Below are 115,343 nucleotides of genomic sequence, written 5' to 3' on the forward strand. Positions count from 1 at the left end.
GAATAGTAGTTATGAAGAACTTTGTCTCTTAAAATTAGTCGAATAATGTCACTGGTGTTAGGTAATTTACCTCTAGCAGCTAGATAAAACGGTAAGTAAAAACCACCATATAATAAGAACCCAGGCATTAAAGCAGCTGCAATTTTAGATTTCAAAGGATCATTTGAAGTGTAATAAGGAACTAAGAATTTAGCTCTTGCTTGTAATTTTTCATTGTTAATTACTCATTCATGAGCTTCTTCAATTTCATCACTTGTATTAAGTGTTGAGAAGATCGTTCCATAACTGCGTGCATGAACACCCACCATGAACGAAAAGTTTGCATAAATAAACTGTTCATGATCAGTTAGTGAATAAGGAATTTGAGCAATATCACCAAGAGTACACTGGATTGTGTCTAAAAGCGTTAATCCCGTAAACGTTCTAGTTAACAACTGCTTTCATTCGGGAGTCATTTCATTTCACGACTTTAAGTCGTTTGAAACAGGTATCTTTTCAGGTAATCAGAAGTTTTGCGTAACTCTTGTTCAAACTTCTAAATCCTTTGGATCATTAATTACGTTCCAATTGATTGAACGCATAACACCCTTTTGTCCATTAGCAACATAGCCTAAAGGGCTAAATGATTTATCATAATATTTGTTGTTATTTGACATATAAAAATACCTATCTTTAATGTTTTGGATAGGGGTTTGGTGTATAAAAGAATATCATTTTTATGAATATTAGGGATTAATATTATAAAAATGATATTCGTCAGTATAGATGACTACATAACCCCTTTTAGTTATTAACAATTATAAGAGAAAATAAACCTGAATAATATAAATATTATTCGTGTCTATATTTGCATTACGATGTAATCTAATCATTCCCCTTTATTTTAATTAGTTTACGTGCATGAAACTATGCAAAAAATAATTTGCAAAGTTCCATATTAAGTTATGTTATTTTTTTTGTTTAGGTGGACTCTTTCGAAGACTGAATTTGTTAATAAACACAAGCTTTAAACTAGAGAGATAACAAAACCCTTTATTTTAAAGGTTTTTAAACCAAAAACATGTGTATCTAGGTTTAATTTTGTTTAAGATAATTTTTTAATTGTAACTATATAATAGTTACCCAGTTGATTTTTTAAAAAGGTGAAGCTATGAAAACATATCTCGGTTTGTTAGAGAAAGTTATGACCAAAGGTGAGGTAAAAAAGGACCGCACTAATACGGGTACAATCTCTTATTTTGGTACTCAAGGACGATATGATTTACGAGAAGGTTTTCCGTTACTAACAACAAAGAAAATGGCTTGAAAATCTATCTGTCACGAACTATTATGATTTCTTAAAGGAGATACTAATATCAAGTACTTAGTTGATCATAATGTAAATATATGAAACGAATGACCTTACGAAGCGTTTAAAAAATCGTCTGATTACAACGATGAAACCTTACAGGAATTTGTTGACAAGATTAAAGCTGATGATCAATTCGCTCAAGTCTATGGAAAACTGGGTCCTGTTTATGGAAAACAATGACGTAATTTTAATGGAGTTGATCAAATTGAATGAGTAATCAATGAAATTAAAAACAATCCATTTTCACGTCGTTTAATAGTAAGTGCTTGAAATCCAAGTGAAATTAAAGATATGGCTTTACCACCTTGTCATAGTTTTTTTCAATTCTTCGTTAATGAAAAATACGAAATTTCACTTCAACTATATCAAAGAAGCGGAGATATGTTTTTAGGTGTGCCCTTCAATATCGCTTCATACAGTTTATTACTTTTAATGGTTGCTCAAGTAACAGGATTAAAACCCGCTGAATTTGTTCATACAATTGGCGACACACACATTTATTCAAATCATGTTGATCAAGTAAAAATTCAATTACAAAGAGAACCTAAAAAACTTCCTAAAGTTAGTTTGAATCCAGATATTAAAAACATTTTTGATTTTAAATTCGAAGACATTAGTTTAGAAAACTACGAACATCATGATCCAATCAAAGGAAAGGTAGCAGTTTAATGATTAAGTTAATAGTTGCATTAGATCAAAACAATTTGATAGGTAAAGATGGTAAATTACCATGACACATCAAAGAAGAGTTAAAGTTTTTCAAAGATACAACAATTGGACACGCTTTATTATTAGGTAAAAGAACTTTCATAAATTTGCCTAAAAAATTAGACAATCGTAAACATATTGTTTTTAGTAGAAAAGATGAACTTCCAGAAGCTGATCAAATAATTCGTAATGATGAAGAGATGAAGGAATTGTTCAAAGCATATAAAGATAGTCAAGATATCTTGTTTATTACAGGTGGTAAGTTTGTTTATGACCTGTACTATCAGTATGCTGATGAATTGATTATTTCACGAATTAAGAACAAATATGATGGAGACACTTATCTTGATTTAGATCTAGCTAATTATTATTTAGCCAAAGAAGAAGAATATAGCGAATTTACCGTGGAATATTGATTAAAAAAAGAAGAAGTTAATAAAACAAATCCCAATGTAATTAACTGAGATGAATACTTTATGATGCTAGCTAATGTATCAGCTATGAGATCTAAAGATCCATCTACTCAAGTGGGTGCTTGTATTGTTAACAAAAAGAAATATGTAATCGGTTTAGGATACAACGGAATGCCTAAAGGATTAGATCAAAAATTTCCATGAGATCGAACTAATCCAGACAGTGCTAAAACAAAATATCCTTACGTTGTGCATGCTGAAATCAACGCAATTCTTAATACCAGCACGATTATTGAAGATTGTACGCTTTATACGAACTTATTCCCTTGTTCAAATTGTGCAAAAACTATTGTTCAAAGTGGGATTGTTGAAGTTGTTTATGAAGAAAATAAATACGAACATCTTCCTGACAACAAAATATCTACCTACATTTTAGAAAGCGCAAACATAAAACTTAGACAACATAAAACAGGACACAAGATTACTAAAAAAGATTAATGTCCAAAAAAATAATAACGCTCAGGCGTTATTATTTTTAATAGAGTTATGATGTTCTTGTTTCAATACTCTTTGAGACTCTTGTTTAATTAGTATAACGAACAGGATTAGTTAAAAAATATCAAATTTACCGCTTATTTTAGCGAAAATTTATTTTTATCAACTCAAACAATTGCACTAGTTTGCTATTGTAATCGCACATTAAAGTGCGATTGAATTAATCACAAAATAGCACTCATATTAAGTAAGTATCTGTTGGATTTAACAGCCAAAAGTTATGCTAAATTTAAATCTAAAAACTTATTAAAGAGTTTGTCTAGAAAATAAGAATGCGAACATTAAAGAAAGTTCAAACAGATGTTTTTTCAAACAACACTAACTATTTAGATAGATTATTTCGTTCTTCGTACTTTTGAACGATATTGTATAGCTTTTCAAGATTAGCTTTATCGATCATTTTCCCATCTAAATTATATGCACCTTTTTCATTCAGAATTTCAATTGCTTTTTTAGCTTGTAAATATTCTTCTTCACTTACTGAATAAACAGAATCGATTCATTCAAGATGTTTAGGGTGAATTGATGCTTTATATGTAATTCCATTTCTCTTATTATAGGTACATACGTCTAATACCTTCTGTTGATTGTTAATATCAAATTCTGGAGCGTCGATAAAATGAACATTTAAGTATTTAGCATGCAATGCTAAATCTAACTTGATCTTGGCAACAATTTCAGATTCAATTTCAGAATTTAAATCAGAAGAAAGATCGTTAGTTCCTATAAATAATCCAAAAATATGATCTAAATGTTCTTTTTCAAATTTAATTCTATTAATTTCGTAATGACCTAAAGCAGATTCAATTATTAGAATAAGTTTTTTAGAATCTCTTCTTGATCTTAAAAAGTTGATTGCTTCTTGTAGAACAGAAGCGCTTTCAAACTTAGGTAAAACAATATAATCGAATTCAACCTTTTTATCTAATAAATAAGTTAATTCATTGATATAGTTATCAGAGTTTAAACGAATTGCAATTTTTGTATTTTCAAATTTGTTTGTTAATAAAAAGTCTGCAAGTCTTTTTAAAGCTTCTTCCTTGTCCTTTGTTAAGACGCTATCTTCTAGGTCATATATTAAACAAAAAGGACTAAGAGTTAAACTTTTTGTTAGAAATTTTTCACTGCTAGCTGGAATAAACAGAAAAGTATTTGAATGCTTCATATTAATATGTTTGGGTTGTTATTTCGGTGTAATTTTTGTGTATAAAATTTTACAAATCATTCCTAAATATAGTTACACGATTTGATTATAATTTTAGATATTATTTAACATGGTTTTTGAACTCTTAGAAGGTGTTATTATTTCAGTTACAATTATCCATTTCTTTTAATAAAAATAAGTTAATAATCTATGGCAAATCGGCGTTAATTTACAAGCATCATTAATGTATAAAAAACAATCAAAATCATCGTTAAATTTGCATAAAAAGTAAAAAAAATTAACTCTATAAGAACTGACAAAAAAATAAACATCAAGTTAGATGTTTAACTTGATGTTTATTCTCTTTATCTATTTGCTTACTTATCTAGTTTTATTTCTTCATTTTAGATAACTATATTTTAGGTTTTTTCACAGGTATCTAACATCAAGCTTAATTTGTTTTTTAGACAACGATGGATTGATGATTCTTGCATTTAATTCTTGAACACCATATCTAATCGCTCATATCAATGTGATTGAGATCATTGTGATCATAATACCAACAGGTATGACATTTGGGAAAGGAACTCTTAAGATTGTTGACACTGATTGGTATTCTCCGCCAATGTATCAGTCAGCAATTAATAACCCATTAGCATTGTTGGTAATTTTACGATCTAATTGAATACAGCTTAATACGTAAGTAACATAAACCGCAATGAATAAGTATTGATTAAGAATATCTCTTGGAGTTCATTTGGTTGTTCAACATAATAACATTAACGCTACACTTGTTGTCATTACGTGAAGAATGAAATAAAGTTGATCGTTACCAATACCAATAAATATAAATTTATATGCTTCTAGTTTACCAGTGTATTGGTTAGCTAATCTAAATAATTCTCCATAAAGATTAATTAACCCACCAAACAATGCAATTGGTGCTACAGAGCGAATAACTAACTTGTTTTTAGTTACCATTAATCCTAAACCAGCAAAGATTGCAAAGAACGGACAGATATCTAATAATAGTAATCTTGAGTGTCTGATTGAGATCGCAAAAGTGCTATTATCATCAGCAGCATTCCAACTTGGAATTAAGAATTGGATCTGTCTACCAATGATCATGTAGAAGAACATGAATCCACCGATAAAGAATCAAAACCAATAATTATTTTCAAATCTAATAAAGAATTTAGAGGTTGCAATGATCAATACTAGTCAAAGCGAGACTATGATCATTAAAATCGTTCCTAATTGCATTTGTTACCTAACTTAAGCTTTAGTTTTATTTGTTTAATTAATTTTAAAGGATTTGATTGGGCCATAACCAATCATTTCGAATATTATATAAAATAAAAGCAAAAAACTAATTAAAGCAGCATATTCTTCTTTAACAAATAATTAATCTGGTATAATTTACAAGGTTGCGTTTTGAAAAGATTGCTGATACACCAAAAACCGTTGTCGAGTATCAGGTAACTTTTTAAAAGCATTAATAATAAAAATAAATATAGGACAACACATGACAGAACAAACAGCTAAATCTAGCAAAACATCAAGCGAAGAAGCAAAGAAACAAAAAGAATTTACTGAGATCAAAATCAAGTTAAAATCGTACGATAGCAGATTATTAGATCAATCTGTTAAAAAGATTTTTGAGATCGTAAAAGAAACTGGATCAAAATTTTGTGGTCCAATTCCATTACCAACTAAAAAGGAAGTTTTTACAATTATTCGTTCACCACACGTTGATAAGGCTTCAAGAGAACAATTCGAAAGAAGAACTCACAAACGTTTAATCATCATTAAAGATTTAAAGAGCGAAACAATTCAAAAACTTAAACGTTTTGTAATTCCTTCTGGTGTTGAATTACGCATTTACTTATAAAAACATAGATTAATAAGGAGATTTTCAATATATGAAAGGAATATTTGGAACAAAGGTTGGAATGACTCAAGTTTTCGAAGAAAACGGTCGTTTGATTCCTGTGACTTTAGTAAGAGTTGAACCTAATCAAGTGATTAGTGTTAAAACCAAAGTAAAAGACGGTTATGACGCTGTTCAATTAGGATTTAACCCAACTGAAGAAAAGAACTTAAATAAACCTCAATTAGGTCATTTTAAAAAAGCTAATACAAATACTTACAAGTATTTAGAAGAAGTTCGCGACATGACAGGTCACAAAGTTGGTGATCTATTAAAAGTCGAAGAACTTTTCCAAGAAGGTCAAGTTGTTGATGTTCAAGCTAAAACCAAAGGTCGCGGTTTTACTGGGGCTATTAAACGTTGAAACTTCAAAATTGGTTCAAAAGGTCACGGTGCTGGATATCCTCACAGATTCCAAGGTTCAGTGCAAGCTGGTCGTGGGGGTTCTCAAGCTCAAAGAGTTATGAAAGGTAAGAAGATGTCAGGTCATTATGGTCATGAACTTGTTACTATTCAAAACTTGTCAATTGTTGGATTCTTACCAGAAGTAAGTTCAGTAATGATCTCAGGTGCAATCCCTGGTCCTAACAATGCTAAAGTTAGAATTACAACTTCTAAGAAAAATCCAAACAAAGTTGTTACCTACAAATTAATAATGAATAAAAAAGCTAGTCAACCAGCTAGTGAACAAGCACAAGCACAAGAATAATTGAAATTTAAGGAAGATTACAAACTATGTCTAAAATAAAATTATTCGATTTATCTGGAAAAGTTCAAGAAGAAATCGAACTAAATCAAAAATTGCTTGTTAGTGAAGTGCATAAACAAGCAATCTTCGATGCAATTCTTGCTGAAAACCTATCACAAATTCAAGGTACTCACTCAACTCTTAAAAAAGGTGAAGTAAGTGGTGGTGGTAAGAAACCTTACGAACAAAAACACACTGGTCGTGCAAGACAAGGTTCGATTCGTAACCCTCACTACGTAGGTGGTGGTATTGCTTTTGGTCCTAAACCTAACCGTAATTACAAAATTAAGGTAAATAAAAAAGTAAGTTCATTAGCTTTCAAATCAGCAATTACTTCTAAAGTAAATAACAACGAATTATTAGGATTAGTTGATTCGATTAAACAAGACAAACCAAGCACAAAAGCAATTGTTAAATTACTAAAAGAATTAAAAGTTAATAAAAAAGTATTAATCGTAGCTTTTGAAAAGAACGAAAACTTAGAAAAATCAAGTGCTAATTTACCAAACGTTTCATACAAATTATGAAACCAAGTATCAGTAAAAGACTTAATTGATGCTAATTGTGTTTTAGCGCAAAAAAGTGCAATTAATAACTGAGTTGAAAGGCTGAACTAATCATGCAAATTACCGATGTACTTATTAAACCGATTCTTACAGAAAAAACTTATGGCATCATGATGTCTGAACCAAGAAAGTACACTTTCTTAGTTAATGCAAAAGCCAACAAGAATCACATCAGACTAGCTTTTAAAACTATCTATGGAGTAGCTCCAGTAGCGGTTAATACTAAAACTAAAAAACCAGCTAGAGTTCGCACAGGAACACAAAACCCAGGTTTTTCAAGACTAGAGAAAATTGCGATCATCACTGTTCCATTTGGAGTAGAAGTAGCAATCACTGGAGAAAAACCAGAACCAAAAGAAGAATCAACTTCTAAATAATAATTAAATATCAGGCGCAAAGCAAAAAGGAAAATAAAATAAGCAGTTATGCCGGTTAAGAAAATCGTAAATCGATCAAACAGTGGGATCCACCACAAGATCTCAATAGATTACAGCAAGGTTTTAACAACCAACACCCCACAAAAATCTTTATTAGCTAAGAAAAAGAAAAACTCTGGTCGTAATAACCAAGGTAAAATTACCGTAAGACACCGTGGTGGTGGTTCAAAAAGAAAATACCGTATTATTGATTTTAAAAGAAACTTACACGATGACAAAGTTGCTTTAGTTAAATCAATCGAGTATGATCCAAACAGAAGTGCGTTTATTTCATTAATCGCTTATGAAAACGGTTATCGATCATACATCCTAACACCAGAAGGAATTAAAGTAGGCGATAAAGTAGTTTCATCTTCTCACGCAATCGATATTAAAGTAGGTAACTGTATGCCTCTTGAATTCATTCCTGAAGGTACAATGGTTCACAATATCGAAATGACTCCTGGTAAAGGTGCTCAGATCGCTAGAAGTGCTGGAGCTTACGCTCAAATCCTAGGTAAAGACGATACAGGTAAATACATCAACCTAAAATTAGGTTCTAAAGAAGTTAGAAAATTCTTAAAGAACTGTCGTGCTGTTGTTGGGATTGCTTCAAACGTTGATCACAACCTAGTTTTATTAGGTAAAGCGGGAACAACTAGACACAAAGGGATTCGTCCAACTGTTCGTGGTTCTGCCATGAACCCTAACGACCACCCACACGGGGGTGGTGAAGGTCGCAGCCCAGTAGGTCGTGACGCTCCAAGAACACCATGAGGGAAAAGACACATGGGTGTTAAAACAAGAAATAATAAAAAATCATCTACGCAATTAATTATCCGTAGACGTAACTCTAAATAGGAAATTGGAAGGTCAAATAAATGTCAAGAAGTTCTAAGAAAGGTGCATTCGTAGAAGCTAGTTTATACAAAAAAGTATTAGACATGAATGCACAACAAAAAAAGAAAATAATCAAGACTTGATCTAGAAGAAGTACTATTTTTCCAGATTTTGTTGGTCACACTTTTGCTGTTCATAATGGTAAAAAATTCATTAACGTTTATGTAACTGAAGATATGATCGGTCACAAACTAGGTGAATTTTCTCCTACAAGAACATTTAAAGGACACAGTTCTAACAGATAGGAGATAAACAATGATCGCAATTGCAAGACAAAATAGAGTTAGAATCTCACCTCAAAAAGCACGATTAGTTTGTCAACTAATTAAGAACAAATCAGTAATTGAAGCACAAAACATCTTAGTTAATACTGATAAAAAAGGTGCTCGCATTATCCTAAAATTACTTAATTCAGTAATAGCTAATGCAACAAACAACCACGCAATGTTAGCTGAAAGACTTTATGTTTATGAAGTTGTTGCCAACCAAGGTCCAACATTAAAACGTAACTTACCAAGAGCAAAAGGTTCAGCTGATATGATCAGAAAACGATCAACAAATTTCGTGATCAAATTATCAGATGATAAAAACGAAAGAAAACACGAAGTAGAAGCAATCAAAACTAGACTTAAAAAACGTGTTCTTGGACAAAACAAGAGAAAACAATCAGTTAGCGGAGATAAGAAATAAATATGGGTCAAAAAGTAAACTCTAACGGTTTAAGATTTGGAATTAATAAGAACTGACAATCTCGTTGGGTAGCTAAAACTAATCAACAAACTGGTGACTGAATTGTTCAGGACGAAAAGATTAGAAACTACTTATTTAAGAAGTTCCACAACGCTTTTATTTCAAACGTTGATATTGAAAGAACACAAACTTCAATCCGTGTTTTCATCTACGCTTCACAACCTGGTGTGATCTTAGGTAAAGAAGCTGCTAACATCAAAGTTATTCTATTAGCAATCAACAAGATTGTTGGTAGAAACATCAAAGTTGATGTTGACGTTCTTGAAGTGGGTAACCCTTCATTAAGTGCTAAGATTGTAGCTAGAGAATTAGCTGACGCAATTGAAAACCGTACACCATTAAGAACTGCGATGCGTCAAGCACTTAAACGTGTATTAAAAGCTGGTGCTAAAGGAATTAAGGTTTTAGTTTCTGGTCGTTTAAACGGTGTTGAAATTGCTAGAGACAAAATGTACATTGAAGGTAATGTAACCTTATCAACCCTAAGAACTGATATCGACTACGCTTTAGAAGAAGCACAAATGTCTTATGGTGTAATCGGTGTTAAGGTGTGAATTAACCGTGGAGAAATTTTTGGTAAAGATTTCTACAAAAAACAAGCACACATTGTTAAACCAAAAGGTGGTGATGGAAACTACCAAAGAAGAAACTCAAATAAATCAAAAGATTACCGAGATAACAAAAACAAACAGTTTAACAAAAACCACCAAAATCAACAACCTGCTAAGGAGTAAATAAGATGTTACAACCTAAAAGAACTAAATATCGAAAACCGCATAACGTAAGTTATGAAGGTAAAGCTAAAGGTAATTCTTATGTTGCTTTTGGTGAATACGGAATCATGGCTACTAGTGGTGCTTGAATTGATAACCGTCAAATTGAAAGTGCACGGATTGCAATTTCAAAACAACTTGGAAAAACTGGTAAGATGTGAATTAGAATCTTCCCACACATGTCAAAAACTAAGAAACCATTAGAAGTAAGAATGGGTTCAGGTAAAGGTAACCCTGAATTCTGAGTAGCTGTTGTTAAAGAAGGAACTGTAATGTTTGAAGTAGCAAACATTCCAGAAGCACAAATGAAAGAAGCTTTAACAAGAGCTGGTCACAAGCTTGGTGTTACCTGAAAGATCGTTGCTAGACAAGGGGCTCAATAATGAATAAAGAATTAAGAGCAAAAACAAACGAAGAACTAATTCAATTAGTTACTCAATTAAAAGGTCGTTTATTAGAATATCGTTTTAAACTAGCTCAAGGTGAGCTTGATAAAACTCATATTATTAAAGAAACTAGACAAACTTTAGCTAGAGTGTTAACAATCTTAACTGAAAGAGATGTTAAGGTTAATATCAACGCAATGGTTTCATCTTTTGTTAAAGAACAAACTAAACAACAAGAGATCCAAGAATCACTTAAAAAGATTAAGCAATTAAAACTAGCTAAATCAAAACAAAATAAAGAAAAACGCTTAGCAAACGCTGAAAAAGTTAAAGCAGCACCTAAACCAGAACCAAAAGCTAAAAAAGTAAAAAGAACACCAAAAAAAGCAGAAGCAACTAAACCAACTACAAGTAAAAATAAGAAAAATGTTAAAGCTAAAACTAAGAAAAAAGGATAATCTAAATGCGTAATTCAAGAAAAGTTTTAATGGGTGTGGTTGTAAGTGATAAAATGCAAAAAACCGCTACTGTAAAGGTTGAGTCAAAAAACAGACACCCTTTTTATCACAAGTTGGTAATTTCTCACAAGAAGTATCACGTTCATAACGAAGAAGGTGAAAACGCTGCTAAGGTTGGTGACAAAGTGTTGATTATGGAAACTCGCCCATTATCAGCAACTAAGCGTTGAAGAATTGCTAAGATTATAGAACGAGCTAAATAATTATTTAACAGGAGAATATTTGAACTCATGATTCAATTTATGACAAGACTTAACGTCGCTGATAATACTGGTGCGCGTGAAGTTGGTGTAATTAAAGTATTAAACGGTTCTAAAAGAAGATATGCTTCTGTTGGTGATATTGTTGTAGTATCAGTAAAAGACGCAATTCCTTCAGGAACAGTTAAAAAAGGTCAAGTATTATTTGCTGTGATCGTAAGAACTAAAAAAGGTGCGCAAAGAAGAGATGGAACTCACCTAGCATTTGATGATAATGCTTGTGTAATTATTAAGAACCGTGAAGATTTTGCTCCAAGAGGAACACGGATCTTTGGACCAGTAGCGCGTGAGTTAAGAGATAAAGGATTTAACAGAATCGTTTCATTAGCAAGCGAAGTGTTATAGGAGTAAAAGAATGCAACGTATTAAAAAAGGTGATAAGGTTGTTATCATAGCGGGTAAGCATAAACAAAAAACTGGAATCGTTTTACAAGTGTTTACTAAAGAACAACGTGCAATCGTTGAAGGTGTAAATATGATTAAACGTCACACCAAAGAAAACGCCCAAAATCAAAAAGGTGGAATCATTGAAAAAGAAGCACCAATCCACCTATCTAACTTAGCTTTATTAGATCATAAAGCTAAAGAAGTTAGACCAGTTAAAGTTAAATATGGAACTGATCCAAAAACCAATAAAAAAGTGCGTTTATCTCGCAAAACAAATAATCTTGTAGGTGGTCAATAATGAATTTAAAAACTAAATATAAGACAAAAATCGTTCCATTATTACAAAAAGAATTAGGGCTTTCTTCTGTAATGCAAGTTCCCAAGATCGAAAAGATCGTGATCAACATGGGTGTTGGTGATGCAACTAAAGATGCCAAATTACTAGAACTTGCCGTAAGTGAATTACAAGCAATTAGTGGACAAAAACCAGTAATTACCAAAGCTCACTCTTCAAACGCTTCTTTCAAAATTAGACAAGGTCAAGCAATTGGTTGTAAAGTAACTCTAAGAGGTGAAAAGATGTGAAACTTCTTAGAAAAACTAATTAATATCGCCCTACCACGGGTAAGAGACTTCAGAGGTTTATCAAACCGCGCATTTGATGCTAGAGGTAATTACACTCTAGGAATTAAAGAGCAGATCATCTTCCCAGAAATTATCTATGATAATGTGAAGAAAATTCGTGGATTTGACATTACATTAGTAATTTCATCTGATAATGCTAAACACAATCACCGTCTTTTATTAGAATTAGGAATGCCTTTAATTAAGACTAAGGAACAATCAAATGGCTAAAACATCATTAAAAATCAAACAAGCACGTCATGCTAAATTTAAAGTAAGAGCATACACAAGATGCAAACGTTGTGGTCGTCCTCATGCTGTTTATCGTAAATTTGGTATCTGTCGTTTATGCTTTAGACACCTTGCTTACAATGGTAGCTTACCAGGTGTTAAGAAATCATCATGATAATAAACAGGGGTTAATATAAACTATGCATTTTGATCCAGTAGCAGATATCATAACTAAAATAAACAATGCTAACCGCGCTAAGATTGTTGAGTTACAAACTGAAGCTTCTAAACTAAAGATTGCAATCTTAAACATCTTACTTAATGAAGGTTACATTCGCGGTTATGAGATCTATGACAATAAAGAAAAAACAAAATCAATTTTAAAGATCAAACTTAAGTTTGATGAAAACCGCGTAAGTTCACTAAACGGGATGAAACAAATTTCTAAACCAGGTTTAAGAATTTATGTTTCAGCAGAAAAACTACCTAAAGTTTTAAACGGTTTGGGCATCGCAATCGTTTCAACTAACGAAGGTTTAATGACTGATAAATTAGCAAGAGCCAAGAAGATCGGTGGCGAAGTACTTGCTTATGTTTGATAGAAAGGGTTAATATAAGATATGTCAAGAATTGGTAATCGAGTTATCACAGTTCCTAGCAATGTAAGTGTTAACCAAACTAAAGAACTATTAAGTTTTAAAGGTCCATTAGGTCAATTAGATCTTAAGTTAAAAGAAGGTAGCAACATTAATGTTAATGTTGAAAACAACGAAATTAAACTAACTCGTAATAATGAATTAAAACAAACTAAGATGTTACACGGAACTTACAATGCGTTAATTAAAAACGCATTAGAAGGTGTAACCGTTGGTTTTAAAAAAGAATTACGTCTAGTGGGTGTAGGTTATCGTGCTGCTTTAAAAGGTGATGTACTAAATTTACAATTAGGTTATTCACACCCAATTAATTTAGATATTCCAAAAGATCTTAAAGTAACTGTTGAAAAAAACACCGAAATTACAGTTAGTGGAATTGATAAGCAAAGAGTTGGTGAATTTGCGATCCAAATCCGTAAGTGAAGAATGCCAGAACCTTATAAAGGTAAAGGTGTGCTATACCTTAACGAACAGATTATTCGTAAAGCTGGTAAGACCGCAGAAGGGAAAAAATAATAACTTATGAAACAAGTTAATATGAACCGTAATGAACGCCGTCAGATGCGTCATAAGCGGGTGATTAAAAAGATTCGCAGAATTGATAATGGTCGTCCAGTAATGATCGTGGTTAAATCAAACAGCCACATCTCAGCACAAGTGTGAGATTTTAATCAAAACAAGATTATTGCTTCAAGCTCTTCTGTCAGTTTAGATCTAGCTAACGGAAATAAAGAAAATGCGGCTATTGTTGGTGCAGATGTTGCTAACAAGCTACTAAAAATGAACATTACTGAAATCACCTTTGATCACGGTGGTTCTAAATACCATGGCCGAATTGCTGCACTTGCAGACGCTGCAAGAAAAGCTGGTTTAAAATTCTAGGATAATTTAAATTATGGAAGATATTAAACAAACTACAAAACCAAATACAAACAATAGCGCGCAATCTACACAAACTAAAAAAGTAGGCGGATCTAATCCACAAAACAACCGTGCTAATAACAACCGTTCAGCTAATCCAAACAATAAGAAGAATAGCTCACGCAGTTCTGACGAACGCAATAAGAGAAAAAACGAAAAGCGCACTAAGAGTGAATTCGAAGAAAAGATCGTAAAGATCTCAAGAATTTCAAAAACAACTAAAGGTGGTCGTACGATGCGTTTTAGCGCTTTAGTTGTTGTGGGTGATCGTAAGGGTCGTGTTGGATTTGGAATTGCTAAAGCACTCGAAGTTCCAAACGCTATTAAAAAAGCTTTAAAGATGGCTGAAAACAACGTGCAAAAGATCGCTATGAACAAACACGGTACTTTATTCCACGATGTTTTAGGTCGATCAGGTGCTGCTAAAGTATTAATTAAACCTGCACCTTCAGGGACTGGAATTATTGCTGGTGGTCCGATTCGTGCTGTGGTTGAATTGGCTGGATTTACTGATGTTTACACCAAGAACATGGGTAAGAACACTCCGATTAACATGGTGAGAGCAACAATGGATGGAATCACATCTCAATACACACCTAGACAGATCGCGAAATTAAGAAACAAATCATTAAAAGAATTATAATTAAGGAGTTAATTAATGAAATTACATGAATTAAAAAGTACTCCCAAATCAAGAAATCATAAGGCGAAAGTTGTGGGCCGTGGGCACGGTTCAGGTTTAGGTAAGACTTCTGGACGTGGGCAAAAAGGTCAAAAAGCACGTAAATCAGGACACACTCGCCCTGGTTTTGAAGGTGGTCAAACCCCTTTATACCGCCGTTTACCAAAATTTGGTTTTCAAACAGTAGGTTTTAAGAAACAAACTTTATCAGTTTCATTAGATATCATTGCTAAATTAAATGAAACTACAATCGATCGCGAACTATTAGTTAAACACGGAATTATCAGTAGTAAAACTAATGAACCAATTAAAGTAATTGGTAACAAGATCGACAAAAAAATTCACTTAAAGATTAATAAAATATCTGAAGGTGCTAAAAAAGCAATTCAATCTGCTGGTGGTAGTATTGAACTAATTTAAAAAGCATAAAAGATGGCAAAAACTAACTCGAAAAATCTTTTAGGTCAAAAAATTATCCAGTTATTAAGAAACAGAGATTTCGTAATCTCTGTTTTTGTCACACTGTTCTTGATTTTGTTATTTAGAGTGATTAGTGTTATTCCACTACCTGGAATTACGATCAGTCAAGATCAGAATAATCTAAACAATGGTGTGAGTGACTTTTTTGACCTATTTAATTTATTAGGTGGTGGTGGTTTAAGTCAATTGTCACTGTTTGCAGTGGGAATTTCACCATACATTTCTGCACAAATTATTATGCAGTTGTTATCAACTGATTTAATCCCCCCACTAAGTAAATTAGCCAAATCTGGTGAACTGGGACGAAGAAGAATCGAATTGATCACTCGATTTGTAACCTTACCGTTTGCAGTAGTTCAAGCATTTGCCATTATTGCTTTGATTAATAACCAAAGAAACGGAGCAATCCGTTTTGAAAACGGTGATGCATTACACCAAGCGTTTTATATCGTAACGATGACTGCAGGAACCTACATCGGGATCTTTATAGGGGATATTATCTCTAAAAAAGGTGTTGGTAATGGGATTACTTTATTAATTCTTTCAGGGATTCTAGCAAGATTACCTGATGGATTCATTGTTATGTACCGGGTTTTAGGTGGAGTAATTATTAGTACTAATCCAATCCTAACTTCAGCAATCAACTTCAGCTTGTACTTCTTAGCCTTCTTGGTCTTGTTGTTGGCAACGACATTTGTCAATTCTTCAACAAGAAGAATTCCAATCCAACAAACAGGTGAAGGAATGGTATTAGGTAATGAAAAATTACCTTATCTACCCATTAAGTTAAATGCAGCTGGGGTAATCCCCGTCATCTTTGCTTCATCAATTATGTCAATTCCAATTACAATTGCAGAATTCCAACCACAATCTGAAGCAAGATGATTTGTTGAAGACTACTTATCATTAAGAACACCTGTAGGGATTAGTTTATACGTAGTTCTAATTATTATCTTCACATTCTTCTATAGTTACATTCAAATCAACCCAGAACAGCTTGCTGAAAATTTCAACAAGTCACACAAATTTATTCCAGGAGTAAGACCAGGAATTGACACTGAAAAACACATCACTAAAGTGTTGATGCGGATTAACTTTATTGGTGCTCCATTCTTAGCGGTTGTTGCGGTTATTCCTTATATTATTTCATTAGTGCTACATGTACCAACCACCCTATCACTTGGTGGTACGGGTATTATCATCATGGTGTCGGCTAGTATGGAACTATATCGTTCACTACGATCAGCAGCTACCACAACTTCATACCAACGCTTACGCAAAGATATTGCCAACAAGATTGAAGTTGAACTATCATTAAATGATTATATGAATAAACCAAACCAAGACCATAATCAATATGGTTTATTAGGCCAACATAAAAAAGTTGAACCTAATAATGAAGATAAGAAGAAAAATTCAAGCGATTCATCATTAGAGGTAAGTCAACTGTGATAAGATTAATTTTTCTAGGTGCACCTGGTACAGGTAAAGGAACAATCTCTTCTTATTTAAAAGAAAACCACGGTTTTTATCATATCTCAAGTGGAGATATCTTCCGCTTTTATGCTAAAGAAGAAAAAAGTGAATTAGCTGAAGAGATCAAAAGTTATATTAACAATGGGCTTTATGTTCCAGATGAGTTAACTAATCGAACGGTTGCTGATTTTTATCAAAGAAATAAAGATCATGAAAAGATCATCTTTGATGGTTATCCAAGAACACTTAATCAATGTGAATACATTGATCAAGTAATTGATTTTACTCACGTAATCTTATTACAACCAACTGATTGAGATGTGATCATCAAGCGTTTAAGTTCAAGAAGATCATGTCCAGAATGTAAACGAATTTATAATATCGATTCAGTTGATTTCAAACCAAAAGTCGATAATCAATGTGATGTTTGTAAGGTTGAATTAATTCATCGAAAAGATGATGATCCTAGTGTAATCACTACTAGAATTGATGTTTATAACGAACAAACAAAACCAGTAATCGAGTATTACAAAAACAAAAACTTATTACATATTGTTGATGCTAATAAGAGTTTTGAAGAGTTATACAAGATCGTTCTAGATATCGTTAATAAGAAATAATTAGATGATTTACATAAAAAATTCTAACGAAATCCAAAAGATCAGACAAGCAGCTGAAATCTTTAAAAAGATTGTTAAGCAATTTGATTTTGATTACATCAAAAATAAATCACTAAAAACAATCGATCAGATGCTAAGAGATTTTGTTAGTGATCATCATGCCAACAACTGTTATCACGGTTATTTGGGATTTAAGGGTTATCATTGTTTATCTTTAAATGAAACGATTATCCATGGTGTGGCTAATGATGATATTTTTACCAGCAAAGATAAACTTGGAATTGACATCGGAATTGAATTAGACAATTATTACTGTGACTCAGCTTTTACAGTACTAGGACCAGATGTTAATCCGCGTCAAAAGTTATTAAGTGAAGTAACTTATAACTGTATCTTAGATCTTGTTAAAAGAATTGTTCCTAATAAAACCACAACTAATGATTTGGGAATCTGAACAGAAGAGTATGCCAAAAAACATGGTTATAGTGTAATCCAAGATTTTGGTGGTCATGGTTGTGGAATCAAAATTCATGAAGATCCGATTATCCTTAATTATGGAACTAAAAAACCAGGTGAAGTATTAGTACCCAATATGGTGATCTGTATCGAACCGATGTTTTTTGAAAAAGACAACCGTTATTACATTGATCCATCTGATGGTTGATCAGTTAAACCAGTTAAAAAAAACCAATTTGTTTGTCACTGAGAACATATGGTTTTAATTAAAGAAGATGAAGCAGAAATCCTAACCTTATAGGATTTCTTTTTTTATTACTTAAACTAAAAAAATAAAACTCAGATTTTTTTAAAAATCTTTAATTAAAATTGTTACCCAAATTCGCTTGCAAATTCTTGATCGTCCTATGTAAATAATTTAATTTACATAGAATAAAACTGTAACCTAAAAGAAATTATAGGAGAAACATAAGATATGAAAAAAATAGCTGTTATCGGTTGTGGATTTGTAGGATCTACGTACATCTTAGACTTATTACAACAAGGAGTTCAAGCAGACTTTTTACTTGTTGATAAAAACACTAATTTAGCTGATGGTCACGTAAGAGACTTACGCGACTCTAAATCATTAAAAGCTCAAAACGGATCTACATTTAATGTTGGAACTTACGACGATTTAAAAGATGCTGACGTTGTAGCAATTACTGCATCAATTCCAACTGTACCAACTGCTGATGGTGAAGTGTTTACCGACCGTTTACAATTAATGACTGCAAACGTTAAGATCATTAATGAAATTGCTTTAGAACTTAAACGTGTTGGTTTTAAAGGATTAAGCATTATTCCAACTAACCCATGTGACGTTATGACTGGTGTTTATCAAAAAGTTACTGGTTTTGATCCACACATGATTATTTCTACAGGTTGTCAACTTGAAACAATGAGAACCAGAAAGATGGTTTCAGAAGCTTTAGGTGTTAACTCTGACTCTGTTGAAGGGTTCGTTGTTGGTGAACACGGTTCAGGTGCAGTTGTTCCTTGATCTGTATTCAGAGTTGGTAATGTACCAATGAAGCAATTAATCTCTGAAGGTAAGATTAAAGAAGAATACGTTAAAGATATCTTCCCAAGAGTAATTAAAGAAGCATTTGAAATTATTAAGTTCAAAAAAGCTACTTACTTTGGTATTGCTGAATCAATGTCATTAATTACTCGTGCATACATTTACAACATGAACGTTGTTTTAGGTGTTGGTGTTCAATTAGATGACAGATATGTAGCTCCTGGTATCTACTTCACAGTTCCAGCTATTGTTGGCAAACACGGATGGAAGTTACACTCTAAATTACACTTAAGTGAAGAAGAACAAGCAGCTTTTGATAAGAGTGCATTAAACATTCAAAAAGTAACTCAAGACGCATTAGACCTAATTGGTTTTAAAGGTTAATTTTTAAAAACAGACAATTGTTAAAATTTTTAGCGACTTATTAAGATTTCTTAAAACAGTACTTATTTATTATTTTCCATATTAATTTAGAATTCAGTATCTAGTTCAATATATCTCCATTTTTTAAAGATATAGGCATGGTTAGGTTTTCCATGTCTATATTTTTTTATTTAATGGAAATTTATTAATTTTTAATCATTTACTTATCAAGATAACTAATCGATCATGATTATCAAAAGTTGCTTAAATAATAAAAAAGCAAAATAATCTGTTCAAATCTTGAAAATTCTGATATAATTATATGGCGTAGTCGAAAGACTGCTACATTGTTCTTTGAAAACTGAATACGACAAATCTTTCTAGTCCGAAATTTGATTTAAGTATCAAATCAAATTTCAAAATATAGATTCAATAAAAATAGCTAATGGATCAAATACATAAGTTACTAAGGGCTTATGGTGGATGCCTTGGCACTAGAAGGCGATGAAGGACGTGCAAACCTGCGAAATGCTACGGGGAGCTGGTTGGAAGCGATAATCCGTAGATGTCCGAATGGGGGAACCTGATTAATAGTGATATTAATTATTTAGATCTGAATACATAGGGTCTAAAAGCAATACGTTGTGAAGTGAAACATCTCAGTAGCAACAGGAAAAGAAATCGAAAGAGATTCCGTGTGTAGTGGCGAGCGAAAGCGGAACAGGCCAAACCAAGATTTATCTTGGGGTTATAGGACTGCAATGTGGACTTTGAACTGATAGGAGAAGTAGTTGAAAAGCTACGCGATAAAGGGTTATAGCCCCGTATCTTAAATTGGTTTGATACCTAGCAGGATCCTGAGTACATCGAGAAACGTTATCTTGATGGAAGTCGCCCAGACCATTGGGCAAGCCTAAATACTAACTAGTGACCGATAGCGTATAGTACCGTGAGGGAAAGGTGAAAAGAACCCAGGGATGGGAGTGAAATAGATTCTGAAACCATATGCCTACAACGTGTCAGAGCACATTAATGTGTGATGGCGTGCGTTTTGAAGTATGAGCCGGCGAGTTATGATAGCAAGCAGGTTAACCTTTAGAAGGGAAGCCAAAGCGAAAGCGAGTTTGAATAGAGCGAATTAAAGTGTTTGTTATTATAGACCCGAAACGGGTTGAGCTAGTCATGGGCAGGTTGAAGTTAGAGTAACATCTAATGGAGGACCGAACCGACTTTCGTTGAAACGACAGCGGATGACCTGTGACTAGGGGTGAAATTCCAATCGAAATCCGTGATAGCTGGTTCTCGTCGAAATAGTTTTAAGACTAGCGTAAGATCATGATCAACTGGAGGTAGAGCTACTGAATGTATGATGGCGCCGCCTTGGTGTACTGAATACAATTAAACTCCGAATGCCAATTGATTTATTCTTGCAGTCAGACAGTGGGGGATAAGCTTCATTGTCACAAGGGGAAGAGCCCAGATCATTAAATAAGGTCCCTAAAATATGCTAAGTGGAAAAGGTTGTTAAAATACTTAAACAGCAAGGATGTTGGCTTAGAAGCAGCCATCGTTTAAAGAGTGCGTAACAGCTCACTTGTCGAGTGTTTTTGCGCCGAAGATGTAACGGGGCTAAGCATATTACCGAATTTATGGATTATCATTCTTAGGAATGATAGTGGTAGACGAGCGTTGTATACGGGATGAAGTCAAACCGTGAGGATTGGTGGACTGTATACAAGTGAGAATGCCGGTGTAAGTAACGCTTGAGAGTGAGAATCTCTCAAACCGATTGACTAAGGTTTCCTGGACGAGGGTCGTCCTTCCAGGGTTAGTCTGGACCTAAGGCGAGGCAGAAATGCGTAGTCGATGGAAGAACAGGTTAATATTCCTGTACAAACAAATAGCTGATGGAGTGACGGAGAAGGTTAATGCATCCCCATTATCGGATTTGGGGTTAAATAAGAAGTCTTAAGGGTTGGCAAATCCGCCCTTTTTAAGGACAACTTATGAATACGAGTGAACGCTTTGCAAGTAGCGAAGATGCATACATCACGCTTCCAAGAAAAGCTTCTAGGGTTAACTATTTGTTTCCAGTACCGAGAACGAACACACGTGGTCAAGGAGAAGATCCTAAGGTTAGCGAGTGAACTATAGCTAAGGAACTCTGCAAATTCATCCCGTAAGTTCGCAAGAAGGGATGCTCAATGTAACAGTTGAGCCGCAGTGAAGAACGAGGGGGGACTGTTTAACTAAAACACAGCTCTATGCTAAATCGCAAGATGATGTATATGGGGTGACACCTGCCCAGTGCTGGAAGGTTAAAGAAGGGTGTTAGAGCAATCAAAGCTCCCGACTGAAGCCCCAGTGAACGGCGGCCGTAACTATAACGGTCCTAAGGTAGCGAAATTCCTTGTCGGGTAAATTCCGTCCCGCTTGAATGGTGTAACCATCTCTTGACTGTCTCGGCTATAGACTCGGTGAAATCCAGGTACGGGTGAAGACACCCGTTAGGCGCAACGGGACGGAAAGACCCCATGAAGCTTTACTGTAACTTAATATTGGGCAGAGTTTAGACATATAGAGAATAGGTGGGAGACTTTGAAGCAACTTCGCTAGGAGTTGTGGAGTCACCAGTGGAATACCACCTTTGTTTAAATTTTTCTCTAACTAGTTGCTGTTATCCAGCAATAGGACAGTGTTAGGCGGGCAGTTTGACTGGGGCGGTCGCCTCCCAAAAGGTAACGGAGGCGTGCAAAGGTACCCTCAGCACGGTTGGAAATCGTGTTAAGAGTGTAATGGTATAAGGGTGCTTGACTGTGAGACTAACAGGTCGAACAGGTAAGAAATTAGGTCATAGTGATCCGGTGGTTCAGTATGGAATGGCCATCGCTCAACGGATAAAAGCTACTCTGGGGATAACAGGCTGATACTGCCCAAGAGTTCACATCGACGGCAGTGTTTGGCACCTCGATGTCGACTCATCTCATCCTCGAGCTGAAGCAGGTTCGAAGGGTTCGGCTGTTCGCCGATTAAAGAGATACGTGAGTTGGGTTCAAACCGTCGCGAGACAGGTTGGTCCCTATCTATTGTGCCCGCAGGAAGATTGAAAAGATTTACTCTTAGTACGAGAGGACCGGAGTGAAGACACCTCTTGTGCTCCAGTTGTAGTGCCAACTGCACCGCTGGGTAGCAACGTGTCGAACGGATAAACGCTGAAAGCATCTAAGTGTGAAACCGACTTTAAGAATAATCTTCCCTTCCAGCAATGGAGTAAGAATCGTTGTAGACTACGACGTTGATAGGCTAAATGTGTAAGTGCCGCGAGGTATTTAGCTGATTAGTACTAATAATTCGAGGACTTAGATTTGATCAAAAAACATTAGTTGTTTTTTATCTAAAAATGATTTGTTGTATTTAGTTTTTCAAAGAACAGTGTGTGTGATATCGATATCGTGATGGAAACACCTGGTCCCATTCCGAACCCAGAAGTTAAGCATCATGGAGCCGAAGGTAGCGCAAGCAAGAATAGGAAAATATCACGCAAAAATTAAAACGACACCATTAAGTTGGTGTCGTTTTTTTATTGTTATTTTTGCACTCTCTTTTTGTTTTTCTTAACTAATTTAACAATTCCATAACCAGCTCCACCAATTGTTCCTAAAGAGATTAATGAAACACTAACGATAAAGATGATTAGATTTCTCTTGTCTGTTAGATCAAAACTAATAGCAGATGCTTCTTTAGCTTTAATTTTCTCTTCTTGTTGAGCGTTATTGGTTTTGACATTATCTTGTGTTTGAACCAATTCGTTAGATTCGTTTGAATCAGTAGGATCGTTTCTTAAGATTTCTTCACGAGGTATGTCACCTTCGTTGTCATCAAAAGAACTTGCAGAGGTATTGATTAACTCAATCTCGTTCGTTTTGTTTGCAACATCGAAATTATCTCACGATCGAACAGTTAGATTATATTTATTAAGTTCATTCTTAATTAACTCTGTAATTTTATCTTTCGAATTGATAACTGGCGTTAAATTTCATGCATCAGGTGTAAGCAATTCTAAAGTTATTTTATCGTTAGTGATATTAACTTGATAATTTAAATTAAATATCGTATTATTGTCAAATTTACCGCTGATTTTAAAGATATTGTTATTTTCTTTTTCAAATAATAGATCAAAATTAGTTATTGGATTGAAAGCGGTTTTTTCGATTTTATCTAAAGAGTATAAAGTGAAATTAACTTGGTTAGCGCGTTCGTTTACTTCAACTGAATTAGTAAGAATTCTTAATCCTTTTGCTGCTAGAACAGGTTCAATAACTTTAATTAATTTGATGGTATCCTCTTTGCGAATTGAAAACTCTTGATTGATCTTTAAATTAATAGTTTGATCAGAAATCAGGTTATTATCGTAATCAGTTAATAATCTGATTTCATAATCATTATTTAAATAATTGAGTTTTAATATTGGATACATTTCGTGTTCGAAACTCGCCGTAGATTTATTAACATCAATTACTTTATTGTAGGCTTTGAATTTAACTAAATAGAATTTAGTCTTAAAGTTTTCGTCGTTTTTAAGAAAATATAGTTTGCTAGGAATTAATTCTGGATCCATTTCTGTTCCTGGAATTGCAAAATCATTACCATTTAACACCCTAATAATAGATCAAAACTCTCCTGTTACATCATTCGGCATCAAATTAATCTTGTAACGTTCTGAAAGCGATGATATAAGATTTAGATCATCTACCGTTCAAATATTTTGATTTAGTGAATACACACCATCCTGGTTAATATAAATACTATTAGAATTGAGGTATATTGATTTATAGACATCGATTAAAATATCACTAATAGTAATAGATCTTTCCATACCAATTTTATGATTAAAATCGCTTGCATAAAGAGGCTCAAGCGTATTTACATTAAAATCATTCAGTTCCGCAATTGAATTCTTATATTTAATGTTTAAAAAATCATAACGGTAATTAAGGTTCAAATGCACTGAAACGTCATCTATCTTAAAAATGGGATGATCGTTTTGCATATTTAAAAAATGGTTAATATTGCCGTTATTATCGTCGATTTCTTGACTTACAAAACGTAAATTATCTATCTTTAATTGCAGCCTATTTCTATTTGAATCTAATTGAGGAATAAGGTTTCTTATTTCTTCGAAATTGATGTCTATTGATCTCATTTCATTATTGGAAATCAAAACACGATCAGATATTTTATTAGGTCCTACATAAATATCACCAAACAATCTAGTGGTCCGGTTGAAATCATCAAACAAATTAGGAAGATTCATGATGAAATTGTATTGATATTCATCTATCTCGTTAGTCGTTATTCCTAAAAAACTGAATAGTTCTCTTTGGAAACTGCTAACGTAATTTCTTCCCTTGCCATCTATCAGATTTCTGAAATATTCCCTAGAAGTATTCTTCTCCAAACCCGTGATATCAGCATAATCTAGTGCTAGGTTTTTGTATTTATTTTGTGTTGAATTTACCGTATATTTTTGAATTTCTCTAATATGATTTATTAGTTTTATTAATCGATCATTATATCAAAAACCAAATTGTAAATCTTGATCCTCTTTAGAGTAAACGTAATTCTCTCTTGGTTGAATTGAATTGTTCACTAACTTAAGATTATTTATAAACAAATTGATTAAATTCCTATAACCATTGAATACAGTTTTACTAGTGATACTAAAATCGAGATGTTTGTATTTAAAACTATCTGGAAGGACAAAATAATCAGCAAAAATATTGTATTTTGAGCTAATTAATTTTGATCTTTGATCAATATTTATACTTAAAGCCTTTGGAGCATCTTTTAGCTTATATATGTGATCGTAATATGATTGATTTTCTTGTATAAGTCTATAACCTGAGCCATAATATCAAGGATTCAGTGAGTTAAGTATATCGCGCTCGTTTACGATTCGTCAGATTCCAGAATCTGACTTTCAGAAGAATAACCTTCTCTTGTCGTATTCGATTCGATTGCTACTATCAGGTAAGACATCTTTATTACGGGTAACTTTAAATCCTTCGTAGGTTGCGGGGTTTACAGGATGGATTTTTCATCTTAGAAATTTAACACTTTTAAGATTTCTTCTCTTTACAAAATCTGTGTTTAGATCAGATATTGTGGGCTCCCATCCGCTGTACATATCTTCTCTAATCGTAAACTTATCACTCGCAACATCTACGTTAGTTAAAGCATAATATTGATTAGTCGTATTAGGTACAGGATCAAAAAAGCCGTGCAATGAACTGTTTGGCTTATATTTAACAAAACCATTAGTTAACTCTACATCGCTTAGAGGTAATTTCTTGACAACGTATTTAGGGATCTCTTCTCGCCACTCTCTGCGAGTGTAATTATTAATAAAATCAATGTGATTTACAACTCTAGGAGTATATTTTTCAGCAAACTCATAGTTACCACTACTAGGATCCGAATGGGTTCCAAAATTAGTAATTTCACCAATTCATCAAGGTGCGTTTTTTCTTTCGTCTTTGGACCTAACTAACTCTACGTCATCCAAAATATTTTGAAACGTGCGACTATCACTCCTGAAAAGTGATTTAGTTTCAACATATTCAACTGAATCGATTTGGTAAAGCAGACCAAATTTTGTCTTCAATTCATCAATCCAGCTTTGGGCCTTATTAAACCGATTTATGTATGTTTGATCGGCTAAATTAAGAATCTGTTCTTTAAGTGATTCAATCGTATTTTTAGACCGATCCGGATTCAAAGTTAACGTCAGGTTCTCATTTCGATCATTTGCTCTTAAACTAATCGTTCGGTTATTAATATTGCGACCATCATCATTACGATTATTGTTATAACTATGGTTGACCAACCTGAATTCATTAACAGTGGCAGTGTGCTTAATGCCACCATGAAAACTGGTTGAGAACATTGCTAATGCATTTATCAGTAAGTAAGCTTTTTTCATTCTAATCAAGATATGTCTAAACACTGAAAAAAGCAAAAAAATTAAGAAATTAATTTTTAATATAATTAAAAAAGCTATTGTTTAAAAATAATTATGTCTAAAAAACTTAACGATCAGGAATTAGTTCGTTTAGATAAACTTAATCGTTTAATTGAATCTAAACAAAACCCTTATGAGGTTACTAAAGTCGCTAACACTCACACTACAAAGAGTTTAAAAGAAAAGTATGATGAGTTTTCAAAAGAGCAATTAGTTGAACTACAACTTGATAAACCAATTACTGTTAGTGGTCGGGTGATCTCAATAAGAAGAACGTTTATATTAATTCAAGATTTTGAATCAGAAATCCAACTATATATAAATAAAAATAAACAACCTGATGTGTTTAAGTATTTTAATGAATACCTAGATTTAGGTGATATCGTTTGTGCAAGTGGTAAACCGATGAAAACAAACACTAATGAACTTTCATTAGATATTGATTCATTAAAGATTATTAGTAAATCTTTAAGAGTACCACCTGAAAAATTCCATGGAATCGCTGATGAAGAAATTCGTTCACGTAAGCGTTATTTAGACCTAGTTTATAACAAAGAATCTAAAGAAAGATTTGTTTATCGTTCAAAGATTATTGCAGCGATGCGTCAATATTTTAATGAGAACGGTTTTTTAGAAGTAGAAACACCGTTTTTACATGCACAGATCGGAGGTGCTGCTGCTAAACCGTTTATTACAAGATATAACGCATTAGATCGTGATTATTATTTAAGAATTGCTCCTGAGTTACCACTTAAAAAGCTTATTGTTGGAAGTTTTGAAAAGATCTATGAGATTGGTAAGTGTTTTAGAAATGAAGGAATGGATTCAACTCACAACCCTGAGTTTACCAGTGTTGAAACCTACGTAGCTTATGTAGATTATATCTACATGATGGAATTGACTGAATCACTTGTTAAATATATTGCCAAAGCAATCGGTGTTAGTCAAACTAACATCAAAGATGAAACTGTTGATTGGAATAAACCATTCAAACGTATTAAGATGACTGAATTAGTCAAACAGGAAACTGGAATCGATTTTACCCAAGTAAGTAAAATCGATGAAGCTTTAGAGTTAGCTAAAAAACACAAAATTCACGTTAAAGAACACGAAAAAACTATTGGTCATATTATTAATTTATTTTTTGAGGAATTTTGCGAAAGAAAATTGATTGAACCAACGTTTGTAACTCATCATCCTGTAGAAATTTCACCACTATCTAAATTAGATTATTCAGATCCACGATATACTGAAAGATTTGAGTTGTTTGCATTTGGTCGAGAATTAGCTAATGGATTTAGTGAATTAAACGATCCAATCGACCAAAGACAACGTTTTGAAAAACAATTAGAAGAAAAACAAAAAGGTAATGATGAAGCTTCTGAAATGGATGAAGATTTCCTAGAAGCTCTAGAAAACGGTCTACCTCCAACTGGTGGTTTAGGTATTGGTGTAGACCGTTTAGTGATGATGTTAACAGGTACAACATCGATCCGAGATATTTTGTTTTTCCCTCACCTACGTGAAGAATAACAATTAATTATAATTAGTGTGTAATCCGCAGTCTGTTTGAGATGGATAGTGAAAATAAAAATTATTACGAAATATTAGGTGTTGACACTAAGGCATCTCAGAGCGATATTAAAAAAGCGTTTAGAAAACTCGCTAAAAAATACCACCCTGATGTCAGTGACGACCCCAAATCAGTCCAACTGTTTCAAAAGATCAATCAAGCTTATGAAGTCTTAAGTGATGAAAAATCACGTAGAGACTACGATGAGTTCGAACTAGATCTTTATGATAGTGAGGATGATGCAGAAGATTCAACCGAGTTTGTAGCTACTAAAGATGTCTTTAGTAAGATTTTTACAAACATCAGACCTGGTCAACAGGCAAATCAGAGTGCAAACAGACCATCTTCTGGTGCTCAAACTAGTAACGCTCAAACTGCTCAGACTGCTGCTAAAGCAGATCCAAATACACCTAAAAATCTGTATACAATCTTAGGTGCTAACAAAAAAACTTCTCTTGATGAATTAAAACGTTTGTATAGTATCTTGAAAATAAGATACTCAACTAGTCCAAAAACTGAAGCAAACGAATGAATCAAGAAAGAAATTAAATGTGCTTATACAGTTTTATCTAACCACGAAAGTAAGGTTAAATACGATAAAACTGGTATTTTCACGTTTGAAGGAGTAAGTCATCTAGGTGGAGTTTTTTCACGAATCCGACATCTAGAAGAATTACAAAAAATTCAGAAAAAAGCTAAAACAACTTCTGAATCTACAGGAACACGTAAGGTTAACAATAAAAAAAGCACCACTCCTAACGTGCCTTATAGTAACGTTAGAGATCGTGCTTATTCATATACAAAATTTAGTACCCCTCAAGCACAAAAACGATCGGCCTGACAAAATACCAACATTGACATCAATGTTGATGATTATATTACCGACATTAATGCAGCAGATGACGAACTAAACTCACTGCGTCAAGAAGTGTTTAGTCAAAAACAAAAAAACGAAGATAAAAACAAGCAAGATCCTAATGCTAAAAAACAAAATGCTTTAGCTAGATTTAAAGAAAATCATCCAGTTTTAAGTTCGGTGATCACTGGTCTGTCTATTTCAATTATTTTAACGATAATTATCGTTGTTATTATTGCTAAAATTGGTATAACTAATTAACGCAAAAAGATATAAAAAATAATGAATAAACAAGATATTATTGAACACGTAAATAACGATCATTTAGATACTTTAAATATCATCTATCGTCATTACGTAAAAAATGAAGAGATCAAATCAATTAAACTAATTGATTTGGATTTAGATAAATTAACTGTTTTAGTTAATGATCAAACAGTAGAAATTCCTTATGAAAGAAAGGTCAAGGAATTAAGCGAGATTAAGTACGTAATGATTGAGATGCACCAAAAAGCACAATACTTACTTAATCTTAATGATGTTCAAGAAGAATACAATGAGTTTTTTAAAAGCAACTTTAGAAGTATTCATTTAGCAACTAGAAACAAAGACAACGAACTAGCATGTAGTTCAACGGTGTTGTATCGTAAAGGTGACCGATTATATGTTTATTTAGCAAAGGTTGCTAAGCATTATGAAAACATTCGATTTAACAATCAAAATTTAGGGGTTTTATTGATTGAAAATAGTGCTGATGATAAATCTGAATATTTAAGAAAAACAGCGCAATATTTGGCAGATTTTGAACAAATTGATGATCAAAATTTAGTTAATGAATTACTAGATAATTTGGCACAAAATCCAGTGGAAGCTAGAACTGCTAATATGCTTAAAAAGTTTGTTGGATTTGTACTATTCGAAGTTAAACTAAAAAAAGGTCGTGTGAATCTTGGATTTGGTAAGGCATATGATGTTGTGGATCATAAGTTAGTACCAATTGAAATGAAAGAAGAACACAGAATGGTTGATTAACCATTTGGCAGATAATAAAAAAATATCCCTTATATTGGGATATTTTTTTATTTAAATTTTTGAAAGGATATGAAAAAGTAAGATAAAAACAAGGTAAAAACCTTGCTTTTGTTATCGTTTGTTGTTTTGGAAATTATTCCATCTTAACAGCGATCTTAAGAACGCCATCACCACGACTTTGGAATAAATCGTAAGCTTCTACGATTTGATCGAATTTGTATTCGTGAGTAACTAACTTAGATACGTCGATTCTCTTTTCTTCGATTAATTTAATTAAACGACGCATTCTTTCAGCACCACCAGGACATAGAGACGTTTTAATAGTGTGGTCACCTAAACCAGCCGCAAATGATTCTAATGGAATTACTAAGTCTTGAGAATAAACACCGATTGAAGATAATGTACCACCTGGTCTTAATGATTTAAGACAAGTTTGGAAAGTAGCATTAAGTCCTAAACATTCAACAGAAGCATCACACAGTCTTCCGTTAGTAATTCTCTTGATAGCTTCCATAACATCTTCTTTAGCAAAGTTAATTGTGTGAGTTGCACCTAATTCTTTAGCCATTCTTAATCTGTTTTCATCACCATCAACAGCAATAATAGTAGCAGCACCTAATAGTTTAGCACCGATTGTAGCACATAGACCAATTGGTCCTTGAGCAACTAATAAAACAGTATCACCTAATTTAATTTGAGCATTTTCTGAACCTTTAATACCAGTTGATAAGATATCAGGACATAAAATAACTTGGTTATCAGTTAGTGATTCAGGGATTTTAGCAACATTAGCCATTGCATTTTTAACTAATACGTATTCAGCTTGACAACCATCTTCGATGTTACCAAACTTTCATCCACCAGTGGCTTTATAACCATAAGTTTCATCCATACCGTCTTGACTTGATTGACCGTATTGACAAGCTGCTGAGTGTCCAGATGGAGTAATAGCACCAGCTAGTACTCTTTCACCAAGTTCAAAACCTTTAACATTAGCACCATAAGCTGCAACTGTACCAACAGCTTCGTGACCAATAGTTAAGTTTGGAGCAACTGGATATTCACCTTTACGAATGTGAATGTCAGTTCCACAGATTGTTGTAGTTGTAACCTTGATTAATAGATCGTTTGGTCCAACAACAGGAACAGGTTTTTTAACAATAGCAATTTTTTCTTTTTCAACAAAAACTAACGCCTTCATTTCTTTAGGTAAGTTAATTGATTTCATATTTTTTCTCCTTGAATAGCATTCAAGTTCAATAATGAACTAGCTATTTAAGAGTACTTTTAACTAATAATTTTTAACGAATTAAATTAATTAGAATAACACACTTTATTATTTTTATCTTAAAAATGCATTTTTTACAGCCATTTTATACGAATAACGTTTTAAGATCATGCTACGGTAATTTTTTGTGCCTTTTTCCTATAAAGGAAAAATTACCTAAAAAACAAAAGGGTCATTATGGTTCTTTATTTAAAATTTTTATAAATAAGACAAAAAACTGTGTATAATTATTTTCAATAGCATTCAAAAAAATTTAATGAACAATATCTTTATTACGCCCCAAGCAGTGGGCGACAATACAAATCTCGCGATATTTGTTAACTTATTAATTTATATTGCGTTTTTACTAACAGTTCCAACCCTGTTAATCTTTTGTTTAACTTTTATTAAACCTAAGTTAAAACAAAACCAAATGTTTAATCTTTATGCATTTTCATCTGCATTGTTATTAAGTATTGGTACCGTAGGTTTATTATTTGAAGCAACTGAAGGTGCAACTGGGTTTGTTAACAACACCTTAAGAAGTTATAGTGAAACAAATCAAACTCTAATTAAGATTGCCATCATTGTTGGAGGAGCAATCTTAGGATTAACTTTAGTTATCTCATTTAGATTCTTATACATTCACTTTACCAAACAAGATCACTGTAATCACACCCACGATCATTCATTACACATCATGAATGAGGGTGAAGATCTTCATCATAAGATGAAAGAACACAAACCTAATATTAAAGCTGCTTGGTTAGTGATCATCTTGTTATTATCTCACCGTGCAATTGATGGTTTTATTTTAGGGGGAACAGTTTCTTTATTAACACTAGATCCTACTCAAATCAATCTTGGTTTTATAATTACATTTAATCTTCACATTCTTGTTGAAGTTGTGATTATTCACTACCGTCAGATCCAATATGGTGAAAGAAGATTTAAAGCTGCGCTTCACAACTTCTACACAACATTACTAATTATCCCGATTATGATAATTGGGGCTTATTTAAACCGTTTCTTAAGAAACGTTGGTTGAATCATTCCATTAGTTAATGCAAGTGGTGGGGTGATTATCACGTTCTTAGCAGTAATTGAATTAGTGCCCGAATTTATTCATAACCGTTCAATGAAAACTTCAGATTGATACAAGATGTTAATTTCGTTTGCGTTTGGTTTAGTGTTTGCAATCTTAATCTTGTCTATACACAATGCTTCTCATGCTGAACACGATCACGGTGCCATGATGGGTCATGATCATGACCATGATCATGAACACGGAATGATGGGAATGATGGATCACGACCATGACCATGATCATGAACCAGTGATGCATCTAATTAGACAAGCAAAGAATTTATTGCTTTTCCAATTTAAATAGGTCTTTATATTTTTTATTTAGTTTGAAAAAAGTTAAAGGGTTTCAACCACTTCCTTTTAAATAAGACATCTTGCGATGGATAGAAAACTGGACATCTCTTTTAACAATTCGTTTAACGAATTCTAGGTTGTTTTCAAAATAATATCAAAGATATTCTTGATGATTCTTTTCAATCATCTTGTTTAAGAACTCAAGGTTTTGATCTTCAAGATCAACCTTGTATCTTCTTAATTTGGCATCAAACAATTCAGGTTCGCTAACTGAAGTTAACGACTTAATATATTGATAAGAACCATCTTGATCTAAGTGTTGAAACAAAAGATCAAAATAAGCTGATTCAGAATAAGGTGAAACACTTAAAGGATTTATATCCTTTTTATAAAAGACCGTATTAACAAAATCTAGGTTTTCACAAACCAGATTTTTTAATTTAACGGGTTTATAGACCTTTTGATAACGTTTTAGATTTCAAAAATATAATTTCTTCTCAACTAGATTTTGTTTTAAGACACTAACAAACGCTTCATCAAGTTCGTTTCTAACATCAAAAATATAATAAAAATCCGTGGTTATTAAATTCTCTTTAAAAAGATAATTTAATGCATTCGACAAATTCTCAAACTTTTGTTTGTGAACTATACTTGGATCTAAATTGTTTTTTTCAACAATATCGTTAGTTAGATCAACTGATTGATCTAATAAAACTATCAGTTTCTCATTTTTTAAATAATCTAATGTTCGTTGTAAATTGTTCCCACAATTTCTTAAATACAAAATTGTCGTTAGTGCCATTTATATTCGTTCATTTTCGATTATTTTAGCTTAAAATATAATAAAAATAATAACACTATCTATTAGTTTAAAAATACATTTTTAATATGAATAAATACGAAGGTATTGGTGCTTCAAACGGAGTAGCGATAGCTAAGGCTTACGTGCTTAAGGCTCCGATTTTTGATTTTGACAACAACAAGATTCAACCAACTGAAGTAGAAAATACAATTACAAAGATTAAGCAAGCTTTTGATAAAACATCAGAACAATTAAGAGAGTTAAAAACGATCGCATTAAAAAATTTAGGTGAAGAAATTGCGATCGTTTTTGATGGCCACATTAACATAGTTAATGACCCGATGCTGTTTGATCAGATTTCAAATGAAGTTAAAGAAAATTTGGCAAACGCACCAACTGCAGTTGCTAAAATCTATGATCAAACTAAAGCAATGTTTGAAGGAATTGATGATGCTTATCTAAAAGAAAGAGCTTCTGATATTGGTGATGTTAAAAAACGAATCTTATCTAACTTGTTAAATGTTGCTCTACCTGATCTATTAGCGATTAATGAAGAAGTAATCATTATTGCTGATGATTTAACACCATCTGAAACTTCGTTATTAAATAAAGAATACGTTAAGGGGTTTGCTACTAATATTGGGGGAAGAACCTCTCACTCTGCTATTATGGCAAGAACGTTGGAAATCCCAGCAGTATTAAGTTTAAAAAATATTACTGAAACACTTAAGCATGATCAATTGATCTGTATTGATGGAACTAAAGGTGTTGTTTATAGTGATTTAAGTGAAGCTGATATTAGCAATCTTAAACAAGAACAAGAAAAGTATAACGAAAGCCAAGCTAAGCTTAAGAAGTACTTAGCTCCAAAAGCAGTTACATTAGATGGTCATGAAGTAGTTGTGGCTGTTAATATTGGTAAACCAGCTGACCTATTAAAAGGTAATGAATATGGTGCTAAGGGTGTGGGATTATTTAGAACTGAGTTCTTATACATGGATTCAGCAAACTGACCAGATGAAGAAACCCAATTTAATGCTTACAAGCAAGCATTAGATTATGCTAATAATGAAACTGTTATTATTAGAACACTTGATATTGGTGGGGATAAGAAATTAAATTATTACACATTCCCAGAAGAAATGAACCCATTCTTAGGGTTTAGAGCGATTAGATTTACCAATCAAAACCCTGATATTTTTAAATCTCAATTAAGAGCATTATTACGTGCTTCTAAATTTGGAAGTTTAGGAATCATGTTCCCAATGATAGCTAATCTAGATGAGTTATTAAAAGCTAAAGAGATTCTAGAAGAAGCTAAAAAAGAATTAGATCAACGTAACGTTGAATATGGAAAGCCATTAGTGGGAATTATGATTGAAATCCCATCAGCTGCTGTGATGAGTGATGTGTTAGCTAAATACGTTGATTTCTTCTCGATCGGAACCAACGATATGATCCAATATTCATTTGCAGTGGATCGAATGTCTAAAGAAGTTAACTATTTATACCAACCACTAAACCCAGCTTTATTAAGAATTGTTAAGATGACAATTGATGGTGGATTAAAACACAAGGTGTGAACTGGGATGTGTGGTGAGATGGCAGGAGAACCACTAGCTATCCCAATTCTATTAGGAATGGGACTAAAAGAATTCTCAATGTCAGCATCATCAATGCTTAAGGCTAAAGAATTGATAAACAACCTGAAATATTCTGATTGTCAAGAATTAGTTAACCAAGTAATCGATCTTGAAAATCAAGAAGAAGTGACTACAAAAGTCAAGGAATTTTTAGCTAAAAACAACCTTAGTGTTGCCTAGTAAAATAAGCTAAAAACTAGATAACAATAATCTTTGGTATTAATCATAATTATCTTGTTGAATTTAAAGTTAGCAACAAGAAATTATGATTAATTTATTAGACTTAAACAAAGTTATCGACAAATACTATTGATACGCATTCAAAGTAGCTAGTAAAGTATTTTATAACTACTACTCTTCTTTACCTTTTGAATCATCTGATTTGCATCAGATCTCAGCGCTTGCCATCATGGATGGCTATAATCGTTTTGATTCTAAAAAAAATGACAATTTTGATGGATACATCAAAAAGTATGTTTCTTTATATATTATTAGTACTTTCAAAAAAGAAACAACCAATAAAAGAAAGTTACTTAATAACAGTTCAGAAAAAGATAATACCGCACCAATCTGTCACAAGACTCCTGAGTATTATCTAAAGTTAGATGAACTAAGGAGTGAAATCAAAAAAGTCCTAAACAAGTTTAGGCCTAATCAACGCAAAATGATTATTGAGTTTTTACAAGGTAGTCGGATCTGTGATATCGTTAAAGAATTTAAAACCAACAAGCACAAAGTAAGTTATGTGATCAGTAAATTTAAAAATGAAATCATTAAAAATGATTTAATAAGTAGCAGTATAAATTATTAATAAACTCGATTACAATAAAAAGTGATCTATGAAAAGCTAGCGATGATTAGTTTGATTGGCTAATTGGTAATAAAATTACTAATGATCAGTAGTTATTATCTAGTTTTTAGCAAGTAACAAATTTACTAAAAACGGTTTTTGTGTAATTGTTAAGTAATTATGTAGCAATTATTGAACCCATTAGTAAATAATAAAAGCTACTTAGTACGGTTTAATTAATTATTTAAGGTCAATAGTAGATTATCTTGATTGGTCACAGAATCCGGGGTCTTTGATCAGCTAGGATCGTTAAATACATATTAAAAATAGGGAACGCGTCCCTATTTTTTCTTTTTTGTAGATTTTTAGCTATTTTGGTTAGTTGTCAAATCTAAATGTGTGATATAATTTTAATGATGTTCTCAATATCAACAATTTTTTCGGAGTAATAAATGGCATTATCAAAAGATAAAAAGACTGAAATCATCAAGAAGTTCCAAAAAAATGACGCAGATGTTGGCAGTGTTTTTGTTCAAGTAGCTGTTTTAACAGAAGAAATTAAGTCATTAACAGAACACCTACTTAAGAACAAAAAAGACTTCATTTCAAAGCGTGGTCTTTATACAAAAGTTTCAAAACGTAAGAACTTATTAAATTACTTAAAACGAAACGATTTGAACGCTTATAGAAACTTGATTTCAGAACTAGAATTAAGACATTCTTAATTTACTGATAAAGAGAAAAAGCACACAAATTTGTGTGCCTTTTTTGTTTTTATTGATATATTCATATTAATTATTAACAATATGGCTAAAATTAATTTTTTCACCCTAGGCGGACAGGACGAACAGGGCAAGAACTGTTCAGTTCTAGAAGTCAATGATGATATCTATTTATTTAATGCAGGGAGTTTAGTACCAATCAACAGCCTATTAGGTGTTGAACAACTGATCCCTGATTATTCTTATATCATTAATCATAAAAAGAAGGTTAAAGGTTTATTTATTGGTTATCCTTCCCAATCTAATTTAGGTTCATTACTTTATTTATTAAAGTCATTAAAACCTCATACTTTAACGATCTATACTTCATTAATTGGTAAAACGATTATTGAAAGTATTATGGACAAACAACACGATTATGAGCCATATAAGAAATATGTTAATATCGTTGTTTTAAACCCATTAAAAGAGTTTAAGATCAATGATAATGTCAGTGTTACTCCATTTAGAGTATTTTCATCAATCCCTTATAGTTATGGGTTTAGCTTATCAACTCAAGATGGAAATATCGTTTATATCGACGATTTCATCTTGGTTAATGATAAGAACAAAACATTTAGTTCGGATCTAATGGATCCTAAAATGTTAGTTAATAATAAGAAGGTTTTATTATTAATTGTTGGTGCTGGACAAGTTGGTAAAAATGTTAGTAATACCAGTCCTAATCATCGTTCTAAACAAGCAATTGAAAAGTTCATGAACGATTGTAAAGGTCGAAGCATTATTGCTTGTTATGATGATAATGTTTATGCGATCTTTACAGCAGCTACGATTGCCAGAAAACACCAAAAACCATTCATTGTTTATAGTCAATCATCAATAAACTTATTCCATACAATCATTAAGAAGAATATGTTTAATTCACGTGATTTGCAAACGATGCCAATCAGTGAGATGAACAACACTAAAGATGCCATTATTGTTGTTGCAAACACTCCACATAATCTATATAACCAGTTAGCTAAAATAGCTACTGGTGAAGATAAACGATTAAAACTAGATGAGCAAGATCGCTTTATCTTATTAACACCTAAGATTGCTGGGTTTGAAAGTTATGAAGCTAAGATCTTAGATGAGATTGCACGTTGTGATGTGATCTATAAACGTCTAAGTTCTGAGGTGTTACCAATTAAAGCTTCAAACGAGGACCATAAGTTTTTAGTTAACTTATTTAGACCTCAATATGCTGTGCCAATTCAAGGTTTATACAAAGAATTTGTTAAATACCTTGAAGTGGTTAACCAAACTGGAAATTTCAAAGAGCACCACAAACCCATCTTACTTTACAATGGTGAGATCTTAAGTTTTGTTAATGGTAAATTAACAAACAAACACGAAGAATTACATTTAAATTCTAAGTGTATTGATTCAGCTGGTGTTCAAGATGTTAAATCAATGATCTTATCTGAACGATTCCAAATGGGTACTAATGGTGTGGTTGTATTAGCAATGTACTTCTCAAGTAAAAGGATGGAATTCTTAGATGCAATTGATATCCAAACCTATGGGGTTAGTGATGAAACAGCTAAATTAAATGATGCAATCGCTAAGTGTAAAACCCAAGTTAAAACGATGCAAGTTACATTCATCTCAGATATCAAAGATCGTATTGAAAAGAATATGAAAAAACGCATCACGATGAATGATTACACGCAATTCAAAAAAACTATCCGTAAATTGGTAGGTAAGATCTTTGAAAAGAGCTTATTTAAGAATGCAGCGGTAATAACCAGTGTTGTTGAATTAGAAAACTAGGGATAAAATATTTAACAATATGAATCGTGAATTAAGAGATAAAAAAATTAATCTAAGAGGGGTTGTATCTGATAAAAACTACATCGTTAGATTAACGATTGTTATTTTTATTGGCATTACCTTATTCTTAAGCTTTCTAAGAGCACCTTATTTTGGTGAGTTTTTAGATGGTTTAGTATTTGATTTAATGTTCTTTGGAACAGCTAAGTACATCTTTTATCTTGCGAGTTTTATTGTTTTAATTATCTTAGCGTTTCGCCAACCAATCATCTATAAGATTCACAAATCCAAGATGTTTTGGTTGTTTATCTTATTAGTAGATTTATTCATCTTATTAATTTTTGGAATAGTTCACTATTCACTTTATTTAACAAATATTAGTCAGATCACTTTATCAACTTATGTGAATGAGTTCTTCATGAAATGAACTAACTCATTATGAATACATGGTAAGTGGTTGTGACAAAATGATGCACCGTTATTAATCTCTGGTGGATTAATTAACAGTTTGTTTATTGCAGTTAATGCATTCTTCCCTGCATTAATTGCAGTTGAATTAGCATTAATCGTTTTAACGATCATCATCTTATTTATCGGGATCTATTACAACGTTAAAGGGTTTGTTAAATTAAAGAATAAATTTATCAAAGTTCTTGGTGGGGTAATTAATAAAAACTTCACTCCGTTTTATGAACGTTGAAGAACTAATAATGATAAAGCGTTAGTAGTTCCAAATAATTCTGAAGAAGACAAAGAAAGTTTTGTTAAAGAAAAACAGATCGATGATCTGTATTATGGTAATCAAAACTTAGATACTCACCAATCGGGTTTTTCAAATCCAGTTCATCAATCTCAAGTAAAAGAAGAGTTACCTGAGATCAGACAAAAATCAGTTAATGAACGTGAATTAAATCAATCACTACTAGAAGTGATTGTTGAAAAACTTGAACAGTTGTTTAAGAAAGAAAACTTAGATGTTGAACTAATTGATAAAAAATGTGGACCAACTGAAGTTAGTCTTGCTTATGAATTCAGTGATCGTAAACAGATCAAAAGAATTAAAAATTTGGATAAACAGTTTGTTGATATCTTTGAAAGTAATGTTGTCAGCATTAACCAAAAAGGTAATATCGTTTATTTCTACACCAAAGCATTTAATGAAAGTAAGATTTCATTAGTTGATGTGATGATCAAACCCGATGAAACAACAAAAAACCAATTGAATTGTGCAATCGGAATTGATCAAGATTTTAATCCAATCAATTTTGATCTAAAAAAAGAGAAAAGTCTTTTATTTATTGGTGGGTTGGGTTCAGGTAAACTTGCTTGTACGATTTCATCTTTAATTTCATTAGCGATCAGTAAACCTACAACCGATTTACAATTAGCGATCATCGATCTGCCCGATTCAAAACTATCTAAGTTAGATGTTTTAGGTCATTTGGTTTATCCACCAATTAACTCAATCGAAGAAACAAACCAATTCTTTGAAAAAATCATGAACGAGATGAAATATCGTAACAAGATTTTAGAAGAAAATAATCTTGAAACAATCGATGAATATAATGATAAAAATCCTAATCAAAAGATTAAGGATTTTGTCATCTGTATCAACGATATCAACGATCTATTAGACTATGATTTTTCAAATATATTTAAAATTATTTCGTATATTTATAAGGTAGCTAATAAGATCAATGTTTATCTAGTTTTAGTAGCTAACCAAATTACTAAAGCTTTAGTAGATGATGATCTAATCACTTATTATGGTAAGATAATCAATCTTAGGGTTGATACACCTGAAGAATCTGATCTATTAGTTAATAATAAAGATCTATACAAACTTCATAAGAATGGTGATTTTTATGTCGTTGATCCAAAATCAAGATCTACCTTAACTAGAGGTCTATCTTGTTTTGTTGAAGATTATGTATTAGAAGATCTAAGAAGACATTACAGTATTAAAGAGTATTAGATTATGAAAACTATTAGTTTAAAAGAATTAGAACAATTAATTCAAACAAATACCAAACCAATTTTTGTTAAGTTTGCTTGAGCAGATTGTGGTGTGTGCAAGATGAATGCACCGATTATTGAAAAGGTGGCAAACCAAAGACAAGACCAATACGATTGGTATGAAATTGATGTTGATAAAGAACAGATCTGAGCAGAAGATCAACCTAATCATCAATGAGCTATTAAGATCGTACCAGTATATATGATCTTTAAGAATAAACAAAAAGTTTTCGAACACGTTAATTTCTTAGCTGAAGATAAATTAAACACTGAACTAGATAAGCACATATAGGTAACTAGATGGACTTAATGAATGGATTTTTTAGTTTTGAACACGAACCGGTTTTTTTTGAAATCCATTACCTTTTTTATTACACTTGAGCAAAGAATGGCTTAAAAAAGCTAGAAGAAATTAGTCAAATTAGCTTTCATCAATATGACAAGATTCAGATCGAAAAAGATAAAGCTAATTCTTGATATCAGTTATATTTAATCCTTAATAAAACTAATAAACCAATTGCGGGACAAGTATATTTAGATAACCTAAAATACTTGTCTAATACGAGTGCTTTTTCTAAGAAAAAAGCTAAGCTTTTAGTTGTTAATGTTAAGCAAGATGATTATGATAAGTTTTTAGGTAGTAACAAAAATGTTATTACGACCTTGTTTAACAATTTTTACAACGGGTTGTTAATTAAAGACGTTAAGGATCAGTTTGTTAATAAATGAAAATCGAAATTTAGTTTTCATAAGAAGATCTTAGCAGCTAAATTATTTGATGCTTTTGCTGAAAATAATAACAAGTTTGTTGAACTACAAAAAAGCATCAAACTTTACAACGATCAGTTTTATAATGCTAAAGATATCAACTTAAGTCACTTTAATTTATTAAAACGTAATTATGATGAATTAGTAGATTCATTAACTAATTATGATGAAGATTTTAAGCTGATTAATGAAAAAAACGTTGGCTTAATCAACGCACAAAAAACATCTGAAAAGATCTCACATATTTATTTCTTACAAGATCAGATTAAGAATCTAAAACAAAGAATTGTTAATTTAAAAATTAACAAGAAATATGGACCTTATTCTGTAGAACAGTTAGCTGAAATCAAAAGAACAACTAATGAGATTAAGCAATTAGTTGTTCAAAATAAAAAACAAAAACGAGATCTAAAAATGATCTTGAATAGTTACATCAAAGGTCTAAATAAACAATCTACGTTTAACCAATCAAGAGCATTTATCGAATTTAATTATGCTGATAAGATCTATTATTTATCAGAGTGATTCAAAGCAAATGAGCTTACTAAAGTAATTAAAAAGATTCGTTGAATCACACACCTTGATATGGACGATATCAATAAGTTTATTAATCAAGTTAAAAAACTTATTGATAAAAGAACCGAACATATTCATGATTTTGAAAAAACAATTAATCTAAAAGAAAAACGTCAATTAGGTTTTTTATATTCAGATCTAAGATACAAATTTAGAAAGATTGCTAAGATCTCTTTACATAAAAGTGATCAAGAGATCAACAGTTTAATTGTTGATCTAGTTGAAAAAAACAAACTAAATTATGGAAGATATCTTAACGAGTTGTTCCAAAAACGGTTGTATCTATCTAGACTAAAACTTAACTTTAAAGAATCAATTAAGTTATACCGTTTACACCTAAACGGTTATGACTTTTATAAGTTGTTTAATAACAAGTATCAAACTAGAGTTTATCGAGATGATACGAAAAAGTTGTTTAATAAAAACGTTTTAGAAAAAATCTATCAACTATCAATTAATAGTTATCAACGACTATATCATTATTATTTAAATTTATCTAAAACTTCGCGTAACGAGATTCAAGCAATCATCTTTTATATTAATGCGTTTAGTTTCAAATTAACTTTAGCATTCATGGATTCATATAAAATGAATCCATTGGTTAGCTTTTATAGCAACTTAATGAACATTCATTGAGCAACAAGATTAATTTGAAACCAAACTAAAGGGTTTATTGACGAGATTGAAATTGAAACTGATAGTTTAACCAATTTCCCAAAAATTAACTTTGATGTTAAGAATTACAGTAAAACTCTGAAAGAAAAGTTTGAACTGCAATATAAGAAATATCTAGATAATAACAGCAAGATTAATGCCAAGATTAATGCCAGGTATGATGAATATGTTGTTCAACACTCAACAGATGTTAAACAAAAATTAAATACTGATGCTTATATAAAATTTAATTCAGAGTCTTATAAAAAAGAAGTAGAAGCTAAGATTCTTGATATTAAAGAATTAATTAAACAAAACAAAGCTAGACAAGAACAATATAAACTTGATTACTTATCTAAAAATACAATGAACGATCAACGTTTGCATTTTGAATCGTTTAATAAATTAAAAACCACGATCAAAACGTTGTATCGTAACATTAAACTAGTTAATAAGATCTTGTATAAAAAGAAGTTATTAAAAACTAAGGACGCGATTGATATTAGAACGATTAGTTCTAAATTAAATTACTATTTAGCAATTATCAATCGCTGGGAATATTTATATGATCTATTTATAGATTGAAAACCAATCAAATATCGTTCTAAAAAATTAAGAAAAATTTTAACTGAACTATATTTATATCGTTCATATAAAGATGTTGGTATTAGTGAAGAGATCAATTATGGTTATCTATCATTCTTATCAAATTCAGATGCAATCACAGTTTATTTACTATCTAAGTTTGCTAAAGCTCCCAAACTGTTATTTGTTGAGAACTTTAATCTAAAGAATAAACATGAATACAATGTCTTTAAAGGATTGTTATTAAAATATCAAAACCAATCACAAACAGCGATCATTCTTAATGATTCTGATTCAAAACTAATGAACGATTTAGGGATTAGAAAATTCTAATGAAAAAGAATAAAAAAGATTCAGCCAATTATATCAGCATCGTTGGTGCTAGACAAAACAACCTGAAAAATATTAGTTTAGATATTCCCAAAAACCAGTTGGTGGTAATCACTGGTCTATCAGGTAGTGGGAAATCTTCTTTGGCATTTAAAACAATTTATGCCGAAGGTCAAAGAAGATATCTAGAATCATTATCACCTTATGCACGTCAGTTCTTGGGAAATAATGATAAACCTGATGTTGATTCAATTGAAGGGTTATCACCTTCAATTTCGATCGATCAAAAATCAACATCGCACAACCCTAGATCAACTGTGGGAACAGTAACTGAAGTGTATGACTTCTTAAGATTATTATGATCTAGGGTTGGGGATGCTTATTGTATTAATGGGCATGGCAAGATTAAAACAACAACAATCAAACAAATCATTGATCAGGTTTTAGAATTAAAAGACGAAAGTAAGTTGCAAATTCTAGCACCCGTTATTAAGTTACAAAAAGGAACGTTTAAAAACGAGTTTGAGAAATTCTACAAACAAGGTTTTATGCGGGTGTTAGTTGATGGTGTTGTTTATAGTTTGGATGATAAGATCGAATTAGATAAAAATCAAAAACACGATATTAGTATCGTGATTGATCGATTAATCCTTAATAAAGATAATCAAACTAAGCTAAGAATAACTGATGCGATTGAAACCGCATTAACTGTAAGTAATGGGTTAATTCAGATTATTGCTAATGACGGTGATAAATATGAGTTTTCATTAAATCACTCATGTGATCAATGTGGGTTCTTTATCCCTGAATTAGAACCTAGATTGTTTTCATTTAATAGCCCTATTGGAGCATGTGATTATTGTAAGGGTTTAGGTTTTACCTATGAACCTGATGTTGATAAGATTATTCCTAATAAGGAATTATCGATCAATGAAGGTGGGATAGATTATTTCAAGAATCGAATTAATACGTCGTCTCAGGACTGACAACGTTTTTATTCGATTATTCGCCATTATGGGATTGATCTAAATACTCCAATTAAGGATTTATCTAAAAAAGAGATTAATTATTTATTAGAAGGTTCAGATGAACCGATTGAGATCGTGATTGAATCTGCTAATCGTAACGGAATTAGTTCACGTCTAGATTATGTTGAAGGGATTGCGAAATTAATTCAAAGACGTCATTTAGAAACTAAGAGTTCTATGGCTAGAGATAACTATTCTAAATACACTTCTGAACAGAAGTGTAAAACTTGCGATGGCAAGAAGTTATCTCCAGCTGCACTAAGTGTTAAGATCAATAATCTTGATATTATCGAATTTACCAATCTTAATGTTAATAAAGCGTTAGACTTTATTCTAGGTTTAGAGTTCAATGAAGAAAAAACTAAGATTGCTAAATTCGTTTTAAAAGAGATCTTAGATCGTTTGCATTTCTTAGTTAATGTAGGGTTAGAATACTTAACCTTATCAAGAAATGCTTCGACTCTTTCAGGTGGGGAGTCGCAACGAATTAGGTTAGCAACCCAAATTGGTTCTAGATTATCTGGGGTGTTATATGTTTTAGATGAACCTTCAATTGGGTTGCACCAAAAAGATAATGATAAGTTAATAAAGACATTATTATCAATGCGTGATCTTGGTAATAGTTTAATTGTTGTTGAACACGATGAAGAAACAATGATGTCAGCTGATTATCTAATTGATATTGGTCCTGGCGCTGGGACTTATGGTGGTAAAGTTGTAGCAGCTGGAACTGTTGAAGAAGTGATGAAAAATAAAGATTCACTTACAGGTCAGTACTTATCTAAAAAATTAGAGATCGAATTACCTAAAAAACTTCATCCAGGTAATGGTCAAAAGATCATTCTTAAAGGTGCAAGTGCAAATAACTTAAAGAATATTAATGTTGAGTTTCCACTTAACAAGTTGGTGGTTGTTACTGGAGTTTCAGGTAGTGGTAAATCAACTTTAATTAACCAAACATTGGTTAATGGAATTGAAAAAGCTTTATTTAATAAACATGTTGAAGAAGGGAAATATAAATCATTAATTGGGATTAACAACATCGATAAAATAATTAAAGTTTCCCAAGATCCGATTGGTCGAACACCAAGATCAAATCCCGCTACTTATGTAAGTGTATTTGATGATATCCGAGAAGTGTTCGCTAATGTTTTTGAAGCAAAAGCAAGAGGATACACCAAATCTCGATTTTCATTTAACGTTTCAGGTGGACGATGTGATGATTGTCAAGGTGATGGGGTTAAATGTATTGAAATGCACTTCTTACCAGATGTTTATGTTAAATGTTCTAGTTGTAACGGTAAGAAGTACAATGAAGCCACTCTTGAAATCAAATATAAAAACAAATCAATCTATGATGTTCTAGAAATGTCGTGTCAAGAAGCACTTGAATTCTTTAAAACGATTCCAGCAATTAATCGCAAACTTCAGTTAATGTGTGATGTTGGTTTAGGCTATATGAAATTATCAACTAATGCCACTGAACTTTCAGGTGGAGAAGCTCAAAGAATAAAGTTAGCCAAATACTTACAAAGAAAAGCGACTGGTAATACGATCTATGTTTTAGATGAACCAACAACTGGACTTCATGCTCACGATATTAAGAAATTATTATCTGTATTAAACAGATTAGTTGATAACGGTGATTCAGTAATCGTGATTGAACACAACCTTGAATTAATCAAGGTTGCTGATCACATTATCGATCTTGGTCCAAATGGTGGAGATGATGGTGGTTATTTAATCTGTGCTGGTACACCACAAGAATTGGTGGATAATTACACAAATAGTTCTTACACAGCACGGTATTTAGCTAAAATTATGAAAAGTTAACCCAATTAAAATGTTAATAAAAATGGTATAATATATTATTGAAAATATGGCATCAATTACAGAATTAATTAAACAACTAAGAGCTAGTACTCAAGCTGGCTTTATGGATTGTAAAAAAGCTTTAGAAGCTACAAATAACGACATCGACGAAGCAATTAAGTGATTAAGAGAAAACGGAATTGCTAAAGCAGCTAAAAAAGTTGATAACGTTGCATCTGAAGGAATCATCAAACTTAAGTTAGCTGATCAAAAAGCGGTTGTTTTAGAAATCAACTCACAAACTGACTTTGTGACAAAAAACGATCAATTTATCGCTTTTTCTAATGAATTAGTTGATTTAGTTCACGCTAAAGAACTTACTGATGTAGCACAAATCGAACAACTTAAATTAGCAAATGGTTCTACAGTAAGTGAAACCCAAATTAATTTAACAGCTATTATTGGTGAAAAGATTTCATTAAGAAGAGTAGCTTTAGTTAAAGAAGAAGCAGACAATTCATTAGCAACTTACTTACACTCTAATAACCGAATTGGGGTTATTGTTAAAACTTCAAAAACTGATGATAAAGAATTCTTAAAACACTTAGCTATGCACATTGCTGCATCTAACCCTAAATTCTTATCACAAAAAGATGTATCAGCTGATTTCATCGCTAAAGAAAGAGAAATCGCTGAAGCTCAAGCTTTATCAGAAGGTAAACCTAAAGAATTCGTTGGTCGAATTATTGATGGAAGAATCAACAAAATCCTTGAAGAAGTTTGTTTAGTTAACCAAAAATTCTTAGTTAACCAAGAACAAACTGTAGAACAAGCTGCTAAAGCTAAAAATGTGGAAATCTTAAGCTTTATTAGATATGAAGTTGGTGAAGGGATTGAAAAACAAGTAACCAACTTCGCTGACGAAGTAAAAGCTCAGATGAAATAAAGTAGATTTAAGGTTGATCAAGATGCAAAAGCCAAATATCATTATTAAAATTAGCGGTGCTTCATTACAAGATAAGAATAGCAATGATTGCTATTCTTATCAAAAGATTAATAATTTGGCAGATCAACTAAAAATCTTAGCTAATAAATATAATATTGGCTTAATCGTTGGTGGAGGAAATATCTTCAGGGGTAAACTGGCCCAAGATTTTGGTGTTGAAATCAATAAGGCTGATTACATCGGGATGTTAGCAACCGTAATTAATTCAACGCTATTAGAATCAAAACTACAATCACTAGGATTAAAAACTAAAGTTTTATCAGCACTAGAAGTAAAAGGATTAACTAATGAGATTAATCCAAAGAGTTTAGCTGATATCTTTAGTGATTGTCAGGTTGCCTTTTTTGCAGGTGGGACAGGGAACTCTCACTTTACAACTGATACAGCAACCGTATTAAGAGCGATCCAGATTAATGCTGATTTAGTTCTAATTGGTAAAGATGGTGTTGATGGAGTTTATACGGACGATCCTAAAAAGAACAAGGATGCTAAATTTATCGAACACACCACTTATCAACAAGCATTAAGTGATCAATTGCGTGTTATGGATCTAACTGCATTTAGTTTGGCAATGGATCATAACTTAAAGCTATTAATTTTTAATATTGAAGCTGAACAATCAATTATTAAAACGATTGAAAATAAAAACAAACACACAAAGATAACTAATTAATCTATTAAACGTTATGGAATTTAAAACATATTCGGATTTTTTTGATAAAAATGCTAATTCAATTATTAATTGATTTGAAAGTGAATTAGCTAAGGTTAGATCAGGAAGAGCTAACCTTCAGATCTTAGATAATGTAAGAGCTGAATATTATGGTGAACCAACACCATTAATTGAGATGGCAAGTTTATCAATTCCTGAACCTAGAGAGATCTTAATAAAGCCATATGAAAAATCTTCAGTTAATCCGATTCAATCAGCTTTATTAAAAGCTAACTTAAATCTAACTCCAGTAGTTGATGGGGATAAGATTCGGATTAAGTTACCGATGTTAACTGAAGAAAACCGTAAAGAAAACGTTAAAAAAGTTAAAGCGATTGGAGAAAAAGCTAAACAAGAAATCCGTTTTATCCGTCGTGATACTTTAAATAAGATCAAATCAGATAAGATTGCTGATAAAGATCTAAACAAACATTTTGAAGAACAAGTAGATAAAGTTACCAAAAAATACATCGATCAAATCGATGGTATTCTAGCTAAAAAAGAAAAAGACTTACTAAGCCTATAATGAGAATAGGAATACAATTAAAAGATAAATTACCAACTAAGAATGATAGATTAATATCAACTATTGTTATAGTTGGTGTTTATCTTTTATTGTTTATTTTTAATTCTTTATCTGATTTTTTTAATAGTTGATCACCGCTAAGACCTATTTTAGTTGATAACCAGTTGGTTGATACAGTTCTTAATGCAAGTATTCGCACTTTGTTTAGTGGGATTGTGTTATTGATCGTTTCAACCGTTTTTTTCTTGGGTTTGAAAGAGATGGGAAACTTGTTCTTTAAAGAGAACAAGTGGACTAGAAGATTTATTGTTTGACTTAATTCGATTTACTTCTTTTTCAGTAATCTAATCAACATTGTTCTAATCCAATTTAGTGTAGCTAAACCTGATCTCATCATGAATATTAATCATGATGATTTATCTAACAACATAATTTTCATAATTGTTGTTGGAGTTGTCTTGGTAATAAACATAATCCTTAACCCAATCCTTTTAAAACTTAACCAAGGTTTAAATAAAAACAACATACTACATTTATTTGGTTTATTCTTTGTCTTTAGTTTAGGATTTTATGGAATTAATTACGTTTTAATTAATAAAGGTTGAACAACGTTCTTATATTTAGTCGCAATCATTGCCATGATCGATTCGTTTGCTTATCTATTTGGCAAACGATTTGGTAAGACCAAAATGATTCCACAGATTAGTCCTAATAAAACTTGAGCTGGGGCAATCTATGGAATTATTACCACAGTCTTTTTAATGGTTGTGGTTAGTGTTCTTTATGCACTTCCAATTATCATTGGAATGGTTACAAAAAGTACACAACCCCTTGATGTAATTGATCCTCATAATTTATTGGTAAATATTTATTACATCACCTTTTATCAAGCTACTAACAACTTCATCATCTTTTGATGGGTATTTTGTGGGTTTGCTATCTTAATCCTAGCAACAACTGCTATCCTGGGAGATCTGTATTTTTCTTATGTAAAAAGAAAATATCAGATTAAAGATTATTCAAACGTTCTAAGTGGGCATGGTGGAATCCTAGATCGCTTCGATGGATTCTGTTTTGTATTTATTGCTTTTATCCTTTATCAGATCATTATTAGTTCAGTAAGATAGTTATTATGAAAGTATTAGTGCTTGGAGCAACTGGATCAATTGGTAAACAAGCAATTGATGTGATCTGCCAACTAAAGTACCAACTAGTTGGTTTTTCTTATTATCAAAATCATGATGAAGCTAATAATATTCTTAAACAATTAAATCCTAATTATGTTTTATGTCATAGTGATCCTAAATACAATAAAAACATTAAAGGTAGTTTAATTGAACTAATTGATAAAAGTAAACCTAAAGTTATTATTAATGCCATTAATGGTTATCATGGGATTGAAGCTTCTTTATTAGCTCTTAGTAAAAAGAAAGATTTATTGTTAGCTAATAAAGAATCTTTAGTGATAGCAGGTTCTCAATTAGAAGCAATTAGAAAAGATACTAATACCAAAATCTATCCGATTGATTCTGAACACAGTTCACTTTATGATTTATTAAAAGATAAGAAGAAAAACCAGATTAAACAGTTAATTATCACAGCATCTGGAGCTGGACAGTTTAATAAGAATAAAGAAGAGCTTATAAAACTAACTTATAAAGATCTATTAAATCACCCTAATTGAAATATGGGGGCTGAGATCTCAATAAATTCAGCTACTTTCATAAACAAGGTTTATGAGATCGTGGAAGCTTATCATCTATTTAAAGTTAAGGATATTATCCCGGTTGTTGAAAGAAGTTCAACAATCCATGCTGGTGTTGTTTATCAAGATAATTCAATTCATTTTCACGCTACAACCAACGACATGCGTTGAGCAATTCAGTCAGCATTGACTAAGTTTGATAATAAAACTAATATTGTGCAGGCACTAGATATTTATCAAAAATCAATTCAGTTTGAAAAAATTGATTTTGAACAATATCCAATATTTAAAATTGCTTATGATATATTAAAAAATCCGTACACCACAAGAGGAGCAGTTCTTACTTGTATTAACGAATATGTCGTTAAGTTGTTTCAAAAACAAAAGATCAATTTTTTACAGATAACTGAATTGATCAGTGATTTTTATTGAAACTATCAACATAAAAAAATTGATGATATCTGGCAAATAAACGATTTAATATTTAAAATTAAAAAAGCGATATCAAGCAAATATGCTTATTTAGATAAATAACGATGAATCCTTCTTATTACACCAATCTAACCTTATTAATATTAATCTTAGTGTTCTCAATTATAACGACCTTAACTGTACACGAGTTTGGTCATTATATTTTCGCACGGATTTATAAGGTGCACGTTAAGGAGTTTTCAATCGGGATTGGTCCAACGTTATTTTCTTTTTATCTAAATAAAAAGAAGATGATCGTTAGTTTTAGGGCGATTTTGGCTGGGGCGTTTGTGATGCTAGAAAGCACCAAACTGCGTCAGATATATCTAGATGATCCTAACTCCAAAAACTATAATTTTTATCTGATGCCAAAACCCAAAAATACCCATGCACTAGAAGAGATTGGGTATTGAAAACAGATCTTGATTATGATTGGTGGGATCTTAGCCAACTTCATTAGTTTTGGAATCTTTCTAGGAGTTTATGCAGCCATCTATTCTAATGCAGTATTAGATCTATCAAAATTCTTTAGAGACATCTTTATTAATCTAGGTAAAGGGTTTGTTTTATACGAAGCTTGAAAACCTAAAGATATGGGTGGAATCTTCCCAGGAGGAGGTGGTGAGATGATGAAATTTGGTTCACGTACTGCTTCAGTTCAACAACTATTAATTTCATTAATCTCAATCAATGGTGCTACAGCAATCTTTAACTTTATTCCGATTGCACCATTAGATGGTTCTAAGATTGTTCAATATACTTATGAAAAAGTAACTAAAAAACAGATTAACGAAAAATTGTGAACCTGAACGACGATTATTGGTGTTGTTTTAGTTTTATGGGTTTCAGTAGGTAGTGTCATTAACACGATAATAATTGGTTAGCTTAATAAAGATAGAGGAATAGAATGAATAAGAAAGAAATAAAAAGTTTTTTTGACAATCTTAATAATAAGTTAGCTATTCCCAACCCTTTATTAACCTTTCTTAAAAAGAGTACTGTTAGAACAATTAAAAAGATTGGTGAGAATAAAAAAACGCTTGATATTAGTTTTATTCTTAATCAACCCTTAACTGTTGATTTATATCAAACCTACTTAGATTATGTAGGTAACTTTTTTAATAAAAGTAAAGATCCTTACTTTCAGTTTAACTTTATTTTAGATGAATCATTATGAAGCAGTAAATTACTCCATAGTACGATCCAAGAGATTTTTAAGAGTCATAAAAACCAGGGTTTTTATGCAGAAACGATTGAATTAGTTAATGAAAAGTTTTATCAAATCGTTTTTAGTAATAAGGAATTACAAAACCAGTTTGATCAACAATTGGAATGATTAGTTGATCAGTTAGAAAACCTAGGTTTTTATCAGATTAATTTAACAACAAAATTAGATTTAAATTTAGTGGCTATGAATCGTACTAAATCTGAAGAAGAGCCAAGAAAACCTAAAGTTAAGACTAATACTAATAAAGTTGTTAAGGAAGATGGTTATAGTCTAGAAGAGTGTATAGAAAAAAACAAAATCCTTGATTCTAGTTTAATTACACCAATCAAAGATTTTGATCCTAATCAAACTGCTTCTTTAACAACTTTATGAGCCAAAATCTATAATATAGATTATCGTAAGAGCGGAACAAATAAAACCCTGAGATTAGGTTTAGCAGATAAAGATAGTGCAGTAACAATCTTTAGTTGGATCAACAGATCTAAACATTTAACAAGTGAATATTTAGACAAGTTTAAAGTTGGTAACTGGATTAAAATCCAGTTACGGATTACATCTAGTAAAGACGATAAGAAATACACTGAAATTTTAAGAATAGAACATGCCGATCTACCTGAATGATTAAAACCAACTCCTGAAGATTTTACAAATCGTCGCGAGTTCTTTTTTCACACTAAAATGAGTGTTCATGATGGACTTAATGATGTTGATGATCTAAAAAAGTTCTGTGATGATAACAAATTAAAAGATATCGCAATAACTGATAGTGGGGTTGTTCAAGCATTTGCTGATTTAGCTTCATGAAAAGAAAAAACTGATAGTGAAACTAAAGTTCACTATGGTTTTGAAGTGGGACTTTTTGATGATCGTAACTTCATAGTTAAAAACAATAAAGATTTAAAACTAGACGAATTAACCTTCGTTATCTTTGATATTGAAACGACTGGATTAAATGCTTATTATGAACAAATTATTGAAATAGCAGCTGTTAGAGTTAAGGTTGAACTTAATGAAACAAATAAACAATTAGAATTTGTTCAAGTTGGTAAATTTGAGAAATTCATTAAGAACACAAAACCATTATCTAAATTTACAACTCAACTAACAGGAATTAGAGACAGTGATCTAAAAGATGCTCAAGATGAAAAAACAGTCTTAGAAGAATTTGCTAACTTTATCCAAAAGGATGATGTACTAGTTGCACATAACGGAATTGATTTTGACTTTATTTGGATTAATACGAAACTAGATAAATATAAGTTAAAACCGCTTGATAACCCAATGTTAGATAGTTTAAGATTGGCTTATCAACTTTATCAATTCAAACGTTATACATTACAAAATCTTGCCATCAAGCTTGGTTATGAATATGATAAGTCATCTGCACACCGAGCTAACTATGATACAGAACTTTTAGCTAAATGTTTGATGATCATGTTATCACAGGTTTATGCTAAAAAATGAAGATCACTATTAGATCTAAATCATCAAGAAAAATTATTGAATGATCTGAGTGAAAAATCATTAAAAAAATCGGCAAATCTTAAGAAAAACGATGAAGAGGACTTAGATGAAACTTCTCAAACAAACGAAAACTTATTTAACCGTATTCGGTTAAGAAAAGCGCTTGTTTATGCTAAAAATCTTAAGGGCTTAAAAGCGCTTTACAAGCTAGTAAGTTTAGCATCAACAACACAGTTTTATGGTTCACCTAAATTGTTTTGATCTGATCTTGAAAAATACAAAGATGATATTTTAATATCCTCTCATCCAATTAGAGGTCATATTGTTCATGCTGCTAAGTATGATTCTGATGAAAATCTAAGAAAACTAATTAAAAAGCACAGTTTTGTTTTAATTCCTTTACCTTCATTATTTAAACAAGATATTTACAAAAAGAATATTGAATGAATTCATGTTCACGATTTAATTAATCGAATCATATCAATTTGTGAACAAGAGAATATTTTATATACTTTTAGTTCAGCTCCACACTACTTAAAAAAAGAACAAAAACAGTTTTATGATTGTTTGATTTCAGCTGAAATCACCGGTAAAAAGTTACATCATTTTTATGATCGTGATTTAGAAACCAATCAAAATGTTCCTGATTTACACATTAGAAAAAATAATGAAGTTTTTCATGACTTTAGTTTTATAAAAGATCAAGAAATTTTAGATAAACTAATCTACCGTAATGGTGAAAAGATTTCTAACTTATTCAACGACGAAGGATTATTACCATTCCCTAAAGACTTACATCCACCCAAGATTGAAGGATCTGATGATAAACTAACTGAATTAGTTTGAAATAAAGCTAAAGAATTGTTTGGAGACGAAATAGATCCAATCATCAAATCAAGAATCGAATACGAACTAAACGCCATTATTAAAAATGGTTACGGAATCATTTATTGATTAGCTCATTTATTAGTTAAAAAATCTAATGATGATGGTTATCTAGTAGGATCACGGGGTTCAGTAGGTTCATCTGTCGTGGCACTACTAGCAGGAATCTCAGAAGTTAATCCATTACAACCATATTATTATTGCAAGACATGTAAAAAAACTAAATTTGTCGACAATGTTGATGATGGTCATGATTTAGTTAGTATGCCATGTGAATCTTCAGATTGTGATGGTGAGATGAGAGGTGAAGGACATAATATCCCGTTCGCTTCATTCATGGGTTTCAAGGGTGAAAAAACCCCTGATATTGATCTAAACTTCTCAAGTTTTTACCAAGCTAAAGCTCACGATTATGTACGTGAACTGTTTGGAGAATCGCACACCACAAGATGTGGAACGATCTCAACGATGCAAGATAAAACCGCATATAAGATTGCTAAAGATTATCTTGAACAAACTATGGGTGAGGAAGCGTCTGAACGTTTAGCAGGTTGATATGCTTCTGAGATGATCGAAATCAAAAGAACTACTGGTCAGCATCCCGGTGGGATTTTAGTTTTCCCTAAAGATAAAGAAATCGAAGATTTCTGTCCAGTTAACTATCCAGCGGATGACAAATCTTCAAAATGAAAGACTTCGCACTTTCAATTTGAATATTTACATGACACTTTACTAAAACTAGATATCTTATCTCAAGAAGATCCAACGATATTAAAGTATCTTTATGACACTACTAAAGTAAAACCTGAAGAGGTTCCCAATAATGATCCAGATGTATTATCATTATTTAACTTAGACCATTGTCTTGAAAATGTTAATGATAATCCAATCTTAAAAGGTTCAACAGGAGCACTAGGAATTCCAGAATTTGGGACTAGAATTACCAGAGATATCTTAAAGATTGCTAAACCTGCATCAGTTGCCGATTTAATCCGAGTGTCAGGATTAAGTCACGGTACTGATGTCTGAGCTAACAATGCAGCTGATCTAATTGTTAATAAAGGTTATAAACTTAATGAAGTAATCGCTTGTCGTGATGATATTATGACTTATCTTAGTTCATTAGGTATTGAGAACCAGATCGCATTTAATATTATGGAAGATGTAAGAAAAGGTAGAAAACTTAAACCTGAGTATGAAAAGATTATGCAAGAATTTAATGTGTCACAAGATTACATTGATTCTTGTAATAAAATCAAATACATGTTCCCAAAAGCTCACGCGACTGCTTATGTTTTGATGGCGTGAAAGATTGCTTGATTTAAGGTTCATCACCCTCAAGCATTTTATGCAGCAATCTATTCTTTTAAAGTAAAAGAGCATGATATCGAAACTTGTATCAATGGTGGGATCCAAGCTATTAGTAGACGTTATAACGATATTAAATCATTACTTAGTAAAAGTAAGTTTGGTAAGACTAAAAGCGAAATTACATTAAATCAAAAAGATGAAAATCTCCTTCCAACATACGAACTTTATCTAGAGATGTTAGAACGCAAGATTAAACTTGAACAAGTAAGTCTAGAACACTCTGAAGCACTAAACTTTGTCGTTAAAAACAACAAGATCTATCCGCCATTTAATGCGATTAATGGTCTTGGTGATGAAATTGCCAAACTAATAGTTAAAAAACGAACAGAAGAAGGCTTTAGATCCCAAGCAGATCTAAAGATAAAATGTAAGTTAAATAAGAAAATCTGAGACTACTTTGTTAAGTACCAAGTCTTTGGCGACTTGAAGGAAGATGAAAAAATTCGCTTATACTAAAATATATAAAGTACTAATTTATGGCTAACGATTGAACTTGATTAAAAAACCGGTTAATTAATAATAAGACCCAATCTAACACCTTTTGAATTCGTTCAAGAGGTAGTTCTGTTATGGATATTGGGTTATTATTAAAAATAACCTCTAATATCTTTGATCTATCAATCAAAGGGATCTTATCTTATTTGAATAGTAATGATACTTTAGAATTAGATTTAAGAAAACTTCGTGAGCTATCAGATGAAGAAGCTAGTCAACTTTTTGATGTTGACACAGCTAAAGAGTTATATAAAAACTATACTGAAGAATTCAGTAAGATCTATACCAAATTAATCAAGCAAGAACGTGAAACAGGTGACACTTCTTTATTTATTGGTTTACCAATAATTGAAGGGTGTAACCAATGGGGTGATAGTTATCGTGCGCCTCTTTTATATGTTGAAGTACTTTTAAGTCCAGTTAATCAGTTTCAAAAAGTTGTTTTAAAGATCAATCGTTCTGAGTTTTGGATTAACACCACGATTTTAGCGATTGAAGCTGGTAAGCGTGGAATCTTATTTGAGAACAAATACGATAGTTCTAAATTAGATTTTGAACACGCACTAGAGATCTTTAGATCGTTTGATATCGGGTTTAAAAAACCAACTACCAACGAATTGGTAAAGTTTGAAGATGTTACCAAAAAAGCCTTTTTGGATAAGTGAGAAGAAAAAGGCGGACTTAATCACATTGTTAACAATGTTGTGTTGGGTAACTTTGACATCAAAGGTGATAAGTTATTAAAAGATTTTGCCGAAATCCTAGATAAAGAACCACAAGTGGTTGATGAGATCTTTAATAATAAAAAAGACTTATTGTTCAACCACGAAAAGTTTGCTAACGAATACTCGTTAAGTGATATTTATCTAACTTCACATTTAGATTTTTTCCAACAACTAGCAGTTAAACACGCTCTAGAAGGTGATGTAGTAATTGAAGGACCACCAGGAACGGGAAAGTCTGAAACAATCCTAAATATCCTTATTAATATTGCACTAAGAGGTAAAACTGCTTTATTTGTTAGTGAAAAAGCAACTGCTACAGAAGTTGTTTACAACCGTCTAGGGAAGTTCAAACACCTAGCACTTTATGTCCCAAGTCTTAACAAAGAACCTAGTAAGTTCTATCGTCAATTCTCAGAGTATGAGAATTATTTTAGTGAAAACTACTACGATCAGGTTCACAAGACTCCCAAAGCAACCTTTGATAAAGATTATCTAAACCAATATTTAGAACAATCTTATATCATTCACAAGATCTATAATTACCAAATCAATTCTGGGGATAATACTTATTCTTTTTTAAACCTAATATTAAACTACAAACCAATGGATGTAGATCATATTAATATTGATGATTACACTAGGTTTGATGAATGAGTAAAAACTTATACTAACCAAAATTGGATGGCAAAACACCAAGAGTATATTGCTTTATATAATGAGATTGATACCAAATGAAAAGCAAGTAATTTTGCTACCTTTTTAAAGATCTATCAAGACGATCCTAATGATATTAAGACCTTATTGTATGCAATCCATTTATATGCGAAAAAAGGGATCGTTAAAAACGAATATCGAGTTCCATTCTTTTTTAGACCTCATGAAAAACTGGTTGAGTCTGCTAAACTGGTTACTCAACAGATTAACAGTTTTTTAGAACTAGAACAATATAAGTCTGAAACTAAGAAACGTACTATTCTTAAGAACCTTGAGATTGATATTAAAAAGTATCATCGCCAATACTTTAATTCATGGTTTGTGCAAAACCATGCGGGAGCTTATCTAAGTAAATTAAATAGCGCTCAAGGAGCACTTGATAATTTAACTGAAAATTACAGTTCTGATGTGGATGTTTACATTCAATCATGTAAACGTAATCTAAAAGCTGAGATCATCAAAAACTTTTATGATCTCTATCGAAGAGATAAAGTTGCTTTATTAGATGTTTGTCGTCAAGGACGTAAGAAGTCATTTAAGAATATAGCTTGATGGTTCAAACTGAATCGTGAGATCATTAAAAAGATGTTTAAGATCCACATCATGTCGTTTGAAACAGCTTCAATCTTATTAGAAAACCAAAAAGATCTTTATGATTATGTAATTGTCGATGAAGCTAGTCAGGTGTTTTTAGAACGAGCGATCCCGGCTTTATATCGGGCTAAAAAGTATATTATTGCTGGTGATACCAAGCAATTACAACCAACCAGCTTCTTCTCATCTCGTTCAGAATATGATGATGTAGCACTTGATAAGATTGCAGCAGAAGAGTTATTAGAAGTAGAAGAATCGGTTAATGCAGTCAGCTTAATTCATTATCTAAAAGAACGTAGTCGAATTAATGTTGTCTTAAGATATCACTATCGTTCTAACTTTGGTGATCTGATTGCATTTACCAATGATCATGTTTATGATAATGAATTGATCTTCATGAACAAAGCAATCAAACAAAAAGAGTCGTTTATTGTTCATGAGATCACTGATGGTAAATGAAAAGATCGGAAGAATATCCCGGAAGCTCAAGCAATTGTTTCAAGAATTCAACGCTTGACAAAAACCCCAGATTATCAAAAGAGTATTGGGATTGTGGCTTTTAACCGTAGCCAAGCAGATCTAATTGAATTAATGCTTGATAAACTTAATGATCCATTAATCAAAGAATGACGTGAACGAAATAATGATAATGGTGAATACATTGGGTTGTTTGTTAAATCAGTTGAAAACGTTCAAGGTGATGAACGTGATATCATCATGTTTTCAGTTGCTTATGATAAGAACGTTGTTAGTTATGGACCAATTAGTAGCACGACCAATGGAGTTAATCGTTTAAACGTAGCCATCACCCGTGCTAAAGATCGGATCGAGTTGTTTAAAACCAACAAAGCGGTTGAATACAACGGTTGGGGTTCATCTTCAGCTGGGACCCGATTATTCGTTGAATACTTAAGTTATTGTGAAAGTGTAGCTAACCACACAGACTACACAACTTATGATCGTCAAACAACTGAGATCGAAGAAAAACTAAAAGACAAAGCCTTAATCTTTGACGATGTTAAATCAACCCTTGAAAAAGCCTTTGGTCAATACTTTAGTATTAAAAGAAACGTTGAAAACGGATCATACAACTTTGACTTCGTCATCTATCATGACGAAGTACCATTCTTAGTAATTGATCTTGATATCAAACCATTCAAGGGAATGGCAGACTTTAATGAAAGTTTTGTATATCGCAACATCTTCTTAAAGAACAGAGGATGAAAACACTTCATCATCTGATCAACCGAATGAAAGCTAAATAAGAGAAAAGTCTTATTAGCGATCAAAGATCTTTTAGATAAAAGAATCCAAGCTAATAGTAAACACGGTTAAAAATTATTTTTAACTGATTAATTATTTTCTTGTATAATACTTACAGTAAATATGAATGCGACAACGTTAAGTTGTCGCTTCTTTATTAAATAAGTAATGAGTGTTGATAATAAAAGTTTTTTAGAAGCAATCCAGACGGTTGCTGAAGCAAAAAATATATCTAAAAAAGAGATCAGTACAATCTTAAAAGATGCGATTATTCGCGCTTGCGCTAAAGAAGATCCTGATCAAAGAATCGATCTGATGATCGACTTTGATCTGGGATTATTAAAGATCTTTAAATTATATAAAGTAGTTGAAGACAGTGTTGCTGAAGAAGAGTTTGATGAAATTAATGAGATTCATCTAAAAGATGCATTAGCAACTAACCCAACAATTAGTGTAGGTGATGATTTCTTGAAATCACTAAGTATTAGTGATTTCTCAAGAGTAGTTGCTACTAATATCTCACAATACTTCAGACAAAAGCTATCTGAACTAGTAAATAAACAAGCAGTATCTGAATGAACACCTAAACTTAATAAGATCGTTAGGGGTACTGTGGAAAAAGATGACAATAACCCTAACGTGTTATTAGTTAATTTAGGTGGAATCTACGCTTATTATTATAAGCGTGATTGAGTGCCTAATGAAGAGTTACAAAGTGATGTTGAATATGACTTTGTACTAACTCAGATTAAAGAACAATCTAAGAGTTGACCTTTAGTAGTATCTAGATCAGATGCTTTATATGTTAAACATGTGTTAACAGAAAACATCCCTGAGATTAAAGAAGGGATTGTTGAGATTAAAGCAATCCAAAGAGTGGCTGGTCAAAAAACTAAGGTAGCAGTGTTATCTAATAACCCTGATATTGACCCAGTTACTTTAATCTTAGGAGATGGCGGGATACGAATTAAGTCGATTGCAGCTAACTTAATTGAACACTCAGCTGGGGTTAAAGTAAGTAATGAAGTAATCGACGTGTTCCATTGAAATGATGATGTGTTCAAATTGATTGCGAATGCTTGCTATCCTGTTGATATCATCGGGATTGATATCTTAGAAGACTCAGAACGTGATAAGAGTGTTGATATTATTGTTGAAGATCAATACTTACCATTCTTAATTGGTAGAGCTGGTATTAATGTAAGATTACTATCTTACATGACCGGTTGATCAATTGATTTTAAATCTCAATCCGCTGCAATTGAAGATAATATCAACGTAGTTCCACTAAACTACGCACCAACTGATAATGCAATCTTAGTAGATCAGTTTAAGCGTAATAGTAGAAGAACTAAGATTGCTTCTAGATTACCATTCAAAAAATTTGATTCGATTCAAACTCCACTGATTTCTTATTCAACAGCTGTTGAAGGAGATGATGACATCAAGGTTGATGTTCAACACATCTTTGAAGAAGCTAAAGAACAACGCTATGAGATGATTGATATTACTAAATATCAAGCAAAACCAGTTGTTCAAGATGAAGAAGAAGTTGATCAAGGGTTTGATGAAGATCAAGTTGAAGTAAGTGATGTAGTTGATCACGAACCGGTTGTTCAACAAGAACCTGAAGTTGTAGAACAACAACCAGAAGTTGAACAAGAACAACCCAAAGTTAGTACTAAATCAAGTTTTGATGATATTTCAGAACAACTTGCTAATCTAGATCTATCTAAATCATTACTTGAAGATGAATCTGATACAGATTCAGTTCAAAAAACAGCTAAACTTTCTAAAAAAGAAAAGAAAGCTCAAAAAGAACAAGAAGAAACTATTGAGTTTGTTGATATCGACGAATCAGCATATGACAACGTGCAAAATGAAAACATGTCAATCACTGAGCTGATTCGTGATTTAGACATAACTCAAACCCCTAAAAAAGAGGTGAAGAAGGTTGTGCTTGTCCAAGACAAGAAGGACAAAGACAAAGATAAAAAGAAAAAGAAATCACAACGTCAAAGCTTGGACAGCTTTGAAAATCTATAAGGCTTATTACTTAAATGAAAAAGATTATCCAACGCTTTGATCTAATTACTAAAAAACAATTACCAGTTAATCAACTATACCGAATTGTTTTTTATCAAAATCAACTACTAGTTGATTTTGACTATAAAATCAAAGCGCGAGGAGTATATCTTAATAAAAATGAGCAGATTATTATTGATAAGAAAATCAAAGCATTAATTCAAAAGAGTTTTAAAACTAAGATATTAGATGAACAATTTAATCATCTTAGTGATGCTTTAAGAAAACGAGGTCAGGATGAATAAAAAACCAACAAGAAATAAGAAACCAGTTGATCAAAGATCAAAGATTAATATTAAATCATACTTAAAGGAAGTTCAGGTTGGTGTTAAGGATGGGGTTTTTATTTATACTGATCCATTAAGCATTGATCAATTTGCTAAAAAGATCAACCAACCAGTAGCCAAGATTATTAAACACTTCTTTAGCAAAGGGATTAATACGATTAATCTAAACACAATTCTGTCTTTAGAACAGATCGGAGAATTGTGTTTAGAGTTTGGGCTAGACTTCAAGATTGAAAAAACCGTAACTAATGAAAACTTACTAGATAATATTGAGTTTAAAGATAAGAAGGAAGATCTAGTAAAAAGACCAGCGATTGTTACAGTTATGGGTCATGTTGATCACGGTAAGACCTCGTTACTAGACGCAATACGATCAACAAACGTGACTTCAAACGAAGCTGGGGGAATTACCCAACACATCGGGGCGTACCAAGTTAAGAAAAACAATGAACTAATTACGTTCATTGATACCCCTGGACATGAAGCTTTTACAGAGATGAGAGCTAGAGGGGCTAATTTAACTGATATTGTTGTTTTAGTAGTAGCTGGTGATGATGGAATCAAACCTCAAACTGAAGAAGCAATCGATCACGCTAAGAATGCTAATGTACCAATTATTGTCTTCGTTAATAAGATGGATAAATCTGGTGCTAATTATGATCGGGTGATTCAACAGATCTCTAAATATAATCTATCCCCAGAAGAATATGGTGGGGATACGATCTTTGTCCAAGGATCTGCGATTAAAAATGAAGGGATTAATGAACTATTAGATGCAATTTTAACGTTAGCTGAGATTAATGAATACAAAGCTAATCCTAATGCAGATCCTTATGGGATCGTTGTTGAATCAAAACTTGAACCTGGTTTGGGACCTCAAGCTACCGTAATCGTTAAAAGAGGAACCCTAAGAGTTGGAGACTACATCTGTATTGGAGCAGCTTATGGAAAAGTAAGAATCATGCAAGATGATAAGGGAAATAGTATTACTGAAGCAACACCTTCTAGACCCGTCAAGATCTCAGGACTTGATGCAATCCCTCAAGCTGGTGAGAAGTTCTTGGGGTTAGCCACTGAAAAACAAGCTAAAGAATTATCAGATTCTTATAAACTTAAACAACAAAAACAAAAACACTTAAGTTTACAAGAAAGCCACGAAAAAAGAACACGTATCAACACTGATGGAATCAAGTGTGTTGATCTGATTATTAAATCAGATGTTCAGGGAAGTCTTGAAGCTATTAAATACGCGATCTCTAATATTAATATTGAGGGTGTAACCACCAATATTATTAGAGCTTCAACTGGGGTGATATCAGAAACTGATATCAAACTAGCTCAAGCTTCTAACTCAACCGTAATTTCATTTAATCTAGGTGTTAGTAAGCAGATTAGAGATCTTGCTAACTCAGATAATGTTGAGATCTTATCTTATGACATAATCTATAAGATGGTTGAAGATCTTGAAAAGATCATGAAGGGTGAACTAGATCCTGTTTATGAAGAATCTGTAATCGGTCAAGCTGTTGTTAGAGTGTTATGAAAACACTCTAAGATTGGTACGATTGCTGGTAGTTATGTAACCTCAGGTAAGGTTGTTAAAAACGCCTTATGTCGTGTTTTAAGAGATGATGTAATCATCTACAAATCTAAGATTGGTTCACTTAAAACCAAAACTACCTTTGTTGATAAAGTAGAACACAACAAAGAGTGTGGGATTGTAGTAGAGAATTACAATGATATCAAAGAAGATGATATCATTGAAGTTTATGAAGTTGTTAAAAAGAAAGCCTATTAATGAGTAAGATAAAAACATTAAGACTAGAAGCAACCATTCATAAACTGCTTAGTCAAGCAATTAGTAAAGAGATTAGCAATAGTTTAATTAAAACTAGTGTTATTACGGGAATTAAACTATCAGATGATAAGAGCGTTGCTAAAATCTATATCGATTGTTTAATTCCCAATAATATCGCTAAAACTCTACAAGCATATAAAGATGCAGTTGGAGTATTTAGACATGTTTTAAGTAAACATCTAACAATTAGACGAATTCCTCAATTAGTCTTTTATTATGATGATAGTATCTCTAAAGGAGCTAAGATCGATCAGATCTTAGCAGAGATTAAACAAGAAAAAGAAAACGAGTAAGAAATTTTTATCTGGATTTTAGGTGGTGAAAAGATCTAGATAAAAATTTTTTATTTTGTTTATAGAAATGTAATAATTTGCACTTAATTAGCAAGTTATGTTATAAGACCTAGGTTTAAAAATCGTATTTAATTAGCCTTAATTTCAGAGATTAAATCCGATTTTGACATTTTCTTGGGTGCAAATCTCCTTGTTTTTGCAACTATGAAATAAGCGAATTCGTTCAAAATATAGGTGGTTATTTTTTTCGTTTTTGTTCAAAATATTGATTTTGCGAGAGTTCAGGGGGGGGGTTTACATGGTTTGCGCGAACCCATTTGAGGGAAGAATCGTGTGATAATTTGCTAGTTTCATAATTATTACAAGATTCTTTCCTTTATTTTTGAGATTTATATATTTATCGACTTATAAGGCTTAAAAATTTGTTTATTAGTTTTGTAAGTCTATCAAGCTAATTATGAAAAGAAAAAATATCATAAAGTTTATCAGCTTGTTAGGGGTCGGCTCATTTGTAGGGTTACTTGCTGCAAGCTGTAACTACCCATCTAATAGTCAACCGACTACAAATGTAAATCATGCTGGTACTAATAGTAACCCAGTAATGACACCTAAGAAAACTGAAACTAATAGTAATCCAGTAATGGAACCTAAGAAAACTGAAACTAATAGTAACCCAGTAATGGAACCTAAGAAAGAAAGTGCTCAACCTAAGCAAGAAGCACCTATGATGTCTCCTAACAAGATGATGTCACCAAGCAGTATGATGATACCAACAAACAAGATGATGACATCATCTGGTGCTAGTAGTACTTCCACACTTAGTAATCCGAGTAGTACACAAACTCCTCAACCTAATAAACCAGAAAGTCAAACTCCAAATTCATCACCTGAAAGTTCTACAGAGTCTAAAACTGTAAGTAAGAGATCTGTTGAATCACAAGTTGAACCTAATTCTACAGGGGGTTCAGCTTCAGGCAGTGTATCAAATGAAGCTCCAACTACTAAAGCTTCAGGCAGTCAAGCTGCTGCGAAAGATTCTTCTCGTGATTCACACGCTCAAGCGACTGCAAGTTCAACCGGTCAATCTTCAAGTACCTCTCCTGCTAAAACTACTACGACGACATCTACTCAATCTAGTGAACATCAAAATACCGATTCAGCTAATAATCAAAATCAGAATGGTAGCGGTCAACATACTTCATCATCAACAGACCCAATGCATCCTATGGGAACATCACCTCAAACTAGTTCGTCAGGTAGTTCAAAATCGTCTCAAAATGTCTCATCTAATGGCGAAAACTCTCAACAATCTCATGCTGTAACTGCTCAAGAACATGCTGTTTCAAGTGATTCTAAGCAAGCATCAGCACAAGAACCAGCGAAAGGTTCTGCTAGTCCTCAAACTACTGACAGCCATAAGCCTAGTACTGGAGCGCAATCACCTGCAGTTCAACCAAAAGAAGCTGCATCAACTGGATCAGAAAGTAAATCATCTAAGACTAGTGCTAGTACACAACCTCAATCTCAACCACAAACTCAAGAAACTCAACAATCTAAACCTGCTTCAACAGGAACTCCAACTCATGAAACTGGTGCTGCACAACAACAAAAGACTTCTGGAACTCAAGAAGGAGGAACGGCTACAGCATCTTCTAAAACTAGTACAAGTGCAACATCTGGACAAGAAACAGACTCTCATACAACTTCTACTGCAACTACAGCATCACATGGAACTGGAGGAAGTTCTAAATAACAATTAAACTAAATCACATAAACCAATTAAACAATTCTCAATAAATTAATAAACATAAATATAAATTCATTCACTTCTAAAGTTCATATATAAGAAATAAACAGTTCAATATAAATACAAAGTTCATAAATCTAAATAAAATATTTATTATTCTCAAAAATTAATCGTCTAAAAAACCATCTAGATATAAATTATCAGATGGTTTTTGTTAAGAAACGGAGAGATCTTTGTACTTAGAATTGAATGTGTGATTTTATTTATAAAATTTATCAGTTTAGCTTCGAACCTTGAATAAGAAGTTGTTACATCTATAATTGTTGCAGTGCAGTATTGTTTTTGTTAATCGATAGACCAACCTGAAGCTAACTTTGAAAAATGATTAACAGTTACAAAGTTTGATCTCTTTCAGAAGAGTAAAACGGGATACTTCTTTTTATTACTAGGTGGATATAAAAAATTAGACAAACAATAATTTAACTTAAACCGATGTAAATATAAGATAAACAATTATCCGATTGTTAGAATATCTAAAGATCAAAAATAATTATTTGATTCTTAAAAAGATTATTAAAGTCCTAGAAGTAAACAAATTTATGCAAATGATTTAGTACATTCAAACAAATCTCTAACAATCAGATGCATTACTAATAAGTTTTAATTAGGATAAAGTTTCTTAAAAGAAACTAAGATTAATTAGATTTCAATAGATTCCGAATAAGAAAAAGTAGATTAGACACGAATTTTATTTAAATTTAGATAGCAAAAGATCTCCGTATGAATTAATTTTGCAATGTCATAAGCTTAAATATCGTAGATTTTCGTTCAATTTACGGATAATCTGAGCACGAAGATATATAAAAATCGTATTGAATTAATACGAGTTTAAGGTCTTTAGTCGATTTTTAACAGTATATTATACAAGACAACTATGCTTAAATAGCCAGAATTAAGCGATTTTAACCAACTGAGAATCTGGTTTACATTTTTAATTTATTACAAAACTTATAACCTAATTTAAATTATAGAAGAGTTAAATCGTCTTATAATTCTATGATTAATAGGTGTGTTTGCAAAATTTGTTAATTTGATAATAATTTTAAGTTTATTTCGTTTATTAAAAAGAATTTATGTATTTATATAACTTAAAAACCTAATATGGTTTTATAAGTTTATCAAATTAATTTATGAGAAGAAAAAATATGATTAAGTTCCTCAGTTTGTTAGGTGTTGGATCATTTGTTGGATTAGTAGCTGCAAGCTGTAATTATCCAACAAATAACCAACCTGGTACAAATGTTAATCAAAGTGGAACTAATAGTAATCCTGTAACATCAGTTAGTAATAACCAAGACGAAGAAAATAATCAAACATCTTCCACTGACATGAGCAATTCTAATAGTTCTAGTACTGATACTATGACTAGTAAAACAGACGGTTCCCAAACTTCGGATGAATCTAGTAAATCAGAAAATAAAGATACTGATCCAACATCTGAAAATTCGGGGGGGGATTCTAAATCTGTAACTAAGAGATCGACAGATTCTGAAGAACAACCTGAATCAAAAGTAGGTCCAACCCAAGAAGATCCATCAGGTGAAATGCCTCAAGTTAAAACGCAAGGCGATCAAGAAGAAACAAAAGAGTCTCCTGATGGCGAAGAAAAACAAGCGGACGCAGTAACTAAAGAATCTGTCAAAGCTCCTGAAGGTTCAGAAGGACAAAACGACAAAGGTACACCTGAAGCATCTCCAGAACAGAATTCAGATAATAATCAACAATCAGATGATCCTATGACTGATGACGAATCAAAAGATGGTGTACAAAACCCTCCTAAAGAAGGAACGCCAACAGAAGAAGAAAAAAATAAGATAGAAGAAAAAGATAAACCAGAAACAGCTGAACAAAAATTACCAGAAAAACAAGCTGAGTCTCATAAACCAGCAGACGAACAGTCTGATGAAGAAGATAAAGAGGGTGTAGACAATCAAGGTCATCAACAAGATTCGGGAACCCCTAAAAAAGAAGAAGCTGATGCAGAGGAATCAGTAGTAGAAGATGGGGCAGGGGGAGAAGGAACTGCTGAAAAACAAGCTGAATTAAAAGAGTCTGATGGTGAACAAGAAGCTAAAGAACACGAAGAATCTACAGAAGAAGTAACGATGGATGGACAAGCTGAAGGGGCAGGTCAAAATGGTGAAGGAGATCAAGAAAAAGTAGCAGAAGAAACTTCACCTACATCTGCACAACAAGCATCTCCAGAAACTCATGACGGCGAAGTTTCTGAAGAAAAGTAAATTTCAACACAAAACTGATTAAATAATTATTAATACCTAATAAGATAGATAAAAATTAAACAATTGTTAAGTTAAATCCCTATATTAAAAATAAACAATATATGCAAATATAAAGTTTATATACCTAAAAACTACTCATATCTAAATAATTAATTAATCAAAAAAACATCTAGTTGACAATATCTCTAGATGTTTTTTTATTTATACATATATGTCTAATCTGTTTGAAATTTAGAAGTGTTATGAATGATAAATTTTATGCATCAATCTAGAATCAAACTAAATCAGTATTTGATTGTGTTAATAGCGTAATATTAAATTATTTTCTTGTAATAAGGTGGATTTTTCTGATGTTAATATGATGATTGATCGTTGATCAAAAATATAATCTATATTCAGAAGAATGCAGGTTGATAAAATGCTCGTTAACAATTCATAGTTAAAATAAAAATAAATAAATTTTAGACGTATCTTAACGTGAGTAGAGATCAATGAATGCAAAACCGCATTAAGTGCTTTATTAAAGATTTGTTTAAAATCGAGATGATATTAAAGATACGATATCATTAAATTTAAGGAATCATTAATAAGAAAGTTGCTTATTAGTAAAACTTAAGCCTTATTTTTTAAAAACAACATCAATGAACTAATTAATTTAACAATTATAGCTAGATAAACATAGTTTAATTAAAACAATGTTATAGAAAATAATATTCTAGTCAATAAAGTTTTATTAAGTTCCCTGTGACCGTTTAATCCTAATAATATAGTAAAAATCACAGGAATATAAGAGAGCAGAAACGTGTTAACACGCTTAACTAGGCTTTAATAATTAACAAGTTCATCTATTAGTCCTTATTCCTCATGAAACATCTATAAAAGAGCTAATATTGATTTAATTTAAAAGGATTTAAGTAAAAAAGTAATTATGAAAAAGAATTTTACCTTATGAATTGCACTCAGATATACATATACAAACTCAATATTACGTTAGTTTGTTTAAAAAATGAGCATTTTATATTAAAAATAACGATATTATTAGAACATTTTTCTCTAAAAATCGTCTTGAATTATCATTAATTTATGGTGTTTAGTGAATTTTAGTATCATGTCAGATCAATATAACCATATATTCTCGATCAAATTTGACGGAATCTACATAAAATAAAACTGGTTAACATATTATTTTTAGCTTCTAACCATATACCTTAATTTAAATTACAGAAGATAAAAATAATCTTGTTTAACCAATATCAACAAGAATCTTTTAGAAATTTGCAAATTTGATAATAATTATAAGTTTATTTTGTTATTTTTAAGAATTTATGTATTTATATAACTTATAAACCGCAAATTTCTTTTGTGGTTTTATAAGTTTACCAAATTAATTTATGAGAAGAAAAAATATGATTAAGATCCTCAGCTTGTTAGGAGTTGGATCATTTGTTGGGTTAGTTTCTGCAAGCTGTAACTATCCGTCTACTAAACAATCTGCTACAACTGTAAACCAGAATGGAACTAGTAGCGGATCTGCAACAACAACTAGTAATAACGAAGGTGGAGATAACAACCAAACAGCTAGTACATCTTCCACTGACATGACAAATTCTTCTGGTTCTAGTAATGATACTATGACTAGTAAAACAGATAGTTCCCAAAATTCAGATGAATCTGATAAATCAATGGGTCAAGATGCAAATCCGACACCTGAAAGTTCTGGGGGGGGTTCTAAAACTGAAAGTAAGGAATCAGATGATTCTGAAGCAAAATCAAAATCAGCAGAAAATCCAACTTTAGAAGGTTCATCAAAGGAATCGTCTGATGAAAGAGAACAAGCTGATCAACCTCCAGTAGAAGGTTCTTCTGATAACGAACATGATGAAGATGCTAAAGTAACTGAAAAATCACCTAAGGTTGATGAAAATCAAGAAAAACAAGCAGACACAGGCGAGTCTAAAGAAGAGTTGCCAAATCATCAGCAAGCCGATGATCCTAAGACTACAGAAGAAACAGAAGCTGATGCAGAGAAAGTAAACGAAAAAGAAATGGAATCACAATCTTCAGTTGACGGTACAAACGAAAAAGAGGCTGGCAAACTTCAAGCTGATTCAGAAGTACATTCAAGTGAAGATGGTGAATCTGGTGCACGACAAGAAGAATCGGAGCAAGAAAAAGCTTCTAAAGAAGAATCTGGATCAGAACATGTTGTTAATGACTCTCCAGGCGAACAAGATCATGAAGATGATGTCGATACAGAAGAATCTGATATGAAAGAGAATGGGGGAGCAGAATCAGGTAGAGATTCTGGAAAAGAAACAGAAATGCAAAATGAATCTTCAGAGAATGCATCTGTGAAGCAAAATGGAGAATCAGAAGAACGAGAAGAGGGAGCTGAACCCGAACCTGCAGTGGCTGCACAACATTCACCATCACAAGAAGATGAAGGTGCTGAATAATAGTTTAAATACAACGAAAAACCGATTACATAATTATCAATACTTACAAGATAGATAAAATTAAAAATAGTTCATACTATTAAAGACTTATATTGAAGATAAACATTTTATTTAAATATAAGATCATATATCTAAATATACTCTTGATCTAAACAATTAACTGATCAAAAAACATCTAGATGACACTTTCTCTAGATGTTTTTCTTTATACATAAACCTAACCACTGTTAGAGAATTAGAAAATCGATTTTGTTTCATGGATTTATATGAGTTTTAACTAAAATTTAAACTATTAAATATAAAAATGAGCACTAATAACAAAATCCAATAATGTGTTGTTTTTAATTCAATATTATAAACTTTAGAGTAGGTTTTATTAATATTAAAAGACCAGATTAGCTAACCATCAAATTTACTGATGTAACATAAGCTAGGTTTAAATAATTTTCCAAATATTATTAAAAATTATGCAAAAAAGAAATATCTTTAAAAGTTATAAACTTGATCTTAATAACGATCAATTAATGCGAAAAAAATGATACATGATTACTGGTATAACAGTATTTTTAATCATTTTTTTCGCTGTAATTCTTGGTATTATGCAAAGATTTGTTAATTTATCAGGAATCCAGTATCCAGCTGTTAATAACGCTAGATCATTAAACCAAGCTATGCGGATTATGGCAATTGTATACTTTGCGATCTTCTTTACACCATACTTATATTTTATAGCAGCATTCTTCTCAGGGATTAACCAGATCTATCGATCTTTCACTCTACACATGATTATCTGATTAACAATACTTGTTGGAGTATTGTTAATGCTAGTAACATGTGTATTGTTAATCACTGGTTATTCAAATCTAGATAGTTACAATCTTATTAGAAGTTTTCAATAATTAATGGATTTTAATAATAAGATCGTTATTATTGATAAACCTAAAAATATCTCTAGCGCTTTTTGCTTAAATTTATTCAAAAAGCGCTTTAATATTAAAAAAGCTGGACATAATGGTACGCTAGATCCATTAGCATCTGGGGTTTTAGTAGTTGCTACTAATAAGAAAACCAAGGAGTTAAGTAAACTAAACCAAGACGATAAACAATATCTTGTTAAACTGAAGTTTAACACTCATACTGATAGTTATGATCGTTTTGGTAAAGTAATTAGAACAACTAATTATGTCCCGAGCATTAAACAACTTAATGATTATCTAACGAAATTAGATAATCATAGTTTTTATCAAACTCCTCCTAGGTTTTCAGCACTAAAGGTTAATGGTGTAAGAGCTTATCAGTTAGCTAGAAAAGAAATAGATTTCCAACTAGATAAGCGTCTTACAACTATATATAGAGCTAAACTGATCTCATACTATGATGATTATGCTGAAATCTTATTAGATGTTAAAAAGGGTTTTTATGTGCGTTCTTTTGTTGTTGATTTAGCAACCCAATTCAACACTACAGCAATGATGGTTGAATTGGTAAGAACGAAATCTGGTCAATATAGTTTAAAAGATGTTATCGATTATTCATTTAACAAGTAATACCATCAAAGAAGTCAAGAAAGATCTTGATTTAGTTATTGGCTTCTTTGATGGTATTCATAAAGGTCACGCTAGATTGTTTCAACAATCTAATCGATTTAATCTTTTAACTTTTGATCATATTCCCAAAAAGCAAAGTTTGCTTTATCCTAAAGCTGATGAATTAGAACAATTATCAGCTTTAGATAATCTTGAGCAATTATTAGTTTATGATCTGTTAGATAATAATCTGTCTGCTCAAGACTTTATTGATAACTACATTAACTTAATCAAACCTAAAAGAATAATAGTTGGATCTGATTTTAAGTTTGGTAAAGATCAAGTAGATTATTCTTTGTTTAGTAAGAATGGTTATGAAGTTGTTGTAGTACAAAGAGATCATTGTTCTACAAGTGAGATTAAGAAATTAATTATTAACTGTGATTTTGAGCAAGCTAATCAATTACTAGTTACCCCTTTTTATCTAAAGGGGACAGTAATTAAGAACGCTCAACGTGGTAGAACAATTGGGTTTGCTACTGCAAACATTATTCTAGACAATCAGTTAATTGATTTAACTGAAGGGTCTTATGTTTGTAAGGTTATTGTAGACAATAAACCTTACCAAGGGATTTGTTTTGTTGGTAAACCTAAAACGTTTGATGAAACAAAAAGACAGTGTGAAGCTCATATCTTTGATTTTGATCAAGATATTTATGGCAAACAAATCAAGGTTGAGCTTCTTCAGTTTATTAGAACAGCTAGAAAGTTTAATTCACTAGATGAATTAAAAGAAGCAATAGAAAGTGACAAAAAAACCGCTCTTAGTTTTTTTCAAAAACAGCCCAAATCCAAAGTTGTAGTAGCACTATCTGGTGGGGTTGATTCTGCTGTTTGTGCTTATTTGTTACAACAACAAGGTTATGAAGTTGTAGCTGCATTTATGCAAAATTGAGATAAAGATCTTAATTTTGAAATTTTATCTAACCATGCTGATGATGAGATCCAAGGATGTGATGCCAAACAAGATTATGAAGACGCACAAAAACTGTGTGAACAATTAAACATAAAACTTTACCATTTCAATTTTGTTGAACAATATTGAAATGATGTATTCCTTAAAGTTTTAGAAGACTACAAAAAAGGACTTACACCAAATCCTGATGTATTATGCAACCAGTTTGGTAAATTTGGTTGATTCATTAAAGCATTAAAACAACAGTTTGGTAATGATATTAAAATTGCATTTGGACATTATGCCAAACTGGTTAATCAAAATGATGAATCATTTTTAATTCACACCAAAGATCATAATAAGGATCAAACATATTTTTTAACGATGCTTAATAAGAATCAGTTAAAAAATATTATTTTTCCTTTAAGTGAATTAGATAAACCAACAGTAAGAGAGATTGCTAAAAAAGCTAATCTATATGTAGCCAATAAGAAAGATTCCACCGGAATCTGTTTTATTGGCGAACGTAATTTTAAGCAATTCTTAAGTAATTATTTACCAATCAATAAAGGTCCAATTATCTTAGTTGATGAGAATAAGAAGATTGGTGAACATGATGGATTGTATTTTTATACAATCGGTCAATCGAAAAGATTACATGTTGGGGGAACTAAAGAAAAAATCTTTGTTTGCAACAAAAATTATGATAACAACATCTTATATGTTTGTTATGAATCCACTAAGGATTCATACTTAAGTTCACTTAGTTGTGAACTAGATAACTTTAATTGATTAATGAATGATAAACATTCATTACTTAATAAAAAAGTATGAATCAGATTTAGACACCGTCAAAAATTACAAGAGTGTGAAATCGTTTCATATCATGATAATAAAGTAATTGTTAAATACACCAAACAGATCGGTGTAACACCAGGACAATATGGTGTTATTTATGATCAAGATTTATGAGTAGTTGGTGGTGGTAAGATTACTAAGATTATTGAATAAGTATTAATCAATAAGATGTTTAGATCTAGCTACTCTAGTTAGATAAGATCTAAACTTAGGGTGAGCAATACTAATTAACAACTTAGCACGTTGTTTAATTGATTTAGCTTTTAGATTAACAACACCATATTCAGTTACAACATAATCTAAATCATTTCTTAAAGTAGTTGTAACTCCTTTAAGTCTAGTTACGATCTTTGAAATCTTGTAATCACTAGTGGTTGATTTCATGGCAATAATACTCTTGCCATTTTTAGAGTAGCTAGCTCCTCTGATGAAATCAGCTTGTCCACCTGAAGCTGAGTATTGTTTATGTTGAATTTGTTCAGCATTAACATTACCTAGTAAGTCGATTTCAATAGCTGAATTAACTGAAACAAAGTTATCTAGTTTTGCTATATTTAATGGATTATTTACATAATCAAATCTTGCAATCTTAAATTTATCATTACGATCAAGGTATTTGTACATATCTTGATCGCCGACAGCAAAAACAAAAGTTGATCTACCTTGATCAATCTCTTTGTACTTATTGGTAACAACTCCAAGCTTGATTAGTTCAACCATCCCATTACCTAGGATCTCTGTATGAATTCCTAGGTCTTTTTTATCTACCAGTTTTTTACAAACCATGTTGGGAATAGAACCTATTCCTAATTGGATCGTAGAACGATCATCAATTAATGAAGCAACATGTTCTGCTATCTTCAAGTGTTCTTCACTTGGTTCTACATTTAAAGCTTCAGGTAACTTATAATCAGATTTAACTATTGCAGTTACATCATTAATATGAATCTGATGGTTATCACCTACTATATAAGGCATATTCTTATTAACTTCAATAATTACTTGTTTAGCTTTTTTGATTAGATCTAAATCATAACAAGTAGATAACCCTAAATTAAAATAACCATTATTATCTATATCAGTAGTTAATAAGATAACTGTATCGATATCAAAATTATTAAGCAGTTTAGTAGATTCAGAGAAATGAAATGGGTAATATTCAATATTGTTTTGAATAGTTCCATTTAGGTATTTATTAAAGGCATTTCTTTCATTAGCTCTATAGAAGAAACAATGTCGTTTAACTATATGATTAAACTTATCCTGGAAGATTGTTTCTTCACAGTCAGAACTAGAAGCATAATAATAAAAATCTAGTTTTGAGTAACTATTAGTTTCTAGTGCTTCTTTTAGCCCTTGTAATAGTAGTTCAGGTTGAAGATAATCAAACCAAATGTTTGAGTTGTTTTTTATTAAAGAGATTGCTTGTTTAATAGAAACTAACTTTTTCTTATATGCTTCAGAATAATTCATTTTTGCGCTTGTTTATATTGATTTTAAAAATGTAGTTTAGTTTTTAAATAAAAATAGAGCGAACTATTTTTAATTTCGTTTATTTACTTACAAAACTTTTAAGATTCTATATATTATGGATTGAATGCCATTTAATAAATCCTAATTTGATCTAAATAAGAAACGAGTTCATGTAAATTAGTTATGCAATCAAATTACTTATGGAAAAATAGATTGATTCTTTGAACCTTACTTTAAAATATAAATTGATAAATTAGTTAAAATTTGCCGACCATTTTAACGATAAAAAAACGATTCAACTAGTTTATATGCTCGCTAATGTTCATAAAAATTGCTCATTCAATAACTGCTCAAAAAATGTCTAATATGATCTAAGTTTTTACGAACAAACAGAATCTGGGTTTACTACGTAAAGTTGTTGTTAATGATTATTTGATAATTTAAAATTAATTGATTAGTTTTATAAAACTAAATTTTTAATATATGACTAAACGCTTAAGTGGATCACAGATAAGACAAATTTGATTAGATTTTTTTAAATCTAAAAAACACGAGATCATTGAATCTAAATCATTAGTACCTATTAATGATCCTAGTTTGTTGTGAATTAATGCAGGTGTAGCAACTTTAAAAAAATACTTTTCTGGTGAAGAAAACCCTACTAATCCAAGATTAGCTAACTCTCAAAGATGTATAAGAGCTAATGATATTGAAAACGTTGGAGTAACTTCAAGACACCACACCGTTTTTGAAATGCTTGGAAACTTTTCAATTGGAGATTACTTCAAAAAAGAAGCTATCGAATTTGGTTATGAATTATTAACCAAATTCTATGGGTTGAATAAAGATAAGTTATACATCACCATCTATGAAGATGATAATGATGCTTATCATTATTGAGTAGATCAAGGGATTAACCCTAAACACATCATTAGATGTGATAAAACCAGAAACTTCTGAGATCTAGGTTCTGGTCCTTGTGGTCCAAGTACAGAGATATATTACGATCGTGGTGAAAAATACGATCCTAATAAATTAGGTGAGAAATTATTCTTTGAAGATATTGAAAACGATCGTTATATTGAAGTGTGAAATATCGTTTTTTCTCAATTCAATAATGATGGCAATAATAACTACACAGAACTGTTGAGAAAAAACATTGATACTGGTGCTAGTTTAGAACGGTTTGCTTGTATCTTACAAGATGTTCCAACTAATTATGATACCGATCTATATTTACCAATAATCAGAACAATTGAAAAACACACCAATCATAAATACGTTGTTGATCATTACTTTAGTAAGGATTCACATCAACAAGATATCTTAAGAGCGTTTAGAGTTATCGCAGACCACTTAAAGTGTGGTGTGTTTGCAATTGCTGATGGGGTACTACCTGGTGCTAAGGATCGAGATTACATTATTAGAAAACTACTGCGTAGAGCGTTTGTATATGCTAAGAAGTTAAATGCTAAACCTGAGTATTTAGTTGAAACAATAAATGTAATCATTAATAACTATAGTGATTTCTTTAAGTATTTAATACCTAATAAAGATATCGTTATTCAAGCAATAACTAATGAAGCTAATAATTTCTCTAAAACGTTAGATTATGGTTTTGAGATCTTTAATCAAGCTAAAACCACTAATAATATTACTGCTGAAACGATCTTTAAACTAGTGGAAACCTATGGTTTCCCACTAGATCTAATTAAAGAGTTATCAGCTGAAGCTAAGATCAAACTAGATCTAGAAGGTTTTGAAGAATTATTTAAAAAACACCAAGAGGTATCTAAAGCTAATAATGATCAAGTTGGTCTTAAAAAACAAAATGAGAACTTGCTTAAGTTTGAAACCCCTTCTAAGTTTTTTTATGACAAGAACAACATTAAAACTAAAGTTGTAGCGATCTTTGATGACAAGTTTAATCCTGTAGATCAAATTGAAGTTGGTTCAGGTTGAGTTGTTTTTGAAAACACACCTATTTATGCCACATCTGGTGGGCAAAGATATGATGAAGGTTATTGTCTTAAAAAAGGTAATTTAGTTGTTCACTTTGATAATGTGATCAAAGCGCCAAATAAACAACACTTACACCACTTTAAAAAAGCTAGCTTTTGACTTGATGAAAAAGTGGAATTAATGCATGATGAAAACTGAAGAAAACTAGTAAGAAAAAACCACTCGCTAGAACACATCTTACATGCCACACTAAAAAATACGATTAGTGAAACAATCAAACAATCTGGTGCATTTAAATCAGCTGCTAAAGCAACACTAGACTTTAATTATCCAACAAAACTAACAGATGAAGATCTAGATAAGATTGAAGCAAAGATTCGTCAAGTAATAGCAGACAAAATCCCTGTTACTGTTCATCACGTTGATTATGAAACAAGTCAAAAAATGAACGCAATTGCTTACTTTGAAGAAGAATATAAAAAACACGAATTACTTCGTGTAATCAAAATGGGTGATTATAGTGTTGAGTTATGTGGTGGAACACATGTTGATAACACTAAAGAAATCGAAGAGTGTTTTATCACTGATCTTTATTCATTAGGTGCAGGTAGATGAAGAATTGAGATCATCAGTTCTTATGAAACTATCTTTAATTACTTAGTTGATAAACAAAATGAGATCAAACAAGAAAAAGACCAGATGTTTAATGAATTAGGTAATTATGATTTATCTGATTACTTAGAATTTAGCAAGAAATTACATTCATTTGAATTACCTACTTCTATTAAAGATCTAAGAAAAACTCTAAGAGCATTTGAACAGATTAAAGAAGAATATAAAGCTATCAAACTAGAGTTAGATAAAAAGAAAACTAAAGATCGCGCTAATCAGATTAAAAAACTAGCACTAGAAAACCTAGAACATAAGATCGTTCTATTGTTCTTTGATAAAGAAGAACAAAAAGCTTTATCAATTGCTCACAATGAACTTGTTAATGAAAAACCAGATCATGTTTTCTTTTTCATTAACAAATCTGATAATAAGATTAACTATATCATTGGGATTAAGAATGCAACTGATAAGTTGAATGCTAAGTTGTTAATTGATAAAGTTAACACCACATTTGGTGCTAAAGGTGGTGGTAAACAAAACTTTGCTCAAGGTGGGTTTACTACTGATAAAGATATCGATAAATTAAAAGCAGACTTTATTAATATATGTATTACGTTGCTTTAGATGTAGGTTCAAAAACTTTGGGGATAGCTACTGGTGATGGTGAGTTTAAGATTGCCTCACCATATTGTGTTATCTCATTCAACCAATATGATTTTAAGCAATGTTTAGTTAAACTAAAAGAAAAGACAGCTAGCTTTTTTTATGACTTTAAGTTTGTTATTGGGATGCCTAAAAATATTGATCAAACTAAATCATCAACCACAGAGATGGTTGAAGGTTTTATTGAATTATTAAAGGCTAACTATAAGAACGAAATAATCATCTATGATGAAGCTTATACTTCGATAATTGCAGACCAATTATTGAAAGATAACCAAATAAAAGCTAAAAAACGTAAAGAGAAGATTGATAAGCTGGCAGCTTATGTAATCTTGCAATCCTTTTTTGATGATGAACGATATCCTAAATAAATTTAAGCAACTTAATTTAGAACTAAAGATTCCAATTATGCGAGATGATAATTTGGTTAATTTAGTTGACAAATTATCGCGAAATAAAATTAACCGATTGCTTGAGATCGGCACTGGGATTGGATTTAGTTCGATGTATTTAAGTTCGCACTTACCCGATTTAGAGATAGACACATTAGAAAAGGATGTTGAACGATATAAGATTGCTAAAGAGTGATTAGCTAACTTTTCTAAGATTAACTGCATTCTGGGAGATTGCTATGAATTCATTCCTCAAAAAAAATATCAAGCAATCATTCTTGATGGACCTAAAGCTAAGCAGATTGAATTATTCAATAAATACATTAACTACTTATTACCTAATGGGGTAATGATTATTGATAATTATTTTTTAAAAAATATAAAACCTAACAATAAACTTTATCAAAAAAATTTAGAATGACAAAACTTTGTTCAAGACTTAGGCAATAAGCAATTTAATATTGAAATTGATCAATCAGGAGATGGGGTAGTTTATGTTTTTAGTAAGCCAAGTACAATCGCTTAATCAAGCTAAAAAGTTCATCGACCAATCAATTGATTGTATCCTAGTTGGTTATGAAAATTTTGCTTTAAGATGTACTAATACTTTAAATTATCAAGAACTTAAGGAATTAGTAAACTATCGAAATGACAAAAAAGCTAAGACTAAAATTTTCATTTTATTAAACAGTTTTATTTTTGAAAATCAAATAGATGATTTAACTCAAAAATTAATTGAATTAGATCAATTAAAAGTTGATAGAGTCTATTTCCAAGATTATGCAATTGTGCAAATTATACGGGAAAATCAACTAAATTTAGCAACAGCTTACCATTCAGAAACAATGGTAACCTCTTATGGTCAATTTGATTTTTTTAAAGAAAATAAAATCAATCATCTAGTTGTTGCTAGAGAACTGTTTATGAATGAGATCAAACAAATGCATGGTCATAAAAAGGATCTTGAACTAGAAATGCAAGTTCAAGGTTATGCCTTCTTCATGCATTCAAGATGAAAAATGATTTCCAACTTTGAAGCATATGCTAAGATCTCAGATCAGTTATCTTCAAAAAAACAGTTATGAATTAGAGAAGCATTAAGAAAATATCCTAATGCAATTTATGAAGATGAATTCGGTACACATATGTTTACTGGATATATTTTATGTGCGATTAAGCAATTAAAAGATCTTCATGAATACGGTTTAGATTATGCAAGAATTGATTCAATCATGATCAAAGAAGAAGACCATGAAAAAATCACTTTAATCTACCAAGATTTAATTAATAAATTGAATAATAAGCAAACAGTATCTGATGAACTGATTGTAGAGAAGTATTTAGAGATTGAACAAATCAGTGCACCAGTTGAGATTGCTTCAGGTTTCTTTGGTGGTATCAAAGAAATCAAACACCTAATTAAAGAAGAGAAAGAAGAGGCTAAAGGTAAGAAATAATGAAATACGAATTACTAGCTCCTGCTGGAGATGTACAAAAAGCGATGTTTGCCATCGATTATGGAGCAGATGCTGTTTTTTTAGGTGCTAAAGCTTATTCATTAAGATCTAGTGCAAGCAACTTCTTCTTTAAAGATATTAAGCAAACTGTAGATTACGCTCATGAACGTAATCGTAAGGTTTATGTAGCTGTTAATGTTGTGTGCCATAACCCATTGGTTAAGGGGTTTGCTAAATTTATAGCCAGTTTAGAAGAAACTGGTGTGGATGGTTTGATTGTGGCAGATCCATTTATCATTGATTACACCAAAAAACATCACCCAAATCTAGATCTACACCTATCAACCCAACAAAGTGTTACCAACTCTAAATCAGCTTTATTTTGAAAAAGTAATGGCTTAAGTCGTGTGGTATTAGCTAGAGAAGTAACAATTGATGAATTATCACTACTAATGCCAAAAGTAAAGGATCAAGTTGAGATCGAATACTTCATCCACGGAGCTGTATGTATTGCTTTTAGTGGTCGTTGTATGATGTCAAATAACTGATCACTACGTGATGCTAACGTTGGAGGTTGTGCACAATCTTGTCGTTGACGTTATGAACTAAAAGATGAGAAATTAAAAAAATATTCTGATTCTTTCACCATGTCACCTAAAGATATGGCATTAATTGACGAGATTAAACAATTGATGGAATTAGGTGTAGCTTCATTTAAGGTCGAAGGACGGATGAAATCAATCAATTACGTGGCTACCGTAATTCGTTCATATCGTCACGCAATGGATTATTATTTAAATAATGGTTTTAACCCCGACCAACAAGATGAAAAAGTGATTTTAGATCAAGTTAAACAAGATCTAAAATCAGCCGAAAACCGCCCAACCAATAAAGGTTTTGCACACAACCAACCTGGAATTGATGCAATGCTATACCACGAAGAAGAACGTAAGATTGCTCAAACGTTTGCTTTCATCGTAGATGAAATCCAAGATGATGGATATATCAAAGTTACTTGCAAAAATAACTTTAAAAAAGCCCAAGAATATATTATCTATGGTCCTAACTTTAAGATTGATCAAGTTAAGATCACATCTTTGTTAAACAAGAATAAAGAAGTAGTTGAAGTGGCAAACGATCCAATGGCAACTTACTACTTAAAATTTGATCAACATTATGATCTAATTAAAAATAGCATTGGACACATTAAAAAAACCTTGGAACTTTAATTGTCCAAGGTTTAGTGACTAGTAGCAGTTGCTGAATTAGATCATCTAGCTGCTCTTGATTTAAGTCTACGAGCTTTGTTCTTAGAGATTCTGTTGTTTTTAGCTAGCTTATCAGCTAAAGAATAAACTTGTTCAACATCTTTCTTATCTTTAGAAGCTTTAGTTTTCTTAAGTTGGTTCTTTAAAGATGTTTTAAATCCTTTAGTTAATAAATTTGCTTTTAGATTCTGACGATAGCTCTTTTCGTTTGCTTTTATATTAGCCATATCGTTTGATACCTTAAAATTATATAACTTATTAATTATAATATATAAGTAGATAAATTATATACAACAAAATTAATGAATACTAGTTTCCTTTTTATCGTCTTATTAGTAGTTATTCCAATTGGGCTAATAAGCTATGTTATCTATAAGAGAAAAAAGGCTAAAGAGCCAGGTGAGTTTACCGGAAAAACTAAAGAAGAACGTCGTAATGAGGTGTGAAAAACCATTAAGCGTTATCTGCAAGATAACGAGATGTATGGTCGCGAAATTATGTATTCTTTTGTTGCTAAACGACCATCACCAAACGATGATCGTAAGTTGCATAAGCAATTCAAAGAAGAAACTAAGCAATACTTATTAGAACATAAGTTATCTAAAAAAGAAAAGAAAGCATATTTAGATCATCGTAGAAAAGAGATGGCTCGTGAACGTTATTGCATTTATTTCCAAACTAAAGATGCAAAAACACAATCAACGTTTGATCCTGCAATTATTGAAGCAGAAGTGTTAACTTTACCAGCTAAGAGTAAACGTGATACTCCTGAAAGAAAGATTCAGATTAATGGTTTACAAGATTTCCAAAAAGAATTTTCTTGAATTGAACCATTAAAAAATAAAGAAGATGCTCGCTTGAAGAAAGCAGAAGATGAACGCTTAAGAAGATTAGAAATTAAAGAGCGTAGAAAAGCTGCTAGATTAGCTAAAAAAGAAGCTAAGGCTAAAAAGAAAATTTAATAAATGATGAATCAGAAAAAAGTCGTTTTCTTTGGAACTACAGAATTATCGCTAGCTTGTCTTAAAGAGCTATTAGCCGATAATTTTTTTAATGTTGTGGCAATTATTTGCCCACCTGATCGAGTTAATCTAAAAAATAAGAAGAATAAACTTAATGCGGTTAAGCAGTATTGTTTGGATAATAACTTAACAATCTATCAACCTGAAAAGTTGTCAGAATTCTATGAGCAATTAAATCAGATGGAATTTGATCTAGGAATATGTATTGCTTATGGACAGTTTATTCCCAAAAAAGTAATCGATTTATTTGCTGATGGTATATTAAATGTTCACCCATCTAAATTGCCTTTATTAAGAGGTGGAGCACCAATTCATTACGCTATCATTAATGGTTTTGAATCAACAGCGATTTCAATCATGAAACTGGATGAAAAAATGGATCACGGACCAGTTTATGATCAGTTAGATATTAAGATAAATCCTGAATGAAATCATGATGATTTAAACGAAGAAATTATTGCAAAATCGCCGGCATTTTTAATCAAAACCATTAAAAGAATTTACGAAGAAAATTTACAACCTAAAGAACAAGATCATGATCATGTTACCTTAGGTTTGAACATAAGAAGAGAACAAGAACATATTGATTTAAATTTAGATGCAAAAAGCTTTGTTAACTGACAAAAAGGATTGTGATCAACACCTGGTGGCTATCTAAATTATGATAACCAACGTGTTAAGATTGCAGCTTGTCATCTTGTAGATAATAATCAAGAACACGACGACGCTTTAGTAGGAACAATTTATCAAATCGATTCTAGTGGTATTTATGTCTATCTAAAAAAGGGTAGCATTGCTATTACCAAATACTTAATGCCTTCAAAAAAAGTCGTTGATATCAAACAAGCAATTAATGGAAAAGTTCCTTTTGAACTAAATAAAAAGTTTAGTTAATACATATGCAAAAAAAACATATCTTCAAGAAAACCGATTTTTTAAACACTTTTAGTCGCCCTAAATCTTTATGAAAGTTTAGTAATAGCGAATTACTAGCGATTATTCAAAACGAATTGGGTATATCTAAAGATGATTATCTAGATATACTTGATCAATTAGAGAATGAAAACAGTTCATTAATTGATTTTGATGATATTGATTTTATTACTGATGAATTAGCTCAAGAAGAATCTAAGAATATCTATCTTAATGAAGTAAGTAAGATTAAAGTTAAAGCTAAAGAATACATTAAAAGAAGGGTTTTATTCCAAGAAGTAGATTATGCTAATCTAGGTGAAGATAACGTTAAATTTGTTGATGGCGTATTTAATGAATCTCAGATCAAATACACTGATGTTTTTGATCTAAAACAAGATCGAAAAGCACTAAGAATAATCGACTTAGCTGATTATCAAAACACACCTTTAATTACAGCAATCGATTTACACGAAATCATCAAAAAACACGATTATAATGAATCAAAATTATTAATCTTAGATGGAATTTATTTTAATGAAAAGGATCAATATTTCTTGCAAACTAATATTGAATCTTGTTTATTTGAAAGACATAAGAACGGAAAGATTAAAGCAACTGTTTATAGCTTAAAAAATTCAACCACAACCAAAAGAAAAGATATCGTTGCTTTTTATTATGATTATCGAGTTTTACTTGAACTAGGTTATGAGATCGTTGAATGAAATGTCGTATTAATTAAATACGCATTATCTAAAAAGAACGGAGTTGAATTTACTACTACAAACACAGTCTGTCATAGTAAAAACAGTGCCGCGCTTCCAGAAAAATTAAAAGAACCTAATTTCTTTAGTAAATCTTTAATTGAAAACAAAGCTAGTTTCAAACGTTCTGGTTATGAAAAACTAACTCTAGATTATCCAGAATTAAAACCGGAAAAAACATCGTTTGGAGATCTGTTAGAGATCCTGACATTTAACGTTAAAGAAGAAGATAGTAAGAAAACATATAACTTTGTTGTTGATTTAATGACGATAGTTAAAAACGCTTTTGAAAATGTTTTTGATGAAATGATGCAAATCAAAGAGACTAATATCGGAAAGATAACTTTATCAAATGCTTACTTTAGTCAGTTTGCAGATAATGTTCATGGAACAATCATTAAATACACTCTAGGAAAAAAAGTTTTTGAACCATTTTTATTAAGTGGAAATGTTTATAAAATTGCTAAATTCTTCGATGAAAATAATCAATTATCTTTTCCCTTAGTAAATCAAAACAACGAACCATTTACAATAAAAAACTTCATGAACTATGTATCAAATAATGCTGATACTCTAAAACCAGTTAATTATTTTACTGTCTTAGATAAGGTATATGGTTCAAAACCTATTGATCATTACGTCTTTGATGAAGCTAAAACAGTCTTTAATAAACTGAAACCTAAAAAAGTTTATTTTGATTTTGAATCAATTTGTCATCTATTTGCACCAATGAATGATGTGTTACCAAATATGCAAATTGTAACGCAAAATTCATATATTATTGATCATAATGATGGTCAAGAATTAATATGTTTTAATGATGTAATTGATCCATGTAAGCTAGATGTAAATTGGTTCGCTAAAATCATCAACGACCTTCACCAAGGTGAAGATTATAGTTATGTTGTTTATAATAAGTCGTTTGAGAGAAGTAGATTATTTGAAATGGCTTATTATCTTGAAAGATATAAGCAATATCATCCTGATCAATTTATTGATCAAGATAATCTAAATGTTGATTTCGTAAAAAAAGTTAAAGAAATTGAAAACAATTTATTTGATTTAGCTGATTTCTTTAACTTAAGTAAAAAGCTATTAGTAATTAGATCCCTAAACGGTTTTTTCTCAATTAAAAAAACCTTATTATTAACCTCACAAGAACAACGTAAGAAAGCTAAAGCTGTTGATTATGCTACTTTAAATGTTAAAAGAGGAGATATGGCACAAAACCTAACCGCTAAACGTTTCTTAGGTTTATTATCTGATCAAGAATGAGAACAAATCGCCATTGATTTAGCCACATATTGTGAAAATGATGTTAGATCAATGATTGCAGTTGAATACTATATAAGAGATCTACTCAAAGCTAATTAAATTTATTTTTTAAAATATAAATAATAAATATATAAGGTAGCTAACTATGATTTACGACAAATTAGAGAATTTTGATAAATACTTATCTGTTAATAAGTATTTCCCTAAAATCAAAGCGTTTTTAGAAGAACACAACTATGATCTAGGTCATTTAAGAATTGGAATCCATGAGATCGATGGGATGAATCTTTACTTAAATGTTCTAGATTCAGTTGTTTATCAAAAAACAGAAGCTAGATATGAACTACACCAACACTATGGTGATGTTCATGTTGTGTTCAATCCTGGTGAAATCTATTTTAGTCAGCACGCTGAAGATGCTAAAGATATGAAAGTTGAAATTCCTTACAATGAAGCTAAGGATGTAACTTTTTATGTTTCAGACACGACTAAAGATGGTGTTTCAAACAATCGCTTAGTGCCATCAAAAAACTCTTTTGTTGTCTTTTTACCTGGGGATTTGCATGCTCCTAGAGTGTCTGAAACTCCAAGCGATAATATTATTAAGTACATATTTAAATTTAGATGTTCGTAAGAAAAATTTATCGGTTAATTTCGTTATTTTTTATTGCTTTATTAGGTTTATTTAACCTAAATATTGGGTTTATTAAAGAAACTAAGCCTGTAGACTATAAACAAAGTCTACATGCTGAGAATATAACGAATGATTCTGATTTTTTCTATGATGATCTAAATGAAACTGCCAAAGCTAAAACGATCAAAATCTTTTTAACAGATAATGATTACCAATCAGTTTTATCATCATTAATGTTGACCCAATACTTCTTAAATGATGAAGTCGTTGATGATAAAAACTCACCTGTGGTATTTTTATACCAACAACAACTAGTTAACGATGTTGATTTTAGTATCAATATTGCTAGCAACCTATCAAATTGATTCCAAAACAATTATCCCCAAAACCAGGGGCTAATTGAAACTAATAACAGTGCAGCTTTTGCTAGCAATAGTAATCTAAGCTACACTCCAGATAATGTTCTAACGTTTTTAGATCTAATCAGAATCTATTTCCATAATCAATATATTAATGATTCTCAATTAGCCAACAAACCTTTATTATTTGATGTCTTTATCTCACCTGAGTTATTAGCAACGATTTGAAACAACCAATCGTTGATGTTATATAACTTCTTACCTTATCTTAATAAGTTTCATGTGATTGCTAATACTAATTATTTAAAAACGGTGTTTTTTAATAATTATAATCAGTTAATTAGTAATAGCTTAATTAACTTTAACCCTAGGCAAGTATTAATTAATTACCAGGATGATTTTAAAAAGATCTTTGTTAATGCTAAAAGAAGACTAGAGAGTAATCGTAATGATAACAATGGGTTTAATGATGATTTAAGAGATCAGATTAGTCTTGATACGTTTAGAAGAACTTCGTTATATCAATTAGTATATAACCAAGATAAGTTCTTATTTTATGATGGGTTTTCTTATGAATCAAATAATAATCAGGTTAGTAATGAACTAAGATTAAAGGTTAGATTTTATCAAAAGATCTATCAATTATTCTTTAATTCTAAGAAGTTAATCTTAGATCCAACTAAAGTGGATCTATTGATTAAACAATACTTAAATATCTTTATGATCACTGATCAGTATAATACGTCTGATTATATCTATAAGAATCGTAGTGATTTTGATATTAATAAGAAAACTTTTGTTTTCTTAGAACCGCTAGCCCCATCAAAATTAGGTCTTAGTGATCTTAATTCAAGTAATATGATTAATAACTTGAAGTTTGATGAGTATAAGTCGATTCTTGCAACCTTTAGAAAGATCTATCCAATTGAACAATACAATTTTATTTATTTAACTAATCCTAATTTTGATGGGTTTAAGAATCGGTTTGATTCGTTTCAACAACTCTTGGGATTAGATGATGCCAAGATTATTTATAGTAAACCGATCTCTGGTTATTTCTTTTTTTATGAGTTGTGAAACGAATACCAAAGAAATCCTACTAGTAATGGCGATACTTCAATCATCTTAGGTGGGATTGATTATAATGATGATAATGTGATTGAAGCTTATAATTTCTTAAATAGTAATACTTCAACTAGAACTGAGCAAAGTAATTTGATTGCTAGAAATGTTAATAACTTCCCAGTTCCATTAACATTTTTAATTAATGATTTCCAGCCAGGTGTTGCCAACCCCCCAGCACAATACTTCTTAATTAACTCATCATATATTAATGTGCTGCAAGGGTTGATTAATGAAAATGGTAATAATAGTAACCAATCTGTAAATCTAATCGGATCTAAGCGTTTTTTTGATGATAATAATTTTACTGCATATGATCCGATCCAGGCTTATAGTAAGATCGTTAGTTTAGAAAAAAGTGAGATCTCAAACCAAGCCACCATTCCGATTATTCTAGTAGTCTTTTTTGTCATCTTAATCGGATTGGTGGGAATTATGATGATTTTTATCATTTATAATTACAAGAAGTTAAGAAAAGCCAAAAAAAGCTGAAACGCTTATATAACCAAGATTAAAAAAGAAGAAGATAACAATGCCTAGAAAACACTTGATTGCCAACCAGATTAATAAAAAACAACAATCTAATGCTAAGTTGTGACAAAAATTAGCTAAAGAAATCAAAGCAGCTGTTAAAGTCGGAGGAACTGATCCTGAAACTAATTACCGACTTAAAGCTGCTATTGATAAAGCATTAACTTACAACTTATCAAAAGATTCAATCAACCGTAATATTTATGGAAGTAGTAATAAAGAAGATGACCAGTTGATTGAAGCTGAGTATGAGATCTATGGTCCTGGTGGGTTAGGAATTATTGTAAGAACATTATCAGATAATCCCAACCGGGTAATCTCTTCATTAAATGGTTATATTTCTAAACTAAAGGGTTCATTGGCTAAACCTAATAGTGTTAAGATTAACTTCCAAGAACAAGGGATTATCTTAACTGATCTTAACAACTATCATGACGAAGCATTATTAGAGTTATTAATCGATTATGAACTAATCGATATTAACTCTGATGAAGAAGGTTATGAGATTATTACTGTACCTAATGCTTATTATGAAGTTAAGAAGAAACTAGAAGCTGCTGGGTTTAAGATCCATCATTCTGAACTTAAATTAATTCCACTTTTATACGTGCAATTAACTCCAGAACAAAATGAAATGTTTGAACGATTTAGTGCATCATGCGAAAATGATGATGACATTCAATGAATTGTAGCCAATAATCAATAATATTATGGTATAATTTTAAAGGCATCAGCTATAAGGCCACATAGCTCAGCGGTAGAGCAACCGGCTGTTAACCGGTTGGTCACAGGTTCAAATCCTGTTGTGGCCGCCATTTATGGCGCGTTGGTGAAGTGACTTAACACACACGCCTTTCACGCGTGCATTCACGGGTTTGAATCCCGTACGCGTCACCATTAATTAATAACTTTTTAAACAACTTAATAGGGTTTATATCCCGCTTCTTTGAATTAATGCAATAGTTCAAAGATACAAAATTTTGTTAGGAAATATTTTCCTAGCATCATGGAGTGTTAGCTCAGGTGGGAGAGCATATGCCTTACAAGCATAGGGTCGGGGGTTCGATCCCCTCACACTCCACCACGCCGACTTAGCTCAATCGGCAGAGCAACTGACTTGTAATCAGTAGGTTGTAGGTTCAATTCCTATAGTCGGCACCATAAAGCTTCTTTAGCTCAGACGGTAGAGCAAGTGACTCTTAATCACTGGGTCGTGGGTTCGATCCCCTCAAGGAGCACCATGTTGCACTCGTGGCGGAACTGGCAGACGCGCTAGACTTAGGATCTAGTATCTTTACGATGTGGGGGTTCAAGTCCCTTCGAGTGCACCATTAATAATTACTTTAAATTTGACATAATTATTTCATAATTGTGTTTCTAACTAACAATTAAACCTTCTTAAATTTTCCATATAAATAGAAGTAAATAAGAGCCGCTTAGGCTCATTTTTAATTATTATTAGGCTTTTAACCTAATAAAGAAAAACGAAAAGAGATTAGATATACTAAGTTCTTTTCGTTTTTTTATTTATTTTGTGTTCTAATTCTGGTCAAATTCATGTTCAAAATACGATCAATTCCCTTTATTTACGTAAAATTATAAGAAAATTCCCCGCTTATATCACATAAATAAATTAAAAAGATTAAGATCTTTAATTTTATACGAAAATCAAGCTCCAGAATTTTGCTTGATATCACTAGCAAAACGGTTACAACCAGACCGCTAGTATATAATTAATACGATACCAAGAAAAATTAATAATCATTATGGAAACAACTAGAATTGTATTTATTACATTAAGCACTCTAGCGTTAGTGATTTGCTTAGTTTTTTGAGGTACATCATTCTACATGTTTTATAAAAGATATAGAATTAGACGCACAAACTACGACGGTGCTTTTGGTAAAACAATAAGTGATAAAAATATGAAATTAACATGATGGCAAAAGAATGGTGGGTATCTACTATTCGTTTCTGGATTGATGATTTTATTATTTTCTGTTGCAGGGTTTGCAAGTCTAGCTAATCTTTAATAAATAAAAAACTAAGAATGATCTTTATGTATTTAAAACTGAAAGAAAATAAATAATGGCTTCAACTACAAATCAAGTTCAAGGTCAGAAACATTCTTCAGAGCGCTGAAAGAAGTTTTCTGGTCACTTTAAAGAAGTTGTTGGTAAGCTGTCTGCAGGGATCATGATTCCGATTGCTTTATTACCGATTGCAGGGTTATTGCTAGGGATCTTTGCTGCAGTGCAAAACAACATTAGTCAGACTGCACAACCTGGTGTGTATGCGATGGCTGCCTTCTTTAAAAATGGTGCTGATGCGATATTCGGTAACCTTCCAGTGTTATTTGCTGTTGCAATTGCAGTAGCATTTACTAACCAATCAGGAATAGCTGCATTAGCTGCTCTTGTTGGATGGATTGTTTTTAATGCTACACAATCAGCATTAATCTTCCAAATTCCTAATACAGAAACATTTAGAATTCTATATTACCCCGCACTTCCAAAGACAGTGTTAGCTACTAACGTTGGTATTCAATCGTTAAGTACATCAGTATTTGGTGGGGTAATTGTTGGTGCTATCTCAGCTGTATTATTCAACAAGTTCCACACAATCCAATTACCTAAAGTTATTGGATTCTTCAACGGTAACCGTTTTGTTCCAATCATTACATTACTAACAATGTTACCGTTAGCTCTTGTAACATTGATGATTTGACCTGGTGTTGGTCTTGGTTTAAATGCATTAGGTGAAAACCTAGGATTTTTAGCAAGAAATAGTAACTTCAACTCATTCATCTTTGGTTATGTTGAAAGAGCACTAGTTCCATTTGGTCTACACCACGCTTTCTATACTCCTTTATGATTCACTAGTGCTGGTGGTACGATTGCTAACATTGTTACTGATCAAGCTGGTCAAGGTGCTATTGCTCCATTAATCGTTGTTGATGAAAATGGTCAAAAAGTAGTTCGTTCAATCATTGGTATTGCTGCAAGTAAAGATGCGATGAAACCAGCTGGTTTCCAAGCTCAAAACTGAATGTTCTGAGGTCAAGTTGTTAAAGCACTTAACCCTGGTCAAACAATTAGTACTGAGAGTTTAAGCGGTGACCAAAGATTATGATTCACGATTAACTCACTATTTGTTAACAAATCTGTTTATCTAAGTGGTGCAGAACTCCCTTACACATTCACATTCAAATCATTTGCTGACTCAACTCTAAACCACCCTGCATTAATCCAATCTATTACTAGAAACGGTGCTACTATTTCAGGTGCAAACCTGTTAGCAATGGTTAATAGTTCTACAACTGGTGGTATTGATTTACAACCAACTGACGTATTAAACTATGCGTTCCCTGGTGTAAACCCTGGTCAATATGAACAAGGTAAATATGCATTCATGATTTTTGGTTTACCAGCTGCTGGTGCTGCAATGATTATGGCTGCTCCTAAAGACCAAAGAAAATACGCTGCTTCAATCATCATTTCAGCTGCATTCACTTCATTCTTAACTGGTATTACAGAACCAATCGAATTTACCTTCTTATTCTTAGCACCTTATCTGTTCTGAGGATTCCACGCATTCTTCTGTGCGGTTTCATTCTGATTAACAAGCTTATTAGGTGGTAACATCGGTCAAACATTCTCTGGTGGTATTATTGACTTAACTATCTACGGATTTGTTCCTGATGCACTAGGTGCTAAGACTAATAGCTGACTTCCATTAGTAATTGGTCTGTTCTATATCCCGCTGTACTACTTCACATTCTACTTCGTGATTACTAAACGTAACATTGAGACTCCTGGACGTGGTGCTGGTATGAAACTTTACACCAAAGCTGATTACCAAGCAAAAGTTGCTAACAAAGATGCTGGTAGTGCAAAAGATGGATCAAGTAACTTCAAACCAATCGAAATCACTTCATACAAATTAATGAAAGCATTTGGTGGAAGAGATAACATTACTGCTGTTAATGCTTGTGCGACAAAATTAAGAGTATCAGTTAAAACTAAAGAAAAAGTAAGCTTTGGAGAAATTGGTGCACTTGGTTCATTAGGTACTTATGCTGTTAGTGACACTCTAGTTCACGCTGTATATGGTGGTGATGCTGATATCATCAAATCATACATGCAAAAGATGGTTAAGGATGATTATGATGCTTCTGCGATTGAAAAAGCAGCTGGTGGTGCACCTGCTAAAGAAGCTGAAAAACCTGTAGGTGATGCTCCAGCTAAAGGCACTGACAAACCTGCTGCTGATCCAGCTACTAAAGAAATCGATCCATCAATGCCAAAAGCAACTCCTGAAGTTGATCACAAACTATCTGATGTAATTGAAGTATTCAGTCCTGTTAAAGGTACTGTAAGAGATCTTGCTGATCTTCCAGATCCTTCATTTGCTGGTAAGATCATGGGTGATGGGGTAAGCATCGATCCAGAAGATGGAATGTTCTACGCTCCTGTTGAAGGTAAATTAGAACTTGCTTACAACACTGGTCACGCCTACTTCTTTGATGCTAATGGTGCTAAGATCTTAATCCACATCGGAATTGATACCGTATCATTAAACTCTGACAACTCAGATACAAACAACTTAGTTGGTTTCAAGATGTTTGCTAAATCTGGTGATAATGTTTCACTTAAAAAATCTCCAGTTGTTCAAGCTAACCTAGAGATGATTAAGATGAAAGAACTTTCAACAAGTTCACCAATTCTAGCTTTAACAGAAACACTAGCTAACTACGATCTTAAGGTTGTTGTTAAACCTGGAGACAAGGTAAATGTTGGTGATCTACTGTTCAAATTAATTAAAAAGAACAAGTAGTTGATTAACTTACCAAAATAAAGTGCATCCCTTGCACTTTATTTTTTTTATTTATATATTTAAAATACGTAAAGAATTTTTATTTAATAGTATGAGTGATAGCAATTGTATAAAGAAAAAGGTCTGTAATGCATCTTCTTATAATTTTAAGGATAAATATCACAACTTAAAAGGGTTAATTAATAACCAAGAAGTTGGTAGTAGTAAACTAATTGAGATCAAATCTCCAATCGATCTTGAACTAAGTGGTTCATTTTATGGGATGACTGCTGAAGAAATTGATGATGCTTATGAAAAGGCGAATGCTGCTTTTAAATCTTGATCTAAAGCAGGCTATGAATACCGTAAAGCTAAGATCTTAAAGTTCGCGGAATTACTAGATGCAGACAAAGAAGAATTTGCTAACTTATTAACTGATAATATTGCTAAAGCATATAAAGAGTCACTTGCTGAAGTGACTCGTTCAATCCAATATATTCACGACACGATTAGTGTTTATGAAGATATGATAAATCATCCATTAGTAATGGATGAAAGTGTTCACCACGTTAAAGGTAAGGTGGGTAAGTTTGTTCGTGAACCACTAGGTGTGGTTTTAAATATTTCACCTTGGAATTACCCCCTAAACACACCGTTATCAAAGATGATCCCAACACTAATTGCGGGTAATACGGTGGTTTATAAGGTAGCAACTCAAGCTGCAATTATCGGAATCAGATTAGCTCATTTATTCAAACAAGCTGGCTTTGATCCAGGTGTTGTGCAATGTGTTGTTGGGTTAGGTCGTGAGATTGGCGATAAGTTAAATACCAACAAACACATTAAATCAATTTCATTTACTGGAAGTACTCCAGTTGGTTTAAGTTTACTTAGGCAATCTGCAGTTGGTAATATCTCACTTGAATTAGGTGGAAAAGATGCAGCTTTAATCTTAAGTGATTATGATAAAGAAAAGACAATCAAAGAGATCATTAAAGGCGCTTATGGTTATTCTGGACAAAGATGTACGGCAATCAAAAGAGTCTTCATTAAGCATGAGGATGCTGACGAATTTGTTCAATTATTAAAAAAAGAAGTTGAAGAACTTCATTTAGGTAATCCTCTAAACAACCCTTCATTAGTTCCGGTTATTGATCAGTATTCAGCTAATTATATTAAAGAATTATATGATGATGCTGTTGCTAAAAAAGCAACTGTATTAGTTGGTGGTGATTTTGAAAAGAACTGAATTCCAGCAATCTTATTAGACAACGTTACGCCTGATATGCGAGTTGCTTGAGAAGAACCTTTTGGTCCAATTTTACCGATCATTCGCGTTAAAGATGAAGCTGAAATGGTAAAATTACATAACCAATCTGAGTATGGTTTACAAGCAAGTATCTTCACCAACGATCAAGCTAAATTTGATGAATTAGCCAACCAACTAGAAGTTGGAACAGTTAATTGAAACCGTTCATCTTCAAGAGGTCCTGACTTCTTTCCATTCATGGGAGTAAAAGATTCAGGTGTTGGTGTTCAAGGAATTAAGGACACAATCTTGTCTGTAACACGGTACAAAGGTTTTGTTTATAATCGCTAATTTTAATATATAATATTAGGGACTATTTTTAAAAAGCTAATTATAATTAAGGTTCAAGAAAAAAATAATGAAAAAAGATATCCATCCAGAATTGAATAAGGTTAGTTTCTTATGCTCTTCTTGTAATAACAAGTTCATGTTATTATCAGTAATTAAAGCTAAAGAAGTACACATGGACGTTTGTAGTAAATGTCACAGCTTTTATATTGGTGAAACTACTCAACAAGTAGTAAAAGGACGTGCTGAAAAACTATCTAGCAAGTTCAACCAAGGTAAAGCTCACATTAATAAAAAAGCTGAAGAAAAACCTGCTAAAGCTACAACTACTAAGAAATCTAACGACAAAGCTAAATCTCTTAAAGATTTATAAGACCTTAATTATTTAAATAACAAACAATACCAAATTTAATATTTGGGTTGTTTGTTTTTATTTTATCAACGAACTATATTATGGAATACAACAAACAGATGTATGAAACATTAGTAGCAATTAAAGCTACTGCAGAAAAGTTAAATAAAGAACTAGAAGGTTTAACTAATGACTTTAAGCGGATTCATGCAATTAATAAAGAATTAAAACAAAAGAAACAATTGCTAGAAGTTTTTGAAACTTATGACAAATTGGTTGTAAGTGGTCTAGAAGCTGAAAAGATCATTAATGATAATGCGATGAAGGAATTTCATGAGTTAGCGATTCTTGATTTAGATGCAGCTAAAGAACAGATTCCCGATTTAGAAGAAAAACTAAAAGTTTTATTATTACCAGCAGATCCTAATGATGATAAGGAAGTGATCGTAGAAATGCGTCCAGCTGCTGGTGGTGATGAATCTTCGATCTTCGTTGGAAATATGTTTGATCTTTATAAGGAATATTGTTCTAAACATGGTTGAAAGATCAACGTTATTGAAATGTTGCCAACTTCTGTAGGTTATAGCTTTATTTCATTTGAAATTAATGGTGAAGATGTTTATTCAAAGATGAAGTTTGAATCAGGTGTTCACCGTGTTCAAAGAGTGCCCGCCACTGAAGCAAAAGGCCGAGTTCATACGTCTACAATTACGATCGCGGTGTTACCTCAACAAGATGATGTTGAGATTGAAATTAATCCATCTGATTTAAGAATTGATACTTATCGAGCTTCTGGAGCTGGTGGTCAACACGTTAATAGAACTGAAAGTGCAGTAAGAATTACTCATATTCCAACTGGAATTGTCGCAGCTTGTCAAGAAGGTAAATCACAAATTTCTAACCGTGAAACCGCAATGAAAATGCTTCGTTCAAAATTATGAGAAGCAGCTGAAAAAGAAAAGAATGATGCTTTATCTTCACTAAGAAAGAACCAGGTTGGTTCTGGTGATCGCGCAGAAAAGATCAGAACGTATAACTACCCACAAAATCGTGTAACTGATCACAGAATCAATATGTCATTAAACAGTTTGGATCGATTCATGATGGGAGACATTGATGAAATGATCGATGCATTACGTTCTAAAGAACAAGAAGAAAAAATGAAATTAATTATGAACGAATAGTTTTATGACTTTCCATGAATTAATTAATTACCTAACAAATAATTATTCAAAATATCAAGAGAAGTACTCTTGATCATTTTTTTTATTAATAAAACATCATTCTCAAAAAATAGAGAATAAAACTGATTTAATAACTTTACGTAATGAAGAAATAGATTTTAATTTTAATCGTTTTATTAAAGATTGCGATCGCATTTATAAAGATGAATATCCAGTTGAATATATTACGAATCAGATAGAAATAAACGATTTGAAACTATTTGTTGATGAAACAGTTTTAATTCCTAGGTTAGATACAAATGCTGTAATCGATAAGTTTATAGAAACAATTAATTCACGCTCAGACGTTATTAACGTTTTAGACATTTGTACAGGCACAGGATTGATTGCATTAACAATAAAAAAACGGTTTCCAAATTATCAAGTATTTGGATCAGATATTTCAAAATCAGCGGTAAAAATAGCTAATTTTAATGCTGTAAATAATTTATTAGATGTAAGGTTTTATGTTGCTGATTATCTAGATGTTTTTGAACAACTAACTGATGAAATAGATTCGCTAATTATTAATCCGCCTTATTTAGATGAAGAATTAAAATCTAATTACATTAAGGAAATAAACTACGAACCATTTAATGCTCTGTTCGCTAAAAATGGTGGAACGTTTTTTTATGAAGAAATATTCAGATATTTAACAACGAATAAAACTAATATTAAAGTTCTTTGTATGGAGTTTTCTGAACTCATATATGATAAGGTAGTGCAATTATTAAAGAAATATAGTTTATTAGATAAAACTACTTTTTTTAACGACGCTAACGATAAGTTGCGAGGGTTTATTATTGAATGATAGTTCTAGAATTTGAAAAAGATTTTGACGAAATAGTCAAAGCTATTAATGATCATAAGTTGGTAATCTTACCAACTGATACTGTCTTTGGAGTAGTCTGTAAATCTAAAGACAAAATATATGATTTCAAGAAAAGAGATTTAAGTAAAAAATTAATTTATTTTTGTTCTGATGTTGAACAAACTAATGTAAAAGATAAGTTATTCATAGAGTTAGCTAATCGCTTTTGACCAGGTAAATTAACGCTTGTATATAACAAAGAAAGTTATCGTATTCCAAATAATCCTTACCTTTTAAAAATTTCAAAAATATGCGGTAAAATTTACTCTTCTAGTGCTAATATAAGTAATTTTGATCCTTATAAAAATTGAGAAGAATACTATAACGATTCATACTTTAATGAATACAACGATCTAGTCTTAGTAAAAGGAAAAACTACATCTGAACAAGGATCAACTATTTATGATTTAGATTCAAACAAGATTTTAAGAGAAGGAGAATTGAGTTCGGTTCTTAAAGAATTCTTAACCAACAACACTAAAGATTAGATCTCTTTTTTAGATCCTTGATGAACATTTAGGGGATTTATTTAACTAACATATAAATAGATATAGGAATATAATTAAGTAGTAATTATGGACAAGAGAAAAATTGTATTCGTAGCTGATCATACTGGTGTTTTCTTAAAGCAAGAACTTATCAGTATGCTTAAAACTGAATTTCGTAATCAATACGAAGTAATAGATTTAGGTTCAGACGATGAAAAGAGTGCAGATGACTATCCTGATTTTGCATTCATGCTTGAAGATTACTTCAAGGATGAAAACACAAATAATATTGGTGTAGCAATCTGTGGGACTGGTGTTGGGATCTGTATTGCAGCTAACAAGATCAAAAACGTTCGTGCAGGATTAGTAACTGATGTTAGATATGCTGAACTTGCTATCCAACATGATAACTGCAACGTTTTAGTTCTTGGAGCTAGAACAACATCAATTGATGTCAATAAAGAAATCTTAAGAAAGTTCTTATCAGCACAATTCGAAGGTGGTAGACACCAAAGAAGAGTGGATAAAATTAGTAACTATGAGAAAAAATAAGATTAAAGATCCATTAAAAGCTAATTACTTTAAATGAGATCTAGTTCCTGATATATTTAAACCTTCAAGAAAAAAATCATATATTTATTTAGGAATAGCATTAGGTGTACTGTTACTATCCTTAATCTTCGTTGGATTATCAGCATCACCTTATGTGGAAATCTTAAATAGAGGTGTAACTCAAGATCAATTTGTTAACGCAGTTGAAAGAAATGGTTTTTTCACAAGAATCTATACACCTGATAATTCTGGCATCGTTCAACCAGGGATGATCGCTCTAGATATTACCCCATTAGTTAGATTAAGTAATAATCCTAATGTTGTTGCTGATATCAGAATAGCACTTGGAACGATCTCACTCTTCTTGTTTGTTCTATTCATTATCTTAGTAGTTGTTTCTTATATGTATTTTTTAGGTTCAATTAAAGCAATTCCTAAACCTACAAAACCATTCATAACTGAAACAACTATTCACAATAAAAAAGTCTAACTTTTAGACATTAATGACATATATTGAATAAAGGACTATTCGATATATGCATCAAAATAGAGGAATGTTTCTTGAAACATTAATCAACAATACAATTAAGCATAACGAATTAGCCCAAAAGGGGCTAATTTTTAAACGTCACTTACCAATCAATGTTTATAGTTTTGCTAATACAAGAGTGACGGGTTGATTAAAAGAAAAAACCCAGACAGATTATTATGGACTTTATAAGGGTTATTTCTTTGATTTCGATGCAAAACAAAGCTCAAAGATTAATTATTCACTTAAGAATATTAAACAACACCAATTAGATCATTTAAGAAAGATTCACCGTCAAGGGGGAATCGCATTTATCTTGTTGTTGATTGTTCCCAAAGAAGAGTTCTACATGATTCCAATTAAAAAAATTGATTCTTGGTTAAAACACCAAGAATCAAATACTTTAAAGTATGAATGAATTCAGAAAAGCTCTTTTAAACTGGAATTATTTTATCCAGGAGTAATTGGAATCTTTGAAGCTTTGCAAGAATGAATCGATTTAATTACTCTTCGTCGTTCTCGCGATTCTTAAAGAATCCTGAAGGTTTTCTTTTAGGTTGAAGCAACTCATCGTCTTCACTAACGTATTTTCACTTAATCGTAGCAGTTGCTTCTTTAAGTGGTTTAGCTGCTCTAAACTTTACTTTTGGTTTAGGAGGAATTCTAGTTTGTGCTCCAGTAATCGGGTTAACTGAAATTCTTTCACGACCAATGGTAACTCTAAAAGTACCAAGCTCAGGTAATCTTACCTGACCTTGAGATTTAATTTCTTTTTTTACTAAATCACTATAAACTTGAAAGCAAGCCTTAACAAGTTTCGGGCTTACTCCAGTACATTCAGCGATAATTTTGCAAATTTCAGATTTAGTTAGCATTTTTATATTTGTTTTTATAAGATATATTTTAATATTTTCTTAATTAAACATTAAAAATATTAAAAAAATTATTCTACAGTTGATTATTATTTGATATTATTAATAAGATTTTTTTAAAACATACAAAATTTATACAATATGTCTCAAAACTTGTCTGAAGAACAAAAGAAAGAAACACAATACCAAGCTAATGTTGAAAAAGCAATAACAATCTTTAATACGTTATTTACTAAAGAAACTAATAAATACGATTTCATTAAATCGATTTATGAAAACGATGGTGTTGCTAATATGGAGTATCCTAGGCAAAAGTTAAATGAACTAATGGATCTAATTATTAGTGAACCATCTAAACATTATGCTAGAAATTTCTTCATCAATACTTGTTTAACCAAGATTACAGCTTATGAAGAGATTGAAGACGTTTTAAGTTTATTCAAAAAGAATAAAGAAACTTTAGATAAATTTTGTTTGTATTACTTACTATTTAAACAATCGTTTAATTTTGACGATTCAGAACGATCTAAAATTAATAAGATCTTATCAAATATTGCACGTGAACTAATTGAGGTTTTAGATTTAAATTAATTATGGCTAGAAGAGATAAGGGAATTAATGTAATTATCCTAATTGTTTTATTAATTTTAGGAATCGTTCCAGGGGTTTTATACGCTTTATTTAAGCTGTTTGTTCCCCCATTTAGTTGGGTGATCTTTGGGATCTTATTGATCTTATTAATCTTCCCAGCAATTATCTACTTACTGACTTGTTCAGATGTAGTGGTGTTTAACAAAAGATAAGTTAAGACAATTTATTTAATCTTCTCTACTTTAAAAATAAAGTAAAGAATGATATACTATTAAAGCAATAACCAAAGACCATAACTGGTAAATCGTAAGATTTCCTTAATTCGTTATGTAGGTTAGATAACTATATCTAATAACAATCTTTGTTATTGTTTTCACTTTACTAATTGAAATTTAAATACACAATGAAAGCAATTATTCAAAAAAAGATTGAACATGTAAATAGAATTGCTGAATTGTTAAAAAGCGCTAAATCGTTTGTCGTATTTGAATATTCAACAATGACAGCAAAAGCTATTACAGCACTTAGAAGAAAAGTAAAAACTAGTGCTAATGAAATGTTTGTTTTAAAAAACAACATTTTAAAAAGAGCAATTAAAGCTGCTGGCATTGATGGATTTGATGACGAAATCAAAAACCAAATCGCAGTTGTGATTGGGTTAGAAGACGCTTTTTTACCAATCAAAGCAGTTCATGAGTATGTTACAGCTAATGAAAAAGTTAATTTCGTTTGCGGATATTTAGAAAACAAAAAATTATCTGCAGCTGAATTAAATGAAATTGCTGTGCTTCCATCAAGAGATGAACTATACAGCATGTTCTTATCAGTGCTTCAAGCTCCAGTACGCAAATTCATGTACGCACTTAAAGCTGTAGCTGATACAAAACAACAATAATTAACTAATTTTTATTCAAAAAACATAGGTAGTACTTACAATGGCAAAATTAACAAAAGAACAATTTATTGAAAGTCTAAAAGAAATGACTATCGTTGAAATCAACGATGTAATTAAAGCAATCGAAGAAGCGTTCGGTGTTTCGGCTGCTGCTCCTGTTGCAGCTGCATCTGCTGCTCCTGCTTCTGCAGCTCCAACTGAAGCAACAGTTGTATTAGTATCAGCTGGTGATAAGAAAGTTGAAGTTATTAAACTAGTAAGAGAAGTAACTGGACTAGGTTTAATGGATGCTAAGAAAGCAGTTGACACTCCTCCTGCAACTATTAAAGAAAATATGAATATTGAAGAAGCTAAAGCATTACAAGCTAAGTTTGAAGCTGCTGGTGCTAAAGTTGAACTTAAATAATCATACCCATCCACTTTATTAAAATTTTTATAGAATAAATAAAACATCATGGCAGTACAACAAAGAAGATCTTCAAAACACCGAAGAGATAAAAGACGTTCACATGATGCTTTAGCAGTTAACTTAATTAACGTATGTAAGCATTGTGGGAAATTCAAAAGAGCTCACAGAGCTTGCTCTTGCGGAATGTATAACGAATTAAGAATTACCAAAGCAAAATAATGAACGATAACTTATCACACAAATCTAAAGATTTAAACTTAACTTCAGTTAGTGAGGTATCTAAATACCAAAACAGTAAGATTAAAGCTGGTTTGGATTGGTTTAGTGCGACAGCGATAATCTTACTAACCGTAATTGGAGTTTGTTTAGGGATTTGTATGGCTTGTTTAGTTATTATTCACGCATCTTAATATAATAAGCAAAGAGTTATTAAAATAATAAAAGACCTATCTTAATTGATAGGTCTTTTATTTTGTTTTAACGACTTATAGGAGCAATTTAATTTTACAATATTTGATTGGGTTAATTAGATTAAGTGTTTTTGTCTTATGGAAAATAAAAAAATGGGTTAATGCCCATTTTATTTTTATTAAGAAATAAGGATCTTATTCAGAATCTTTATTCTCAAGTTCTTTCTTCATTAAAGTTTCGTATAAGTTTACTTCTTTGTTTGGTTTAATGAATTCTTTAAGTTTGGCAATCTCTTGCTTAGAGTATTCACTAGGTCTTGCGTAGTTAATAACAACGATTAAATCACCTTTTTCGCTGTAATTAGCACCATAAACGCGTGAATCTAGTTTTAGGTTGATTCCACCGTTAGCAATGGTGATAATATCACCGTTTTTAGTTCCAGCTTTTAAGTTGATTTCCTTGATCTCTTTTAAAGTCGGAATTAAGATTGTTCCACCAACGATAGCTACCAAAGGATCAACTAAAACATTAACCACTACGTGGTTATCACGTAATTCGAACACTCTAGAAGGTTCAATCTTAACTCTTAAGAAAAGATCTCCTACTAGATTCTTATAAATGTGTCCTTCACCACGAACGATTACAACATCTTGATAGAACACATTTGAATCGATTGAAACTTTTCTTTCAACGACTTCATCAACCATTCTGTTTGATTTACAAGTCTTACATTTGTTCTTGATCGTTTGACCTTCACCTTTACAAGAAGGACAAGTTTTTTTGGTTTGGAACATTCCAAGTAATGTTCTTCTTTGTTCAACAACATAACCTTCACCATTACAATCACTACAAGTGATTACATCACCATCAGCTGATCCTGATCCATTACAATCAGGACAAGTTACTTGTCTGGTGTATTTAACGTTTTTAATACACCCATTAGCTGCTTCTAAGAAGTTAATCTTAATATCGTGAACTAGATTAACATCAACTTCTTCGATGTATTCTTGGTTGTGAAAACCACCAGCTCCACCACCAAAGAATTGTGAGAAGACATCACCAAACCCACCTTCGAAATCAAACCCGCTAAATACTGAATTAAACACGTCATAAGGATTGAATCCACCTTGGTGGAATCCAGACGCGTTTAAACCTTCATGACCATAAGTGTCATAAAGTTTTCTCTTTTCTTCATCGCTTAGCACTTCGTAAGCTTCGTTTACTTCTTTAAACTTTTCTTCAGCATCTGATTCTTTGTTACGATCAGGGTGATATTTCATTGCCAGTTTTCTAAAGGCTTTTTTAATATCTTGCTGAGTAGCTGAGCGGGGTACTTCTAGTATTTCGTAGTAATCTCTTTTTGAAGACATATAGTATTTATTTAATTATTGGTCAATCAGGTTTGGTGTTAAAGCAATAATATTAATATTTTAGCACTCTAAGAGTTAAAGTGACAAAAAAGTTGAACAAATTGATTCCACTTATAATTAAGGAAATGAGTTATTAATTGGGATTCGTTAAAAAATTAACGAATCCACTTCAAGTTTATCTTTGTGTTTGAAGTACTTCAAATTAATTTTTTATTGAACCAATTAGATAAAACCTAATTATTGTACTTACTTATTATAAATTTACGGTATAATTTTTTTGCTAAGAATTAAGTTTAATTAAATATAAATTTAATTTTCATCGATAATTTAACAAATTAACTTTTAGATAATCTTAAAAATATGAAGAAAAAAATCCTTAGATCGTTTACTCTAGCTTCTTTTTTAGCTATTTCATTAACTTCTTGTACTAATGAAACTAAAAATCAGATGACTAGTAAAGAAGTTCCTAATAATGGTAATGTAAATTCAAATAATAACCAAGGTGATAATCCTGGTAATCCTTCGTCTACAGCTAATGGAACTCAAGGAGATTCTTCGCAAGGTAGTGCTGGGATGAGTGGTATAAATCCTTCAAGTGGGATGAATGGTTCTAATCCTTCAGGCGGTTCGACTGAAGAAACTACCAATTCAGAACTATCTTTAAAATCTAAAGCTGTTATAGCGTCTGATTTAGTAAGCGTTGATAACGGTGCTTATATTCTTAATTGAACAAAGTTTAATACAACTCTTAGTACAGAGCAACAAAAAGCGTCTAAATTAATGAATTTAGACGTAAACGATCGTGAAGGTATGATTTCGTTTGATTTACAAGTAGGTGAAAATCAAACGATTAAATTTAAGCAAAAAGTTGATTTTGATTTCTCTTTTTTAAGAAGCTTAACTTTTGGTTGAACTGATATTAAATCTTCAACAACTGATAATTCGTTAACTCTACTTCAAAATGTGACGAATGCGACACAACTATCAGCATATGCAGCCCCCGTATTAACAGAATCATTTAATGGTATGAATAACTATTATCCTTATCTAAATAGTTGATTCGATGTTAATCTGACATATCAAAGCTCTGAAAAGAAGCTAGAAGAAAATGAAGTTACTTTTGAATATCAATTAACTAATACAGGTAAATCACCGTTTTTCATGATTAAAAATGGTTCTCAAGAAAACCAACTATGAAGTAGTCAAAAAACTAGAGTGACTTTATCTTATTCTACAGATCTAGCTAATGCTGCTAAAGACGTAATGGTAAACAAATCAAGTGAATTACTTAATAAAGAAATAAGTTATTTCTACGATATGAGTACTCATATGGTTAATACCGAAAAATTAGAAGTAGATGCTAGAAATGAAGGGCTTGTTAAGTTTTCTGACAGTAAATATAATGAACAATTTGCTATTACCTTAATGCAAGGTTCAGCCTTTTTCAACACTGACACAAACGAACTTACATTTACGGTAGAAGTTAAACCAAAAGATAACGATCAAGTTCTTAGTACGGCAATCACTAGAACTTTCACAATCATGCTTGGTAAAGCAAGCCAACAACAATAATTTTTAAGGAGAACAATAAATAACTAATATCCATGAGTACAGGCTATAGCCACGTCGACAAACAAGAAAAAGCTAACAAACTGTTTGGTAAAACTGCAATCTCTAAAGCAATTTGGATTGTTTGTTTACCAGGTTTGTTAGCAGCCTTTTTTGCTGGTTTATACGGTTTTTTTGATCAATTATTGATTCAAAAACTAGTACCAGAAGTTTGAAAATTAAATGATGTTTATAATGGTTTACACTTTTCAAACATCAATGTTTATCAAAGAGTGTTTGATCAGATCTTTGCAAACGATTCAGTCGTAAGAGTTCCCAATATCTATTTCTTTGATAACGGTTTTTATCAAGCATCAGCTTCTTCACCTGTACCAATTAATTATTTTAATAGTGACTTTATTAAAGTTTTTGGTGAGCAAGTAAGAACTCAACCAATTATTACGTTAGATAAGAATGTACTTGCACAAGCTATTAATAACAATCAAATCTTAGATAATATCGTTTTATTATTTAAGAATGTTTATAATTCTCAGATTGGTGTTGCTGGAGATAATACATCACAACTATCTAATGTGTCGATTATCGCTAGACAAGCAGTTAACTCATTCCAAAACGTTCTTTTAATTGGTAACGCTGTTATCTTTTTAATCCCTATTGGTGCTGGTGTATATTACACCAAATCAATTAGTTACAAATATGAAAAAACTGGTCGAGATATCTGAGTAATGTCGTTTTGAACGACATTAATCTTATGTTTAATTGCTAGTGTTGTTTGTTATATCCTAATTGGTGCTGGAGTTCAACGTAACTTAATTGGAACAGCTAACTTAAGTCCTAGAGTAATTGGTTTATTAGAGAGTAACAACACCCAAGATATCGTTAATAGAATCAACAACGTTGATTTAGATTCACTTAAAGGTGTTAATTTTGCAAATTATCCTAAAGTGATCTTAACTTATGATGATGCAATGGCTGATATCTCAGCTCATTGAGCTGATCAGTATAGTTGAATCTATGCTAGTGGGTTCTTTATTATTGGGTGGTTTTCTTTATTATCATTCATGATTCGTTCTGAAGGACGAAACATCTTTGTAACAGTTGCTTCAATCATCTCTAATGTAACTAACGTTTCATTAGACTATGTTTTTATTAAATATGTCAATCTTGGATTGATTGGTGGTGCAACAGCTTCAGTTATTAGTTGAGTAGTTAATTTAGCTTTATATGTTGGGTTTGTGATCTACTTTAATAAGAAACAAGCAACATGATTAAGCTTTCATGATCTATTTAAAGTTAAGTTTAATATCAAGATCATTATTCCGATTATTATCTTAGGATTATCATCGTTTATTCGGATTGTTGGATTAACAGTAATGTTCTTAGTTTACAATTTATTGTTAATCAAAGTATCTGGACAAGATTTCCAAAACTACCACGCAGGGTCCGTCCCGTTATTGATCTTATTCTTCGTCGCCTTGTTTGGGATTTCAGATGGTGGTAGACCATTAGTTGGTTATAACTATACGAATCGCAATTACAAACGAGTACACTCAGCATTCTGGTGATCGTTGTTTGTTACGTTTACGTATGCAATCATTGCATACATCATTGTGTTCTTTATTGCTAAAACAGTTTTAGTTAACTTATTTAACTTTAAAGATCCAAGTACAACACCAATGGTACAACCAATTGATAATGCTGATTTAGCGACTATGTATGTAAGAATCACAATGTTAAGAACTGTGATGTTTTCAATCACTGTTTGTGGCATGATGTTGTTCCAAGGGACAAACGATGTGATTCGATCATACGTTTCATCAGCAATCGAAGGATCATTTATCTCTTATGTTGTTTTTGGTACGGTTTATGGATTATCAACGGTGTTACCAAAGACTAATGATCTAAACATTTGAGTTTATGTTTCAGGTTATGCGATCTCACCATTTATTACATCAATGGTGGTATTAACGATGTCAATCTTATTCTTAACAAGAAATCTAAATGTTAAGAATGAAGCGATCGAACGTAAGATGAATAAATTAGATTTAATGCAATATAACTTCTTTGTTAATGAAGCCAAGAAATATAATTTATTAACACCTCAAGAACAACATGAGTTGGCTGAACAAGAAAGATTAAATACAAATACGCAATAAGATTCGTTCGTTAGTAATTAAAAATGTAGCACTATTAAGTGCTACATTTTATTTATTAGATGAACGAATTATTTAGTTGGTTCTTGTTCTGATACTTTAACTGGTTCTTTTGATTCTTCTTTAGCAGATTTATCAGCTGGTTCTTTAGCTGCTTTTTTATCAGATTCTTTTGGAGATTCTTTTTTAGATTCTTTTCCAGAATCTTTACCAGATTGTTTAGCTTTTTTATCTTTAGCAGGTTTTTGTTCAGTTTGTTCAATTGGACCTAAATTAACAGCTGGATCAGTAAGATTAAGTTTTTGGAACAACTTCTTAGACTTATTAATTTTATGATTGAACAATTGCTCAAAATTATTGATGTTTTCTAATTTTGTTTGTTCAGGGGTGAAGCCCATTTGTTCATAAACTTCTTTTGATTTAGTTGTTAAGATTGGTTCAAGTAAAACAAAGACAGTTCTAATTGCAGCAACTCCTGCAAATAATACGTTAGCCAATTCTTGAGTCTTACCATTCTTATAAAGTTCTCAAGGTTTTCTTACTTCAATCACGCTTGAATATTCTTTTGAAATATTAAGGACCAATTTAATTGCTGAACGAATATCGTTTTCTTCAACTAGTTTTTCAAATTCAGCTGGTAATTTTTTGACTTCTTCTAAATACTTATCTTCTAATTCATTACCAGGTACATAAGGTAAGATGATTGACTCTTGTCTAGATTCAATCATCGGAATTAATCTATGAACTAGATTACCTAAATTATTAATTAGATCAGCACTTACAGTTTCTTGGATTAAGCGTTTACCAACTTTGCCATCTTCACTTAAACTTAATTCTTTAAGTAAGTAATAACGTAATTGATCAACGCCAAATAGTTCAGCTAACTCAATTGGATCAATGATGTTATCAAGTGATTTAGACATCTTATTACCATTTTCATCTAAGATCCAACCATGAGAGATCATTCTTGTTGGTTGTTTGATTCCTAGCATCTTTAAGAAGATTACTCAATAGATTCTATGAAATCTAGTAATCTCTTTGGCAATCAAATGAATTCTTTCACTATCATCGTTGTTTCAAAATTCTTGGTACAACTTATCGTCTTCTGTACCAAAACCCATTGATGTTAAATAAGAAAATAAAGCGTCTAATCAAACATAGATTCTATGACTCTTATTAAGTGGTGTTTCAATCCCCCAACTAATACTGGTTCTACTAATTGATAAATCTTTAAGACCAACATTAACAAAGTTGTTCAACATCTCTTTGTTTCTAGATGTTGGATAAACACTTGGAACATTATCAGTTAATGATTCTTTAATAAAATCCTCAAACTCTGATAATTTAATGAAATAAGAAGGTTCGTTGATTGCACTGATCTTATGACCAACATTACAGTAAAGTTGGTCATCTGGATCTAAGGATAGATCCATATTAGTTTTTTGAATTAGATCAGCTTTTTTTAACACACTTGAACTTGTGTAATTCTCTTCACAATCAACACAGTACAACCCTTGTCATTGATCTAAGTAAATATATTTCTTAAGATAAAACAAACCAAAGATCTTTTTAACTACTTCTTGGTGGGTTGGTTCAGTGGTTCTGACAAATCTTGTTAATTCAATATTTAAAAGATTGAATAAATCCTTAAATTTACTTGAGTATTGATCAACCATCTTTTGTGGAGTTAAATTTAAGGATTTAGCTTTGGTTTCGATCTTTTTACCAAACTCATCAGTGCCTGATAAGAAGAAAACATCATAACCTCTTTGTTTTTTAAATCTAGCTAGAAAATCTCCAAGAATTGTTGTGTAAGCATGCCCAATGTGGGGGTTACCTGAAGCATAATAAATTGGAGTTGAAATATAACACTTTTTGTTCTTTAACATCGTTTGATTATCCTTATTAATTTTATTGAAATAAAATTCGATTTATTTATTAGTTATTCAACATCATAACCAGTTTGTTTGAACTTGACATCCTTAGATAGTTTTCTGTTTCTTGCATTCTTGGATTTAAAGTATAGAGTGATTGGGACATAAGTTAGCCCAAATGCTTCTCGTATCTTATTTTCTAAATACCTGGCATATGAGAAGTGTAAATAATCAGGGTTGTTACAGAATAGTACGAATGTTGGAATCTGACCTTGGGCTTGGGTTGAATAGGTGATTGATAACCGGTTACCATTAAAGATCGGGGGTTGGTTGATCATCTGTGCTTTTTGGACAACATCATTTAATAATGATGTTGAGATCTTAATCTTAAGTTGAGATTGGATTAGTTTGATGGTTTGAAAGATCGTTTCGATTCTTAAGTTAGCCTTAGCACTAATAAAGATGATTGGCGATCAAGGTAAATATTTGAATTTGGAACGGATTTGTTTTTTGTACAGTTCCATCGTCTTATCATCTTTTTTAACCAGATCTCATTTGTTTACGACGATGATTGTGGGTAAGTTAGCTTCATAACACAATCCACCGATTACCTCATCTTGTTCAGATAGATCAACAGAACCGTCAAGCATGAGTAAAATCATTTTTGATCTTGAGATTGCTTGTTGAGTTCTTTGCACTGAGAATTTTTCAATTCTTGTGGCAATCTTACCTTTTCTTCTGATTCCAGCTGTATCAATTACTTTATAAAGTTCTTTGTTGTAACTAAAGGTAGCATCAATTGCATCACGAGTTGTTCCTGGAACATCTGAAACCAACACCCGTTCTTTTTTAAGTAGTTGGTTTAATAAACTTGATTTACCAACATTGGGTTTACCAATGATACAGAATGTTTCTACTAATTCAATATCTTTTTTGTTAGCAAACTGATCTTTCAGTCTGATGATCTCATCTAGTAGATCACCAATTCCGATTGCGTGTTCAGCTGAGATGATCATTGGTTTACCAAACCCTAAACTAAAATAGCTACTTAGATTTAATTCGTTCTTATTTTGATTTTCAATCTTATTAAGAACAAAAAGAATTTTTTTGTTCTTATGTTTCTTTAGTAGTTTTGCAGCATAATGATCATCGGCGTTGATACCTTCTTTATATGAACAGACAAATAAGATGATATCAGCTTCATCAATTGCGAATTGAACTTGTTGTTCAATTGCACGTTGAAAAACGTTACTGTCTGTACTTAATCCACCAGTATCAATGATTTGAAATCTTTTAGTTAATCATTCAACATCACCAAAAATACGATCACGGGTGATCCCTGGGGTATCATCAACGATCGCTATTCTGTTTTTAATCAAACGATTAAAAAGCGTTGATTTTCCTACGTTTGGTTTACCAACAATTGCAACCTTAAGCATGATTATCTCCTAGTTTTTGTTGGTATAAACCTACGATTTTATCAACTACTTGTTCAATTGATAATGAATCTGAATCAATTACGATTGCATCTTCTACGATCATAAGTGGTGCTAATTTACGATTAGTGTCATTATCATCTCGAAGCTTGATTTCATTAGTAAATTGTTCTATAGTAGGTTCGTTTAATTCCAAATTTAATTGTTTGATTCTTCTAATCGCTCTTTCACGAGCTGATGCTGTTAAAAACACCTTTAAAATCGCATTAGGTAAAACCACACTAGTAACATCTCTACCGTCCATTACTACTGGGTTTTTGGCTGCATAATCTTGTTGTAAATTTAAGGCTAATTGTCTAATCTTAGCATCTTGAGCTATATCACTTGCACCTTTTGAGATTACTGGTTCATTAAGTAAATCCGAGATATTTTGCTTATTAATCACAACCTGATCGCCATTAAAAAGGTGTTCGTAATTCTTAAAATTGCTAACCAATTGATCAATTGATCAATCGTTTTGCTTAATCAAATAATAAAAAGTTCGGTACATCTTACCAGTAGATAAATAATCAAAACCAAGACGTTCAGCTACTAGTTTTGCTACGGTTGATTTACCACTACCAGCTGGTCCATCAATTGCGATCTGTTGATTATTAATTTCTTTGGTCATGATTATGCAATTTTATATATCCCTATGATGATAAATAAAAAAATTATACTGATCGAGATCAAACTGATTAAAGAGATTAACAAAATCTTAAACTGTTTAGCTTTATTACGGTTGACACTAACCTTGATTTTTTCAACTGGTTTGAAAAAATCGGGATCATTAATCTTTTCTTTGGCTAATTCAATGATCTTTTTAAGTTTATCTAGATCATTGTGAGAGTTATTAACAAAGTTACTAGATAATGTTTTGATATTTTCGAAATTTTCTTCAATCCTATTTATATCAGCTAAGCCAGGATCGTTAAGAATCCAGCTTTTCTTTTCATTATTCGTAGTTAGATCATTAGAATAATCATTTAAGAACCTAGCTTGATCAATGATGTTAATCAGATCATTTGAATCAAATGAACTAACTAAATCTTTTAGTTCATTGATGTGTTTTAAATTCGTATCTGAATAATTTACTTTTAAATCAAAAAGTTTGGGTTTATTAGGTTGATAATCGATTAAAATGTTCGAACTAATCTTATCTAGTTCGTGTTTATATTTAGTAATCGATTCATCTTCTTTATTAAAAATCTTATTTAATTGAGCTTGTTTCTTTTTAGTTTGTCGAACTATCTTATTTTGGGATAATCTGCTCATAATAAAAAAGTGTGTATTTTGCTACACGATGCCATTATTTTAAAATAAAATAATTACGAGAATATTAAATATAAAAGAAAGGATTAAACGTTGAAATTACTTGTATTAACTATTAAAGAATTTCAAGACATTGAATTAGTAAGTTTTGCTTCAATCTTAGTAGCTAGTGAAAAGTTTAGTAAGATTGACTATTACTCACCAGAAGGTAAGGATGAAGTTGTGGGACAATTTAATGTGGCTCACATTAAAACAATCAAATCATTTAATGTAAATGATTATGATGTAATCTATGTTCCTGGGGGAATGGGTGCAATTCATTTAAGAACTAATCAAAAAGGTCTTGAAGCTGTTGGTGAATTCGTTAAAGCTAACAAGTGAGTGATTGCAATCTGTGACTCACCAAACGCTTTAAGTGAAAACAAAGTACTAAACCCAGAAGATAAGTACATTTCTTGAAGTGATGGAACTAAGAATCATGAAAACCGTATCAAGGATTTCAGCGTTCAAATGAATCGTTCTAATAAATTAATTACTGGAAGATGTTCATTAACTACTTTAGAATTAGCATTCTACACACTAGAAGTACTGTTCTCTAAAGAGTTTAGTGAAGAGTTAAGAGCAAAACTTACAGGTGTTGCTTAATAATTAAATTAATTATTTAGAATTTTTTGGTATAATTTATAAGGTACTTGGTGCCTTAGTCAAGTGGTAAGGCTTGGAGCTGCAACCTCCACATCGTCAGTTCGATTCTGACAGGCACCTCCATGTGTGTCCGGGGTGGGAATTAACCTTTTGGTTCGACTCCAAAAACATACACCAACCTAATAAATTATATCGATCGCGGGAAGTAGCTTAGCTTGGTAGAGCACTTGGTTTGGGACCAAGGGGTCGCAGGTTCAAATCCTGTCTTCCCGACCAGTTATGGCTGGATACCTCAGTTGGTTAGAGGGCTCGGTTCATACCCGAGTTGTCGTGAGTTCGAGTCTCACTCCAGCCACCATGTTGGATCTATAGCTCAATGGTTAGAGCCCCCGACTCATAATCGGTTGGTTACAGGTTCGAGTCCTGTTAGATCCACCAGTAATATTTAGAATTTTTTAGTATAGTACTTATGTTTAAGATTATAAATAGCAAGTATTATTGCTAAATAAGTACTATATATAAGGATGCTTACCCAAGTGGCTGAAGGGTTCGGTCTTGAAAACCGAGAGTGGCTTAACGGTCAGCGGGGGTTCGAATCCCTCAGCATCCGCCATTAATAATTTAATAAACTAACAAATTTACACATTATAATCGTATATAATATAATGTGTAACACATCGCGGGATAGAGCAGCCCGGTAGCTCGTCAGGCTCATAATCTGAAGGTCGTTGGTTCAAATCCAGCTCCCGCAACCATGGTTCCTTGGTGTAGTGATAACATACCTCCCTGTCACGGAGGGGTTGCGGGTTTGATTCCCGTAGGAACCGCCATGGTCTTGTAGCTCAGTCGGTAGAGCAATGGTCTGAAGAACCATGTGTCGGCAGTTCGATTCTGCCCGAGACCACCATTATTATTTTCATTTTCAATTAGGTTGTTAAGAGTTTTAACAACCCTCACTTCTACAAATATAAAATTACGCAAGTTTGTGCGTAATTTTTATATGATGTTACAATTATATTCGATGTCGGCATAGCTCAACTGGATAGAGCATCAGTTTGCGGAACTGAAGGTTACAGGTTCAAGTCCTGTTGTCGACGCCATTAGTTTCTTTATAGTCTTATAACCCTTACGATGTTTCGTAAGGGTTTTTTTATTGTTTGTGGATGGGAATAAGGTGGTGTTTGTTTTTGTTAGTTATGCAAAATGTTAGTTCTATTTAGAGTTATATTGAGGAGATTTCATGCTACATGAAAGAATTAAAAAACGATAATTAATACTATCCAAATAAAAAAATATAGAAGACGATTTATTCTTTAGAAACTAACCCCTATCCTAATACAATAAAAAAAACATGAGATTGTTTATCCAATGTCATGTTTTTTTATTTATGTCAAATTGAACTTAAGATACTTTTATAAATATATAGTTATTAGTTTCTAGTATAGATACCAGCTAAGAATGTTGAAAAACTATCATCAATAGTTAAATCATGATTACTTGGTTTGCTGTTGTCAATAGTAGCTGATTTTAAGCTTAAAGATTGTCTAACACTACTTGCAGTAGTAGGTGTTGCTGCTGGAGTCATAGCACTACTAGAAGCACCAGAACCCATATAGAAGTGAGGAGTTATCTTACCAGTACCATCATTGCTAAAAGCAATGTTCATTATTTTAGTTGTACCATTTGAACGATTTAATCAACTGCTAGTTTCAGTTGGGTATGTTTTAAGAATGAAATCAACGATAGCTCGATAATCAACAGCTGATTTATCATTTCTAGCAAAACCACTACCGCTTGTAGCTCTTGAGAATGGGTTTAATTGATCTGAAGGTGCTCTTTGGTTATCAAACAGGTCTCAATATAATAAGAAAAGAACTCCTGTAGGGTAATTAGGGTTAGTTCTGTCGTTTTGTCATCTTTGGATCGCTCTTGCATAAGGACCGCTTCATTCAACACCACTACTTAAATCACCACCATTGATAAAGTAGTTTTGTTCTGAATCGGTGTTTGTTAATACAGTAAGCACGTAATTTCCGTTATTAATTAAATTAGTGCCATAAATAGCAGTTTGAATTGGACTTAACAATTCATCCTTAATCGTAGGATATGATGTTTTATCAGTAACATCAGCAGCTGTAATAACCTTGAATAACCCTGGATTAGTAATAACTGTACAACTTGTTAAAGCAAAACTAATACCAAAGCCTAGTGAAGCTAGACCGGTTAGTTTTGAAACAATTTTGCTTTTTTTCATATATATTTATTTAGTACACAGTCTATATTATATAAAAAGATAATAATAATGTCTTTGGGATGATTTATTCAAAACGATTAATTTTAGTAGTAGGTCCTACAGGTACTAAAAAATCATATTTAGCAAACATGTTGGCCAAGAAATTGAATGTGCCAATAATTTCTGCTGATGCTTATCAGGTTTATAAAGAGTTGAATGCTGGAGTGAATAAACCATCAGAACAAACATTATCAGAGATCGATTACCATTTAGTATCGAATATCTCGATATTTGATGATTGATCGATTGCACACTTTAATAAGAAAGCTAAAGAAATTTTAGAACATTCCCCTGATTGAACAATCGTATGTGGTGGTAGTCACCTATATATTAATAGTTTGATTAACGATTATCAATTAGAAAAAGAAGAGCTAGATGTAGAGCTATTTAATACATTAGATAAGTTAGATAATCTAGAAGTATTTAATCAGTTAAGTGAGTACGATTTAGAAGAAGCAAATAAGATCGGAAAAAACAATCGAAAAAGATTATTACGGGCTTTATATTTATTCAAAAAATACGGTAAAAAGAATAAAAATGATACTAAAAAGTTTGATTACATAGTTGTTAAATGTATGTCAGATAAAGATAAACTTTTTCCTTATTTAAGTAATCGTTTAGATGATATGATTAACGACTTAAATTGAACGAAAGAAATTGAGTATTTAGATAAGATAATCTCTAATAAGAAACTAGATAAAGAACTAATTGCAATGAAGGCATTAGGTTATAAAGAAGTATATGACGCCTGAAAGAATAACCAACCTATAGATAAAGAAGCGATCAACAAGAAACTAAAAAAACTAGTAAAACATCAATTAACATGAACTAGAAATAAGTTTAACGAAGGTATGAAAGAATTCAGCTTTAATTTCTTTGAAGATGATGCTAATAAAACTTGTGAGGAAATAATTCAATACGTAAAAAACAACAATGACTAAACACTTATACATCCACCTTCCCCTTTGTCAAAAGATTTGTACATTTTGTGATTTTAAACGTGAACTAATAGATCGTCACAATCCTAAAAAAGTTGTGCAAGATTTAGTTGATGAGATCGAAAGAAAACA

At 31.6% G+C, this 115,343-nt stretch carries 102 protein-coding genes, 15 tRNA genes, 2 rRNA genes and 1 pseudogene (2 of these 120 cut by a window edge); 105 read left to right on the top strand and 15 right to left on the bottom strand.

The window, feature by feature from the left end:
* Nucleotides 1-656 carry the 5' portion of a class 1b ribonucleoside-diphosphate reductase subunit beta gene (gene nrdF, locus H3143_RS00220; protein ID WP_182078848.1) on the bottom strand. The gene continues 364 nt to the left of window position 1, outside the view, so only the first 656 of its 1,020 coding nucleotides appear in the window; it begins with the start codon at nucleotides 654-656; its stop codon lies beyond the left edge, outside the window.
* 494 nt (nucleotides 657-1,150) lie between these two features.
* Between nrdF and H3143_RS00225 the strand changes: the two genes are divergently transcribed.
* Both H3143_RS00225 and H3143_RS03535 read left to right on the top strand, forming a co-directional pair.
* The gene (locus tag H3143_RS00225; RefSeq protein ID WP_182078849.1) at nucleotides 1,151-2,020 is read left to right on the top strand and encodes a thymidylate synthase; all 870 of its coding nucleotides are present in this window, start codon (nucleotides 1,151-1,153) and stop codon (nucleotides 2,018-2,020) included.
* Nucleotides 2,020-2,970, top strand: a complete 951-nt coding sequence (locus H3143_RS03535; protein WP_182078850.1) for a dihydrofolate reductase — start codon at nucleotides 2,020-2,022, stop codon at nucleotides 2,968-2,970. The genes H3143_RS00225 and H3143_RS03535 overlap by 1 nt, the downstream gene beginning before the upstream one ends.
* A gap of 379 nt (nucleotides 2,971-3,349) precedes the next feature.
* Here H3143_RS03535 and H3143_RS00235 read toward each other — a convergent pair whose 3' ends face one another.
* Nucleotides 3,350-4,192: an HpcH/HpaI aldolase/citrate lyase family protein gene (locus H3143_RS00235; protein WP_182078851.1), complete on the bottom strand. Its 843-nt coding sequence runs from the start codon at nucleotides 4,190-4,192 to the stop codon at nucleotides 3,350-3,352.
* Between the two features lie 360 nt (nucleotides 4,193-4,552).
* Nucleotides 4,553-5,413 (bottom strand): DUF5378 family protein, encoded by an 861-nt coding sequence (locus tag H3143_RS00240; RefSeq protein WP_228444795.1) that lies wholly within the window; start codon nucleotides 5,411-5,413, stop codon nucleotides 4,553-4,555.
* Nucleotides 5,414-5,696: 283 nt separating this feature from the next.
* On the opposite strand from H3143_RS00240, the gene rpsJ reads away from it, so the two are divergent.
* From rpsJ to rrf, 26 genes and pseudogenes are all read left to right on the top strand, one after another.
* A complete protein-coding gene (gene rpsJ / locus H3143_RS00245) occupies nucleotides 5,697-6,062 on the top strand; it encodes a 30S ribosomal protein S10 (protein WP_182078853.1) in 366 nt (121 codons plus the stop codon).
* Nucleotides 6,063-6,093: 31 nt separating this feature from the next.
* The gene (rplC, locus tag H3143_RS00250) at nucleotides 6,094-6,810 is read left to right on the top strand and encodes a 50S ribosomal protein L3 (RefSeq protein WP_182078854.1); all 717 of its coding nucleotides are present in this window, start codon (nucleotides 6,094-6,096) and stop codon (nucleotides 6,808-6,810) included.
* Nucleotides 6,811-6,836: 26 nt separating this feature from the next.
* The gene (gene rplD, locus H3143_RS00255; protein ID WP_182078855.1) at nucleotides 6,837-7,466 is read left to right on the top strand and encodes a 50S ribosomal protein L4; all 630 of its coding nucleotides are present in this window, start codon (nucleotides 6,837-6,839) and stop codon (nucleotides 7,464-7,466) included.
* Between the two features lie 2 nt (nucleotides 7,467-7,468).
* Nucleotides 7,469-7,792, top strand: coding sequence for a 50S ribosomal protein L23 (locus H3143_RS00260; RefSeq protein ID WP_182078856.1), 324 nt, complete (start codon nucleotides 7,469-7,471; stop codon nucleotides 7,790-7,792).
* 48 nt (nucleotides 7,793-7,840) lie between these two features.
* Complete coding sequence (gene rplB, locus H3143_RS00265; RefSeq protein ID WP_182078857.1) at nucleotides 7,841-8,692, top strand: 50S ribosomal protein L2; 852 nt, start codon at nucleotides 7,841-7,843, stop codon at nucleotides 8,690-8,692.
* Nucleotides 8,693-8,712: 20 nt separating this feature from the next.
* Nucleotides 8,713-8,976 carry a 30S ribosomal protein S19 gene (rpsS, locus tag H3143_RS00270; RefSeq protein WP_011113284.1) on the top strand — a complete coding sequence of 88 codons (264 nt, stop codon included), beginning with the start codon at nucleotides 8,713-8,715 and terminating at the stop codon, nucleotides 8,974-8,976.
* Between the two features lie 10 nt (nucleotides 8,977-8,986).
* Nucleotides 8,987-9,319, top strand: a pseudogene (gene rplV / locus H3143_RS00275) (50S ribosomal protein L22); the annotation flags it as partial.
* 104 nt (nucleotides 9,320-9,423) lie between these two features.
* Complete coding sequence (rpsC, locus tag H3143_RS00280; protein ID WP_182078859.1) at nucleotides 9,424-10,215, top strand: 30S ribosomal protein S3; 792 nt, start codon at nucleotides 9,424-9,426, stop codon at nucleotides 10,213-10,215.
* A 5-nt stretch (nucleotides 10,216-10,220) separates the two neighbouring features.
* Entirely contained in the window at nucleotides 10,221-10,637 is a 417-nt protein-coding gene (rplP, locus tag H3143_RS00285; RefSeq protein WP_182078860.1) for a 50S ribosomal protein L16, read from the top strand.
* Nucleotides 10,637-11,098, top strand: coding sequence for a 50S ribosomal protein L29 (gene rpmC / locus H3143_RS00290; RefSeq protein WP_182078861.1), 462 nt, complete (start codon nucleotides 10,637-10,639; stop codon nucleotides 11,096-11,098). Before rplP ends, rpmC begins: the two co-directional genes overlap by 1 nt.
* 5 nt (nucleotides 11,099-11,103) lie before the next feature.
* Nucleotides 11,104-11,361, top strand: coding sequence for a 30S ribosomal protein S17 (gene rpsQ / locus H3143_RS00295; protein ID WP_011113289.1), 258 nt, complete (start codon nucleotides 11,104-11,106; stop codon nucleotides 11,359-11,361).
* A gap of 27 nt (nucleotides 11,362-11,388) precedes the next feature.
* On the top strand, nucleotides 11,389-11,763 hold the full coding sequence (gene rplN / locus H3143_RS00300) for a 50S ribosomal protein L14 (RefSeq protein WP_011113290.1): 375 nt from the start codon (nucleotides 11,389-11,391) through the stop codon (nucleotides 11,761-11,763).
* 10 nt (nucleotides 11,764-11,773) lie between these two features.
* Nucleotides 11,774-12,103, top strand: coding sequence for a 50S ribosomal protein L24 (gene rplX, locus H3143_RS00305; protein WP_182078862.1), 330 nt, complete (start codon nucleotides 11,774-11,776; stop codon nucleotides 12,101-12,103).
* Nucleotides 12,103-12,660 (top strand): 50S ribosomal protein L5, encoded by a 558-nt coding sequence (gene rplE / locus H3143_RS00310; RefSeq protein ID WP_182078863.1) that lies wholly within the window; start codon nucleotides 12,103-12,105, stop codon nucleotides 12,658-12,660. The genes rplX and rplE overlap by 1 nt, the downstream gene beginning before the upstream one ends.
* Nucleotides 12,653-12,838: a type Z 30S ribosomal protein S14 gene (locus H3143_RS00315; protein ID WP_011113293.1), complete on the top strand. Its 186-nt coding sequence runs from the start codon at nucleotides 12,653-12,655 to the stop codon at nucleotides 12,836-12,838. The genes rplE and H3143_RS00315 overlap by 8 nt, the downstream gene beginning before the upstream one ends.
* Nucleotides 12,839-12,860: 22 nt before the next feature.
* Nucleotides 12,861-13,262: a 30S ribosomal protein S8 gene (rpsH, locus tag H3143_RS00320; RefSeq protein WP_182078864.1), complete on the top strand. Its 402-nt coding sequence runs from the start codon at nucleotides 12,861-12,863 to the stop codon at nucleotides 13,260-13,262.
* Between the two features lie 18 nt (nucleotides 13,263-13,280).
* The gene (rplF, locus tag H3143_RS00325; protein WP_182078865.1) at nucleotides 13,281-13,832 is read left to right on the top strand and encodes a 50S ribosomal protein L6; all 552 of its coding nucleotides are present in this window, start codon (nucleotides 13,281-13,283) and stop codon (nucleotides 13,830-13,832) included.
* Nucleotides 13,833-13,838: 6 nt separating this feature from the next.
* On the top strand, nucleotides 13,839-14,198 hold the full coding sequence (gene rplR / locus H3143_RS00330) for a 50S ribosomal protein L18 (protein ID WP_182078866.1): 360 nt from the start codon (nucleotides 13,839-13,841) through the stop codon (nucleotides 14,196-14,198).
* A 13-nt stretch (nucleotides 14,199-14,211) separates the two neighbouring features.
* The gene (rpsE, locus tag H3143_RS00335; RefSeq protein WP_182078867.1) at nucleotides 14,212-14,880 is read left to right on the top strand and encodes a 30S ribosomal protein S5; all 669 of its coding nucleotides are present in this window, start codon (nucleotides 14,212-14,214) and stop codon (nucleotides 14,878-14,880) included.
* Between the two features lie 15 nt (nucleotides 14,881-14,895).
* Complete coding sequence (gene rplO / locus H3143_RS00340; RefSeq protein WP_182078868.1) at nucleotides 14,896-15,339, top strand: 50S ribosomal protein L15; 444 nt, start codon at nucleotides 14,896-14,898, stop codon at nucleotides 15,337-15,339.
* Between the two features lie 12 nt (nucleotides 15,340-15,351).
* Nucleotides 15,352-16,854 carry a preprotein translocase subunit SecY gene (gene secY / locus H3143_RS00345; protein ID WP_182078869.1) on the top strand — a complete coding sequence of 501 codons (1,503 nt, stop codon included), beginning with the start codon at nucleotides 15,352-15,354 and terminating at the stop codon, nucleotides 16,852-16,854.
* The gene (locus H3143_RS00350) at nucleotides 16,848-17,495 is read left to right on the top strand and encodes a nucleoside monophosphate kinase (protein WP_182078870.1); all 648 of its coding nucleotides are present in this window, start codon (nucleotides 16,848-16,850) and stop codon (nucleotides 17,493-17,495) included. The genes secY and H3143_RS00350 overlap by 7 nt, the downstream gene beginning before the upstream one ends.
* A 4-nt stretch (nucleotides 17,496-17,499) precedes the next feature.
* Nucleotides 17,500-18,252 carry a type I methionyl aminopeptidase gene (map, locus tag H3143_RS00355; RefSeq protein WP_182078871.1) on the top strand — a complete coding sequence of 251 codons (753 nt, stop codon included), beginning with the start codon at nucleotides 17,500-17,502 and terminating at the stop codon, nucleotides 18,250-18,252.
* 174 nt (nucleotides 18,253-18,426) lie between these two features.
* On the top strand, nucleotides 18,427-19,398 hold the full coding sequence (locus tag H3143_RS00360; RefSeq protein ID WP_182078872.1) for an L-lactate dehydrogenase: 972 nt from the start codon (nucleotides 18,427-18,429) through the stop codon (nucleotides 19,396-19,398).
* A gap of 435 nt (nucleotides 19,399-19,833) precedes the next feature.
* Nucleotides 19,834-22,744, top strand: a 23S ribosomal RNA gene (locus tag H3143_RS00365).
* Between the two features lie 70 nt (nucleotides 22,745-22,814).
* Nucleotides 22,815-22,919: ribosomal RNA gene (gene rrf, locus H3143_RS00370) — 5S ribosomal RNA — on the top strand.
* A 44-nt stretch (nucleotides 22,920-22,963) separates the two neighbouring features.
* On the opposite strand, the gene H3143_RS00375 is transcribed toward rrf, so the two are convergent.
* Nucleotides 22,964-26,383, bottom strand: a complete 3,420-nt coding sequence (locus H3143_RS00375; protein WP_228444796.1) for a hypothetical protein — start codon at nucleotides 26,381-26,383, stop codon at nucleotides 22,964-22,966.
* A 69-nt stretch (nucleotides 26,384-26,452) separates the two neighbouring features.
* On the opposite strand from H3143_RS00375, the gene lysS reads away from it, so the two are divergent.
* Genes lysS through H3143_RS00390 form a run of 3 tightly spaced genes read left to right on the top strand, consistent with a single transcriptional unit; the run spans nucleotide 26,453 to nucleotide 29,859 of the window.
* A complete protein-coding gene (gene lysS, locus H3143_RS00380; RefSeq protein WP_182078874.1) occupies nucleotides 26,453-27,931 on the top strand; it encodes a lysine--tRNA ligase in 1,479 nt (492 codons plus the stop codon).
* A gap of 41 nt (nucleotides 27,932-27,972) precedes the next feature.
* Nucleotides 27,973-29,088: a DnaJ domain-containing protein gene (locus tag H3143_RS00385; protein ID WP_182078875.1), complete on the top strand. Its 1,116-nt coding sequence runs from the start codon at nucleotides 27,973-27,975 to the stop codon at nucleotides 29,086-29,088.
* Between the two features lie 21 nt (nucleotides 29,089-29,109).
* Entirely contained in the window at nucleotides 29,110-29,859 is a 750-nt protein-coding gene (locus tag H3143_RS00390) for a DUF2470 domain-containing protein (protein WP_182078876.1), read from the top strand.
* 133 nt (nucleotides 29,860-29,992) lie between these two features.
* Here H3143_RS00390 and H3143_RS00395 read toward each other — a convergent pair whose 3' ends face one another.
* Nucleotides 29,993-31,087: a zinc-binding dehydrogenase gene (locus H3143_RS00395; protein ID WP_182078877.1), complete on the bottom strand. Its 1,095-nt coding sequence runs from the start codon at nucleotides 31,085-31,087 to the stop codon at nucleotides 29,993-29,995.
* Between the two features lie 316 nt (nucleotides 31,088-31,403).
* Between H3143_RS00395 and H3143_RS00400 the strand changes: the two genes are divergently transcribed.
* Nucleotides 31,404-32,516, top strand: a complete 1,113-nt coding sequence (locus tag H3143_RS00400; protein ID WP_182078878.1) for a ZIP family transporter — start codon at nucleotides 31,404-31,406, stop codon at nucleotides 32,514-32,516.
* Here the strand turns inward: H3143_RS00400 and H3143_RS00405 are convergent.
* On the bottom strand, nucleotides 32,493-33,308 hold the full coding sequence (locus tag H3143_RS00405) for a hypothetical protein (protein ID WP_182078879.1): 816 nt from the start codon (nucleotides 33,306-33,308) through the stop codon (nucleotides 32,493-32,495). The genes H3143_RS00400 and H3143_RS00405 overlap by 24 nt on opposite strands.
* Nucleotides 33,309-33,394: 86 nt before the next feature.
* On the opposite strand from H3143_RS00405, the gene ptsP reads away from it, so the two are divergent.
* The 26 genes from ptsP to mnmA all read left to right on the top strand — a co-directional run bounded on the left by ptsP (nucleotide 33,395) and on the right by mnmA (nucleotide 73,724).
* Complete coding sequence (ptsP, locus tag H3143_RS00410) at nucleotides 33,395-35,131, top strand: phosphoenolpyruvate--protein phosphotransferase (protein ID WP_182078880.1); 1,737 nt, start codon at nucleotides 33,395-33,397, stop codon at nucleotides 35,129-35,131.
* An 85-nt stretch (nucleotides 35,132-35,216) separates the two neighbouring features.
* Nucleotides 35,217-35,762 carry a sigma-70 family RNA polymerase sigma factor gene (locus H3143_RS00415; RefSeq protein ID WP_182078881.1) on the top strand — a complete coding sequence of 182 codons (546 nt, stop codon included), beginning with the start codon at nucleotides 35,217-35,219 and terminating at the stop codon, nucleotides 35,760-35,762.
* A gap of 431 nt (nucleotides 35,763-36,193) precedes the next feature.
* Nucleotides 36,194-36,466 carry a 30S ribosomal protein S15 gene (rpsO, locus tag H3143_RS00420; protein WP_182078882.1) on the top strand — a complete coding sequence of 91 codons (273 nt, stop codon included), beginning with the start codon at nucleotides 36,194-36,196 and terminating at the stop codon, nucleotides 36,464-36,466.
* A gap of 81 nt (nucleotides 36,467-36,547) precedes the next feature.
* Nucleotides 36,548-38,278 (top strand): ribonuclease J, encoded by a 1,731-nt coding sequence (locus tag H3143_RS00425; protein ID WP_228444797.1) that lies wholly within the window; start codon nucleotides 36,548-36,550, stop codon nucleotides 38,276-38,278.
* 19 nt (nucleotides 38,279-38,297) lie between these two features.
* Nucleotides 38,298-40,253 carry an FtsK/SpoIIIE domain-containing protein gene (locus H3143_RS00430; protein ID WP_182078884.1) on the top strand — a complete coding sequence of 652 codons (1,956 nt, stop codon included), beginning with the start codon at nucleotides 38,298-38,300 and terminating at the stop codon, nucleotides 40,251-40,253.
* 3 nt (nucleotides 40,254-40,256) lie between these two features.
* Complete coding sequence (locus H3143_RS00435; protein ID WP_182078885.1) at nucleotides 40,257-40,586, top strand: thioredoxin family protein; 330 nt, start codon at nucleotides 40,257-40,259, stop codon at nucleotides 40,584-40,586.
* Nucleotides 40,587-40,594: 8 nt separating this feature from the next.
* Nucleotides 40,595-43,210, top strand: a complete 2,616-nt coding sequence (locus tag H3143_RS00440) for a hypothetical protein (RefSeq protein ID WP_182078886.1) — start codon at nucleotides 40,595-40,597, stop codon at nucleotides 43,208-43,210.
* Nucleotides 43,210-46,068: an excinuclease ABC subunit UvrA gene (gene uvrA / locus H3143_RS00445; protein ID WP_182078887.1), complete on the top strand. Its 2,859-nt coding sequence runs from the start codon at nucleotides 43,210-43,212 to the stop codon at nucleotides 46,066-46,068. Before H3143_RS00440 ends, uvrA begins: the two co-directional genes overlap by 1 nt.
* Nucleotides 46,069-46,114: 46 nt before the next feature.
* The gene (tsf, locus tag H3143_RS00450; RefSeq protein ID WP_228444798.1) at nucleotides 46,115-46,993 is read left to right on the top strand and encodes a translation elongation factor Ts; all 879 of its coding nucleotides are present in this window, start codon (nucleotides 46,115-46,117) and stop codon (nucleotides 46,991-46,993) included.
* 22 nt (nucleotides 46,994-47,015) lie between these two features.
* Nucleotides 47,016-47,726 carry a UMP kinase gene (gene pyrH, locus H3143_RS00455; RefSeq protein WP_182078888.1) on the top strand — a complete coding sequence of 237 codons (711 nt, stop codon included), beginning with the start codon at nucleotides 47,016-47,018 and terminating at the stop codon, nucleotides 47,724-47,726.
* A gap of 13 nt (nucleotides 47,727-47,739) precedes the next feature.
* Entirely contained in the window at nucleotides 47,740-48,291 is a 552-nt protein-coding gene (frr, locus tag H3143_RS00460; protein WP_182078889.1) for a ribosome recycling factor, read from the top strand.
* Nucleotides 48,291-49,418, top strand: a complete 1,128-nt coding sequence (locus H3143_RS00465; RefSeq protein WP_182078890.1) for a phosphatidate cytidylyltransferase — start codon at nucleotides 48,291-48,293, stop codon at nucleotides 49,416-49,418. The genes frr and H3143_RS00465 overlap by 1 nt, the downstream gene beginning before the upstream one ends.
* A gap of 5 nt (nucleotides 49,419-49,423) precedes the next feature.
* Entirely contained in the window at nucleotides 49,424-50,530 is a 1,107-nt protein-coding gene (locus H3143_RS00470) for a 1-deoxy-D-xylulose-5-phosphate reductoisomerase (RefSeq protein WP_182078891.1), read from the top strand.
* 2 nt (nucleotides 50,531-50,532) lie between these two features.
* Nucleotides 50,533-51,351 (top strand): site-2 protease family protein, encoded by an 819-nt coding sequence (locus H3143_RS00475; protein ID WP_182078892.1) that lies wholly within the window; start codon nucleotides 50,533-50,535, stop codon nucleotides 51,349-51,351.
* Nucleotides 51,352-51,374: 23 nt separating this feature from the next.
* A complete protein-coding gene (locus H3143_RS00480) occupies nucleotides 51,375-55,871 on the top strand; it encodes a PolC-type DNA polymerase III (protein WP_182078893.1) in 4,497 nt (1,498 codons plus the stop codon).
* A gap of 20 nt (nucleotides 55,872-55,891) precedes the next feature.
* A complete protein-coding gene (locus H3143_RS00485) occupies nucleotides 55,892-59,278 on the top strand; it encodes an AAA domain-containing protein (protein ID WP_182078894.1) in 3,387 nt (1,128 codons plus the stop codon).
* Nucleotides 59,279-59,374: 96 nt separating this feature from the next.
* Nucleotides 59,375-61,252, top strand: coding sequence for a transcription termination factor NusA (gene nusA, locus H3143_RS00490; protein WP_182078895.1), 1,878 nt, complete (start codon nucleotides 59,375-59,377; stop codon nucleotides 61,250-61,252).
* Nucleotides 61,253-61,266: 14 nt separating this feature from the next.
* Entirely contained in the window at nucleotides 61,267-61,536 is a 270-nt protein-coding gene (locus tag H3143_RS00495; RefSeq protein WP_182078896.1) for a YlxR family protein, read from the top strand.
* Entirely contained in the window at nucleotides 61,529-63,376 is a 1,848-nt protein-coding gene (infB, locus tag H3143_RS00500; protein WP_182078897.1) for a translation initiation factor IF-2, read from the top strand. The genes H3143_RS00495 and infB overlap by 8 nt, the downstream gene beginning before the upstream one ends.
* Nucleotides 63,376-63,729, top strand: coding sequence for a 30S ribosome-binding factor RbfA (rbfA, locus tag H3143_RS00505; RefSeq protein WP_182078898.1), 354 nt, complete (start codon nucleotides 63,376-63,378; stop codon nucleotides 63,727-63,729). Before infB ends, rbfA begins: the two co-directional genes overlap by 1 nt.
* Nucleotides 63,730-64,186: 457 nt before the next feature.
* Nucleotides 64,187-65,482, top strand: a complete 1,296-nt coding sequence (locus H3143_RS00510; protein WP_182078899.1) for a hypothetical protein — start codon at nucleotides 64,187-64,189, stop codon at nucleotides 65,480-65,482.
* 1,184 nt (nucleotides 65,483-66,666) lie between these two features.
* Nucleotides 66,667-67,776 (top strand): putative sodium/potassium/calcium exchanger, encoded by a 1,110-nt coding sequence (locus H3143_RS00515; RefSeq protein ID WP_182078900.1) that lies wholly within the window; start codon nucleotides 66,667-66,669, stop codon nucleotides 67,774-67,776.
* Between the two features lie 1,391 nt (nucleotides 67,777-69,167).
* The gene (locus H3143_RS00520; RefSeq protein ID WP_182078901.1) at nucleotides 69,168-70,232 is read left to right on the top strand and encodes a putative sodium/potassium/calcium exchanger; all 1,065 of its coding nucleotides are present in this window, start codon (nucleotides 69,168-69,170) and stop codon (nucleotides 70,230-70,232) included.
* A 467-nt stretch (nucleotides 70,233-70,699) separates the two neighbouring features.
* Nucleotides 70,700-71,131, top strand: coding sequence for an MPN157 family protein (locus tag H3143_RS00525; RefSeq protein WP_182078902.1), 432 nt, complete (start codon nucleotides 70,700-70,702; stop codon nucleotides 71,129-71,131).
* Nucleotides 71,132-71,134: 3 nt separating this feature from the next.
* On the top strand, nucleotides 71,135-71,779 hold the full coding sequence (gene truB, locus H3143_RS00530; protein WP_182078903.1) for a tRNA pseudouridine(55) synthase TruB: 645 nt from the start codon (nucleotides 71,135-71,137) through the stop codon (nucleotides 71,777-71,779).
* Nucleotides 71,751-73,724: a tRNA 2-thiouridine(34) synthase MnmA gene (gene mnmA / locus H3143_RS00535; protein WP_182078904.1), complete on the top strand. Its 1,974-nt coding sequence runs from the start codon at nucleotides 71,751-71,753 to the stop codon at nucleotides 73,722-73,724. The genes truB and mnmA overlap by 29 nt, the downstream gene beginning before the upstream one ends.
* 3 nt (nucleotides 73,725-73,727) lie before the next feature.
* On the opposite strand, the gene H3143_RS00540 is transcribed toward mnmA, so the two are convergent.
* The gene (locus tag H3143_RS00540; RefSeq protein WP_182078905.1) at nucleotides 73,728-75,044 is read right to left on the bottom strand and encodes an acetyl-CoA hydrolase/transferase family protein; all 1,317 of its coding nucleotides are present in this window, start codon (nucleotides 75,042-75,044) and stop codon (nucleotides 73,728-73,730) included.
* Between the two features lie 483 nt (nucleotides 75,045-75,527).
* Between H3143_RS00540 and alaS the strand changes: the two genes are divergently transcribed.
* From alaS to H3143_RS00565, 5 genes are read left to right on the top strand one after another with little or no spacing between them, the layout of a single operon-like run.
* Nucleotides 75,528-78,242, top strand: coding sequence for an alanine--tRNA ligase (gene alaS, locus H3143_RS00545; RefSeq protein WP_182078906.1), 2,715 nt, complete (start codon nucleotides 75,528-75,530; stop codon nucleotides 78,240-78,242).
* On the top strand, nucleotides 78,224-78,652 hold the full coding sequence (gene ruvX / locus H3143_RS00550; protein WP_182078907.1) for a Holliday junction resolvase RuvX: 429 nt from the start codon (nucleotides 78,224-78,226) through the stop codon (nucleotides 78,650-78,652). Before alaS ends, ruvX begins: the two co-directional genes overlap by 19 nt.
* Entirely contained in the window at nucleotides 78,633-79,199 is a 567-nt protein-coding gene (locus H3143_RS00555; protein WP_228444799.1) for an O-methyltransferase, read from the top strand. Before ruvX ends, H3143_RS00555 begins: the two co-directional genes overlap by 20 nt.
* Entirely contained in the window at nucleotides 79,168-80,130 is a 963-nt protein-coding gene (locus H3143_RS00560) for a U32 family peptidase (protein ID WP_182078909.1), read from the top strand. The genes H3143_RS00555 and H3143_RS00560 overlap by 32 nt, the downstream gene beginning before the upstream one ends.
* Nucleotides 80,130-81,359 carry a peptidase U32 family protein gene (locus H3143_RS00565; protein ID WP_182078910.1) on the top strand — a complete coding sequence of 410 codons (1,230 nt, stop codon included), beginning with the start codon at nucleotides 80,130-80,132 and terminating at the stop codon, nucleotides 81,357-81,359. Before H3143_RS00560 ends, H3143_RS00565 begins: the two co-directional genes overlap by 1 nt.
* Nucleotides 81,360-81,370: 11 nt before the next feature.
* On the opposite strand, the gene rpsT is transcribed toward H3143_RS00565, so the two are convergent.
* A complete protein-coding gene (gene rpsT, locus H3143_RS00570; protein ID WP_182078911.1) occupies nucleotides 81,371-81,625 on the bottom strand; it encodes a 30S ribosomal protein S20 in 255 nt (84 codons plus the stop codon).
* Nucleotides 81,626-81,700: 75 nt separating this feature from the next.
* On the opposite strand from rpsT, the gene H3143_RS00575 reads away from it, so the two are divergent.
* The 22 genes from H3143_RS00575 to H3143_RS00675 all read left to right on the top strand — a co-directional run bounded on the left by H3143_RS00575 (nucleotide 81,701) and on the right by H3143_RS00675 (nucleotide 98,976).
* A complete protein-coding gene (locus H3143_RS00575) occupies nucleotides 81,701-82,360 on the top strand; it encodes a DUF5385 domain-containing protein (RefSeq protein ID WP_182078912.1) in 660 nt (219 codons plus the stop codon).
* Nucleotides 82,361-82,366: 6 nt separating this feature from the next.
* Entirely contained in the window at nucleotides 82,367-83,314 is a 948-nt protein-coding gene (fmt, locus tag H3143_RS00580) for a methionyl-tRNA formyltransferase (RefSeq protein WP_182078913.1), read from the top strand.
* Nucleotides 83,315-83,319: 5 nt separating this feature from the next.
* Nucleotides 83,320-85,470, top strand: coding sequence for a DUF2779 domain-containing protein (locus H3143_RS00585; RefSeq protein ID WP_182078914.1), 2,151 nt, complete (start codon nucleotides 83,320-83,322; stop codon nucleotides 85,468-85,470).
* A 46-nt stretch (nucleotides 85,471-85,516) separates the two neighbouring features.
* Nucleotides 85,517-86,005, top strand: a complete 489-nt coding sequence (locus H3143_RS00590) for a YhcH/YjgK/YiaL family protein (protein ID WP_182078915.1) — start codon at nucleotides 85,517-85,519, stop codon at nucleotides 86,003-86,005.
* Nucleotides 85,996-88,026, top strand: a complete 2,031-nt coding sequence (locus H3143_RS00595) for a hypothetical protein (RefSeq protein WP_182078916.1) — start codon at nucleotides 85,996-85,998, stop codon at nucleotides 88,024-88,026. The genes H3143_RS00590 and H3143_RS00595 overlap by 10 nt, the downstream gene beginning before the upstream one ends.
* The gene (locus tag H3143_RS00600) at nucleotides 88,019-88,723 is read left to right on the top strand and encodes a YebC/PmpR family DNA-binding transcriptional regulator (RefSeq protein WP_182078917.1); all 705 of its coding nucleotides are present in this window, start codon (nucleotides 88,019-88,021) and stop codon (nucleotides 88,721-88,723) included. Before H3143_RS00595 ends, H3143_RS00600 begins: the two co-directional genes overlap by 8 nt.
* Before the next feature lie 34 nt (nucleotides 88,724-88,757).
* Nucleotides 88,758-88,832 (top strand) — tRNA-Asn (locus tag H3143_RS00605).
* Between the two features lie 5 nt (nucleotides 88,833-88,837).
* Nucleotides 88,838-88,914 (top strand) — tRNA-Glu (locus H3143_RS00610).
* Between the two features lie 111 nt (nucleotides 88,915-89,025).
* Nucleotides 89,026-89,101 (top strand) — tRNA-Val (locus tag H3143_RS00615).
* Between the two features lies 1 nt (nucleotide 89,102).
* Nucleotides 89,103-89,178 (top strand) — tRNA-Thr (locus H3143_RS00620).
* A 4-nt stretch (nucleotides 89,179-89,182) separates the two neighbouring features.
* Nucleotides 89,183-89,258 (top strand) — tRNA-Lys (locus H3143_RS00625).
* Nucleotides 89,259-89,262: 4 nt separating this feature from the next.
* Nucleotides 89,263-89,348, top strand: a tRNA-Leu gene (locus tag H3143_RS00630).
* A 435-nt stretch (nucleotides 89,349-89,783) separates the two neighbouring features.
* Complete coding sequence (locus H3143_RS03555; protein ID WP_407663510.1) at nucleotides 89,784-90,050, top strand: MPN207a family PTS transporter accessory protein; 267 nt, start codon at nucleotides 89,784-89,786, stop codon at nucleotides 90,048-90,050.
* Between the two features lie 55 nt (nucleotides 90,051-90,105).
* On the top strand, nucleotides 90,106-92,853 hold the full coding sequence (locus H3143_RS00635) for a PTS transporter subunit IIABC (RefSeq protein WP_182078918.1): 2,748 nt from the start codon (nucleotides 90,106-90,108) through the stop codon (nucleotides 92,851-92,853).
* 91 nt (nucleotides 92,854-92,944) lie between these two features.
* A complete protein-coding gene (locus H3143_RS00640; RefSeq protein WP_182078919.1) occupies nucleotides 92,945-94,432 on the top strand; it encodes an NADP-dependent glyceraldehyde-3-phosphate dehydrogenase in 1,488 nt (495 codons plus the stop codon).
* Between the two features lie 67 nt (nucleotides 94,433-94,499).
* Nucleotides 94,500-94,802: a 50S ribosomal protein L31 gene (rpmE, locus tag H3143_RS00645; RefSeq protein WP_182078920.1), complete on the top strand. Its 303-nt coding sequence runs from the start codon at nucleotides 94,500-94,502 to the stop codon at nucleotides 94,800-94,802.
* An 80-nt stretch (nucleotides 94,803-94,882) separates the two neighbouring features.
* Nucleotides 94,883-95,965 carry a peptide chain release factor 1 gene (gene prfA / locus H3143_RS00650; RefSeq protein WP_182078921.1) on the top strand — a complete coding sequence of 361 codons (1,083 nt, stop codon included), beginning with the start codon at nucleotides 94,883-94,885 and terminating at the stop codon, nucleotides 95,963-95,965.
* Between the two features lie 4 nt (nucleotides 95,966-95,969).
* Nucleotides 95,970-96,818, top strand: coding sequence for a peptide chain release factor N(5)-glutamine methyltransferase (locus tag H3143_RS00655; protein ID WP_182078922.1), 849 nt, complete (start codon nucleotides 95,970-95,972; stop codon nucleotides 96,816-96,818).
* Nucleotides 96,812-97,363, top strand: coding sequence for an L-threonylcarbamoyladenylate synthase (locus H3143_RS00660; RefSeq protein WP_182078923.1), 552 nt, complete (start codon nucleotides 96,812-96,814; stop codon nucleotides 97,361-97,363). The genes H3143_RS00655 and H3143_RS00660 overlap by 7 nt, the downstream gene beginning before the upstream one ends.
* An 87-nt stretch (nucleotides 97,364-97,450) precedes the next feature.
* Nucleotides 97,451-97,915 carry an RpiB/LacA/LacB family sugar-phosphate isomerase gene (locus H3143_RS00665; protein WP_182078924.1) on the top strand — a complete coding sequence of 155 codons (465 nt, stop codon included), beginning with the start codon at nucleotides 97,451-97,453 and terminating at the stop codon, nucleotides 97,913-97,915.
* Nucleotides 97,902-98,405, top strand: coding sequence for a hypothetical protein (locus H3143_RS00670; protein ID WP_182078925.1), 504 nt, complete (start codon nucleotides 97,902-97,904; stop codon nucleotides 98,403-98,405). Before H3143_RS00665 ends, H3143_RS00670 begins: the two co-directional genes overlap by 14 nt.
* Before the next feature lie 46 nt (nucleotides 98,406-98,451).
* The gene (locus H3143_RS00675) at nucleotides 98,452-98,976 is read left to right on the top strand and encodes a Holliday junction resolvase RecU (RefSeq protein WP_182078926.1); all 525 of its coding nucleotides are present in this window, start codon (nucleotides 98,452-98,454) and stop codon (nucleotides 98,974-98,976) included.
* Here the strand turns inward: H3143_RS00675 and H3143_RS00680 are convergent.
* On the bottom strand, nucleotides 98,948-99,319 hold the full coding sequence (locus H3143_RS00680) for an HU family DNA-binding protein (protein WP_182078927.1): 372 nt from the start codon (nucleotides 99,317-99,319) through the stop codon (nucleotides 98,948-98,950). The two genes, H3143_RS00675 and H3143_RS00680, sit on opposite strands and share 29 nt — an antisense overlap.
* 138 nt (nucleotides 99,320-99,457) lie before the next feature.
* Between H3143_RS00680 and H3143_RS00685 the strand changes: the two genes are divergently transcribed.
* The 6 genes from H3143_RS00685 (at nucleotide 99,458) to H3143_RS00710 (ending at nucleotide 101,621) form a co-directional block, all read left to right on the top strand.
* Nucleotides 99,458-99,907 (top strand): DUF1951 domain-containing protein, encoded by a 450-nt coding sequence (locus tag H3143_RS00685; protein WP_182078928.1) that lies wholly within the window; start codon nucleotides 99,458-99,460, stop codon nucleotides 99,905-99,907.
* A 2-nt stretch (nucleotides 99,908-99,909) separates the two neighbouring features.
* The gene (locus H3143_RS00690) at nucleotides 99,910-100,119 is read left to right on the top strand and encodes a hypothetical protein (RefSeq protein ID WP_182078929.1); all 210 of its coding nucleotides are present in this window, start codon (nucleotides 99,910-99,912) and stop codon (nucleotides 100,117-100,119) included.
* Nucleotides 100,120-100,310: 191 nt separating this feature from the next.
* On the top strand, nucleotides 100,311-100,802 hold the full coding sequence (gene rplJ, locus H3143_RS00695; RefSeq protein ID WP_228444800.1) for a 50S ribosomal protein L10: 492 nt from the start codon (nucleotides 100,311-100,313) through the stop codon (nucleotides 100,800-100,802).
* A 40-nt stretch (nucleotides 100,803-100,842) separates the two neighbouring features.
* Nucleotides 100,843-101,208 carry a 50S ribosomal protein L7/L12 gene (gene rplL / locus H3143_RS00700; protein ID WP_182078931.1) on the top strand — a complete coding sequence of 122 codons (366 nt, stop codon included), beginning with the start codon at nucleotides 100,843-100,845 and terminating at the stop codon, nucleotides 101,206-101,208.
* A 48-nt stretch (nucleotides 101,209-101,256) separates the two neighbouring features.
* The gene (gene rpmF / locus H3143_RS00705) at nucleotides 101,257-101,430 is read left to right on the top strand and encodes a 50S ribosomal protein L32 (protein ID WP_011113378.1); all 174 of its coding nucleotides are present in this window, start codon (nucleotides 101,257-101,259) and stop codon (nucleotides 101,428-101,430) included.
* On the top strand, nucleotides 101,430-101,621 hold the full coding sequence (locus tag H3143_RS00710; RefSeq protein WP_011113379.1) for a hypothetical protein: 192 nt from the start codon (nucleotides 101,430-101,432) through the stop codon (nucleotides 101,619-101,621). The genes rpmF and H3143_RS00710 overlap by 1 nt, the downstream gene beginning before the upstream one ends.
* 195 nt (nucleotides 101,622-101,816) lie before the next feature.
* Here the strand turns inward: H3143_RS00710 and H3143_RS00715 are convergent, their stop codons facing one another.
* Entirely contained in the window at nucleotides 101,817-102,992 is a 1,176-nt protein-coding gene (locus tag H3143_RS00715) for a DnaJ domain-containing protein (RefSeq protein WP_182078932.1), read from the bottom strand.
* A gap of 360 nt (nucleotides 102,993-103,352) precedes the next feature.
* On the opposite strand from H3143_RS00715, the gene H3143_RS00720 reads away from it, so the two are divergent.
* A complete protein-coding gene (locus H3143_RS00720; protein WP_182078933.1) occupies nucleotides 103,353-104,564 on the top strand; it encodes a hypothetical protein in 1,212 nt (403 codons plus the stop codon).
* A 32-nt stretch (nucleotides 104,565-104,596) separates the two neighbouring features.
* A complete protein-coding gene (locus H3143_RS00725) occupies nucleotides 104,597-106,717 on the top strand; it encodes an MATE family efflux transporter (protein ID WP_182078934.1) in 2,121 nt (706 codons plus the stop codon).
* Between the two features lie 68 nt (nucleotides 106,718-106,785).
* Here the strand turns inward: H3143_RS00725 and metG are convergent, their stop codons facing one another.
* Genes metG through H3143_RS00745 form a run of 4 tightly spaced genes read right to left on the bottom strand, consistent with a single transcriptional unit; the run spans nucleotide 106,786 to nucleotide 111,338 of the window.
* Nucleotides 106,786-108,645 carry a methionine--tRNA ligase gene (gene metG / locus H3143_RS00730; protein ID WP_323368755.1) on the bottom strand — a complete coding sequence of 620 codons (1,860 nt, stop codon included), beginning with the start codon at nucleotides 108,643-108,645 and terminating at the stop codon, nucleotides 106,786-106,788.
* Between the two features lie 11 nt (nucleotides 108,646-108,656).
* Entirely contained in the window at nucleotides 108,657-110,027 is a 1,371-nt protein-coding gene (gene der / locus H3143_RS00735; RefSeq protein ID WP_182078936.1) for a ribosome biogenesis GTPase Der, read from the bottom strand.
* Nucleotides 110,020-110,694 (bottom strand): (d)CMP kinase, encoded by a 675-nt coding sequence (gene cmk, locus H3143_RS00740; RefSeq protein WP_182078937.1) that lies wholly within the window; start codon nucleotides 110,692-110,694, stop codon nucleotides 110,020-110,022. The genes der and cmk overlap by 8 nt, the downstream gene beginning before the upstream one ends.
* A 2-nt stretch (nucleotides 110,695-110,696) precedes the next feature.
* Entirely contained in the window at nucleotides 110,697-111,338 is a 642-nt protein-coding gene (locus H3143_RS00745) for a hypothetical protein (protein WP_182078938.1), read from the bottom strand.
* Between the two features lie 90 nt (nucleotides 111,339-111,428).
* Between H3143_RS00745 and H3143_RS00750 the strand changes: the two genes are divergently transcribed.
* From H3143_RS00750 to H3143_RS00795, 10 genes are all read left to right on the top strand, one after another.
* Nucleotides 111,429-111,980 carry a DJ-1/PfpI family protein gene (locus H3143_RS00750; protein ID WP_182078939.1) on the top strand — a complete coding sequence of 184 codons (552 nt, stop codon included), beginning with the start codon at nucleotides 111,429-111,431 and terminating at the stop codon, nucleotides 111,978-111,980.
* Nucleotides 111,981-112,029: 49 nt separating this feature from the next.
* Nucleotides 112,030-112,103: transfer RNA gene (locus H3143_RS00755), tRNA-Cys, on the top strand.
* Between the two features lie 76 nt (nucleotides 112,104-112,179).
* Nucleotides 112,180-112,256: transfer RNA gene (locus tag H3143_RS00760), tRNA-Pro, on the top strand.
* Nucleotides 112,257-112,261: 5 nt separating this feature from the next.
* Nucleotides 112,262-112,338, top strand: a tRNA-Met gene (locus H3143_RS00765).
* A 4-nt stretch (nucleotides 112,339-112,342) separates the two neighbouring features.
* Nucleotides 112,343-112,418, top strand: a tRNA-Ile gene (locus tag H3143_RS00770).
* Nucleotides 112,419-112,502: 84 nt separating this feature from the next.
* Nucleotides 112,503-112,593, top strand: a tRNA-Ser gene (locus tag H3143_RS00775).
* A 65-nt stretch (nucleotides 112,594-112,658) separates the two neighbouring features.
* Nucleotides 112,659-112,735: transfer RNA gene (locus H3143_RS00780), tRNA-Met, on the top strand.
* 1 nt (nucleotide 112,736) lies between these two features.
* A tRNA-Asp gene (locus tag H3143_RS00785) sits at nucleotides 112,737-112,810 on the top strand.
* A 1-nt stretch (nucleotide 112,811) separates the two neighbouring features.
* Nucleotides 112,812-112,887: transfer RNA gene (locus tag H3143_RS00790), tRNA-Phe, on the top strand.
* 116 nt (nucleotides 112,888-113,003) lie between these two features.
* Nucleotides 113,004-113,080, top strand: a tRNA-Arg gene (locus tag H3143_RS00795).
* Nucleotides 113,081-113,409: 329 nt separating this feature from the next.
* On the opposite strand, the gene H3143_RS00800 is transcribed toward H3143_RS00795, so the two are convergent.
* The gene (locus H3143_RS00800) at nucleotides 113,410-114,234 is read right to left on the bottom strand and encodes a DUF6856 family protein (protein ID WP_182078940.1); all 825 of its coding nucleotides are present in this window, start codon (nucleotides 114,232-114,234) and stop codon (nucleotides 113,410-113,412) included.
* 59 nt (nucleotides 114,235-114,293) lie between these two features.
* Here H3143_RS00800 and H3143_RS00805 point away from each other — a divergent pair, with 59 nt between their 5' ends.
* Together H3143_RS00805 and hemW are read left to right on the top strand one after the other, a co-directional pair.
* A complete protein-coding gene (locus tag H3143_RS00805) occupies nucleotides 114,294-115,214 on the top strand; it encodes a tRNA (adenosine(37)-N6)-dimethylallyltransferase (protein ID WP_182078941.1) in 921 nt (306 codons plus the stop codon).
* Nucleotides 115,207-115,343: the 5' end (the start) of a radical SAM family heme chaperone HemW gene (hemW, locus tag H3143_RS00810; RefSeq protein ID WP_182078942.1), read on the top strand. Its footprint extends 910 nt past the window's final position; only the first 137 of its 1,047 coding nucleotides appear in the window; its start codon is at nucleotides 115,207-115,209; its stop codon lies off the right edge, out of view. The genes H3143_RS00805 and hemW overlap by 8 nt, the downstream gene beginning before the upstream one ends.

It is taken from the genome of Mycoplasma tullyi (genome assembly GCF_014068355.1).
Classification (GTDB): Bacteria; Bacillota_I; Bacilli_A; order Mycoplasmatales; family Mycoplasmoidaceae; genus Mycoplasmoides; species Mycoplasmoides tullyi.